The 112,791-nt window shown below is 70.4% G+C and carries 107 protein-coding genes and 3 tRNA genes (2 of these 110 only partly in view); 36 read left to right on the top strand and 74 right to left on the bottom strand.

Going from position 1 to position 112,791, the window contains the following annotated elements:
* Positions 1–711 carry the 5' portion of an NADP-dependent oxidoreductase gene (locus tag HUJ41_RS08005; protein WP_179872118.1) on the bottom strand. Its footprint begins 246 nt before the window's first position, so the window shows 711 of its 957 coding nt (coding positions 1–711); it begins with the start codon at positions 709–711; its stop codon lies beyond the left edge, outside the window.
* Positions 712–831: 120 nt separating this feature from the next.
* Between HUJ41_RS08005 and HUJ41_RS08010 the strand changes: the two genes are divergently transcribed.
* Positions 832–1,248, top strand: coding sequence for a pyridoxamine 5'-phosphate oxidase family protein (locus tag HUJ41_RS08010; protein ID WP_179873936.1), 417 nt, complete (start codon positions 832–834; stop codon positions 1,246–1,248).
* A 6-nt stretch (positions 1,249–1,254) separates the two neighbouring features.
* Here HUJ41_RS08010 and HUJ41_RS08015 read toward each other — a convergent pair whose 3' ends face one another.
* The 5 genes from HUJ41_RS08015 to HUJ41_RS08035 form a co-directional block, all read right to left on the bottom strand.
* Positions 1,255–1,986: an anti-sigma factor gene (locus HUJ41_RS08015; RefSeq protein WP_179872119.1), complete on the bottom strand. Its 732-nt coding sequence runs from the start codon at positions 1,984–1,986 to the stop codon at positions 1,255–1,257.
* Positions 1,973–2,611, bottom strand: a complete 639-nt coding sequence (locus tag HUJ41_RS08020; protein WP_224744412.1) for an RNA polymerase sigma factor — start codon at positions 2,609–2,611, stop codon at positions 1,973–1,975. The genes HUJ41_RS08015 and HUJ41_RS08020 overlap by 14 nt, the downstream gene beginning before the upstream one ends.
* A complete protein-coding gene (locus HUJ41_RS08025; protein WP_179872120.1) occupies positions 2,608–3,243 on the bottom strand; it encodes a class F sortase in 636 nt (211 codons plus the stop codon). The genes HUJ41_RS08020 and HUJ41_RS08025 overlap by 4 nt, the downstream gene beginning before the upstream one ends.
* Before the next feature lie 15 nt (positions 3,244–3,258).
* Positions 3,259–4,113 carry a DUF4397 domain-containing protein gene (locus HUJ41_RS08030; RefSeq protein WP_179872121.1) on the bottom strand — a complete coding sequence of 285 codons (855 nt, stop codon included), beginning with the start codon at positions 4,111–4,113 and terminating at the stop codon, positions 3,259–3,261.
* Between the two features lie 153 nt (positions 4,114–4,266).
* Entirely contained in the window at positions 4,267–4,953 is a 687-nt protein-coding gene (locus HUJ41_RS08035) for a zinc ribbon domain-containing protein (protein WP_179872122.1), read from the bottom strand.
* Between the two features lie 219 nt (positions 4,954–5,172).
* Between HUJ41_RS08035 and HUJ41_RS12660 the strand changes: the two genes are divergently transcribed.
* Together HUJ41_RS12660 and HUJ41_RS08040 are read left to right on the top strand one after the other, a co-directional pair.
* Positions 5,173–5,484, top strand: a complete 312-nt coding sequence (locus HUJ41_RS12660) for a hypothetical protein (RefSeq protein ID WP_218925591.1) — start codon at positions 5,173–5,175, stop codon at positions 5,482–5,484.
* A 9-nt stretch (positions 5,485–5,493) separates the two neighbouring features.
* Positions 5,494–6,231, top strand: a complete 738-nt coding sequence (locus tag HUJ41_RS08040; protein ID WP_218925592.1) for a hypothetical protein — start codon at positions 5,494–5,496, stop codon at positions 6,229–6,231.
* On the opposite strand, the gene HUJ41_RS08045 is transcribed toward HUJ41_RS08040, so the two are convergent.
* Positions 6,232–7,482, bottom strand: coding sequence for a PrsW family intramembrane metalloprotease (locus HUJ41_RS08045; protein ID WP_179872123.1), 1,251 nt, complete (start codon positions 7,480–7,482; stop codon positions 6,232–6,234).
* 96 nt (positions 7,483–7,578) lie between these two features.
* On the opposite strand from HUJ41_RS08045, the gene HUJ41_RS08050 reads away from it, so the two are divergent.
* Together HUJ41_RS08050 and HUJ41_RS08055 are read left to right on the top strand one after the other, a co-directional pair.
* Positions 7,579–9,051 (top strand): AlkA N-terminal domain-containing protein, encoded by a 1,473-nt coding sequence (locus tag HUJ41_RS08050; protein WP_179872124.1) that lies wholly within the window; start codon positions 7,579–7,581, stop codon positions 9,049–9,051.
* Positions 9,052–9,143: 92 nt separating this feature from the next.
* A complete protein-coding gene (locus HUJ41_RS08055; protein ID WP_179872125.1) occupies positions 9,144–9,308 on the top strand; it encodes a hypothetical protein in 165 nt (54 codons plus the stop codon).
* Between the two features lie 15 nt (positions 9,309–9,323).
* On the opposite strand, the gene HUJ41_RS08060 is transcribed toward HUJ41_RS08055, so the two are convergent.
* Positions 9,324–10,754, bottom strand: a complete 1,431-nt coding sequence (locus HUJ41_RS08060; protein ID WP_179873938.1) for an aspartate ammonia-lyase — start codon at positions 10,752–10,754, stop codon at positions 9,324–9,326.
* 200 nt (positions 10,755–10,954) lie between these two features.
* Between HUJ41_RS08060 and HUJ41_RS08065 the strand changes: the two genes are divergently transcribed.
* The gene (locus HUJ41_RS08065; protein ID WP_179872126.1) at positions 10,955–11,422 is read left to right on the top strand and encodes a nucleoside deaminase; all 468 of its coding nucleotides are present in this window, start codon (positions 10,955–10,957) and stop codon (positions 11,420–11,422) included.
* 36 nt (positions 11,423–11,458) lie between these two features.
* Here HUJ41_RS08065 and cydC read toward each other — a convergent pair whose 3' ends face one another.
* From cydC to HUJ41_RS08085, 4 genes are read right to left on the bottom strand one after another with little or no spacing between them, the layout of a single operon-like run.
* Positions 11,459–13,147 carry a thiol reductant ABC exporter subunit CydC gene (gene cydC, locus HUJ41_RS08070; protein ID WP_179872127.1) on the bottom strand — a complete coding sequence of 563 codons (1,689 nt, stop codon included), beginning with the start codon at positions 13,145–13,147 and terminating at the stop codon, positions 11,459–11,461.
* Positions 13,144–14,862, bottom strand: a complete 1,719-nt coding sequence (cydD, locus tag HUJ41_RS08075) for a thiol reductant ABC exporter subunit CydD (protein WP_179872128.1) — start codon at positions 14,860–14,862, stop codon at positions 13,144–13,146. Before cydD ends, cydC begins: the two co-directional genes overlap by 4 nt.
* Positions 14,799–15,815, bottom strand: coding sequence for a cytochrome d ubiquinol oxidase subunit II (cydB, locus tag HUJ41_RS08080; protein WP_179872129.1), 1,017 nt, complete (start codon positions 15,813–15,815; stop codon positions 14,799–14,801). Before cydB ends, cydD begins: the two co-directional genes overlap by 64 nt.
* A gap of 33 nt (positions 15,816–15,848) precedes the next feature.
* Positions 15,849–17,264 (bottom strand): cytochrome ubiquinol oxidase subunit I, encoded by a 1,416-nt coding sequence (locus HUJ41_RS08085; RefSeq protein ID WP_179872130.1) that lies wholly within the window; start codon positions 17,262–17,264, stop codon positions 15,849–15,851.
* A gap of 139 nt (positions 17,265–17,403) precedes the next feature.
* Here HUJ41_RS08085 and HUJ41_RS08090 point away from each other — a divergent pair, with 139 nt between their 5' ends.
* Positions 17,404–18,075: a DedA family protein gene (locus HUJ41_RS08090; RefSeq protein WP_179872131.1), complete on the top strand. Its 672-nt coding sequence runs from the start codon at positions 17,404–17,406 to the stop codon at positions 18,073–18,075.
* A 227-nt stretch (positions 18,076–18,302) separates the two neighbouring features.
* On the opposite strand, the gene HUJ41_RS08095 is transcribed toward HUJ41_RS08090, so the two are convergent.
* The 5 genes from HUJ41_RS08095 to HUJ41_RS08115 form a co-directional block, all read right to left on the bottom strand.
* Complete coding sequence (locus HUJ41_RS08095) at positions 18,303–19,223, bottom strand: ABC transporter substrate-binding protein (protein WP_179872132.1); 921 nt, start codon at positions 19,221–19,223, stop codon at positions 18,303–18,305.
* 15 nt (positions 19,224–19,238) lie between these two features.
* Complete coding sequence (locus HUJ41_RS08100; protein ID WP_179872133.1) at positions 19,239–19,976, bottom strand: ABC transporter permease; 738 nt, start codon at positions 19,974–19,976, stop codon at positions 19,239–19,241.
* A complete protein-coding gene (locus tag HUJ41_RS08105; protein WP_179872134.1) occupies positions 19,973–20,644 on the bottom strand; it encodes an ABC transporter permease in 672 nt (223 codons plus the stop codon). Before HUJ41_RS08105 ends, HUJ41_RS08100 begins: the two co-directional genes overlap by 4 nt.
* Positions 20,641–21,465 (bottom strand): ABC transporter ATP-binding protein, encoded by an 825-nt coding sequence (locus HUJ41_RS08110; protein WP_179872135.1) that lies wholly within the window; start codon positions 21,463–21,465, stop codon positions 20,641–20,643. The genes HUJ41_RS08105 and HUJ41_RS08110 overlap by 4 nt, the downstream gene beginning before the upstream one ends.
* Positions 21,466–21,635: 170 nt before the next feature.
* Positions 21,636–22,277: a TetR/AcrR family transcriptional regulator gene (locus HUJ41_RS08115; protein ID WP_179872136.1), complete on the bottom strand. Its 642-nt coding sequence runs from the start codon at positions 22,275–22,277 to the stop codon at positions 21,636–21,638.
* Positions 22,278–22,390: 113 nt separating this feature from the next.
* Between HUJ41_RS08115 and HUJ41_RS08120 the strand changes: the two genes are divergently transcribed.
* From HUJ41_RS08120 to HUJ41_RS08135, 4 genes are all read left to right on the top strand, one after another.
* Positions 22,391–23,434, top strand: coding sequence for an App1 family protein phosphatidate phosphatase (locus tag HUJ41_RS08120; RefSeq protein ID WP_179872137.1), 1,044 nt, complete (start codon positions 22,391–22,393; stop codon positions 23,432–23,434).
* Between the two features lie 79 nt (positions 23,435–23,513).
* On the top strand, positions 23,514–23,969 hold the full coding sequence (locus HUJ41_RS08125; RefSeq protein ID WP_179872138.1) for a hypothetical protein: 456 nt from the start codon (positions 23,514–23,516) through the stop codon (positions 23,967–23,969).
* Between the two features lie 58 nt (positions 23,970–24,027).
* Positions 24,028–25,533: a sensor histidine kinase gene (locus HUJ41_RS08130; RefSeq protein WP_179872139.1), complete on the top strand. Its 1,506-nt coding sequence runs from the start codon at positions 24,028–24,030 to the stop codon at positions 25,531–25,533.
* On the top strand, positions 25,530–26,201 hold the full coding sequence (locus HUJ41_RS08135) for a response regulator transcription factor (RefSeq protein WP_179872140.1): 672 nt from the start codon (positions 25,530–25,532) through the stop codon (positions 26,199–26,201). Before HUJ41_RS08130 ends, HUJ41_RS08135 begins: the two co-directional genes overlap by 4 nt.
* A gap of 14 nt (positions 26,202–26,215) precedes the next feature.
* On the opposite strand, the gene HUJ41_RS08140 is transcribed toward HUJ41_RS08135, so the two are convergent.
* Positions 26,216–26,605: a hypothetical protein gene (locus tag HUJ41_RS08140; RefSeq protein WP_179872141.1), complete on the bottom strand. Its 390-nt coding sequence runs from the start codon at positions 26,603–26,605 to the stop codon at positions 26,216–26,218.
* 78 nt (positions 26,606–26,683) lie between these two features.
* Positions 26,684–27,916 (bottom strand): phosphotransferase family protein, encoded by a 1,233-nt coding sequence (locus tag HUJ41_RS08145; RefSeq protein ID WP_179872142.1) that lies wholly within the window; start codon positions 27,914–27,916, stop codon positions 26,684–26,686.
* Between the two features lie 318 nt (positions 27,917–28,234).
* Here HUJ41_RS08145 and HUJ41_RS08150 point away from each other — a divergent pair, with 318 nt between their 5' ends.
* Positions 28,235–28,462, top strand: coding sequence for a hypothetical protein (locus tag HUJ41_RS08150; RefSeq protein ID WP_179872143.1), 228 nt, complete (start codon positions 28,235–28,237; stop codon positions 28,460–28,462).
* 49 nt (positions 28,463–28,511) lie between these two features.
* Here HUJ41_RS08150 and HUJ41_RS08155 read toward each other — a convergent pair whose 3' ends face one another.
* Positions 28,512–29,744, bottom strand: a complete 1,233-nt coding sequence (locus tag HUJ41_RS08155; RefSeq protein ID WP_179872144.1) for a glycoside hydrolase family 3 N-terminal domain-containing protein — start codon at positions 29,742–29,744, stop codon at positions 28,512–28,514.
* 41 nt (positions 29,745–29,785) lie between these two features.
* Between HUJ41_RS08155 and HUJ41_RS08160 the strand changes: the two genes are divergently transcribed.
* Positions 29,786–30,616 (top strand): UbiA family prenyltransferase, encoded by an 831-nt coding sequence (locus HUJ41_RS08160; RefSeq protein ID WP_179872145.1) that lies wholly within the window; start codon positions 29,786–29,788, stop codon positions 30,614–30,616.
* Here HUJ41_RS08160 and HUJ41_RS08165 read toward each other — a convergent pair.
* Positions 30,599–31,975, bottom strand: coding sequence for an MFS transporter (locus HUJ41_RS08165; RefSeq protein WP_179872146.1), 1,377 nt, complete (start codon positions 31,973–31,975; stop codon positions 30,599–30,601). The genes HUJ41_RS08160 and HUJ41_RS08165 overlap by 18 nt on opposite strands.
* A 111-nt stretch (positions 31,976–32,086) precedes the next feature.
* On the opposite strand from HUJ41_RS08165, the gene HUJ41_RS08170 reads away from it, so the two are divergent.
* Complete coding sequence (locus tag HUJ41_RS08170; RefSeq protein WP_179872147.1) at positions 32,087–32,452, top strand: rhodanese-like domain-containing protein; 366 nt, start codon at positions 32,087–32,089, stop codon at positions 32,450–32,452.
* A gap of 16 nt (positions 32,453–32,468) precedes the next feature.
* Here the strand turns inward: HUJ41_RS08170 and HUJ41_RS08175 are convergent, their stop codons facing one another.
* Complete coding sequence (locus HUJ41_RS08175) at positions 32,469–33,542, bottom strand: LLM class flavin-dependent oxidoreductase (RefSeq protein WP_179872148.1); 1,074 nt, start codon at positions 33,540–33,542, stop codon at positions 32,469–32,471.
* 128 nt (positions 33,543–33,670) lie between these two features.
* Positions 33,671–34,360: a pyridoxamine 5'-phosphate oxidase gene (gene pdxH, locus HUJ41_RS08180; protein WP_179872149.1), complete on the bottom strand. Its 690-nt coding sequence runs from the start codon at positions 34,358–34,360 to the stop codon at positions 33,671–33,673.
* Between the two features lie 172 nt (positions 34,361–34,532).
* On the opposite strand from pdxH, the gene HUJ41_RS08185 reads away from it, so the two are divergent.
* Positions 34,533–35,507 (top strand): Ig domain-containing protein, encoded by a 975-nt coding sequence (locus HUJ41_RS08185; protein ID WP_179872150.1) that lies wholly within the window; start codon positions 34,533–34,535, stop codon positions 35,505–35,507.
* A gap of 32 nt (positions 35,508–35,539) precedes the next feature.
* Here the strand turns inward: HUJ41_RS08185 and HUJ41_RS08190 are convergent, their stop codons facing one another.
* From HUJ41_RS08190 to HUJ41_RS08225, 8 genes are all read right to left on the bottom strand, one after another.
* Complete coding sequence (locus tag HUJ41_RS08190) at positions 35,540–38,185, bottom strand: cation-translocating P-type ATPase (protein ID WP_179872151.1); 2,646 nt, start codon at positions 38,183–38,185, stop codon at positions 35,540–35,542.
* A 140-nt stretch (positions 38,186–38,325) separates the two neighbouring features.
* Positions 38,326–39,027 carry a tyrosine-protein phosphatase gene (locus HUJ41_RS08195; protein WP_179872152.1) on the bottom strand — a complete coding sequence of 234 codons (702 nt, stop codon included), beginning with the start codon at positions 39,025–39,027 and terminating at the stop codon, positions 38,326–38,328.
* A 4-nt stretch (positions 39,028–39,031) separates the two neighbouring features.
* Positions 39,032–39,931: a carbohydrate ABC transporter permease gene (locus tag HUJ41_RS08200; RefSeq protein ID WP_179872153.1), complete on the bottom strand. Its 900-nt coding sequence runs from the start codon at positions 39,929–39,931 to the stop codon at positions 39,032–39,034.
* On the bottom strand, positions 39,928–40,860 hold the full coding sequence (locus HUJ41_RS08205) for a carbohydrate ABC transporter permease (RefSeq protein ID WP_179872154.1): 933 nt from the start codon (positions 40,858–40,860) through the stop codon (positions 39,928–39,930). Before HUJ41_RS08205 ends, HUJ41_RS08200 begins: the two co-directional genes overlap by 4 nt.
* Positions 40,857–41,654 (bottom strand): sugar phosphate isomerase/epimerase family protein, encoded by a 798-nt coding sequence (locus HUJ41_RS08210; protein WP_179872155.1) that lies wholly within the window; start codon positions 41,652–41,654, stop codon positions 40,857–40,859. Before HUJ41_RS08210 ends, HUJ41_RS08205 begins: the two co-directional genes overlap by 4 nt.
* A 104-nt stretch (positions 41,655–41,758) precedes the next feature.
* Positions 41,759–43,066: an ABC transporter substrate-binding protein gene (locus HUJ41_RS08215; protein WP_179872156.1), complete on the bottom strand. Its 1,308-nt coding sequence runs from the start codon at positions 43,064–43,066 to the stop codon at positions 41,759–41,761.
* Positions 43,067–43,149: 83 nt separating this feature from the next.
* Entirely contained in the window at positions 43,150–43,512 is a 363-nt protein-coding gene (locus HUJ41_RS08220; RefSeq protein ID WP_179872157.1) for a DUF4286 family protein, read from the bottom strand.
* Between the two features lie 107 nt (positions 43,513–43,619).
* Positions 43,620–44,360: a GntR family transcriptional regulator gene (locus HUJ41_RS08225; protein ID WP_179872158.1), complete on the bottom strand. Its 741-nt coding sequence runs from the start codon at positions 44,358–44,360 to the stop codon at positions 43,620–43,622.
* Positions 44,361–44,609: 249 nt separating this feature from the next.
* Between HUJ41_RS08225 and HUJ41_RS08230 the strand changes: the two genes are divergently transcribed.
* On the top strand, positions 44,610–45,764 hold the full coding sequence (locus HUJ41_RS08230) for an IS481 family transposase (RefSeq protein ID WP_179872159.1): 1,155 nt from the start codon (positions 44,610–44,612) through the stop codon (positions 45,762–45,764).
* A gap of 60 nt (positions 45,765–45,824) precedes the next feature.
* Here HUJ41_RS08230 and HUJ41_RS08235 read toward each other — a convergent pair.
* Positions 45,825–45,900, bottom strand: a tRNA-Ala gene (locus HUJ41_RS08235).
* A gap of 114 nt (positions 45,901–46,014) precedes the next feature.
* Between HUJ41_RS08235 and HUJ41_RS08240 the strand changes: the two genes are divergently transcribed.
* Positions 46,015–46,575 carry an antibiotic biosynthesis monooxygenase gene (locus tag HUJ41_RS08240; protein ID WP_179872160.1) on the top strand — a complete coding sequence of 187 codons (561 nt, stop codon included), beginning with the start codon at positions 46,015–46,017 and terminating at the stop codon, positions 46,573–46,575.
* 21 nt (positions 46,576–46,596) lie between these two features.
* Here HUJ41_RS08240 and rsfS read toward each other — a convergent pair whose 3' ends face one another.
* The 9 genes from rsfS to rplU all read right to left on the bottom strand — a co-directional run bounded on the left by rsfS (position 46,597) and on the right by rplU (position 53,456).
* On the bottom strand, positions 46,597–46,977 hold the full coding sequence (gene rsfS, locus HUJ41_RS08245; protein WP_152582653.1) for a ribosome silencing factor: 381 nt from the start codon (positions 46,975–46,977) through the stop codon (positions 46,597–46,599).
* Positions 46,978–47,012: 35 nt separating this feature from the next.
* Positions 47,013–48,146 carry a hypothetical protein gene (locus HUJ41_RS08250; protein ID WP_179872161.1) on the bottom strand — a complete coding sequence of 378 codons (1,134 nt, stop codon included), beginning with the start codon at positions 48,144–48,146 and terminating at the stop codon, positions 47,013–47,015.
* Positions 48,147–48,149: 3 nt separating this feature from the next.
* A complete protein-coding gene (gene nadD / locus HUJ41_RS08255) occupies positions 48,150–48,749 on the bottom strand; it encodes a nicotinate-nucleotide adenylyltransferase (protein ID WP_179872162.1) in 600 nt (199 codons plus the stop codon).
* Between the two features lie 60 nt (positions 48,750–48,809).
* The gene (locus tag HUJ41_RS08260; protein ID WP_224744413.1) at positions 48,810–48,998 is read right to left on the bottom strand and encodes a hypothetical protein; all 189 of its coding nucleotides are present in this window, start codon (positions 48,996–48,998) and stop codon (positions 48,810–48,812) included.
* Positions 48,999–49,065: 67 nt separating this feature from the next.
* Complete coding sequence (locus tag HUJ41_RS08265) at positions 49,066–50,352, bottom strand: glutamate-5-semialdehyde dehydrogenase (RefSeq protein WP_179872164.1); 1,287 nt, start codon at positions 50,350–50,352, stop codon at positions 49,066–49,068.
* Between the two features lie 31 nt (positions 50,353–50,383).
* A complete protein-coding gene (gene proB, locus HUJ41_RS08270) occupies positions 50,384–51,172 on the bottom strand; it encodes a glutamate 5-kinase (protein ID WP_179872165.1) in 789 nt (262 codons plus the stop codon).
* Positions 51,169–52,707, bottom strand: coding sequence for a GTPase ObgE (gene obgE / locus HUJ41_RS08275; RefSeq protein ID WP_179872166.1), 1,539 nt, complete (start codon positions 52,705–52,707; stop codon positions 51,169–51,171). Before obgE ends, proB begins: the two co-directional genes overlap by 4 nt.
* Before the next feature lie 167 nt (positions 52,708–52,874).
* A complete protein-coding gene (gene rpmA, locus HUJ41_RS08280) occupies positions 52,875–53,129 on the bottom strand; it encodes a 50S ribosomal protein L27 (protein WP_152582660.1) in 255 nt (84 codons plus the stop codon).
* A gap of 18 nt (positions 53,130–53,147) precedes the next feature.
* On the bottom strand, positions 53,148–53,456 hold the full coding sequence (gene rplU / locus HUJ41_RS08285) for a 50S ribosomal protein L21 (protein WP_179872167.1): 309 nt from the start codon (positions 53,454–53,456) through the stop codon (positions 53,148–53,150).
* A 513-nt stretch (positions 53,457–53,969) separates the two neighbouring features.
* Between rplU and HUJ41_RS08290 the strand changes: the two genes are divergently transcribed.
* Complete coding sequence (locus tag HUJ41_RS08290; protein ID WP_179872168.1) at positions 53,970–55,643, top strand: HNH endonuclease signature motif containing protein; 1,674 nt, start codon at positions 53,970–53,972, stop codon at positions 55,641–55,643.
* A gap of 13 nt (positions 55,644–55,656) precedes the next feature.
* Positions 55,657–55,929: a DUF4031 domain-containing protein gene (locus HUJ41_RS08295; RefSeq protein WP_179872169.1), complete on the top strand. Its 273-nt coding sequence runs from the start codon at positions 55,657–55,659 to the stop codon at positions 55,927–55,929.
* Positions 55,930–55,939: 10 nt separating this feature from the next.
* Here HUJ41_RS08295 and HUJ41_RS08300 read toward each other — a convergent pair whose 3' ends face one another.
* The 4 genes from HUJ41_RS08300 to HUJ41_RS08315 are packed head-to-tail and all read right to left on the bottom strand — an operon-like array spanning position 55,940 to position 61,921.
* Positions 55,940–57,496 carry a WD40 repeat domain-containing protein gene (locus HUJ41_RS08300; protein WP_179872170.1) on the bottom strand — a complete coding sequence of 519 codons (1,557 nt, stop codon included), beginning with the start codon at positions 57,494–57,496 and terminating at the stop codon, positions 55,940–55,942.
* Positions 57,477–58,181 carry a TIGR03943 family putative permease subunit gene (locus HUJ41_RS08305; protein WP_246299193.1) on the bottom strand — a complete coding sequence of 235 codons (705 nt, stop codon included), beginning with the start codon at positions 58,179–58,181 and terminating at the stop codon, positions 57,477–57,479. The genes HUJ41_RS08300 and HUJ41_RS08305 overlap by 20 nt, the downstream gene beginning before the upstream one ends.
* 37 nt (positions 58,182–58,218) lie before the next feature.
* On the bottom strand, positions 58,219–59,322 hold the full coding sequence (locus HUJ41_RS08310; protein WP_246299195.1) for a permease: 1,104 nt from the start codon (positions 59,320–59,322) through the stop codon (positions 58,219–58,221).
* Between the two features lie 58 nt (positions 59,323–59,380).
* Positions 59,381–61,921 (bottom strand): Rne/Rng family ribonuclease, encoded by a 2,541-nt coding sequence (locus HUJ41_RS08315; protein ID WP_179872172.1) that lies wholly within the window; start codon positions 61,919–61,921, stop codon positions 59,381–59,383.
* 357 nt (positions 61,922–62,278) lie between these two features.
* Between HUJ41_RS08315 and HUJ41_RS08320 the strand changes: the two genes are divergently transcribed.
* Positions 62,279–62,905, top strand: coding sequence for a vitamin K epoxide reductase family protein (locus tag HUJ41_RS08320; protein WP_246299196.1), 627 nt, complete (start codon positions 62,279–62,281; stop codon positions 62,903–62,905).
* Between the two features lie 36 nt (positions 62,906–62,941).
* On the opposite strand, the gene ndk is transcribed toward HUJ41_RS08320, so the two are convergent.
* The 4 genes from ndk to ileS all read right to left on the bottom strand — a co-directional run bounded on the left by ndk (position 62,942) and on the right by ileS (position 68,394).
* Positions 62,942–63,364 (bottom strand): nucleoside-diphosphate kinase, encoded by a 423-nt coding sequence (ndk, locus tag HUJ41_RS08325; protein ID WP_179872173.1) that lies wholly within the window; start codon positions 63,362–63,364, stop codon positions 62,942–62,944.
* Positions 63,365–63,440: 76 nt separating this feature from the next.
* The gene (locus HUJ41_RS08330) at positions 63,441–63,818 is read right to left on the bottom strand and encodes a DUF4233 domain-containing protein (protein WP_179872174.1); all 378 of its coding nucleotides are present in this window, start codon (positions 63,816–63,818) and stop codon (positions 63,441–63,443) included.
* Positions 63,815–65,173 carry a bifunctional folylpolyglutamate synthase/dihydrofolate synthase gene (locus tag HUJ41_RS08335; RefSeq protein WP_179872175.1) on the bottom strand — a complete coding sequence of 453 codons (1,359 nt, stop codon included), beginning with the start codon at positions 65,171–65,173 and terminating at the stop codon, positions 63,815–63,817. The genes HUJ41_RS08330 and HUJ41_RS08335 overlap by 4 nt, the downstream gene beginning before the upstream one ends.
* Positions 65,170–68,394 carry an isoleucine--tRNA ligase gene (gene ileS / locus HUJ41_RS08340; protein ID WP_179872176.1) on the bottom strand — a complete coding sequence of 1,075 codons (3,225 nt, stop codon included), beginning with the start codon at positions 68,392–68,394 and terminating at the stop codon, positions 65,170–65,172. The genes HUJ41_RS08335 and ileS overlap by 4 nt, the downstream gene beginning before the upstream one ends.
* Positions 68,395–68,810: 416 nt before the next feature.
* On the opposite strand from ileS, the gene HUJ41_RS08345 reads away from it, so the two are divergent.
* The 3 genes from HUJ41_RS08345 (at position 68,811) to HUJ41_RS08355 (ending at position 71,872) form a co-directional block, all read left to right on the top strand.
* Positions 68,811–69,662 carry a hypothetical protein gene (locus tag HUJ41_RS08345; protein WP_179872177.1) on the top strand — a complete coding sequence of 284 codons (852 nt, stop codon included), beginning with the start codon at positions 68,811–68,813 and terminating at the stop codon, positions 69,660–69,662.
* A gap of 30 nt (positions 69,663–69,692) precedes the next feature.
* Positions 69,693–70,478, top strand: a complete 786-nt coding sequence (locus HUJ41_RS08350) for an AfsR/SARP family transcriptional regulator (RefSeq protein WP_179872178.1) — start codon at positions 69,693–69,695, stop codon at positions 70,476–70,478.
* 65 nt (positions 70,479–70,543) lie between these two features.
* Positions 70,544–71,872 carry an MFS transporter gene (locus HUJ41_RS08355; RefSeq protein ID WP_179872179.1) on the top strand — a complete coding sequence of 443 codons (1,329 nt, stop codon included), beginning with the start codon at positions 70,544–70,546 and terminating at the stop codon, positions 71,870–71,872.
* 6 nt (positions 71,873–71,878) lie between these two features.
* Here HUJ41_RS08355 and HUJ41_RS08360 read toward each other — a convergent pair whose 3' ends face one another.
* Together HUJ41_RS08360 and HUJ41_RS08365 are read right to left on the bottom strand one after the other, a co-directional pair.
* On the bottom strand, positions 71,879–73,120 hold the full coding sequence (locus HUJ41_RS08360) for a bifunctional alpha/beta hydrolase/OsmC family protein (RefSeq protein WP_179872180.1): 1,242 nt from the start codon (positions 73,118–73,120) through the stop codon (positions 71,879–71,881).
* Positions 73,107–73,877, bottom strand: coding sequence for a flavodoxin family protein (locus tag HUJ41_RS08365; RefSeq protein WP_179872181.1), 771 nt, complete (start codon positions 73,875–73,877; stop codon positions 73,107–73,109). Before HUJ41_RS08365 ends, HUJ41_RS08360 begins: the two co-directional genes overlap by 14 nt.
* Before the next feature lie 108 nt (positions 73,878–73,985).
* On the opposite strand from HUJ41_RS08365, the gene valS reads away from it, so the two are divergent.
* The 4 genes from valS to HUJ41_RS08385 all read left to right on the top strand — a co-directional run bounded on the left by valS (position 73,986) and on the right by HUJ41_RS08385 (position 78,729).
* Complete coding sequence (gene valS, locus HUJ41_RS08370; RefSeq protein WP_179872182.1) at positions 73,986–76,601, top strand: valine--tRNA ligase; 2,616 nt, start codon at positions 73,986–73,988, stop codon at positions 76,599–76,601.
* 35 nt (positions 76,602–76,636) lie between these two features.
* Positions 76,637–77,938: an APC family permease gene (locus HUJ41_RS08375; RefSeq protein WP_179872183.1), complete on the top strand. Its 1,302-nt coding sequence runs from the start codon at positions 76,637–76,639 to the stop codon at positions 77,936–77,938.
* A gap of 9 nt (positions 77,939–77,947) precedes the next feature.
* Positions 77,948–78,406 (top strand): GNAT family N-acetyltransferase, encoded by a 459-nt coding sequence (locus tag HUJ41_RS08380; protein WP_179872184.1) that lies wholly within the window; start codon positions 77,948–77,950, stop codon positions 78,404–78,406.
* Between the two features lie 86 nt (positions 78,407–78,492).
* Positions 78,493–78,729: a hypothetical protein gene (locus HUJ41_RS08385; protein ID WP_179872185.1), complete on the top strand. Its 237-nt coding sequence runs from the start codon at positions 78,493–78,495 to the stop codon at positions 78,727–78,729.
* A gap of 61 nt (positions 78,730–78,790) precedes the next feature.
* On the opposite strand, the gene HUJ41_RS08390 is transcribed toward HUJ41_RS08385, so the two are convergent.
* Together HUJ41_RS08390 and HUJ41_RS08395 are read right to left on the bottom strand one after the other, a co-directional pair.
* Positions 78,791–79,009, bottom strand: coding sequence for a hypothetical protein (locus HUJ41_RS08390; RefSeq protein WP_179872186.1), 219 nt, complete (start codon positions 79,007–79,009; stop codon positions 78,791–78,793).
* Positions 79,006–79,638 (bottom strand): ArsR/SmtB family transcription factor, encoded by a 633-nt coding sequence (locus tag HUJ41_RS08395; protein WP_179872187.1) that lies wholly within the window; start codon positions 79,636–79,638, stop codon positions 79,006–79,008. Before HUJ41_RS08395 ends, HUJ41_RS08390 begins: the two co-directional genes overlap by 4 nt.
* Before the next feature lie 125 nt (positions 79,639–79,763).
* Between HUJ41_RS08395 and HUJ41_RS08400 the strand changes: the two genes are divergently transcribed.
* A complete protein-coding gene (locus tag HUJ41_RS08400; protein ID WP_179872188.1) occupies positions 79,764–81,794 on the top strand; it encodes a M3 family metallopeptidase in 2,031 nt (676 codons plus the stop codon).
* Positions 81,795–81,822: 28 nt separating this feature from the next.
* Here the strand turns inward: HUJ41_RS08400 and HUJ41_RS08405 are convergent, their stop codons facing one another.
* The 9 genes from HUJ41_RS08405 to HUJ41_RS08445 all read right to left on the bottom strand — a co-directional run bounded on the left by HUJ41_RS08405 (position 81,823) and on the right by HUJ41_RS08445 (position 93,111).
* Positions 81,823–83,154: a GNAT family N-acetyltransferase gene (locus HUJ41_RS08405; RefSeq protein WP_179872189.1), complete on the bottom strand. Its 1,332-nt coding sequence runs from the start codon at positions 83,152–83,154 to the stop codon at positions 81,823–81,825.
* Complete coding sequence (locus HUJ41_RS08410; RefSeq protein ID WP_179872190.1) at positions 83,151–83,948, bottom strand: hypothetical protein; 798 nt, start codon at positions 83,946–83,948, stop codon at positions 83,151–83,153. The genes HUJ41_RS08405 and HUJ41_RS08410 overlap by 4 nt, the downstream gene beginning before the upstream one ends.
* Before the next feature lie 51 nt (positions 83,949–83,999).
* Positions 84,000–85,217: a benzoate/H(+) symporter BenE family transporter gene (locus tag HUJ41_RS08415; RefSeq protein ID WP_179872191.1), complete on the bottom strand. Its 1,218-nt coding sequence runs from the start codon at positions 85,215–85,217 to the stop codon at positions 84,000–84,002.
* 26 nt (positions 85,218–85,243) lie between these two features.
* The gene (locus HUJ41_RS08420) at positions 85,244–87,478 is read right to left on the bottom strand and encodes a glycoside hydrolase family 31 protein (protein ID WP_179872192.1); all 2,235 of its coding nucleotides are present in this window, start codon (positions 87,476–87,478) and stop codon (positions 85,244–85,246) included.
* Positions 87,475–88,644: a glycoside hydrolase family 15 protein gene (locus tag HUJ41_RS08425; RefSeq protein WP_179872193.1), complete on the bottom strand. Its 1,170-nt coding sequence runs from the start codon at positions 88,642–88,644 to the stop codon at positions 87,475–87,477. Before HUJ41_RS08425 ends, HUJ41_RS08420 begins: the two co-directional genes overlap by 4 nt.
* A gap of 93 nt (positions 88,645–88,737) precedes the next feature.
* Entirely contained in the window at positions 88,738–89,982 is a 1,245-nt protein-coding gene (locus HUJ41_RS08430; protein WP_179872194.1) for an ABC transporter substrate-binding protein, read from the bottom strand.
* Positions 89,983–90,045: 63 nt separating this feature from the next.
* Positions 90,046–90,933 carry a carbohydrate ABC transporter permease gene (locus HUJ41_RS08435; protein WP_179872195.1) on the bottom strand — a complete coding sequence of 296 codons (888 nt, stop codon included), beginning with the start codon at positions 90,931–90,933 and terminating at the stop codon, positions 90,046–90,048.
* On the bottom strand, positions 90,926–91,894 hold the full coding sequence (locus tag HUJ41_RS08440) for a carbohydrate ABC transporter permease (RefSeq protein WP_218925594.1): 969 nt from the start codon (positions 91,892–91,894) through the stop codon (positions 90,926–90,928). Before HUJ41_RS08440 ends, HUJ41_RS08435 begins: the two co-directional genes overlap by 8 nt.
* Positions 91,891–93,111 (bottom strand): ROK family transcriptional regulator, encoded by a 1,221-nt coding sequence (locus tag HUJ41_RS08445; protein ID WP_179872196.1) that lies wholly within the window; start codon positions 93,109–93,111, stop codon positions 91,891–91,893. The genes HUJ41_RS08440 and HUJ41_RS08445 overlap by 4 nt, the downstream gene beginning before the upstream one ends.
* Before the next feature lie 116 nt (positions 93,112–93,227).
* On the opposite strand from HUJ41_RS08445, the gene HUJ41_RS08450 reads away from it, so the two are divergent.
* Entirely contained in the window at positions 93,228–93,713 is a 486-nt protein-coding gene (locus HUJ41_RS08450; protein WP_179872197.1) for a hypothetical protein, read from the top strand.
* Positions 93,714–93,733: 20 nt separating this feature from the next.
* On the opposite strand, the gene HUJ41_RS08455 is transcribed toward HUJ41_RS08450, so the two are convergent.
* From HUJ41_RS08455 to clpX, 3 genes are all read right to left on the bottom strand, one after another.
* Positions 93,734–95,035 carry an HNH endonuclease signature motif containing protein gene (locus HUJ41_RS08455; RefSeq protein WP_179872198.1) on the bottom strand — a complete coding sequence of 434 codons (1,302 nt, stop codon included), beginning with the start codon at positions 95,033–95,035 and terminating at the stop codon, positions 93,734–93,736.
* Between the two features lie 193 nt (positions 95,036–95,228).
* Entirely contained in the window at positions 95,229–95,750 is a 522-nt protein-coding gene (locus HUJ41_RS08460) for a pyridoxamine 5'-phosphate oxidase family protein (protein WP_179872199.1), read from the bottom strand.
* A gap of 29 nt (positions 95,751–95,779) precedes the next feature.
* Entirely contained in the window at positions 95,780–97,060 is a 1,281-nt protein-coding gene (clpX, locus tag HUJ41_RS08465) for an ATP-dependent Clp protease ATP-binding subunit ClpX (RefSeq protein WP_179872200.1), read from the bottom strand.
* A gap of 208 nt (positions 97,061–97,268) precedes the next feature.
* On the opposite strand from clpX, the gene HUJ41_RS08470 reads away from it, so the two are divergent.
* From HUJ41_RS08470 to HUJ41_RS08480, 3 genes are all read left to right on the top strand, one after another.
* Positions 97,269–97,895: a hypothetical protein gene (locus HUJ41_RS08470; RefSeq protein WP_179872201.1), complete on the top strand. Its 627-nt coding sequence runs from the start codon at positions 97,269–97,271 to the stop codon at positions 97,893–97,895.
* A 121-nt stretch (positions 97,896–98,016) separates the two neighbouring features.
* On the top strand, positions 98,017–98,727 hold the full coding sequence (locus tag HUJ41_RS08475; protein WP_179872202.1) for a YcnI family copper-binding membrane protein: 711 nt from the start codon (positions 98,017–98,019) through the stop codon (positions 98,725–98,727).
* 3 nt (positions 98,728–98,730) lie between these two features.
* Complete coding sequence (locus HUJ41_RS08480) at positions 98,731–99,324, top strand: copper resistance CopC family protein (protein ID WP_179872203.1); 594 nt, start codon at positions 98,731–98,733, stop codon at positions 99,322–99,324.
* Positions 99,325–99,404: 80 nt separating this feature from the next.
* Here the strand turns inward: HUJ41_RS08480 and HUJ41_RS08485 are convergent, their stop codons facing one another.
* The 5 genes from HUJ41_RS08485 to HUJ41_RS08500 all read right to left on the bottom strand — a co-directional run bounded on the left by HUJ41_RS08485 (position 99,405) and on the right by HUJ41_RS08500 (position 102,299).
* The gene (locus HUJ41_RS08485; RefSeq protein WP_179872204.1) at positions 99,405–100,064 is read right to left on the bottom strand and encodes an ATP-dependent Clp protease proteolytic subunit; all 660 of its coding nucleotides are present in this window, start codon (positions 100,062–100,064) and stop codon (positions 99,405–99,407) included.
* Positions 100,065–100,083: 19 nt separating this feature from the next.
* Positions 100,084–100,674, bottom strand: a complete 591-nt coding sequence (locus HUJ41_RS08490; protein ID WP_179872205.1) for an ATP-dependent Clp protease proteolytic subunit — start codon at positions 100,672–100,674, stop codon at positions 100,084–100,086.
* A gap of 33 nt (positions 100,675–100,707) precedes the next feature.
* Complete coding sequence (locus tag HUJ41_RS12865) at positions 100,708–100,842, bottom strand: hypothetical protein (protein WP_255508221.1); 135 nt, start codon at positions 100,840–100,842, stop codon at positions 100,708–100,710.
* Positions 100,843–100,847: 5 nt separating this feature from the next.
* Entirely contained in the window at positions 100,848–102,176 is a 1,329-nt protein-coding gene (gene tig / locus HUJ41_RS08495) for a trigger factor (protein ID WP_179872206.1), read from the bottom strand.
* Positions 102,177–102,222: 46 nt separating this feature from the next.
* A tRNA-Pro gene (locus HUJ41_RS08500) sits at positions 102,223–102,299 on the bottom strand.
* A gap of 248 nt (positions 102,300–102,547) precedes the next feature.
* Here HUJ41_RS08500 and HUJ41_RS08505 point away from each other — a divergent pair.
* On the top strand, positions 102,548–104,599 hold the full coding sequence (locus tag HUJ41_RS08505; RefSeq protein WP_179872207.1) for an acyltransferase family protein: 2,052 nt from the start codon (positions 102,548–102,550) through the stop codon (positions 104,597–104,599).
* 65 nt (positions 104,600–104,664) lie between these two features.
* Positions 104,665–104,738: transfer RNA gene (locus tag HUJ41_RS08510), tRNA-Gly, on the top strand.
* A gap of 22 nt (positions 104,739–104,760) precedes the next feature.
* Here HUJ41_RS08510 and HUJ41_RS08515 read toward each other — a convergent pair.
* From HUJ41_RS08515 to HUJ41_RS08525, 3 genes are all read right to left on the bottom strand, one after another.
* Positions 104,761–105,453 carry a hypothetical protein gene (locus HUJ41_RS08515; protein WP_179872208.1) on the bottom strand — a complete coding sequence of 231 codons (693 nt, stop codon included), beginning with the start codon at positions 105,451–105,453 and terminating at the stop codon, positions 104,761–104,763.
* 117 nt (positions 105,454–105,570) lie between these two features.
* Entirely contained in the window at positions 105,571–107,079 is a 1,509-nt protein-coding gene (locus HUJ41_RS08520; RefSeq protein ID WP_179872209.1) for a hypothetical protein, read from the bottom strand.
* A gap of 64 nt (positions 107,080–107,143) precedes the next feature.
* Positions 107,144–107,644, bottom strand: coding sequence for an RNA polymerase sigma factor (locus HUJ41_RS08525; RefSeq protein ID WP_179872210.1), 501 nt, complete (start codon positions 107,642–107,644; stop codon positions 107,144–107,146).
* Between the two features lie 161 nt (positions 107,645–107,805).
* Between HUJ41_RS08525 and HUJ41_RS08530 the strand changes: the two genes are divergently transcribed.
* A complete protein-coding gene (locus tag HUJ41_RS08530) occupies positions 107,806–111,363 on the top strand; it encodes an SCO7613 C-terminal domain-containing membrane protein (protein WP_179872211.1) in 3,558 nt (1,185 codons plus the stop codon).
* A gap of 120 nt (positions 111,364–111,483) precedes the next feature.
* Positions 111,484–111,969 (top strand): Dps family protein, encoded by a 486-nt coding sequence (locus HUJ41_RS08535; RefSeq protein WP_179872212.1) that lies wholly within the window; start codon positions 111,484–111,486, stop codon positions 111,967–111,969.
* A 42-nt stretch (positions 111,970–112,011) separates the two neighbouring features.
* Here the strand turns inward: HUJ41_RS08535 and HUJ41_RS08540 are convergent, their stop codons facing one another.
* On the bottom strand, positions 112,012–112,791 hold the 3' portion of the coding sequence (locus HUJ41_RS08540) for an amidohydrolase (protein ID WP_179872213.1). Its footprint extends 717 nt past the window's final position; the window shows 780 of its 1,497 coding nt (coding positions 718–1,497); the start codon falls outside the window, past its right edge; its stop codon occupies positions 112,012–112,014.

Raw genomic sequence — 112,791 nt, forward strand, 5'->3', positions numbered from 1 at the left:
CGCGCGGATCGTCTCAGGGCCGTGCTGGTCGAACACGGCCGTGATGCCGTCGGCAGCAGCATCCCGCAGCCTCTCGGCCAGCCCCTCGCCGTACAGGACCGGCACGACGCCGCGCTCGGCGAGCCACGCGTGATTGCTCTCGCTCGCCGTGCCGATGACGCGCAGGCCCCGGGCGACCGCGAGCTGGCACAGGATGCCGCCCACTCCCCCCGCCGCCGCGGAGACGACGATCGTGTCGCCCTCGGCGAGGGTCTGCGACTCGAGCGCGTCCCACGCCGTCTGGCCGGCGAGCGCGAGACCGCCCGCGACCTCGAGGTGCACGTCGTCGGGCACCGGGGCGATCGCCTCGACCGGTGCCAGCACCAGGTCGCACGCCGCCCCGCTCGGAATCGAGCCGAAGACACGGTCCCCCACGGCGATGTCGCTCACGTCGCCCCCCACCGACTCCACGACTCCGGAGAACTCGCGCCCGACTGTCGTGGGCAACGACGCTGCGACGTGCGACGTGCCCCGCCGGATCTTGTAGTCGACCGGGTTGAGGCCCGCGGCCGCGAGCCGGATGCGCACCTCGCCCTCCCCGGGAGCCGCGACCGTGATCGTCTCGACGTTGATCACCTCGGGGCCGCCGACCGAGTGGTAGCGAGCGGCCCGGGCGGGCACAGGCTCGGAGGTCGACGAGTCGGCGGTCGGTGCGTCAGTGCGAGAACTCATGCTCTCCACTGTAGGCACACCTCGTGCGCGACATCGGGACCTTCGCCCCTACCCCTGCGGCGCCCGCCGGTCTGAGATAGGGGAATCGGTACACGCAACGACGGGAGGGCGATCATGGTCATGGGATTCGGGGAGATCAGCGAGCTCGATACCGAGGACTGCTGGCAGATTCTCAGCGCGACCGAGCTCGGGCGCATCGCCGCGAGCGCGGGCGACTCGATCGACATCTTCCCCGTCAACTTCGCGGTCGACGGTCACGCCATCGTGTTCCGCACCGCTCCCGGCACGAAGCTGCTCGAGCTCGCGATCAACGACCGGGTGGCCTTCGAGGTCGACGGGCACGACGAGGCCACAGCGTGGAGCGTCGTCGTCAAGGGCCGTGCCGAGCGCGTCGAGCGGCAGAGCGACATGGATGCCGCCGAGGAGCTCGGGCTCACGCCGTGGATTCCGACCCTCAAGTACCGCTGGGTGCGCATCGAGCCCACCGAGGTGACGGGCCGACGTTTCGCGCGCGGGCCGGAGCCCGAGCGGTTCTGACGACCGTCAGGCGCCGAGAGGGCCGCGCACGATCGAATCGCCCGAGTGCGTCGGGTCGCCGTCGAGCGGCTCCAGGCTGACGTCGACGATCGAGAAGCGCTCGAGATCGACCGAGTCGGGTACGACGAACTCGCCCTCACTGCCTTCGAGGAGCCCGAGGCTGATGAGCCCGTCGACCGCTTCCGTGAGCAACCAGACCTCGCGCACCCCGTCGCCTGTCGCGCTGGTCTCGAGGGAGACACGCAGAACGCGCTCCCCCGACGCGGTCTGCGCGAGCTCGGCCGACCCCGTCGAATCGGTCCACTGGGGCAGGGCCTCGAGCTCAGCGCTCGCGAGCAGCTGCTCGCCGAGGCGCGGTGACGCGGCGTTCCAGGTGAGCACGGCACCGACGATGAGCGCGGCGGCCGCGGCGACGCCGATGAGTGGGGCGACGACGCGGCGTGCGCGCGACGAGCGGCGCTCGCGCGCATCGGCGAGCGACAGCACGGGCGGCGACGCAGAGGGAGCGACCTCGGCAGACAGGCCCAGTTCGCGCTGGATGCCCTGCCACACACGCGCGGGCGGCTCCTGCAGCTCTGCCTCACCGAGGGACGAGCGAGCCACCGTGACGGTCTCCTGGAGCTCGGCGACCTCGTGGCGGCACGCGGCGCACGCCTCTAGGTGGGCGCGCTCGGACGCGCTCGTGGACTGCTCGCCGAGCGCGAGCAGGGCCGCGGTCTCCGGGTCAAGATGCCTCATGGCTCACCTCCAGTCGTCCTCTCAGTCTCACCAGACTGCGTCTGATGTGCGATTTCACCGTTCCGATCGGCATCTGCAGCCGTTCGGCGATCTGCGTGTGGGTCAGATCGTCGAAGAACGCCAGATGCACGACGGCTCGCGCCGTCGGTTCGAGCTTCGCCATCTCGTCCGCGATGAGGAGACGGTCGGCGAGGTCGTCGTCCGACGCCGGTGCGACCTCCTCGCGCGTGATGGCGGTGACCTCGGCCGTGATGGTGCGCTCCCGGCCTCGTGACGCGTGCATGTCGGCGATCGTGTGCCGCGTGATGCCGACGAGCCAGGCCCCGAGGGCCGAACGATCGGGGTCGTAGCGATGCCGCCCCTGCCACGCGGCCACGAAGACCTTCTGCGTGACGTCCTCGGCATCCGTCGCGTCGCCGAGCGACCGCACCCCGAGCGAGTACACGAGGGATGCCCAGCGCGAGTACATCTCGGCGAGCGCCTTCTCATCGCCGGCCGCGAAGCGTCGGGCGAGTTCGACTGCGGCCTCGTCCGTCGTCGTCACCGCGGTGTACCGCCTCTGGTCGTCCTGCCGGGTCGGGGCCGGCTCGCTCGTGCGGGCCATCGTAGCCTGCGCGGCTGTCATGAGACCCGCTCCGCCGTCACGATGTAGTTGTCGAGGTACTGCCCCGCCCCCCGCCAGTCGTACTCGCCGCCGCAGGTGACGAGCACCAGGTGCGGATCGCCCGTCGCGGTGAACACGCGGTCGAGGGGAACCTCGTCCTTGTCGATGCGCTCGACCGAGACGACGCGGTAATCGTGGACCGTGCCGGCATCGTCCGTCACCGAGATTGCCATTCCCTCTCGGGACTCGCGGAGACCTGCGAACGGCCCGACTCCCTCGGGCAGGGAGTCGACGTGCGCCGCAATCACGGTCGCGCCCATGCGGCTGTCGGGTGCGGACCCGTAGGCGTACCACCCGGCGACGAACGGACTGTCGGGGAGCGACATGGTGCCATCGCTCTCGATGCCGTGGGCCTCAACGCGCATGTCGATGCCGAGGTCGGGCATCCGCACTCGCGCCGGCGGAGTCGTCTTCTGCTGCAGGAGCTCCAGGGTGGACACGGTCTCGACGTCGGTGAGCACGATCGTGGTCTCGCGCGCGGAGACGCCCCGCTCCCGGACTTCTGAGGATCCGAGAGCGGAGCATCCGGAGAGAAGCAGAAGGCTGGCCATGGTGAACCCGATCGTCTGGGCCAGCCCCCTGCTTCGGCTCATGGTCGGCACAGCTCCTTAGCGCTGGGCCGACACGGTCTGGCGACGCACGAGGATGCCCGCGGCGACGAGGACCATCAGGAGGAGCGCGGCTCCACCAGCGGCCCAGCCGAAGCCGGCACCGGCGCCCTCGTCGACGAGACCCGCGTTACCGGCGGGAACGCCGTCGGGGGTCGTGAGACCACCGATGGTGAACACGACGGCCGAGAAGGCGTCGCTGTCGGGTCCGAAGGCGTGCACGAGGATGTTCGTGCCGGCAGGGAGGACGACGTCACCGAGATCGATAGCGTCGGTCGCACCCTCGGGGCCAGCGGTGACAGCCGGGTAGGTGGCTGCGGCGACGTCGAGGACAGCCTCGTCGGGGTTCGCGAGCGGGCCGGCGAGCTCGGTGCCGTCGGAGAAGATGTTCACCGCGCCGACGTTTGCCGTGTGGCGGACGGTGATGAGACCGTTGCCGGCCTCGCTCGTCGTCAGCTGGTTCTCGAAGACCGACACGGTGAAGTCACCGGCAGGCTCGGTCGGGTGCGCCACAACGGTGTACGACGTGCCGGCGGCGAGGGTGAGGTCGTCGTTGAACAGCTCCGAGTCGTCGGCGGTGTTCGTGATCACGACGTTGTAGTCGCCCGGTGCGAGGCCGCCGAGGGCGTCGACGCCCACGTTGGGGCTCGCGAGACCGGGGCCTGCCGCGACGCCGGGGCCGACGTCGTCGAGCGTGATGGCGCCCGAGGCGATGGTGATGTCGACCGTCGCGCCCGGGAAGGCGTGGACGATGTACACGTCGGCCGTGTCATCGGTCACGGCGTTCGCCGGGGCCGCAAGGCCGACGGTGGCGAGGGTGGCTGCACCCAGGCCAGCGAGAATTCGATTGCGCATGGTTCCTCCTTGATCTGTGCCTCGCGCCGGAACGACCCGGCGAGGCTGTCGGCGGAAGTGCCTTCACTCATCACTTCCCCAGGAGGACCCCGAACGGATGCGCTTCAACCTGGCAACCCGCTGAGAACGTGCGCTCAGGTGAGGATCGCGCGCTCAGGTGAGGATCGCGGAGTACCGCACGAGGGTGACGCCCAGACCCACGATCCACAGCACGAGGTTCACGGCTCCCGTCGCGAGACCCGCGACCGCGAAGGGGCGACCCGTCATTGCACCGCTCCGGGTCTGACGCAGACCACGACGCCCGAGCACACCGCACAGCGCGAGCAGCACGGCGTTGGCGAGGAAGAGCAGGGTCAGCGTGGTGAGGAACGGCGCCCACGCGCCCTCGGGCCGCCCCGCGTTGATCGCCTCCACCGCCTGGACGCCGAACCGGGAGGCGAGCGCATTGCCCCCGACGGAGACGAGGAGCGGCGCCACGCCCGCGAGGAGCGAGCCGACGGCTGCCCGGCTGAGGGGGGCGGCAGCGGGCACGGGAGCCGGTATGCGCGCGGGAATCGCCGTCTCGCGTGCCGCGAGCGAGGAGACGGCGGGCGCCGGCGCGGCAGGGCTCGCGGCAGTGACAGGGCTCGCGGCAGTGACGGGGCTCGCGGGCGGCGCAGCACTCGCCGGGGCGGCAGGGCTCGCCGGCATGCTCGGCGCCGCCGCAACCTCGAGCACGGGAGGAGGGGGCGCATCCTCGACGAACTCGATCTCGGGGCGCGGGGCGACAGCCGTGCCGCAACGCGTGCAGAACCGCGCGCCGTCGCGCAGGGGGCTCGCGCAGGCGATGCACGTATCCATGCCTGCCCCCTGCTCCCCCGTGTCGACCCGGTGTCGGCGCTCCCGAGCATGCGATGCTCCCTGTCGGTCAGGCTAGCAACGCACTGCCCCTTGACGACCGTCCCCAAGAGGGGGACGATGATGCGTAGATCAACTCGCCGCCCAGGCGCGCCGGAGGCATCGCCCCGCCACTGGGCGGCGAGTCTGTTAACCGCGGTCTCGCCGTGCCAGCATGAGCGCATGGATCGCACGATCGACTACCTGCCGCTCTTCACCCCGGTAGAGCGGCACGAGGTGCAGGACTACCGTCGACGCACCCTCGCCGAGCGCGACCAGAGCGCGGCGGTCATCCAGACCGTCCTGCGGGTTGTCGTGATCGGTGTAGTGGTGATCGTGACGGCGGGCGTCATCGGCCCGTTCCTCGCACTCTCGATCGGCAGCGTGCTCTCGGGAGACCCCGTCGGCGTGGCCGGGCTGGCCGTACCCCTCATCATCCTGGGCGGTGTCGGCATCGCCGCCTGGCGTCTCGTGCGCGGCGCCGCGCCGCAGTAGGAGCAGCGCTTGCGCATGCACCGCTTCGCCGAGGCGAACGGGCTCGTCTACGAGATGGCGAGCCCGGCGCCGAACTATCCGGGCGCGATCTTCGATCAGGGGCGCTCCCGTCGCGAGAGCGACCACTTCCGCACGGCCGACGGCCGCTTCCTCGACTTCGGCAACTACCGCTACGTGACGGGCAGCGGCAAGAACAGCACGACGCACCACTGGGGATTCCTGGCCCTGCATCTCGACCGGGCGCTGCCCCACATGCTTCTGGACTCCCGGGCCAACAACGGGATGTTCGGCGCGAGCAACCTGCCCACGAGCTTCCGCCGCGACCAGGTGCTGTCGCTCGAGGGGGACTTCGATCGCTCCTTCACGCTGTACTGCCCGCGCGAGTACGAGCGCGATGCGCTCTACGTCTTCACGCCCGACCTCATGGCGTTCCTCATCGACGAGGCGGCGCCCTACGACGTGGAGATCGTCGATCGCTGGCTGTTCGTCTACGCGGCGCGACCTTTCCCCCTCGCCGACGCGCACACCTACCAGCGCCTGCTGCGCATCGTCGACACGGTCGGCCGCAAGACGCTCTCGCAGACGGACCGCTACCGCGACGAGCGCGTGGGCGACTTCGCGCTCAATGTTGTGGCCCGACCGGGGCGCCGCCTGCGCGCGGGTGTTCCCCTCGCGACGGTCATCATCGGCGTGATCGTCGCCGCGCTCTGGGGCTTCTCGTTCTTCGGCGGTCTGCTCGGCGGATGATCAGGCCCCGCGAGTCGGCGCCGTGCCGCCCTCGCGCAGCGCGTGGCGCGAGCGCGCGAGAGCTGCGAGGAGCGCCGCTTCATCGGCTCGAGCCCCGATCGCATCGCGGTCGCCGAGGATGCGCTGCCGCGCGTAGGCCAAGCGCGTCGCGTCGCGGATGAACGCCGCCATGAGCGCCGCCACCCCATGCCGCTGCGCCCACGCCTTCGCCTGCCGACGCCCCGCGGAGCTCGCGATCATCGCCACCTCCTGCGGGTGCAGCCAACCGACCGCGGCGTACTCGGCGAGCCGCTCCTCGGTGAGCCGCTTCTCCTGCCCGCGCAGCATGACGACGATGCCGACCCCGATGAGGAAGAGCGGCACCTGCACGAGGAGGTAGTAGCCGTAGAAGTCGCCGACGAAGAACAGGGCGCCGTTCCAGAAGGCGTGCAGGAGCACGGCCGGGATGAGGCCGAGCACGAAGTACCCGAGCACCCCGAACGCGCCCGTGCGCCGTGCGGCGACGCCGAGGGCGGCACCGAGGCACGCTGAGAACATGACGTGCGCGAACGGTGACATGAGCCCGCGCACGACGAAGGTCTCCACGGTCATCGCGGTCGAGCCGTCGAGGAGCGACTGCCCGAAGTAGAGGATGTTCTCGGTGAAGGCGAACCCGCCGCCCACGCACGCCGCGTACACGATGCCGTCGACAGGCCCGTCGAAGTGCCGCCGCACCGCCCAGAAGAGGATGAGCACGCCGAGGCCCTTGCCGACCTCCTCGACGATGGGTGCCTGCACGGCGGCGCCGAAGAAGTCGAAGCCGGGCCCGGGGCCGCCGACCGCCGCGACCGCGTTCTGAATCTCTGCGTCGACGGCGAGAGCGATGAGCACGCTGGCTCCCGCGCCCCACAGGAAGGCGAAGGCGAGCGCAGTGCGCGGCTCCGGCTCCCAACGGTCGATCCACCGGATGCCGAGCAGGACGATGGCGAGCGGCACGAGCGCGAGCAGACCGCCGACGACCGCGCCCGCTGTGCCGAGCGCGATGATCAGGTAGGCGAGCACGACCAGCAGCACGAGAGCGAGTGCGATGAACCCGAGAACAGCGAGCACGACCAGGAACGGATTCGTACGCCGCGGGGCGACGGCGAAGCCGGGCTGCGCGACGCTCGCCGCCTCCGTTCGCACCGACTCGGGTGCGCGCGAGACCTCGGGGGCGGGCGCTCGCCCCTGCCCGGTCGCGGTGTAGTCGGGCAGTCGACGAGACTCGGTCATGTGCGCCACTGTAGCCGTGCACATGACTCTCGACCGGTCGACAGTCGTGTCCGATTCCCGCTGGTGCGCGGCCAGCGCACCTGCCACGCTGGCACCGTGCCCTCCCTCGACCACGACCGCTGCTATCGAGTTCTCGCCGCGCGCGACGCACGATTCGACGGGCAGTTCATCGCCGGTGTGCACTCGACGGGAATCTACTGCCGGCCCAGCTGCCCCGCGATGACGCCTCGTGAGCACAACGTGCGCTTCTACCCGACGGCGGCCGCTGCGCACGAGGCCGGTCTGCGGGCCTGCAAGCGCTGCCAGCCCGACGCGACCCCCGGCAACCCGCAGTGGAACCTGCGCGACGATCTCGTGGGGCGCGCGATGCGGCTCATCCTCGACGGCGTGATCGAGCGTGATGGCGTCCCAGGCCTCGCCGCGCACCTCGGCTACAGCCCGCGCCATCTCACGCGCGTCATGACGGCGGAGCTCGGCGCCGGCCCGCTCGCTCTCGCCCGCGCGCACCGCGCCGAGACGGCCCGCACGCTGCTCGCCGGCACCGATCTGCCCGCCGCCCAGGTGGCGTTCGCGAGCGGGTTCCGCAGCATCCGGCAGTTCAACGACACCGTGCGGGAGGTCTACGACCTGACCCCGAGCGCGCTGCGCTCCCTCGCACGCCGGGAGTCCCGCCCCGCGACAGAGGCGGGTGACGGCACCGGCACGACCGTCACGCTGCGCCTCGCCGCTCGCGCACCCTTCGACGGCACTGGTGCTCTGAGCTACCTCGCCGACCACGCGGTGCCGGGGGTCGAGCGGGTCACCGACGACGGCATCGAGCGCTGGGTGCGCCTGCCCGGCGGTCTCGCCCACGTGCACGTGCGTCTCGACGTCGAGCGCCCCGGCGTGCGCTGCACGGCGACGCTCGCTTCGCTCCAGGATGTCGGGCCGCTCACCGCGCGCGTGCGCCGCTGGTTCGATCTGGACGCCGACGCGACCGCGATCGACGAGTCTCTGGCTCGGGATGCCCTGCTCGCGCCCCTCGTCGCCGCCGTGCCGGGCATCCGTCTCCCGGGAGGGCTCGACCCTGCCGAGACCCTGCTGCGCACGATGGTCGGCCAGCAGATCTCCCTCGCCGCCGCGCGCACGGTGCTCGGGCGGATCGCCGCCGAGGTCGCCGCGCTCGACGGCCATCCCGCCGCCGATGGCGCACTGCTGCCCTTCCCGACGGCCGCGCAGCTCGCCGAGCACGGCGCCCACGTGCTGCGCGGCCCAGCACCGCGCGTGCGGTCGGTCATCGCCGTGAGCCAGGCGCTCACGACGGGCGATCTCGTGCTCGACGTCGGGCTCTCCGCGAGCGAGCTGCGCGCACGGCTGCTCGCGCAGCCCGGCATCGGGCCGTGGACGGCCGACTACGTGACCATGCGCGTGCTGGGCGCGCCGGACATCCTGCTCGCGAGCGATCTCGTGCTGCTCGCCGCGCTGCGCCGACGCGGGCTCGCGGCCACGCCGAGCGAGGCCGCGGCGCTCGGCGAGCGCTGGGCCCCCTGGCGCAGCTACGCGACGCTGCACCTGTGGCGCGCCCGGTAGGTCGGGTGGCGCGCGGCGCGAGGGCCGAGCACAATGGTGCGCACGCCGGCCCCGGCGTCTCGAGGAGCACCCCACCCGAGCGGGAGGACAGCATGGACCGCGAGTACGAGCCGAACAGCGACGACGAGCGCGAGGTCGATCTCGACGCGAGCGAGGAGACTCTGCCGCCGCCGACGATCGATCCGGACGAGCGCGTCGAGCGCCCGGAGGTCGAGCCAGACGAGCGGCCGGTCGACGAGGACGACCGGCCGGCCTGAGCGGACCGCCGCGCCTCAGTCTTCGGGAGGCACCATGGGCAGCGCGATCGCGCCCGTCGCCGGCACGACGCCGCTGAGCCGTTCGGGCGACAGGACCTTCGCGATCTCGGCCTCGGTCATGAGCCCGCGCTCGATGACGAGCTGCCGCACCGGCACGTCGGAGCTGAGCGCCTCGTACGCGAGTGCCGCCGAGCGCTGGTAGCCGATGTACGGCGTGAGAGCGGTGACGACCCCGACGCTCGACTCGACCATGCTCGAGAGCCTCTCCTTGTTCGCCGTGATGCCGTCCACGCAGTTGAGACGCAGCGTGCGGCACGCGTTCGTCATCCAGGCGAGCGACTGCAGGATGCTCGAGGCGATGACCGGCTCGAAGGCGTTGAGCTGCAGCTGCCCGCCCTCCGCCGCCGCGGTCACGGTCGCGTCGGCGCCGATGATCGAGAACGCGACCTGGTTGACGACCTCGGGGATGACCGGGTTGACCTTGCCCGGCATGATCGACGAGCCCGCCTGGCGGTGCGGCAGCGAGATCTCACCGAAGCCCGCCTGGGGCCCGCTCGAGAGCAGGCGCAGGTCGTTGCAGATCTTCGAGAGCTTCACCGCGGCGCGCTTGAGCGTGCCCGACACGGTCATGAAGACGCCCGTGTCGCTCGTGGCCTCGATGAGGTCCGGCGCCGTGACCATCGTGTAGCCGCTGATCTCGCTCAGGTGACGCCGAACCGACTCGGCGTAGCGCGGGTCGGCCGTGATGCCCGTGCCGATGGCCGTGGCACCCATGTTGATCTCGTTGAGCCAGGGGATGATCTCGCCGAGCCGCTCCTGATCTTCGCCGAGGGTCGTCGCGAAGCCCCGGAACTCCTGCCCCAGGGTCATGGGCACGGCGTCCTGGAGCTGCGTGCGGCCGACCTTGAGGATCGAGGCGAACTCCTGCCCCTTGGCCGTGAAGGACTCGATGAGCAGCCGGTGCTCGTCGAGCAGGCTGCGCAGGCTGAACACCATGGCGAGCTTGATCGCCGTCGGGTAGACGTCGTTCGTCGACTGGCTGCGGTTGACGTGGTCGATCGGGTGGAAGCTGTCGTAGTCGCCCTTCGGCAGCCCCATGAGCTCGAGGCACCGGTTGGCGATGATCTCGTTCGCGCACATGTTGGTGCTCGTGCCCGCCCCGCCCTGCAGCACGCCGAGCACGAACTGGTCGTGGAGGTCGCCCTCGATGATCTCCTGGCACACCTGGTCGATGAGGTCGGCGCGCTCGGGCCTCAGAACACCGAGCTCCTTGTTCGCGCGCGCCGCCGCCTGCTTGACCATCGCGAGGGCGATGACGAGGTTGGGGTGGTTGGAGAGCGCTCGGCGCGTGATGGGGAAGTTCGTGAGAGCCCGGGCAGTGTGGATGCCCCAGTACGCGTCAGCGGGAATCGGCATCTCGCCGAGAGAGTCGTGCTCGACGCGCATCTCGCGCGGAGCATCCTCGTCCTCGTCCAGCCCGGGTCGGTAGACGGGCTCTCCGTTGTCGCTCGTCATGAAGCTGGGGCCGGGGCCGGTTGTGCGCACCATGGAATGACTGCCTCTTCCTTGCAGATCGGGGAACAGTGCGGTGGCGAGCCTCACTCTAGACCCTGGCGACACCCCGCGGGCTTGCTACAGTCTGCGACGTGCCGACAACTGATCCCCTCGCCCGCGCCCTCGACCTCGCCGCGCGCAACGTCGCCGCCGGTGGGGGCCCCTTCGGGGCCGTCATCGTGCTGCCCGACGGCAGCATGGTCGACGGCGTCAACCGCGTGACGCTCGACAACGACCCGACCGCGCACGCCGAGGTGGTCGCGATCCGGGCGGCCTCGGCACGCCTGGGCACCTTCGATCTGAGCGGATGCACGCTCTACAGCTCGTGCGAACCGTGCCCCATGTGCGGCGCCGCCGCCCTGTGGGCCCGACTCGACACGGTCGTCTTCGCCGCCGACCGGCACGATGCCGCCGCCGCGGGCTTCGACGACTCCGCGTTCTACGCTCTCTTCGAGCAGCCCGGCGGCGAGTGGCCGACCGTGCTGCGGCACGAGGCCTCCCCCGAGCGGCTCGCGCCGTTCGAGGCCTGGGCGCGGTTCGCGGAGCGCACCGAGTACTGAGCGCGCCGTACCGAGCGCAGCGCGCGGAGCGGATGACTAGCGCGTGGCGGTGACGCGCACGCGCCGGGTCACGAGCCGATCGGGCACGGGGGTGTGCGAGATGATGACGACCGCGCGGTCGTCGCCGATCGCGCTCACGAGCTCGAGCAGCAGCGACTCAGCCAGCGCGGGGTCGACGTTCGCGGTCGGCTCGTCGACGACGAGCACCGGAGCCGACGAGAGCAGCGCGCGAGCGAGAGCGATGCGCTGGGCCTCACCGCCGGAGACGAGCCTGCCGCGCTCGCCGACCGCGGCGTCGAGCCCGCCGCGCTCGCGGCACCAGTCGCCGAGGCCGACCCGGTCGAGCACGTCGAGCAGTTCGTCATCGCTCGCCGTGTCGCGGGCGAAGAGCAGGTTCTGGCGGATGCTCGTGTCGAACAGGTGCGGCGCCTGCTCGCACAGCACGACGTGGCGGCGCACCTCGTCCGGGTCGAGTCTGCGCACGTCGACGCCGCCCAGGAGGTACTCGCCCTCGTGGTCGAGGAACCGCACGAGCACGTGCGCGAGCGTCGACTTGCCGGCTCCGCTCGGCCCTTCGACGACGACGCGGTCGCCGGGCCCGAGCTCGAGGTCGAGTGGTGCCATCGCAGGGGCGGACTGCCCCGGCCAGCGCGCCGTCACGGCGCGCAGGGTGAGCGGCGTGGCCGTCAGCGGCGGCGCGGCGGGCTCGGCGGGCGCGCGCGGAATCTCGCTCGGCACGATCTCGGGCACGGCGGCGACGATGCGGTCGGCGCTCGCTCGCACGCGCCACCACGCGGTCATGGCGAGGGGAAGTGCCGCCGCCACCTCGAGCACGGCGAGCGGCACGAGCACGAGCAGCGCGAACTGCGGCCCGCTGAGGGCTCCGCCGCTTAGCACGGGCTCCACCGAGACGAGGGTGGCGAGCGCCGTGGCCCCCGCGCCGAGCGTGAAGAGCGCGGCGACGCTCCCCGCGGCGGCCGACTGACGCGTCTGCGCGCGCCGCAGCGCGCCATCGAGGAACAGGATGCTCGCCCGTCGCTCCTCGGCAGCACCGAAGGCGTTCAGCACCTCCCAGCGCGTGACGTACTCGAGCACGGCGTCCGCGAGGCGCGCGCGCAACGGTGCGATGCGGGCGTCAGCGGCACGGCTCAGCAGGTGCAGTATGCCGAGCGCGGCGGCGATCGTCACCACGAGGCCGAGCGCGAGCACGGCCGCCGCCACGGGCGAGAGCCACACGACCCCCACGACGGCGAGCCCGGCCACGACGCCGCCGCTCACGAGCGGCTGCGCGACGCGCAGCGGCAGATCTTGCAGGGTGTCGACGTCGCGCACGAGCGTGGTGAGCAGGTCACCGCGCCGCACGCCGCGCACCCCGTCGGGGGCGAGTGGCAGCAGCCGCCGGAAGATCGCGACCCGCAACGACGCGAGCGATCGGAAGGCGCCGTCGTGCGCCACGGTGCGCTCGAGATAGCGGAACACCGCGCGGCCGAGCGCGAAGGCGCGTACGCCCACGATCGCGAAGCCGAGGAAGAGGATGGGCGGCTGCTCGGCGGCGCGCGCGATGAGCCACGACGAGGTCGCGAGCAGGGCGACCGCGGAACCCGCGGCGAGCACTCCGAGCGCGAGCGCGGCGAGCAGGCTCGCCCGCGCGGGCATCGCGGCGCGCAGCACGGGCCGGCGGCGGTCGCGGGTCGCGCGCGCACCCTCGCGAACTGTCACGCTCATGCCCGCACCTCCGCCGCCACGGGCTGCAGGTCGAGGTGCACATCGGCCGCAACGACGACCGAGCGACGGTGGGAGACGACGAGCACGAGTCGGCCCTCGTCGGCGAGCTCGCGCACGCTCGCGAGCACGGCGCCCTCCGTCGCGCTGTCGAGCGCCGACGTCGGCTCATCGAGAATGACGATCCGGCAGTCGCGCTCTCGTGCGCGGTAGACGGCCCGCGCGAGCGCGAGTCGCTGCGCCTGCCCTCCCGACAGCCCGTCACCCGCGGGGCCCAGCACGGTGTCGCGCGGCAGGTCCTGCACCCGCGCCCACTGCAGAGCCGCGTCGACCGCGGCAGGATCGACGCTCGCTGCGCCGAGCGCGACGACCTCGTCGAGAGTGCCTTCGGTGAGCTCGGCGGATTGCGGCGACCAGGCGATGCGGGCTGCCCGCTGCGCGGGCTCGAGACGCTCGCCGGTCACGACCACCGCGCCCTCGGCCTCGTGCAACCCCAGGATCGCGAGGAGGAGCGACGTCTTGCCGGTGCCGCTGGGCCCCGTGATCGCGACGACCTGCCCGGCCCGCCAGCTCGCCGAGAGCCGCTCGACGACGACACGATCGCCGCGGCGCACGGTGAGGTCGCGCAGCCCGAGCGCTGGTGCATCCTCGGCGCGCGCGAGCGGAGCCGCGAGGGGCGCCTGGACGCCCTCCGCAGGCGCCTCGTCGGCCTGCTCGAGAAGCGCGAGCACATCATCCGCGGCGGCGATGCCCTCCGCGGCCGCGTGGTACTGCGCGCCCACCTGGCGCAACGGCAGGTACGCCTCGGGCACCAGGACGAGCACGAAGAGACCGAGAGCGAAGGCGATGTCTCCGTCGATGAGGCGCACGCCGATGGACACGGCGACGACGGCGACCGAGAGGCTCGCGGCGAGCTCCAGAGCGAAGCCGGAGAGGAACGAGAGCCTCAGCACGCGCATCGTGCGCTGGCGGTACTGCTCGGTGACGGCCTCGATGCGCGGCGTCTGGCGGTGCTGGCGCCCGAAGATCATGAGAGTCGAGAGCCCGCGCACCACCTCGAGGAAGCCCTGCGAGAGCGTGCCGAGCGCCTCCCACTGCCGCCGCTGCATCGCCTGCGTGGCGAGACCGATGAGGATCATGAAGAGCGGGATGAGCGGCAGCGTCAGGATGACCGCGATGCCCGTGGCGAGATCGGCGGTGAGCAGGGCGAGCACGACGAGGGGCGTGGCGACCGCGGTGAGGATGAGCTGCGGCAGGTAGCGACCGACGTAGCCGTCGAGCGCGTCGAGGCCCTGGCCGATGAGGGTGGCGAGGCGCGCACTCGAGGTCGTGCCGAGCAGCGCCGAACCTCCGCGGTCGAGCCCCGCCAGAACGCGACGGCGCAGCTGGCTCTTGACGACTGCTGCCCCACGCACGGCGAGCCCGTCGAGGAGAGCCTGCGTGCCCGCGCGGGCGAGGATGCTGACCGCCGTCGCGAGGACGGGCACGGCGAGCTGCTCGAGGGACTCCCCCGCGATGAGGCCGGCGATGCTGTGGGCGAGGAACCAGCTGAACGCGATGATGCTCGCCGTGTGCACGACCGCGACGGCCGACCCGATCACGAGGAGCGATCGGGCCGCCGTCGCCGTGCGCAGCAGTCGCGGGTCGAGCGGCTTCAGTGCGCGTCCGCCGGAATCAGATCGCGGGTGAGCCGCTTGCGGAACACCCAGTACGTCCAACCCTGGTACGCGAGCACGAGCGGCATCGCGAACAGCGCCAGCCAGGTCATGATCTGCAGGGTATACGTCGAGCTCGACGCGTTCTCGATCGTGAGGCTGAAGGCGGGGTCGGTCGTCGACGGCATGACGTTCGGGTACATCGCCGCGAGGATCGTGCCCACGGCGAGGGCGATCGTCGTCGCCATGAGACCGAAGGCCCAGCGCTCGCGCCCACCCGCGTTGGCGAGCCAGGACCCGATGAGGGCGACGGCGGCCCCACCGGCGAGGGCGAGGATGAGGGGCAGGTGCGCGACATCCAGGTGCTGCACGGCGGTCCACACGAGGAAGGCCGCGGCCACGACGATCGTGAGCAGCCCCGAGCGCTTCGCGAGGGCGCGGGCCCGCTCGCGCATCTCGCCCTCCGTCTTGAGTGCCACGAACTGCACACCGTGCGTGAAGAACAGCAGCAGCGTCGTGAGGCCGCCGAGGATCGCGTAGACGTTGAGCAGGTCGAACAGCGAGCCCGTGTAGGTGCCGGACTCGTCGATCGCCACGCCCTGCACGATGTTGGCGAACGCGACGCCCCACAGCAGCGCGGGAACCGCGGAGCCGACCACGATCATCCCGTCGAACCAGGCCTTCCACCGGGGCGACTTGCCCAGACGGCGGTACTCGAACGACACCCCGCGAGCGATGAGCGCGAGCAGGATGAGCAGCAGTGCGAGGTAGAAGCCGTCGAAGAGCGTCGCGTACCAGTACGGGAAGGCGGCGAAGAGCGAGGCACCTGCCACGATGAGCCACGTCTCGTTGAGATCCCAGACGGGGCCGATCGTGTTGATGAGCAGGCGCTTGTCGGTGTCGTCCTTCGCGAGGAAAGGCATCGACATGCCGACGCCGAAGTCGAAGCCGTCGAGCACGAAGTAGCCGATGAAGAGGAATCCGACGATGCCGAACCAGAGGAGTGCGAGATCCATGATGTGTCCTGACTAGGTATACGAGACGACGGGCTAGTAGACGGTCGCGAGGGAGCGGGGGTCGACCGTGCCGCCATCCTCTTCGGCGTCGTACTTCTCCCAGTCCTTCGGGCCCTCGACGGCGGCCTTGACGATGAGCTTGAACTCGACCACCGCGAGCGCTCCGTAGATGAGAGTGAACGCGACGAGGGAGAGCAGCACCTCGAAGCCCGTCACACCCGGTGAGACGCCGTCCTCGGTCTTCATGAGACCGAACACGATCCACGGCTGCCGGCCCATCTCGGTGAAGATCCACCCGACGAGGCTCGCCACGAGCGGCAGCGGCGCCGACCAGATGGCGACCTTCCAGGCCCAGCCCGCCGGGGTGCGGCCGCCACGGGTCAGCCAGAGGCCGACGACCGAGATGAGCGCTGCGAGGGCCCCGAGGCCGATCATCCAGCGGAAGCTCCAGTAGGTGACCCAGATGATGGGCGTGTAGTCGCCGGGGCCGAACTCCGACTGGTACTGCGCTTGCAGGTCGTTGATGCCCTCGACCGTTCCCATGAAGTCGTGCGTCGAGAGGAACGAGAGCACGTACGGGATGCGGATCGAGAAGAGCTCGCTCGAGCCGTCGGGCGTCCCCCACGTGAAGATCGAGAAGGATGCCCCCGCCGTCGTCGTGTAGAGCGCCTCGGCCGCGGCCATCTTCATGGGCTGCGTCTCGACCATGATGAGGCTCAGCTGATCGCCCGTGAGAGCGACGCCGGCGAAGCACACGATGTTGGTGATGAGGCCGAACCTCAGTGCCGTGCGCATCTCGTCGATGTACTGACCTCGCGAGAGGTGGAAGGCCGCGACGGCGACCATGACGACCGCGGCGAACATCGTCGCGGCGAAGATCGTGTGCGGGAACTGCGCGAGCGCGACGGGGTTGGTGAGCACCGCGACGATGTCGGTGAGCTCAGCGCGACCGCGCTCTTCGTTGATCGCGAACCCGACCGGGTTCTGCATGAACGCGTTGGCCGCCAGGATGAAGTACGCCGAGAGGGTCGTGGAGATCGCGAGCAGCCAGATCGTCGCCAGGTGGAGCCTGGCGGGCAGCTTGTCCCAGCCGAAGATCCACAGACCGATCATCGTGGCCTCGAGGAAGAAGGCGAGCAGCCCCTCCATCGCGAGCGGTGCCCCGAAGACGTCGCCGACGAAGCGCGAGTAGTCGCTCCAGTTCATGCCGAACTGGAACTCCTGCACGATGCCCGTCACGACCCCCATCGCGAAGTTGATGAGGAAGATCTTGCCGAACAGGCGGGTCAGGTGCAGGTACTTGAGATTGCCCGTCCGCACCCACGCCGTCTGCATGATGGCGACGAGCACGACCATGCCGATCGTGAGCGGAACGAAGAGGAAGTGGTACAGGGTCGTGAGACCGAACTGCCAGCGCGCCAGCAGCAGCGGGTCGAGCCATTCGAGCACGAGGGGCGACCTTCCAAGAGCGAGTGAGGGGGACGATTCGACAGTACGAGCCACCCTCGCGGGCAGGTAAGGGCCGAAGGTCCCGACTGCGCGGCCCGTGCTCAGCGCACCACCGGGGCGCCTCGATAGGCTCGCGATCGTGAACGAATTGCTCGACGACCTGCTCGGCTACGTCCAGGCCGTCGACCCCGTTCTGCGCACGCTCCTCGCTGGCCTGTTCATCTTCCTGGAGACGAGCGTGCTCGTCGGCCTCGTCGTGCCGGGTGACACGGTCGTGCTCGTCGCGAGCACCGCCGTCGACTCCCCGCTCGGCTACTTCTCGCTCGTCACGATCGCGATCGTCGGAGCGCTCGGGGGCGCCTCGGTCGGGTTCGCGATCGGCCGCTTCTTCGGCCCCCGGCTGCGCGCCTCACGGCTCGGCGCACGCATCGGCGAGAAGAACTGGCGCCGTGCCGAGAACTTCCTCGACCATCGCGGCGGCATCGCCGTCTTCATCTCGCGGTTCCTGCCCGTGCTGCACTCGCTCACGCCCCTCGTCGTCGGCATGAGCGCGCTGCGCTACCGCACCTTCATGCTGTGGCTCGCACCCGCCTGCGTCATCTGGTCGTTCGCCTACGTGTCGGTGGGGTCGGCCGCTGCGGAGGGTTACCGCTCCCTCTCGGGCCAGCTGAGCTCGGCCGCCTACTTCTTCGTCGCCGCGATCCTCGGCTTCTGGCTGCTCGTCTACGCGGTCAAGCGGCTGCTCGACCGCTACGTCGCGCGCTTCGCCGACCGGGCGGGCGACGGCGACGCGACCACCCGCGAGGACTGATCGCCGCGCGAGGGCTGGCCGCGACGCGAGTCACGCCGTTCGTGACACGTCACGCCGAACGTTTCGTCCCACTTGTCACAAACGGCGTGAGTGGGGTGGGCGGGCGGGGCCGGTAGGCCCGCGGGCGCAACGGCGCACACGACAGGCGCGGACGCCGCGGCGCACACGCGAAAGGGGCGGACGCCCGTAGGCGCCCGCCCCTGTCGATGCGGGATGCTGGGTCTCGTCTAGCCGAGGAACCCGTTCTCGGTGAGCCACTGCGTCGCGATGACGGCCGAGGAGTCCTCGTCGACGGTGCTCTGCACGTTGAGAGCCACGAGGCCCTCCGCAGTGAGCGCGGCGCTGATCTCGTTGATGACCTCGACGGCCTCCGCAGGGAGGTCGGCCGAGGCGAGCGGCACGACGTTCGAGGCCAGGAAGAGGCCCTCGGGGTCGTCGAGCGTCACGAGATCGTTCTCGCCGATGCGCGGGTCGGCGCTGAAGACGTTGGCCACGTTCACGAGGCCGTCGAGCAGCGCGGGCACGGTCGTGTCACCCGTCGCCTCGAACTCGACGGTCACGCCGTAGACCTCCTGCAGGCCGGTCGGGCCGTAGGGGCGCTCCTCGAGCTCGGGGAAGCCGCCGAGCACGAGCCCGTCGACGCCCGCGAGGTCGCCGATGGAGCTGAGACCGTTGGCCTCGGCGAAGTCGGCGGTCACGTTGTAGGAGTCCTGGTCGCTCGCCGAGGACTGGTCGAGCACCTGCAGGCCCTCGGGAAGGGCATCCTGCAGCTCGGCGTAGACGTCATCCGACTGCGTCGCCGTCGTGTCGGGGCTGTAGAACTGCAGCAGGTTGCCCGTGTACTCGGGGAAGAGGTCGACCTCGCCGGCCTCGATCGCGGGAATGTACGCGTCGCGCTGACCGATCTGGAAGTTGCGGTCGACATCGAAGCCGGCCTCCTCCAGTGCCTGCGCGTAGATCTCGGCGATGATCTCGTTCGAGTAGTACGCCTGCGAACCGACGGTGATCGTCTCGCTCGACATGTCACCGTCAGAGCCCGTGTCCGGCTCCTCCAGCGGGTCGCCCGTTGCACACCCTGCCAGGGCCAATGACACCCCGACCACGGTCGCGCCGAGCGCGAACCGGCCCTTGTTCCTTGCTGTGAACATCACACACTCTCTTTCCTAGGTGGTGGCGGAAGCCTCCGCCGTCGCGCGGCGTCCGGATGACGCCGTGCGAACGTCTGGGATGCGGCCGGCGCGCACACCGCGCGGCACCGCGAAGCGCTCGAGGATCGCGAAGATCGCATCGAGCAGGAGGGCGAGCACGATGATGAGGATCGCGCTGCCGAGCATCTGGTCGTAGCTGCGCAGAGCGATGCCCTGCACGATCTCGTACCCGAGACCGCCGAGCCCCACGAAGGCGACGAGCACGACGGTCGCGACGACCTGAAGAGTCGCACTGCGCAACCCGCCGATGAGGAGCGGGAGGCCGAGCGGCACCTCGACCTTCCAAAGGATCTGCCACTCCGTCATGCCCATCGCCCGCGCGGCATCGATCACGCGACGGTCGATGACCTCGAGACCGGAGTACGCCCCCGCGAGAATTGGCGGAATCGCGAGGAGCACGAGAACGAAGATCGTCGAGGGCTCTCGGTTGAGCACGCCCGCGATCATGACGAACAGGAACAGCAGGCCGAACGACGGCAGTGCGCGCGCGGCGCCGGTGATGGCGACGGCGATGTCGCGCCCGCGCCCGGTGTGGCCGATGAGCCAGCCGAGGGGCACGGCGATCGCCGAGGCGACGGCCATCGCCGCGAACGTGAAGTAGAGCTGCTCGCCGATGCGCTGCGGTATCGAGCCGCGGCCCTCCCAGTTGGCGGGGTCGAGGATCCAGGCGAAGGCGTCGAGGAAGAGGTTCACGAGGCCGCTCCCTGCTGCCCCGAGGGCGCCCGAACGGTCGAGCGCGTCCACGGCATGAGCACCCGCCCGAGGGCGACGAGGATGCGGTCGATGAGGAGCGCGATGAGCACGGTCACGACGACGCCCGCGAGCACCGAGGCGAGGATGCCCCTCTGGTAGCCGTTCGTGAAGAGGTAGCCGAGCGTGTCGATGCCGATGACGACGCCGATCGTGAGCAGGCTCACCGTGCTCACGGCGACGACGCGCACTCCCGCGAGCACGACGGGGCCGGCGAGGGGGAACTCGACCGCCCAGAACCGCCGCCAGGGCGAGTAGCCGACGGCGGTCGCGGCCTGCTTGATGTCGCGATCGACGCTGCCCAGGGCATCCGCGATCGATCGCGCCATGATGGCGACCGCGTAGATGGTGAGCGCGATGATGACGTTGAGCTCGCTCGTGTAGCGGATGCCGAGCAGCGGCGGCAGTGCGACGAAGAGCGCGAGCGAGGGGATCGTGTACAGAAGCCCCACGACGGTGAGCACGATGCCGCGCGTCAGGCGATAGCGGTAGGCGACCCAGCCCAGCGGCAGGGCGAGCACGAAACCGAGCAGGATCGGGATGGCGCTCAAGCGCAGGTGCTCGAGCGAGAGGCGGCCGATGAGGTCGAGGTTCTCCCACACCCAGGTCACGCCGGGCCCTCCTCCGTGAGCGCGCCAGCGACGTTGCCGTCGCCATCGACGAGGATGCTCGAACCGTCCACCTCGCGGATGCTCAACGAGCGCTTGCCGCGGTCGGCGCCGATGAAGCTCGCGACGAAGTCGCTCGCGGGGTTGGCGAGAATCTCCTCGGGCGAGCCCTTCTGCGCGATGCGGGCGCCCTTCTCGAGGATGACGACCTGGTCGCCGAGCAGGAACGCCTCGTCGATGTCGTGGGTGACGAAGACGACAGTCTTGTCGAGCTCGCGCTGCAGGCGCAGCAGCTCCTGCTGCAGGTCGGCGCGCACGATCGGGTCCACCGCGCCGAAGGGCTCGTCCATGAGGAGGATGTTGGGGTCGACGGCGAGGCCGCGCGCGACGCCGACGCGCTGCTGCTGGCCGCCCGAGAGCTGCGCGGGGTAGCGCTCGGCCATGCTGCGGTCGAGCCCCACGGTGTCCATGAGCTCGAGGGCGCGCGCGTGCGCCTCCTTCTTGGGCACGCCATTGAGGCGCGGCACGGTCGCGATGTTGTCGATCACGCGACGGTGCGGCAGCAGCCCCGAGTTCTGCATGACGTAGCCGATGCGGCGGCGCAGCTTGACCGGTTCGATCGTGGAGATGTTCTCGCCGTCGATCTCGAGCTCGCCGCTCGAGGCGTCGACCATGCGGTTGATCATGCGCAAGAGAGTCGTCTTGCCGCAGCCGCTCGAGCCGACGAACACGGTCGTCTGGTGGGAGGGGAGCACGAGGCTGAAGTCCTCCACCGCGGTCGTGCCGTCGGGGAACGTCTTCGAGATGGAGCGGAACTCGATCATGCGGGTCTCCTCACGGCAGCGCGCACGCCATTCAGCGCCCGTTCAGTCAAGCAGGTTGCTCCGACGACGACACAACCCGGGCCGCCCATTCTCGGCTGTTACGCAGTACCGCCCAGCCAACGTTCAGCCAACGCGCAGTTCCCCTGCGGCGCGGCGAGCGCCCCCTGGACTCAGAGCCGACCGGCGACGACCGCTGCGACTGAGCGCCGCGCCTCCGCGAGCAGAGCCTCGTCGCCCGTCGACGACCGCGCGAAGGCGCGAGCGACGAGAGCATCGGCGACCTCGACGGCCGAACCGACAGCGAGGCGCACCTCGAGGGTGTCCGCCACGCCGAACCGCTCGACGAGGGCGTCGCCCACCGCGGTGGTCACGACGACCGAGGCAGGCTCCTCCGTGGTCGGCGGGAGCAGATCGAGCACGTCACCCGCGCGCAGCGAGCGGAACCCCGGCTCGGTGCGGAACAGCTCGACCATGATGTCGACGACGGCGAGCAGGGCATCCTGAGCAGAGGCGTGCTCGGCACGGGAGAGCTCCTCCGAGACGCGCACCATGAGCCGCTCGAGGTTGCGCGAGGCGAGGGACTGCAGCACGGCGATGCGGTCGGGGAAGTAGCGGTAGACGGTGCCGATGGAGGCACCCGCGCGCTCGGCGACCATGGCCGTCGTGAGCTTCTCGTAGCCGATCTCGTCGATCACCGCGGCCGCGGAGTCGAGCAGGGTGGCGAGTCGCGCGGTGCTGCGAGCCTGCACGGGCTCGTTGCGGATCAGCGCCGAAGCGCCGGGGTGCAGAGTGTAGGTATCTGAGTTCGACACGATGGGGTCCTTTCGCTCGACCGATGCCCACAGTAGCGCTCCACCTGAGCAGAACGCACATAGCTCCCAGGGTGCGTCGCGTTTGGACTCAGGGGCTCTGACAGACTGGACCGGTGACGGATGAGACGCCGGACCCCTCCGCGCCCTCCCGGTGGGCGACCTGGGCCTCGGGCCTCGAAGACCGATTCCACCGCTTCCGCGAGCGGCGCGCCCGCAAGCGCGGGCTCGTGCCCACGGTCATCCCGTACAGCGGCTACGGCAACGACGGATGGATCCGCGTGCTGTGCCGCGTGCTCCTCACGAAGCCGCAGACCTCCTCGAAGGCGGCGAAGAAGTCAATCCGCGGCTGGCGCAGCTTCGTGAGCATCCCGGTCGCGGACGCGGCCGTGACCGTGCGCGCCGACGGCCAGGAGATCACGGTGCACGCCGATCGCGGCGGCGTCGTCGACGCGGAGATCCCCGTGAGCCTCGCCCCGGGGCTGCGCAGCATCACGCTCGAGACCGAGGGATCCGAACCGGTATCCGCGAACATCTACGTCGTGAATCCGGATGCTCGGCTCGGGGTGCTCTCCGACATCGACGACACCGTCATGGTCACGGCACTCCCCCGGCCCTTCCTCGCGGCGTGGAACACGTTCGTGCTCGACGAGCACGCGCGTCGACCCGTGCCGGGCATGGCCGTGCTGCTCGAGCGCATCACGCAGGAGCACGCGGGCTGCCCCGTCGTGTACCTCTCCACGGGAGCGTGGAACGTCGCCCCCACGCTCGACCGGTTCATGGGCCGGCACCTCTACCCGCGCGGCACCCTGCTGCTGACGGACTGGGGGCCGACCCACGACCGGCTCTTCCGCAGCGGACGGGACCACAAGCGCGAGAGCCTCGAGCGGCTCGCGCGGGAGTTCCCCGCCGTGAGCTGGGTCCTCATCGGCGATGACGGGCAGCACGACGAGGAGCTCTACCGAGCCTTCGCCGAATCGCATCCCGAGAACGTCGCCGCCGTCGCTATCCGGCAGCTCTCCACGCCCGAGGCCGTGCTCGCCGGCGGGCGCCGACACATCGATGCGCCCGACGGCGCGGCGCCGTGGGTGTGGGCGCCCGACGGCGCCGGGCTCGCGAAGAAGCTCGCCGAGGTCGGGATTCTGCGCCGCTACCGCTGAGCACCTCCCACCGTGAGGCACGCGCTACTATCGAACACACGTTCGACGGCGGCAGGGTGACGAGGTGAGGAGGGCGGCCATGGTGCAGCGCCTGACGCGCAGGGCGAGCCCCGAGCATCCTGTGCTGTTCGCGAGCGAGGCCGACTTTCCGCCTGCGCCGGTTCTGCCCGACCCGGATGCGGCAGACGAGCTCGACCCCTATCGTGCGCTGCTGGACGAGGTCGAGGCGATCGCGCTCGCCGCTGCTGCCGAGGCTCCCTCCGGGCGGGAGGTCGTCGTCGCGGGGCGGTGCGAGGCGACCGTCGACGACGCCGCAGCGATTCTCGACGACGGCACCGCGCGCGTGCCGCTCGTGCTCGCATCGGCGGCGAGCGCCGCTCTGCGGGAGAGCCTGCGCGCACGCGTGCTTCTCGTGAGTGCCACGACCTCGCGCGCCGACGGCACGACGGTGCTCCGGGTGAGCGCGGCGCACGATCTGCGCCGCCTCGGGGCCGAGCGCGAGGCCCTCGTGCGCGCGGCCGGCGCCCGGCGCTGACGCATGAGAGTCCTCTCATGCGAGGTCTGCTCGCCTGCGCACCGCCGATAATGGGGGGATGCGCTCGCCCCTGCTCCGCGTCTCGGTGCGCTCGCGCATTCTCGCCGTCATCCTCGTCGTCACGGCGCTCGGCATGACGGTGGCCGGCCTGAGCGCCTACCTCGTGCAGCGCGACCGCGTGCTGGCGAGCATCGACACCGAGCTCATCTCCTCGGTCGAGGCGGCCCGATCGATCGTCACGGGCGAGTCGACGGCGAACGAGGGAGCGGCGACGGCGACTCCCGAGACCGCCCCTGCCGCGTTCGCGACGGTCGAGGATGCGCTCGCGGCGATCATGTCGAGGCTCGTGCCGGGGCGCAACGAGAGCAGCGTCGCGCTCATCGATGGCGAGGCTCGCCTCATACCGGGCACGCGCATCGCCTTCCACCTGGAGGACGACCCGGCCTTCATCGACCGGGCGTGGCAGGAGGCGAGCGGCGGGGTCGTGACGCTCGGCACCGCGGTGACGCAGGTCGGCACGCTGCGCTACATCGCCGCGCCCGTCTCGGTGACCGACGACGAGCAGGTGGGCGTGTACGTGACCGCGGTGGATGCTCAGGCTGCCGTCGACGAGGTCGGCGGCGCCTTCCTGACCTACGCGGGCCTGGCCGTGCTCTCCCTCGCGGCCATCGGCGTCGCCGGCTGGTTCGTCGCCGGCCGGCTTCTCGCCCCGCTGCGGCATCTCACCGAGACGGCCTCGCGCATCACGGCGGAAGACCTGAGCGAGCGTATTCCCGTCCACGGCAACGACGACGTCTCCGCACTCACGGAGACCGTCAACGCGATGCTCGAGCGGCTCGACGACTCGCTCACCGCGCAGCGCCAGCTGCTCGACGACGTGCGGCACGAGCTCAAGACTCCGCTGACGATCGTGCGCGGGCACCTCGAGCTCATGGACGCGAGCAGCCCCGCCGATGTCGACTCCGCGCGCCAGATCGCGATCGACGAGCTCGACCGCATGAGCGAGCTCGTCGAGGACATCGACGCGCTCGCCCGCGCCGAGAAGGCGCAGCTGCTGACCGAGCCGACCGATGTGGCCGACTTCACGGCTCTCGTCTTCAGCAAGGCCACAGCGATGAGCGGTCATGACTGGCAGCTCGCGGAGACAGCGGAGGCGATCGCCCTCCTCTCCCCCTCGCGGCTCACCCAGGCCTGGTTGCAGCTCGCCGACAACGCGGCCAAGTACTCACCGGCGGGTTCGACGATCCGCCTCGGCAGCACGGCCTATGCCACAGCGGTCGAGTTCTGGGTCGCCGACGAGGGCCCCGGGATTCCGGAGGGAGCGGAGGAGCGCATCTTCGAGCGCTTCGGCCGCGCCGATACCGGGCGCGGCATCGCCGGCTCGGGGCTCGGCCTGCCGATCGTCGCCGCGATCGCACGCGCTCACGGCGGTTACGTGACGCTCGACAGCTCGGAGGCCGGCGCCCGCTTCGGCATCGTCGTGCCCACGGAGGCAGAGCAGGATGCCCCTCCCCCGCCCGCGGCCGGCTTCGACGGCACCGACATCCCGAGGAGCGAAGCGTGAGCAGCATTCTGGTCGTCGAGGACGAGGCCCGCATCTCGACCTTCGTGGAGAAGGGTCTCACCGCCGCGGGCTACACGACGACGGTCGTGACCGACGGGCGCAGCGCGCTCGACTACCTCGCGACGGGGTCGTTCGATCTCGTGCTGCTCGATGTCGGTCTGCCGGGGCTCGACGGCTTCGAGGTGCTGCGCCGCTTCCGGGCGGGCGGCGCGACCACTCCGGTGATCATGCTCACGGCACGCACGAGTGTCGACGACACCGTGACGGGCCTCGACGGCGGCGCCAACGACTACTTGCCGAAGCCCTTCAAGTTCGACGAGCTGCTCGCGCGCATCCGCGTGCGCTTGCGCGAAGCCGGCCAGCAGGGCGCTGCGGAGACCGTGCTGCGGCACGGCGCGCTCACTCTCGACCTGCGGGCACGGCGCATCACGGTCGACGGCACCACACTCGATCTCTCGGCGCGCGAGTTCGGGCTCGCCGAGCAGTTTCTGCGCCACCCCGATCAGGTGCTGTCGCGCGAGCAGCTGCTCAGCCGCGTCTGGGGGTTCGACTTCGACCCTGGTTCGAACGTCGTCGACGTCTACGTGCGCTACCTGCGCGCCAAGATCGGTGCCGATCGCATCGAGACCGTGCGGGGCATGGGCTACCGCCTCGCGCCTGCCGGCTGACGGAGCCGCCGCGCTCAGTCGGCGGAGTCGACCGAGTCAGGGCTGTCGACGGAGGCCGGGCTCGCGGCCGATGCGGGGGCGACCGGCTGCGGCGCGGGGGCCGGGGCCTGCACGACCTCCGGTGCCGAGCTGGCACTCGGGGTGGGGGTTGCCGTCGGGGAGGCCGTCGGCGTCGCACCGACGCTCGCTCCAGCACCACTGACTCCCTTGACCTCCTCGAGAGCGATGCTCGAGATGGGGGGAACCGACGACTCGGTCGTCGAGTCCACGAGCGGCATGGCCCCCGCGATCGACGCGGCACTCGCGGCGACGAGACCCAGCCCGAGCGCCGAGGCGGCTCCGACAGCGAGCCATCCGCGTGCGGCGCCGTGCGCTCGGGGAGTTCCGGTCGGCGACGAGGTCATGCTTCCAGTATCGACGGCGCAGCCGGGCCTGTGGGTGAGAGTTCTCTCACGGAAGCGCCCGCCTTGCGGCACGCACCGCTACCAGGTGGAGGTCGTGAGCGGCCGCTCATCGGCGGTGACGATGCGCTCCGCCCGCTCGAGCAGCAGCTGAGCATCCTCCGACCCCGCCGCCGAGCGTGCGAGAGCGTGACCGAGAAGCTGCGTGCCGGCGATCGCGTGCGCACGGTCGGCGAAACCAGGCTCGCGGGAGCCGAACCAGCGCCGTCGCCACCCGTCCGCGAGCACCGAGCTGCGGCGTGCGCGCACCGTGGCCGCGCTGCCCCCGTCGTGGATGACGGTCGCGATGAGGTGGGCGTAGAGTGCTGCGGCATCATCGGCCGGGTCGCCCCACCCGGAGGTGTCGATATCGAGCACGCCCGTGATGCGGCTCGGTTCGCTCGGGTCTACGAGCAACTGCGCGAGGTGCAGATCGCCGTGCACTGTGCGCGAGGGGGGCGGTTCGCCTCCCGCGCGATACCGGGCGGCGATCGCCCGCGACGTGCGCTCGATGCGCGAGTCGTGGTCGGGCAGCTGGTCGAGCAGCCGCTCCTCGTACCAGTCGAGGCGGCGCACGAGCGAGGAGCGCGCGGGCGCCTCGGAGGGCACCGACGCGATCTGCACGACAAGGCGCGCGAGCTCATCGAGCAGCGCGCGCGGATCGGTCGCCCGGTCGAGGACGCTGATGAGCTCGGCTCCCGCGAGGGCTTCGAGGGCCACGAGCCCCTCCTCGCTCCACCCGAGCACGGAGGGAACGGGAACCCCGTGCTGGCGCCACTGGGTGTGCTTGCGCTGCAGAGGCTCGGCCGTCGAGGGGCGCACGACCTTCAGGAAGTACGCGGTGCCCGAGGTGTCGACGCGCACGACCGCGCGCTTGCCCGGCCGGTAGGCGGCGAGGGAGACCTTGAGGTCGTCGACGGGCAGGCCGAGTCGGCCCAGCACGACCCCGGCCGCCTCGGCGTAGACCGCCGTGCGCAGTGCCGGCAGGGCGGGGTCGGCGGGGTACACCCAGACATCGACGCGGTCGCCCGATCCCGGCTGCGTCAGCGTGAGCACGCCGGGTCGCGTCGTGTCGGGAGGCGAGGTCTCGACGAACACGGTGTGGTCGGCGCTCTTCCCCGCGGCATCCGTGAGTGAGACGCGGTAGCCATGGGTGAAGCCCTGCCCGGTCGGCTCCACCTGCAGCGCTGTCACCTCGCCGAGCGTCGAGCCGAGGGACGACGCCACGGCGGTGAGCACATCGTGGTGCGGAAGGGGGCGCGCGGTCGTCGACATCGTTCACATTCTGTCGGATGTCTCGGTCAGCACGTCAATCCGCCGCACCGGGTTGACGCGGCGGCATCGGGTCCAGTAGCGACACCGACTCACTCCCTCCCCCGATGTGGGGGGGGCCACGATTGCTGGAGAGCAGACCGGCACCGGCGTAGGGTGTACCCGTCGTGTCCCCCCTTTGGCGGACACCGCGAGCGCACCACACCCCCGCACCACACCCCAACTCCACACCCCCGAGACCCACCCCTTCGGCACCCGCCCCCCACGGGTCGCCCGCACCACCCGAGAGGGTTCCTTCACCCGAAAGGAAGGACCGTCAGCATGCCCGCACTCCTCGTCACCGCCATCGTCGTCTCCCTCGAGCGGCACCGCCGCCTCACGCCCGTCACCGCGATCCTCACCGGCCTGTCGACGCTCGCGATCGTCGGCGGCGCCATCCTCGTCACCTTCTCGGCGACCGCTCCCGCCCTCGCGAGCGACTTCGCGCCGCGCGGTGTGGGCGAGAGCTCGCTCGAGCGCGTCGACGCGCTGCAGCTGCCCACCCTCTAGGGCGCCGCTCGCCCCCGCGCAGACACGGCCACGCAGCGGCCGACCGCGCCTACTCCTGCCCGCGGGGCGACTGGCCCCAGCACTTCGGCCCGCAGTCCCGGTACGGCCCCGACTCGCCGGACGCCGCACGCCGGGTGCTGATGAGGCGCCGCACGGAGTCGTCGACCGAGGCCTGCGAGACGGTGCCATCCTCGACCGAGGCGACCAGAGCATCCAGGAGGGATTCGGGGTCGATGCCGACCGATCGGGGATCGCCGGGCAGCACGTAGAGCAGCAGGTCGTTGCCGGCGGCGAGCGCGCGCACGGCGTTGCGTTCGGGGTCGGCGTACTCGGCGAGGCCCGAGCGCTGCAGCATGAGCATGTCGTCGGTGACGACGATGCCGTCGAACCCGAGCTCGTCGCGCAGAATCGTGATCCACTCGCTCGAGAGCGTCGCGGGCACGGCGCTGATGCTGTCGAACTGCAGGTGGCCCGTCATGACGAGCGGGGCGCCCGCCTCGATGCCCGCGATGAAGGGCACGGCGTGCGTGCGCCGCCACTCCTCGAGGCTGATGCTCGAGCGGGGCACGCTCACGTGCGAATCGTCAGGGCTCGCCCCGTGCCCGGGAAAGTGCTTGAGCGTGGAGAGCGCGGCGCCGCTCTCACCGCGCACGGCGGCCGCGACCCGCTCGGCGCTCGCGGTGGGCGATTCGCCGAGGGTGCGCGGGCCGATGAAGCTCGAGCCGTCTGGCGAGACGTCCGCGACCACGCCGAAGTTGATGAGCACCCCCGCCTGGTCGACGAGACCCGCCCTCTCACGAAAGGCGGCCTCCGTCGCGGACGGTGGCGCCGTCCACAGGGCGCGCCCGGCCGGCGCGTCGTCGGCGAGGAGCCGCCGCACGATGCCGCCCTCCTGGTCGATGGCGGTGAGGATCGGCAGGCCCGGCTCGGCGTGCAGCGCGGCAGTGAGTCTCGAGACGGTCGTTGCCGAGCCGCCGACGTTGTCGCCCATGAGGATGACGCCACCGAAGCCGTGCCGCTCCACGACCGAGCGGATGCGTGAGGCATCCGTGCCCGGCACGTGGATCATGACCTGGGCGGCGAGCTTCTGTCGCAGGGTCATGTCGGCGAGCCGTTGGTCGACGTAGAGGGCGGCGGGGTCGAGCAGCGGCGGCGCCCCGGCAGAGCGGGCCTCGGGCGCGCGCGGTGCCGCCCCGTAGGAGACGCAGCCGGCGAGGACGAGCACGGCGAGGGCGGCCGCTGCGGCGAGGAGCGCGCGCGGTCGGCTCGAGCGTCGTCGCATCTGACGATGGTAGCCCGGGCGGGTCGACATACGATGGCCGCATGCTGACTCGCGCGCGTGCCCTGCTGGGTGCCGCGCACCTCGGGCCGAGCGTCGTCGTCACGGTGGTCTCGGTGGCGCTCGGCGTCGTCTCGGGCCTGCCGCTCGAACGGGTGGCGCTGCTCGGTGCGGTCATCCTGGCCAACCAGCTGTCGATCGGCTGGTCGAACGACGCCCTCGATGCGGAGCGCGACCGTGATGCCGCCCGCGCCGACAAGCCGACGGTGCGCGGGGACGTCTCACCCCGCACCCTGCTGGTGTGCGCCGTGGCGAGCGCGACCCTGGCGATCGCCCTCTCCCTCCTGCTGGGCCTGGCGGCGGCCGCCGCGCACCTGGTCTTCCTCGCCTCCGGCTGGGCCTACAATGCGGGGCTCAAGCGCACCTTCTGGGCGACCGCCTGCTACGTGGTGGGCTTCGCGAGCCTGCCGCTCATCGTGACGCTCGCGCGCGAGACGCCGCAGCCGGCGGCGTGGTGGGCGGTCGGCATCGGCGGGATGCTCGGCCTCGCCGCCCACGTGGCGAACGTGCTGCCCGATCTCGTGGATGACGCCCGGCACGGCATCCGCTCGTTGCCCCATGCGCTCGGCGCCCGCGCGTCGGGCGTCGTGGCCCTGCTGGCTCTCGCGGCGGCAGCGGCGCTCGGCGCGCTCGGGCCGCCGACCCTCACCCCGGTCGGCATCACTGGTCTCGCCGCCTCGGCGGCGCTCCTCGTGGCGGGGCTCGTCGTCGTGGCCCGCCTGCCCGGCTCGCGCGCGCTGTTCCGCATCATCATGGCATCGGCGCTCACCGCGGTCGTGACGCTCGCGGGCGCCGGGTCAGCGATTCTCGGCTGAGGCCGTCTCCTCGGCCGGCGCGGGGTCGTTGCGGATGCCGATCGCCGAGGTGATGGCACCGGCGGCGAGCAGTGCCGCGCACAGGATCAGTGCGCGGTCGAACCACGCGCCGTCCACCTCGGTGCCGATGACGAGCCCGAGCACGGCGATCGCGATGAGCCCGGCGACGCGCGAGACGGCGTTGTTGGTCGCGGAGGCGATGCCCGACTGCCGCGGGTCGATCGCGCCGAGGATCGCCGAGGTGAGCGGCGCGATCGTCATGGTGAGCCCGAAGCCGAAGAGCAGCACGCCGGGCAGTGCCTGCGTGACGAAGTCGAAGGGCTCGTCGATCGCGAGCATCAGCAGAAAGCCGACGGAGGCGAGTGCGGGCCCGCCGGCCATGAACCATCGGGAGCCGTACCGCCCGGCGAGCGTGCCGAACCAGGAGGAGAGGGCGATGTTGAAGATGGTGACGGGCAGCAGCACGAGCCCCGCGAGGGTGGCTGAGAGGCCGATGCCCTGCTGCAGGTAGATCACGATGACGAGCGACCCGACGGCGAGGGCGGCGTAGATGGTGACGGTCGCGAGGTTGCCGACGGCGAAGTTGCGGGAGCGGAAGAGCCCGAGGGGCAGCATGGGATGCGCGGCACGGCGCTCGCGGACGAGGAAGCCCGCGAGGCACAGCACGCCGACGATGAGCGGGACGAGCACGATGGGGTCGGCCCAGCCGTAGTTGGCCTGCTCGATGAGGCCGAAGACGAGCCCGCCGAGCCCGACCGCGCCGAGCAGTGCGCCGAGGTAGTCGATGGGCACGCGCGTCTCGGCGGGCTCGTTGCGCATGGGCAGCATGAGGATGAGCGTCGCCGCAATGGGGATGACGTTGATGACGAAGACCCATCGCCAGCTCGCGAGGTCGGTAAGCACCCCGCCGATGAGGGGGCCGGCGAGGAAGGCGGCGGAGGTCCACGCCGTCCAGATGCCGATCGCCTTCGCCTGCGTCGCGCCGCGGTGCGTGCTCATGATGAGCGCGAGCGAGCTGGGCACGAGAAGCGCTCCGGCGACGCCTTGCGCGGCACGCGCAACGATGAGTAGCTCTGCCGTGGGGGCGAGCCCGCACGCGATCGAGGTGACCCCGAAGCCGATGAGGCCGATGCGCAGGATCGCGACGCGGCCGAAGAGGTCGCTGAGCGAGCCGGCGAGCAGGATCAGGGCGCCGAGCGTGATGAGGTAGGCGTCGACGACCCACTGCTGCACGGGCAACCCCCCACCGAGCTCATCCGTGATGGCGGGCAGAGCCACGTTGATGACGGTCCCGTCGAGGAACGCGACGAAGGCGGCGAGAATCGCGACGGCGAGAGCGCGGCGGTTGAGGGGGTTCACACGGATGAGTCAATCACAGGCGAAGTGCAAGTAGAAGTGCCAACCCGTTATACCCCTGGGGGTATAACGTGTACTCTGGTGGGCGACCCCCACCGAAACGGAGCCCGTGCCATGCGCCGCACCCTCAGCACCCTCGCCCTCAGCCTCACTCTCGCTCTCGGCCTCGCGGCCTGCGCTCCGAGCGCCGAGCCGCTCGACCTCGAGGAGGGCACCGTGCTGCTCGACGTTCGCACCCCGGGCGAGTTCGCCTCCGGCCACCTCGCGGGCGCACTCAACATCGACGTGCAGGCCGCCGACTTCGAGGCGCGCGTCGCCGAACTCGACCCCGACGCCGCGTACGTCGTCTACTGCCGCACGGGCAACCGCTCGGGTCAGGCCATCGCGCGCATGGAGGCGCTCGGCTTCACCGACCTCACCAACGGCGGCAGCGTCGAGGGCGCGGCTGCGGCCACGGGCATCCCGATCATCACCGACTGAGCGGAGCGCCTCGCGCTCAGGCGACGGGCGCGGATGCCTCGGCCACGAGCTCGCGCACGCGCGGCATGACCTGCGTGCCGTAGAGCTCGATCGCGTGCATGAGCTTGTCGTGGCTCATCGGGCCGGTGCTGTACTTCATGTCGAAGCGTTGCACACCGAGGCCCGTGACGGTCGCGGCGATCTTGCGCGCGACGGTCTCGGGCGAGCCGACGTAGAGCGAGCCGTGGGCGATCTCGGCATCGAACTGCGCGCGCGTCGTGGGGCCCCAGCCGCGCTCGCGCCCGATGCGCGAGTACATGACCTCGTAGTGCGGCCACAACTCTTCGGCCGCCTGCTCGTCGGTGTCGGCGACGTAGCCGGGCGAGTGCACGCCGATGGGCTGCATCGGCTGCTCGAGCTGCGTGAGCGCGCGGTGGTAGAGGTCCACGTACGGCGCGAAGCGCGCGGGCTCGCCGCCGATGATCGCGAGCATGAGGGGGAACCCGTACCGTGCGGCGCGCACAACCGACTCGGGGCTGCCGCCGACGCCGACCCACGTGCGAATGCTGCCGCTCTCCGTCGTCGGGTACACCTGCACGCCGTTCAGCGGCGGGCGGATGGTGCCCTCCCACGTGACGGGCTGCTCCTTGACCACCTCGGCGAAGAGGTTGAGCTTCTCCTCGAAGAGCACCTCGTAGTCCTTCAGCTCGAGGCCGAACAGCGGGAAGGACTCGGTGAACGAGCCGCGGCCCATGATGATCTCGGCGCGCCCGTTCGAGACCGCGTCAAGCGTCGCGAAGCGCTGGTGCACGCGGATCGGGTCGTCGGAGCTCAGCACGGTCACGGCGGTGCCGAGCTTGATGCGCTCGGTCTGCGCGGCGATCGCCGTGAGCACGACGTCGGGTGCGGAGACGGCGAAGTCGTCGCGATGATGCTCGCCGATGCCGAAGAAGTCGACGCCGACCGTGTCGGCGAGAACGCCCTCCTCGACGACGTCGCGGATCACCTGCGGGTAGCTGACGTACTCGCCGGCGGCGTCCTTGCTGCGGTCGCCGAAGGTCTCGAGCCCGAATTCGAGGGAGCCGCTCGTGGCGGCGTCTGCAGTGCTCATCGTTCCTGTCCGTCCCGAGCGGGGTGTCCGCTCATCTCCCTAGTCGCGTCGTGCCGTTGAAATGCAGTCAATTCACACGCATTGACATCACGAACGCGAGGATGCGCGCTGCTATTCCCGCACGCCCGTCACGGCTGCAGGCGCCCCAGCTGCCACTCCCCGCTCGCGTCGCGCGTGTAGACGAGGCGGTCGTGCAAGCGCGAGGTGCGGCCCTGCCAGAACTCGACGCGGTGCGGCACGATGCGGAAGCCTCCCCAGCGCTCGGGCCGCGGCACGGTCTCGACCCCCTCGAAGCGCTCCTCGGCCTCGCGCACCTTGCGCTCGAGACCCTCGCGCCCGTCGATGGGCTGCGACTGGTCGCTCGCCCACGCCGCGACCTGCGCGCCGCGGGGCCGGTTCGCGAAGTAGTCGTCGCTCGCCTGCTGCTCGACCGGCCGCGCCTCGCCGTAGAGCATGACCTGCCGGTGCAGCGAGTACCAGGGGAACACCGCCGAGATGCCCGGGTTCGCGAGCAGCGCCCGGCCCTTGCGCGAGGTGTAGTCGGTGTAGAACTCGAACCCGCGCTCGTCGACGCCGCGCAGCAGGACGGTGCGCACCGAGGGTGCGCCATCCGGGTCGATCGTGCCGACGACCATCGCGTTCGGCTCGTACACCTCCCGCTCGGCCGCCTCGGCGAGCCAGGCGCGGAACTGCGTCACCGGGTCGGCGGCCGCGTCGGCCTCCTCAAGCTTCTCAACCCCGTAGTCGGTGTGCGTGCGCAGAGCGGCGGTGAGGTCGGCGGCCACAGGGTGCGTGCGTGTCTCGGGGCTCTCGCTCATGCCGTCAGCGTAGGCGGCGAAGGCCGAGAAGTCGCCCGATGCGCAGCTCGTCTGTTCGACGGGCCAGCGGAGACTGGTCTTCTGGACCGTGACGCGTTCGGCGTGGTCTCTCTGCGGGAGGGCCACAAGGGGTCGAGACCGCTAGGGTCGAGACTGACCCTGGAGGAGCCCCATGACATCACCCGCCCGGATACTCCTGCTCGCCGCGAGTATCGGCGTCCTCGTTGTCGGGGGTAGCCAGGCGGCCGCCGCCGACCCCGTCGACTACGTCGATCCTGACCCCGCCGATCCGGCGTTCGTCATCGCGGTCGACCCGACGGACGGCACCACCGACTTCCTCGAGCGAGAATTCACGGTCGGGGCAGGAACAGTGGCGAGCACGACCCTTACCCTCGACTGGGAGGCGCAGGGTGTCGGCGACTCCTGTGGCGAAGCATCCTCCTCCGGCTTCGCCGACGAACTCGGCCTCAGTCTGACCTCGCCCGAGGGGACGACCGTCGTGCTGCACCCCGAGTACTCCGACAACCTCTACGAGTCGGGGAATGCCCCTCGAGTGCAGGTGACCTTCGACGACCTCGCGGCTGAGCTTGTCGGATCCACGAACGGCGGCATCCCCGAGACGGGCGAGTTCCGACCGCACGAACCGCTCTCGAGTTTTGCCGGCGAGGACGCCGCAGGCGTGTGGACGCTCACGCTCGTCGACAACTTCGACGGCGGCGCGCAGTGCTACTACGGCGCGCAGTTGACGGTCGATTTCGGCACCGCGCCCGAGCTCGACAGCGGGGCGCTCGACGACGCGACGGTGAATGAGTCCTACAGTGCGCGTGTGCCCGTCGCCGCAGGGGACTCGCCGATGACCTTCGAGCTCACCTCCGGAGCGCTCCCTCCCGGCATCACGCTCGATCCCAGCACGGGCCTCGTGAGCGGAGTGCCCACGGCCGCGGGAAGCTACTCGTTCGCGATAACAGCGACGAACGCATACGGCACCTCGACGGAAGCATCCTTCACCGTTGCGGTGACGACGAGCGCGCTCGCAGCTACCGGCGCCGAATGGACATGGGTCGCCGCTGCCGCGTTTCTCGCAGTCTCGAGCGGACTGGTCGGCGTTCTGCTGTACTGGCGGCGAGGAAAGACCCTCACCAGCTGACGCTTGAGCAGGGCCGACCGTCGTGACGCGGGTCAGAACAGGCGGCGCCGGCCGAGAAGTCGCCTCACGAACTTGTCGAGTTCGACGATGACGAGCACGCTCGAGGCGGCGATCGCGCAGCCCGCCCACTCGGCGAGGGTGAGCGGCACGAGCCCGAGCACGGCCGCCGCAGGGCCCCACGTCATGACGATCGCCTGTAGGCCGATCGCGCCGAGCGCGGTGGCGATGAGGAACGGATTGCTGAACGGGCTCACTGTGAACAGGGAGCGGTGCTCGGTGCGCGCGCTACCCGACTGGAAGAAGCTCATGATGACGAAGAGGGTGAGCACGAGGGTGCGCGCGTGGTCGAGCGCGTAGCCGCTGTTCAGCGCCCAGGCGAAAGCGAGCAGCAGCACGACGGCCATCCAGATCGCGGTGACGACCGTGCGCCCCCACAGCGCCCTCGAGAGGATGCCCTCGCTCGACGGCCGCGGAGGCCGCCGCAGCTCGTCCCCCTCCTCGGGCTCGAAGGCCAGTGCGACGTCCTGCAGGCCGCTCGTGACGACGTTGAGCCACAGCACCTGGATGGGGAGGAACAGCAGCGGCTGGTCGAGGAAGACGCTCACGGCGACGGCAAGCATGATGCCGAAGCCCGTGGAGAGGAGGAAGAAGGTGGCTTTGCGGATCGCCGAGAACGTCACGCGGCCCTGCCGCACGGCTTCGACGATCGTCGCGAAGCGGTCGTCGGTGAGCACGACGTCGGAGGCTTCGCGGGCGACATCGGTGCCCGCGCGGCCCATCGCGACGCCGATCGCCGCCGCCTTGAGGGCGGGCGCGTCGTTGACGCCGTCGCCCGTGACGGCGACCGTGTGGCCGAGCTGCTGCAGCGCGCGCACGATGCGCAGCTTGTCGGTCGGCGAGACGCGCGCCGCGACCGTGGCGGTGCGCAGGCGCTCGCGCAGGGCGTCGTCGTCGAGGTCGCCGACCTCGACCCCCGTGATGACGCCGCCCTCGACGGCGATGCCGAGCCGGTCGGCGATGGTCGTGGCCGTGAGCGGGTGGTCGCCGGTGATCATGATGACGCGCAGGCCGGCGGCGCGGCACTGCTCGATCGACGCGCGCGCCTCGGGCCGGGGCGGGTCGGTCATGGCGACGAGGCCGAGCAGTTCGAGCTCGCTCGGGTGCGGCAGCTCGGGGCCGTGCGGGGCACTCTCGGGCGACTCGCCGCTCGGGTAGCGGCGCCGGGCGAGGGCGAGCACGCGGTACCCCTCGCGGGCGAGCTCAGCATTGGCCTCGAGCACGCGCTCGCGCGTGGCCGCGAACGGCTGCTCGGCGCCCGCGACGCTCGAGCACATGGCGAGGACGAGCTCGGGGGCTCCCTTGACGTGCAGCACGAAGCCGTCGGGCTCGTCGCGCAGGGACTGCGCGTAGCCGTTCTGCGGCTCGTACGGCAGGTGGGCGAGCTGCTCGGGCAGCTCGACGTCGGCGCCGACGACGGTCGTGTCGCGCGCGGCGACCGCGAGCGCCACGTCGACCGTGTCGCCGAGGAAGCCCGCTTCGCTGTCGGCGTTCACGTGGCACTCGTTGACGAGCGCCCCCGTGCGCAGTGCGGCTCGAGCGGTCTCGTCGAGCTCGGGCGGAGCATCCACGATGTCGGCGACGCCGCGCGCCGTCCACAGGCGCTCGGCGGTCAGGCGGTTCTGGGTGAGCGTGCCCGTCTTGTCGCTCGCGATGACGGTCGTCGACCCGAGGGTCTCGACCGCCGGCAGGGTGCGCACGATCGCGTTGCGGGCCGCCATGCGCCGCACGCCGATCGCGAGCGCGATCGTGAGCACCACGGGCAGGGCTTCGGGAATCGTCGCGACGGCCATGGAGACGGCGGAGAGGAAGATCTCCTCGAGCTCCTCGCCGAGGAGAGCGCCGGCGACGAAGACGATGGCGGCGACGAGGCCGACGAACAGGCCGATGCGCCGCTCGAGGCGGCGGACGATGAGCTGCAGGGGCGTGGGATCGGGGGCGCCCTGCACGAGCTCGTTGATGACGCCGAGCTCGGTGTCGGCGCCGATCGCGACGACGACGCCGTGCGCGCGGCCGGAGGTGGCGAAGGTGCCGCTGAAGAGCATGCTCGTGCGGTCGGCGACCTCGGTGTGCGCGGCGACCGGGTCGGCGGTCTTGTGCACGGACTCTGACTCGCCGGTGAGCATGGACTCGTCGACGAGCAGGGCGTGCGCGTCGAGCAGCCGCAGGTCGGCCGGCACGCGTTCGCCGCTCTCGAGGGCGACGACGTCGCCCGGCACGAGCTCGGTGGCGCTCACGCTGCGCACGTGGCCGTCGCGCACGACGCGCGCGGCGGGCACGGTGAGCGAGGCGAGCGCACGCATCTCGCGGTCGGCCCGCAGCTCCTGCCAGAACCCGATCGTCGCATTGAGCACGAGAACGATGAGGATCGCGATCGCGTCGACGTAGTCCTGCAACAGGAGCGTGACCGCCGCGGCGACGATCAGGATCGCGATGAGCGGCGAGCGGAATTGCCGCAGCACGATCTTCCACGCCGGGTCGGGCGGCCGCGCGGTGAGCGCATTGGGCCCGAACCGCTGCTGCCGCTCCCCCGCGTCCCCCGCCGTCAGCCCGCGCGGACTCGACGCGAGCTCGTCGAGCACCGCAGCCGCGTCGCGCGCGTGCCACAGAAGTGCGCTCATCGACGTGGCCACATTCTTCAGGCTACTCTCGCTGCTCGACTGCGCCCCAGGGCCAGAAGTCCCTTCCCAGACAGGCCGACACCATGGAGCGAACGTTGACACGAGAAGTCTTCAATATGGTGGGCCACTCGCTCCCGCAGTCATGCAGGGAGGAGCCGAACCTTGAGTAGCGTAATGGTGTCGGTGTCGCCTCCAGCGTCCCGAAACCAGCCCACCACGCCGTGCGGATGGTCGTCCCAACGGTCCATCGCTGCCTCCAGAAGGGCGCGCGGCGCCTGCACGTTGTCGACCGTGACGGGACGCGTGCCATCGCGAAACGACATCCGTTTGTGGTGGCTCCTCAGGCGGTGCACGAGTTCGCCGGCGATCCGGTTCGTCAAGAGGTACTCCTCGATTACCTGCTCCCGCGAAATGCCGAGGAGGCGCAACGCGAGCGCAACTGTCACCCCTGTGCGGTCTTTACCCGCCACGCAGTGAATCAGAGTCGGTCCGTCGCATGTAGCGATGACCCCGACCGCAGACGCCATACCGGTAGCTGCCGCCGGGCTGAGGAGCGCACCGTAGAACGCTCGGAGACCATCAGTGTCAGCAGACTCGGGATGAGGCTGCTGGGTGGGATCGACGAGAGAGAACCGATGAACTCGTGCGTACGCCTCGAAGGGGTGGACCGGGCCCGCTTCGCTCTGATGTCGAAGGTCAATGATCGTCGATGGGGGCCACGCCGTGTTCGTCGGCACACTGTCTTCCTCAAGAGGGGCATCGCTACGTAGCAGGACATCTTCACGAATGGTGCCGGGGGGAAGCCCGTGGCTCACGTCGCGGAGGTTTACGAAAGCGTTCACTCGATCAGCCCCGCAGTCCGCTCATCGCCATCGTGTTCTTGAGATGCCTCTCGATGACGAGGAAGACCACGATGGCGGGCGCGGCCACGAGCGCGGACGCGGCCATCATGAGGGGCCAGTCCGTTCCCACCTCGTCGGTGAAGAGAGACAGCCCCACCGTCACCGTCCGCATCTCCATCGATCTCGTGACGACGAGCGGATACAGGTAGCTGTTCCACGAGCCAAGAAAGGTGAAAAACGACGAGACGGCGATCGCGGGCAGCGCCAGCGGCACGACGACGTGGCGAAGCACCCGCAGCGGGCCGGCACCATCGATGATCGCCGCTTCTTCGAGCTCGCGGGGGATCGTCTCGAAGAACTGCTTGAGGAGAAAGATCACGAACGCGTTCGCGATGAAGGGCACGATGAGTGCGGGATACGCATCGATCCAGCCCCACTCGCTCAGGAGGACGAACAGTGGCACGAGGAGCACCTCGCCAGGAATCATGAGACTCGCGAGCACGAGCAGGAAAAGAGCGTTCTTGCCCCTGAAGCGCATGCGGGCGAAGGCAAAAGCCGCCGGGATGCCGACGAACAGGTTTCCGAGAACCGTGGCGATCGCCACGATGGCGCTGTTGAGGAACCAGCGCGCAAACTCGCCTCTCGCAAGCACCTCGCCGAAATTCTCCCAGTCCCAGGTCTGCGGAAGGATCGACGGCGGCCAGGAGATCGCCTCATCTTGGGGCTTGAGAGCGGTCAACAGCATCCAGAGGACAGGGAACAGCACGATGACCGCGAGCAGGATGCGCAACGCGGCCAAACCGGGAGTGCGATCGGCGCGGCGACGGGTTCTCGAACGGTCGCCCGACACGACCGGAACGGCCACTGACCGCTCCACGTCGGAGATCACCTTCGCGGCGCTCATTGGTAGAACACTCTCGACCCGAGCCAGCGCTGCTGGATGAACGTCACGGTGCCGATCACAAGCAGAAGGACGATGGCGATCGCGCTCGCATAGCCTGTGTTGAAGAACTCGAACGACTGCTGGTAGAGCTCGTAGACGACCACGCTTGTTGCGTTCTGCGGCCCACCCGACGTCATGATGTGCACCTGGGCGAAGACCTGGAATGAGTCGATCACGCCCAGTACTAGGCAGAAGTACAGCTGAGGACCGAGCAGCGGGAGGGTCACGTGCCATGCTCGCTGAGCCGACGAGGCACCGTCGAGACGGGCCGCCTCGTGCAATGCGGGGTCGATGCTGTGGATACCGGCGAGCAAGATGAGCATGAAGTAGCCGAACTGCCGCCAGACCGAGGGGATCGCGACGGCGAACATCGCCCAGTTCGGATCACCCAGCCAGTTCTGCTGAGGTAGTCCCACGAGCGGCGCGAGGTAGTTGACGAGTCCGAAGTTCGGTTCGAGGATCCACATCCAGACCGCCGACACGACCGCGATGCTCACGACGAACGGGACCGCCATCGACACCCGAAGCACTGTCGAGGATCGGCTATGGCGAGCCACGGCGAGGGCTGCAAAGAAGGCGAGGACGAGGCTCGGCGGAAGCGTGAGAGCGGTGTACAGCAGTGTTGCACCGGCCGCACGCATGAAGTCGGGGTCTACGAACAGTCTGAGGTAGTTCGCCACACCGACGAGGTCGAAATTGCTCGAGATACCGTTCCAATTCGTCAGGCTCATGAAGAACGCTGAGGCGAGAGGGTAAAACACGAAGACCGCGAGCAGGATGAGCGCCGGCGCGAGGAAGAGCAACGGGATCACCGCCGCGGGCCCCCGCCCACGGGTGCGGCGCTGGGGGCGCCGCACGCCGCGGGTGGAGGTCGGGACCGTGGCAGTCATCGCGAGATCGCGGCCATTCGCTCGTCGAGGAACCGGATCGCTTCACGTTGCGCGTCGGCCGGGCCGAATTCGAAGACCCCGTAGCCCTCGTAGTCGATCTCATCGAGAGCGGCGATCACGGAATCCCAGTCGATGACTCCGGAACCGATCGGCAAGTGCTCGTCGATCATTCCACCGTGGTTGTCCTGGAGGTGCAGGTGCTTGATGCGCGAACCCATCTGCCGAACGGTGTCGGCAACGTCGAGCTTCGACTGGCGTGCGTGGCCAGTGTCGAGAGTGATGCCCTTCAGGTCGGCGTTCCACTCGTCGTGAAGCGTGATCATCCCCTCGGGCAACCACGTGTCTTCGAAGTGGTTGTTGGCGATGATGAGGTTCTCGGCGACGACTCGGATTCCTCGCGGGGCGCCGTAGTCCGACAGTTCCTGATAGACCTCGGCCTGGTTCTGCTTCATCTGCGGCCAGCCGGCCTCCGGGTAGTAGCTGTGCACGCCCGGGTGCACGTTGAGAACCGTTGCACCGACCCGCTCAGCGACCATGAGGGCGCGCATCATGTCGGTACGTGCAACCTGGTACGCGGCGGCGTGCAGCGAGGCGATGTTGAGATCGCGAAAGGGCGCGTGGACGGTGAACTCGACTCCGTCGGCATGCAGCTTGCCGAGCGCGGCGTACAGGTCGTCGTCGGGCTCAGTGCTCGAGAAGTCCACAGAGAGCTCGAAGGCGCGGATGAAGGACGAGGACTCGCGCATCTGATCGACCTTCTCGATCGAGATGGCGGCAGCCGGGGTGATTCTCATGGTGTCTCCCTTGAGTCGTTGGGTCGTTGGGTCGTTCGTGCAATCAGCGTGGAATGAGGGAGTGGTCCCGCGGGTGAACACCGCAGGACCACTCCGGTGGGGCACTAGTTCCTGGCGAGAATCTCGTCGGCTCTGGCCGCTGCGTCGTCAAGGATCGACGCGGGATCCCCCTGACCGGTCAACGCCGCCTGGAAAGCGTCAGCGATGACGGTCGCGATCTCCGGGTATCCCGGCAAGTTCGGGCGGGCGCGCATCCCCGGAATCTGACTGGCGGCAACGCCGCGCCGCGGGTCCTCAGCGAGCCAGGTCTCCAACGTCTCGGTCTCCCACGCCGACTTCATGCCCGGGATGTAGCCGCTCGCGACCGACCACTCGGCCGAGACCTCGGGACTCGTCCACCACTCGATGAACGTCGCTGCGGCCGCCTTCTCCTCCTCGGAGATGTCCGCAAATACGCCGAGATTCTGCCCGCCGAGCAGGGAGACGTCGTCGCCCATCGTCGTGTACGTGGCGACCCCGACCTCGAATCCGGCTGCCTCCGTCATGGCCTGGAGTCCGGCCGAGCTCTGCTCCCACATCGCTACGCGTCCTGTGGTGAACAGGTCTCGAAGCTGGCTGAAGGTCGCGTCGGTCTGGATCATCTCCGAGGCACCGCTGGCGAGAAGGTCCTGGTAGTTCTCGAGAACGCGCACACCCTCCGGCGAGTTGAACTCGGCCGTCGTCCCGTCGTCGTCGAACATCTGCCCGCCGAGCTGGAACAGGCGCATCTCGAAGGCCCACGGCGCGGCTGCGCCGAATCCGAACCCGAGCACATCGGGACCGGCGGTCTCGCGCACCGCGAGCGCCGCCTCTTGGAGGCCGTCCCAGGTCGTCGGCATCGAGTCGGCGTCATATCCCGCCGCGCTAAGAAGGTCGACGTTGTAGTAGAGCACATTGGTGCTGTAGCCGAACGGCACGGTGTACTGCGTGCCGTCGTAGGAGTTCACCGAGACGATGCTGTCCTCCATGTCGCCGGCGATCCCTGCCGCCAAGTCGGGTGAAAGAGAGTCGAGCGGCTCGAGCACACCGAGGCCGGCGAGCTGCGCCATGGTGGAGACCTCCATCTGCGAGAGCGCCGGGGGGTCTCCCGCGGCAATCGCCGTCTGGATCGAGGGGAGGATCGCATCGTACGGCTGGTAGATCGGGTCAACGAGGATCCCCGGGTGCGACTCCTCGAAGTCGTCGACCATCTCGCCGAGACGCGTCTGGGCGGGGTCGTTCATGGTGTTCCAGAACTGGATGGTGACTGGGTTCTCGGGGTCGAACTCGATGCTGGTGGCGCCGGCCGGTGTCGTTTCCGATCCGGCGCACCCTGCAAGGGCCGCAATCATCGCGAGCGATGCTCCCGTCGCGATCATGGACTGTGTGCGCATGTCTACCGTGCTCCTTGGTTGTCGTGTGGATGGTGTGGTGATGGGGATAAGAGTCGCGAGTTGGCCCCGAAGACCAGAAGCGCTCAGTCAGGAAAGAGCTCGGCTGAGTGCTCCTGGCCGCCGAGTCGGGTGAAGCGGGGACCCAGCGCCTCGTACATCCGCACGATGCTGCGGGCAACGTCAATCGCCGGCGACTTCGTCCGCAGTGGCCCAGTGTCACGAATAGTGCGGAAAGTCTCGGCGATGTCATCAGTCGCGATCTCGTACGCAGCGAGGTAGTGCGGCACGGACGAAGGATCTTCACCCACGAGGCGAAATCGTTGTCCCGTGAGGAACCCGGGCATCGTCAGCACCTGCGGAATGTGCACCTCGTCATACCAGCAGTTGAACTCCGCCTCGGCGCCGGCGAATGGCACAGTCTCCACGAGCTGCAGGTATCGGGCCATGACCCCAACCTGATTTGTCTAGATGAATCCAGGCGGGCTGATCAGTGACGCGAATGTAAACTCCCATCGAAGCCCCGGGGCGACCTCCGGACTCCGTCATCGACTCTCTAGCGGTAGCGCAAGACGTACGCCGCCCGGTCGGCGCGGATGCGGCGTCGCACGTAGTACAGCGGAATCCCGTCCGAGTCGACGCTCACCCCATCACGAACGACGAGGGGTGCACCAGGGCGCCCACCCAGGTGCTCCACCTCGAGATCTCCGGCCGCCGTGGCTGAAAAAGCGCGCCAGTCGTAGAACGCCGTCACCCCGAACACATCGCGAAGCACAGTGCCCAACGGCGCGTCACCGATCCAGCTCTCGGTGAGATGCGGAAACCGACGACCGTCGAGCCAGTAGCTGTTGACCGCGAAGGGGTCACCTGCGGTGGCCGTGACGGTGTCCAGGCGGACGACCGTCTCCCTCGGGATGGCAAGTCGATGAGCCGAGCCGTCATCGGGGTCCGGCCCTTCGGCCAGCACCGACTCATTGACGTTGTGGATCACGCTCCTAGTGGAGGCGTGCCCGCTCCCGTCATCAACCGGAGATGCGGGGTCCACCGCGATCTCGAGCACCGGCATCGGATTCGTCACGAAGGTGCCGCTGCCCTGTCGCGACTCGATCACCCCGCGCTGACGGAGGACGTCGAGTGCATCTCGAATGGTCAGTCGGTTGACGCCGAACTCTTCGCGCAACGCCGCTTCCGTAGGCATTCGCTGGCCCGCGAGCCACTCTCCCGCGTTGATCCGGTTCTGCAGCTGCAGTGCGATCGTGCGATACACAGAATCGCGCCCGTATCCCCGCCGTGACATTCGCTCAGTCTAGGGTCTGAGGAGGAAACGAACGGGGACAGTCCGTCGTTGCGACCCGAGCACCGGTCGCGACGACCGAGCATGTGGACAGGAGCGCCCGGACCGACGCCCGGGCTTCTTGGTGGACCTGAGGGTGTGTGGTTTCAGTACATCGTGGACACCTGTCTCACGTCATCGTGGACAGCAGTGCCGGTGAAGCCGTGATGTCTCACGTCATCGTGGACACCCTGGCCGGTGCAGTGTCAGCGGGTGAGCAAAGCCGAAGTGTTGATCCTCGCCGTCACCGTTCAGGGTCTCTCCGTGCGGGAAGCGGCCCGCATTCACGGGGTCTCGAAGTCGCTGGTCCATAAGCTCCACCAGCGGTGGCTCACCGAGGGCGAGGCGGCCTTCGCACCGCGCTCGAGAGCGCCAGGATCCAGTCCTCGTCGAACCCCGGACGCCGTTCGGGCCCGGGTGCTGCAGTTGCGCGCCCAGCTCACCGCCGATGGGCTCGATGCCGGCGCCGACACGATCGTCGCCGTCCTGGCCGCTGAGGGCACGACGGTGTCACGGTCGACGATCTGGCGGATCCTGCGCGGCGCTGAAGCGATCACCCCGCAACCCCAAAAGCGACCCCGGTCCTCGTGGCAGAGGTTCACCGCCGAGCGGCCCAACGAGCTCTGGCAGTCCGACACCACCCACTGGCAGCTCGCCGACGACAGCGAGGTGGAGATCATCGCCTGGCTCGATGACCACTCCCGATTCCTGACCCACCTCAGCGCCCACGCCCGCGCCAACGGCCGCACCGTCACCGACACCTTCCAGCAGGCCGCGATGGAGCACGGCTATCCGGCGGCGACGTTGACGGACAACGGCAACATCTTCACCACCCGCTTCGCCGGCGGCACCCGTGCTCGCACCTCCGGCAATGCCTTCGAGACCCTGCTGGCTCTGCACGGCATCACCCAGAAGAACGGCCGCCCCTACAAGCCCACCACGCAAGGCAAGATCGAACGGTTCTGGCAGACGCTGAAGAAGCGCCTCACCGTGCGCCCCGCCGCAACGCTTGCCGAGCTGCAGCACGAGCTGGACGAGTTCCGCACCCACTACAACCAGCACCGTCCGCACCGCTCGTTGAACCGGCGCACCCCGGCCTTCGCCTACGCCCTGATCCCCAAGGCGGCACCGACCCAGCCGGACGACCCGAACATTTGGCGAGTGCGCTACGACACCATCGACGCCGGCGGGAAAGTCTCCCTACGGTTCGCGAACCGCATGATGCACCTCGGCTACGGCCGAGCCCACGCCCGCATCGCGGTGATCGTCCTCATCCACGGACTCCACGCCACCACGATCACCCCCGACGGCGAGGTCATCGCCGAGCACATCATTAACCCCAACAAGGGCTACCAAGCCAAAGAATGAAAAACGGGCGAACCCCGCAACCGCGGGTTCACCCGTCCACGATGTCGTGAGACATCACATTGGTGGACCTGAGGGGACTCGAACCCCTGACCCCCTGCATGCCATGCAGGTGCGCTACCAGCTGCGCCACAGGCCCGTGGCGAACCCGACTCTCGCCGGGGACAACTCGACCAGAGTAGTACACCGACCCGGTGCCCACCAATTCACGCGAGCCGGGCATCCGCGTCGTCGCACGGTGTTGGATAGGGGCATGCCTGCGACTCCCGTCACCGTCTCGATCACCCGCACCGTACCGCCGGAGCGCGCCCGCGAGTTCGCCGCCTGGGCGCGCGCCGGCGAGGACCTCATGAGCCAGTTCCCCGGCTATCTGGGCTCCGGCTGGGTGCGCCCCGACCCCGAGTCGCCCGACTGGCACATGCTGCTGCGCTTCGCCGACGAGCCGAGCCTGCGCGCGTGGGAGAACTCGAGCGAGCGAGCCTGGTGGGTCGCGACCGTCAAGGAGCTCGCCGCGAACATGCGCGTCGAGGAGCGCACGGGCATCGAGGGCTGGTTCGACGAGCCGAGCCGCGTCGACGTCATCGCTCCCCCGCCGGCCGCGCCGCCGCGGTGGAAGCAGATGATCTCCATCATCCTCGTCTTCTACCCGCTGAGCCTCGGCACGAACGCGCTTCTCGACCCGTTTACCGAGGGCTGGCCGCTCGTGCTGCGGGTGCTGCTGCTCGTGCTCATCGTCTCGCCAATCATGACCTACCTCGCGCTGCCGTTCGTGACGCGCGCATTGCGGCCGTGGCTGATGAAAGGGCGCGTGTAGCGCTGAGTCTCGACGGCGCCGCTAGGCAGAATCGGTGGCGGGATGCTCGAGCTCGAGCGGCACGGCAGGGCAGTCCTTCCACAGCCGCTCCAGGGAGTAGAACAGCCGCTCCTCCTCGTGGAAGATGTGCACGATCACGTCCCCGAAGTCGATGAGAATCCAGCGGCCCTCAGCCCGGCCCTCGCGGCGCAGCGGCTTCACGCCCGCCTCAATCATCTTCTCCTCGACCTCCGCCGCGATCGCCTGCACGTTGCGCTCGTTGCGACCCGTGACCAGCACGAAGACGTCGGTGAGCGGCAGAGGCTCCGAGACGTCCAGCGCGACGATGTCCTCACCCTGCTTGGAGTCGGCAGCACGAGCGGCGAGCTGTGCGAGGTCGAGGGCGCGGGAAGTAGCGGTCACGGGGTCCTTGAAGAGTCGGGAGCGAAGGGAAGCACTCAGAATAGTCCGTTGACCGCCGCGAGCACGAACAGGCCGATCGCGACAACCGCCATGACGACCGTCGCCGCCACCAGTACCGTCGTGAGGGTGTTGCCGTTGCGCTGAGGCTTGCCGTGCACGATGTTGCCCGTGCCCGTGTGGCCGCTCACCGCGCGCAGAGCGCTCACCGGCGCCGTGCCCGTCGACGTGAGCTCCACATCGCCCGGCTCCACGTAGTCGTCCACGTCAGCGCTGTCGTGCACCGACGGCACCGTGCCCGTGCTCGTGACGATGCGCGGAACCTCGATCATGCCCGTCACGATGATCTCGCCCGTGCCCGTGACCGGGCCGCTCAGGCTCGAGACCGGCATCTGCGGCAGCACGAGCGCGTTCGTCGAGTGCGAGGCCGACCCGACCTCGCGGCTGAACGTGTTCTCGAACGGATCCTCGTCATCGTGCACGCCCACCGACCAGTGGCTGCCGGTCGGCGCCGAGGACGACGACGGCTCCACGAGCTCGTCGGGGGACGCCTCCGGCTCGATGAGCGGCGGCGGCACCGGAGCTGACGGCGGTAACGGGGCGGGCGACGGGAGCGTGTGGCTCGGCGGTGGCGCAGAGTCGACCGGCGGGGCGGTGTCGGTGGGCGGTGCAGTGTGGTGAGTCGTCGGCGCGGGCGCCTCGTGCGGAGACGGAGCGGGTGCCTCCACGCCCCGGGGCACCACCGGTTCGCTCGCCTCGCGCAGCGAGCGCAACTGGCGGCGCGAGAGCGTGTGCTCGCTGATGACGTGCGGGGCCGACGACTGGCGAGCACCGGGCCTCGGCTCGGCGACGTGGTGCGAGGCGGGCCCGTCGACCGGGCGCTCCGTGCGGTACTCGAGCGGAGCATCCTCATCAACGGCCGGGGCGAAGGAGGCGCGCGGGGCCTCCTGCTCCGACGGCGGGCGGAAGTCGCGGCGGCGCATGCGCTGCGCCGGCTCGGCAGGAGGAGCCACAGGGGCGGAGGAGGCGAAGCTCGGCGGCGAGGGGGTCGGCGCCGGCACCGCGCTCGTCACGCTCTCGCGGCCGGCAGCCTCGCGCGCGGCGCGCTCGGCGCGCTCGGCCGCTTCGCGGGCTTCGCGGCGGCTCATCGGCTGCTCGTGGTGACTGCTCATGACCTAGGTACTCCGGTACAACTGGTGCTTGGAGATGTACTGCACGACTCCATCAGGGACCAGATACCAGACGGGTGATCCCTCCTCGACGCGACGACGGCAATCCGTCGACGAGATCGAGAGGGCCGGCACTTCGAGCAAGCTTACGTCGCCCTCCGGCAATGCGCGAACGCTCAGCGGATGACCCGGCCGACTCACGGCGATGAAGTGGGCGAGCTCCCAGAGCTCGCGCGCATCCTTCCAATCCAAGATCTGCGCGATCGCGTCGGCGCCCGAGATGAAGAACAGCTCGGCGTCGGGGTGCTGATCGTGCAGGTCGCGCAGGGTGTCGATCGTGAACGTCGGGCCCGTGCGGTCGATGTCGACCCGGCTCACGCGGAAGCTCGGGTTCGCGGCCGTCGCGATGACCGTCATGAGGTAGCGGTGCTCGCTCGAGGTCGCATCCGGCTTCTGATACGGCTGGCCGGTCGGCACGAACACGACCTCGTCGAGCTCGAAGTGGTGGGCGACCTCGCTCGCGGCGACGAGGTGGCCGTGGTGGATCGGGTCGAACGTGCCGCCCATGACGCCGATGCGCGCGCGGCGCTTCGTGGTCGGGGTCACGGTGGCGGGGGCGGCGATGGCGGTCGCGTCGCGTGTCGAGAGGCTCGGAAGTCGGCCGGCTCAGTGCCCGGCGTCGTGCCCGCTCGTGGACGACCCGGTCTTGTTGCTGTGCCGGTTCGCGACGTCGCGGTAGGCGAAGGTGACGAGACCGAGCATGAGGAACACGAGTGCAGCGATGCCGCCCAGAACGGGCGCCGGCGCGATGAGCGGCGCGAGCTCGTGCTCGAGCTCTTCTGCGGCGGTGATCACACTGGCCAGTGTCGACAACATGACGGCTCCTGAATCGTTGAGGTTCGAGGCACCAATCTACCGTGTCCTAGCCGCGAACCTGCCCGGCGCCGCGCACGATCCACTTCGTGCTCGTCAGCTCGGGCAGGCCCATCGGCCCGCGCGCGTGCAGCTTCTGCGTCGAGATGCCCACCTCCGCGCCGAAGCCGAACTCGCCGCCGTCGCTGAACCGCGTCGACGCGTTCACCATGACGACCGCCGAATCGACTTCGGCGAGGAACCGTTCGGCGTTCGCCATGTCGGCCGTGACGATCGACTCCGTGTGCTGCGTCGAGAAGCGACGGATGTGCTCGAGCGCGCCATCCAGGTCGTCGACGACCGCGATCGACAGCTCGAGCGCCATGTGCTCGGTCGCGAAATCCTCCTCCGTGGCCGGCTCGAGGCTCGCCTCGATCGCGCGAGCGCGGTCATCGCCGCGGAGAACGACGCCGGATGCTCGCAACGACTCGATGATCGGCGGCAGCAGGCGCTCCGCGGCATCGCGGTGGACGATCACCGTCTCGACCGCGTTGCACACGCTCGGCCGCTGCACTTTCGCGTTGTGGACGATGTCCACCGCGGTCTGCGCGTCGGCGCTCGCGTCGAGGAAGACGTGCACGACCCCCGCGCCCGTCTCGATGACCGGCACCGTCGACTCGCGCACGACCGTCTGAATCAGGTCGGCGCTGCCGCGCGGGATGAGCACGTCGACGAAGCCGCGCGCGCGCATGAGCTGCTGAGCGCCCGCGCGACCGAACTCGTCGATCGTCTGCACGGCCTCCGCCGGCAGGCCGACGCTCTCCAGCGCGCCCTGCAGCAGGGCGACGAGTTCGCGGTTCGTGTGCTCGGCGGCGCTGCCGCCGCGCAGCACGACCGCGTTGCCGCTCTTGAGCGCGAGCGCGGCGATGTCGACCGTCACGTTCGGGCGCGCCTCGTAGATGGCCCCGACCACGCCGAACGGCACGCGCACCTGGCTCAACTGCAGGCCGTTCGGCAGGCGGGAGCCGCGCACGACGACGCCGACCGGGTCGGGCAGTGCGCGCACGTCGCGCACCGCCGCAGCGAGACCCGCCAGCCTGTCGGCGTCGAGCCGCAGGCGGTCCATGAGGCCCGTCGAGATGCCCTGCCCGCGGCCGCGCTCAAGGTCGCGCTCGTTGGCCGGCAGCACGCGGGCGGCGGCGCCGTCGAGAGCGTCGGCGATCGCTGTGAGCGCTGCATCCTTGCGCTCGGTCGTGAGCGTCGACAGGGCCCGGGATGCGGCGACGGAGGCGGCGAGCAGCGCCTCGAGAGCCGGGTCGACGGTGCGAGTGTCGGGCGCGAGGTCGGTCAACGTCATGCGGGCAATTCTACGGCGCGGCGCCGCACGCTCAGTCGGCGGACGTCGCCTCGAACCACGTGCCCACGTCGTCGCCGCGCAGGGCAGCATCCACCGCGGAGGTCGACGTCACGATCGCGGGCACGCCCTGCGCCGCAGCGAAGCGCGCCGCCCCGATCTTCGTGCCCGCTCCCCCCGTGCCGACGCCGGCGGCCCCGATGTCGCCGAGCTCCACGTGCGCGAGGTCGTCGCCCGCCGGCACGTGCGCGATGCGCTGCGCCCCCGGCTCGTGCGGCGGCTTCGTGTAGATCGCGTCGACGTCGCTCAGCAGCACGAGAAGGTCGGCGTGCACGAGCTCGCACACGAGCGCCGCCAGCCGGTCGTTGTCACCGAAGCGGATCTCCTGCGTCGCCACCGTGTCGTTCTCGTTGACGATCGGCAGAATCCGCAGGCTCAGCAGGCGCTCCATGGCGCGCTGGGCGTTGCTGCGCGGCGTCGCGTGCTCGAGGTCGCCCGCGGTGAGCAGCACCTGCCCGGCGACGATGCCGTAGCGGTCGAGGCTCTCCTGGTATCGAAAGATGAGCAGGTTCTGACCGACGGCCGCCGCGGCCTGCTGCGTGGCCAGATCGGTGGGCCGAGCATCCAGATTCAAATACGGGATGCCCGTCGCAATCGCCCCCGACGACACGAGCACGACCTCCACCCCGCGGGAGTGCGCCGCCGCGAGCGCGTCGACGAGCGGGCCGATCTGCGCCGTGTTCGCACCGCTGATCGAGGACGAGCCGACCTTGACCACGACCCGGCGGGCCTCCGTCACGATGCGGCGCGCGGCAGGGCTCATCGCTCGTCGTCCTCCTGGCCGTCACGCTGCTCGTCGTCCTGGTGCCACAGGCCCGCCTCGCGCTCGCGCTCCAGCTCGGCGCGGGCCTCCGCCTTCGCGTCCATGCGCTCGAAGTAGTTCGCGCGGCGCTCCTCGCGCGTCAGACGCGCGTTGCCGTCCAGTCGCGGGTCGCTGCCGCGCGGCGCCGTCATGAGCTCGGCGGCGCTCGTGAGCGTCGGCTCCCAGTCAAACACGACGCCGTTCTCGCCGCCGATGACGACCGTCGCCCCCGCGATCGCGCCGGCCTGGAAGAGCTTGTCCTCCACGCCGAGCTTCGCCAGCCGGTCGGCGAGGTAGCCGACCGCCTCGTCGTTGCGGAAGTCGGTCTGGTGCACCCAGCGCTCCGGCTTCGCACCGCGCACGCGGTAGACCGGGTCCTCAGCACTGCCCTCGACGGTCACCGTCACCTCGACCTCGTCGACCGCGCGCGGGCGCAGCACGATGCGCTCGCGCACCGTCGTGTCGGCAGCGCGGGTGGCGCGGTCAGACTCGACGAGCTCGGCGAGCGCGAACGTCAGCGGGCGCAGGCCCTCCCGGCTCACCGCGCTGATCTCGAAGACGCGGTAGCCGCGCTCCTCCAGCTCGGGGCGCACGAAGTCGGCCAGCTCGCGGGCCTCCGGCACGTCGATCTTGTTGAGGGCGACGAGCTGGGGGCGCTCGAGCAGCGGCGTCTGCCCCTCCGGCACCGGGTAGGCGGCGAGCTCGGCGAGGATCACGTCGAGGTCGCTCAGCGGGTCGCGGCCCGGCTCGAGCGTCGCGCAGTCCAGCACGTGCAGCAGGGCGCTGCACCGCTCGACGTGGCGCAGGAACTCGAGCCCCAGGCCCTTGCCCTCGCTCGCTCCCTCGATGAGACCGGGCACGTCGGCGACCGTGAAGCGGGTCTCCCCCGACTCGACGACGCCGAGGTTCGGGTGCAGGGTCGTGAACGGGTAGTCGGCGATCTTCGGCTTCGCCGCCGAGATCGACGCGATGAGGCTCGACTTGCCCGCGCTGGGATACCCGACGAGCGCCACATCGGCGACCGTCTTGAGCTCGAGCAGCACGTCGCCCGTCCACCCGGGGGTGCCGAGCAGGGCGAAGCCGGGGGCCTTGCGCTTCGTCGTCGCGAGCGCCGCATTGCCGAGGCCGCCCTGGCCGCCGGGGCCGACGACGATGCGCATGCCCTCCGCCGTCAGGTCGACCAGCTCGGTGCCGTCGGCGTCGCGCACGACCGTGCCGACGGGCACCGGCAGAACGAGGTCCTCACCCGAGAAGCCCGAGCGGTTATCGCCCATGCCGGGGCCGCCGTTGTCGCTCGAGCGGTGCGGGCGCCGGTGGTACGGCAGCAGCGTGGTCTCCTGGCTCGACGCGACCAGGACGATGTCGCCGCCGTCGCCGCCGTTGCCGCCGTCGGGGCCGGCGAGCGGCTTGAATTTCTCGCGGCGCACCGACACGCAGCCGTGTCCGCCGTGACCGGCGGTGAGGTGGAGGGTGACGCGGTCGACGAACGTCGCCATGAGCGCGAACCTCCTGAGGTTGGGTGCTCGATCCCCGTCTCAGGTGATCGGGGGTGCCGAGCGGAGTGGTGCTGCGGGGCCGGTACGGCCCCTAACGGAAGAATGGGCGGGCCGAAGCCCGCCCATCCTCACCGAAGCTGTGTTCTGCGTGTCGAACCTGAATCAGATCAGGCGCTCGCCACGATGTTGACGACCTTGCGGCGGCCCTTGGCGCCGAACTCGACAGCGCCTGCCTCGAGGGCGAACAGGGTGTCGTCACCGCCACGACCGACGCCGGCGCCGGGGTGGAAGTGCGTGCCGCGCTGGCGGACGATGATCTCGCCGGCCTTCACGACCTGGCCGCCGAAACGCTTCACACCCAGGTACTGGGGGTTCGAGTCGCGGCCGTTACGGGTGGACGATGCGCCCTTTTTGTGTGCCATGTCTTCTCGCGACCCTTCTTACTTGATGCCGGTGATCTTGACGCGGGTCAGGTCAGCGCGGAAACCCTGGCGCTTCTTGTACCCGGTCTTGTTCTTGAACTTCTGGATGACGATCTTCGGGCCGCGCAGGTCGCTGATGACCTCGGCCGTGACCGTGATCTTCGCGAGCTTCTTCGCGTCGGTCGTGACCGTGTCACCGTCGACGTGCAGGACGGGGGTCAGCTGGATCGTGCCGTCCTCGCCCGCCTTGACGCGGTCGAGCACGACGACCGTGCCCACCTCAACCTTTTCCTGCCGCCCACCGGCGCGCACAACTGCGTAGACCACTGTTTACCCTTAATTCTCGTCGAAGAGATGAAGCTGAAGAATGCGGTGACCCACGCGGGCTCAGCCCAGCGCACACCAACGGTCAAGAATAGCCGACGCGAGGATGGGCGGTCAAACTGGCGGGCGTGCGCGGGGGTGGGCGGGCGTGGGCGCTGCGGGCGGCCCGGGTGCGGTCGCGCGGATGCAGCGGTGTGGTCACTGCGTGGTCGCTGCGTGCCCGCCTGCGCGTGCTCGCGTGGACTGACCTTGCTCGCCCCGCAGCCGCGCTCGTGCCTGAACGTACTGACCTTCCACGCTCCGCGGCCGCGCTCGTGCCTGAACGGACACTCCTGCCCCGACCCGCCTGCGCACGCGTGGCCAGGGGTCCGCACGCGCCCGCCTGAATCCACGCTCCTCCCCACCTGCGCTCGCGCCATGGCTCTCCCCTCTTCCCGCATCCGCGCTGCGCGTGTCGGTTGTCGAATGTATGTTCGCATCACGAACCGGCACCCGCCACTGCGAAGGGAGGCGACCATGACCACCATGACAATGCTCGCGCCGCCCAAGCGCAAGCCCGCGGACGTGGCCGCGCCGGCCGTCCTGGCCGCGCACGCGGACGTGGCCGCGCACGCCGACGTTGCAGGTGCCGGCGCAGGTGCCGGTGCCGGCGCAGGTGCCGGTGCCGGCGCAGGTGCCGGTGCCGGTACCTGCGCCGGTGCATCCCAGGCTCCTCGCCCGTCCCCGGCATCGGGTGCGCAGGACGTCACCGGCGCGATGGACCGAACGATCGCGCACGACGTCACCGGCGCGCTCACCGCCGCCGTGGATGCTCTCTCCAGCGTTCCCCGAGACCTCGAGCCGTATCGCGCCCTCGATGACGACAAGCTCGTGCGCCTCACGCGTCTCGCGGCCGACGAGGTGCGCCTGGCGCAACTGCACGTCTCGCTTCTCGCCGGAGAGATCGCCCGACGCTCCGCACCCGAGCTCGGCCACGCAGGTCTCGCGCAGCGCACCGGGCACCGCACGCCCGAGGAGATGGTGCGCGTCACGACCGGCACCCGCGTCGCCGATGCCCGCACCGCCGTCCGCGTCGGCACGACGGTCGGCGCCGAAACGCCCACACCGCTGGGCGACGCCGTCTTGTCAGGTCGCGTCAGTGTCGCCGTCGCCGACGCCGTACGCACCGGCCTCGGCCGGCCGACCAGCACGATGAGCGAGACCGATCTCGACGCGGCCGCCGAACGTCTTCTGCCCCGACTGGACGGGCTCGACGCCGACCGCGCCGCACGCGAGGCACGCACCGTGCGCGACGCACTCGACCTCGACGGCATCGCCGACCGCGAAGAAGCACGCCGACAGCAGCGCTCCTTCCGACTCGGCCGCCGACCCGACGGCATGGGCTACGCCCACTGGATCCTCGACCCCGAATCCTTCGCCCTCGTCAGCGACGTCTACGACCGCATCACCTCACCCCGACGCCACGAGCCGCGATTCCAGAGCGACACCGAGCGAGAACATGATGCCCAGGAGGCCGCGCATCCCGCCTTCGACGACGACCGCACCCCCCAGCAGCGCGCCAGCGACACCATCGCCGAACTCCTTCGCCAGGGAGCCGCCGCCGACACCAGCCAACTCCTCGGCGACGAACCGGTCGGGGTGCGCATGATCATCGCCGCCCGCACCCTCGAGGAGCGCCGCGGCCAAGGCTGGATCGAAGGCCACCCCGACGCCATCTCCGTCGCCACCATCGAGCGCCGCGCGTGCACCGCCGGCACCATCACCCTCACCGTCGACGGACACCCCGACAACGCCGGCCAACCCCTCAACCTCGGCCGCGAACGCCGCCTGTTCACCCGCGCACAACGCCTCGCCCTCGCCGCCCGCGACGGCGGCTGCCGCTGGCCCGGCTGCCAACGCCCACCCTCCTGGTGCGAAGCCCACCACATCCACCACTGGCACCGCGACCACGGCACCACCGACATCGCCGACGGAATCCTCCTCTGCCGCCACCACCACCTCCTCGCCCACAACAACGGATGGGAAATCGAACGCGCCGGCCCCACCTACCGACTCATCCCACCACCAGGCCCACCCCACAGCCCGCCCGGCGATCTTCGAAGAGACACGCCCGCTGAGCCGATCGACATGCCCAGCCGCAGCCCCGCACTGCAGGACGCCCTCCGTGCCTCAGCACCGGCGCGCGCATAAACTCGGTCGCACTATGGCTGTGCTCATCGACGACCCCATCTGGCCCGCCCACGGGCGGCTCTGGGGGCACCTCGTGAGCGACACATCCCTCGACGAGCTGCACGCGTTCGCGCGCGACGCCGGCATACCCGAGCGCGGGTTCGACCACGACCACTACGACTACCCCGACGAACGCCGCGACGCCCTCATCGCCCAAGGTGCTGTGCCCGTCACCGGCAAAGAGCTCGTCGCCCGCCTCACCGCCTCCGGCCTGCGGGTGAGCCAGCGCCAGAAGCGCGGGCTCTGACACCATCCCCCTACCAGACCGGCGCGAAGCCCTCGAGGCTGCGCACGAGCGCACCCGTCTCGATGTCGATGATCTGCAGGGTGATCGACGTCGGGCGCGGATTGACCCGGCGACCGTCGGGGTCGGCGTCCTCGACCGACGGCGTCACCTCGATCGCCACGTACTGGTCGTTGGGCGACACCGACAGTGCGCCGATGCTGCCACGGTCGTCGATCGTGCGCGCTAGCTGCCGCGACTCCCCCGAACCGTCGTCGACGACGACAACGATCGCGAACGACCCACCGGACGCGTCGGGCACGGCCACCTTCTGCACCCAGCGCTCATCGCTCAGCAGCACCGTCTCACCGCCGAACACCACCTCTCCCTCGAACAAGGACGGGTTCAGGCGTGTCTCCTCCCCCGACTCGAGGTCGAGGAACAGCCCGCCGAACGAATCCGACCCGCTCACGCGCGTGCCATCCGTGGAGAGGTTCCACACCGTCGGCAACTGATCCACGGGCAATACCAGCTCGGGCGCGAGCAGGTCGATGCGCAGGAGCGACTGGTCGAGGGCGTGCACGAGCAGGCTCGATCCGCCGGGCAGGAATGCCGCGTCGAGCGCTCGCACCGGCTCGCCGTCGAGACCCTCCAGCAGCCTCACCTCCCGATCCCCCGCCAGATCGACGTACGCGAGCGCACTCGAGAACTGCGGCGTGCCCTCGTCGACGACCTCGGTGAGCACGAGCCCGAGCAGCGTGCCCTCCTGCGGTGCGATGATGCGATCGACTCGGGCCCCCTCGGGCAGGCGCACGGTCTCCGCATCCCCCGACTCGGTCAGCACCGACTCGAGAACGCTCGCACCGGTGCCGGGGGCGGAGGCGTCCGAGGCCGCGTCGGACGAACCGGTCCCGCCCGCCCCGGCATCGCGCGCGACGACGAGCACGCCCTCGACCGGCGCGAAAGCCTGGATGCCCGGCGCAGCGTGCACGACCTCGCCGCGACCCGTGCCGCTCACCTCGGCGCGCAGAATCTCGTCCTGCGTCTCTCCGCGGTCCAGGTACAGCACGCTCGCGCCCGCGGTCTCGAAAGCATGCGAGAACGTCGACACAGCATCGCGGCTGCGCGCCGCGACGTCGCTCACCGTGACCGTGTACTCGGTGTCGTAGCGCAGGCGCTCGTCGAATTGCACGACCAGCAGGTCGTCCTGCACCGTGACCGTCACGTCGGTCTGCGGAGAGACCGCCACCTGCGAGGCATCGACGTCGCGCAGCGGCTGATTGGCGAACATGCGCAGCTGCTGACCGGACTGCTCCGTCGCCCGCTGCGGGTCGACCTGCGCGGTCGTGAGCTTCGGGCCCTGCAGCGCACCCAGCAGGAGAAACACCGCGGCAACCGCTCCGAGCACACCGGAGACGATCCAGAACGTGCGCTGGAAGCGCTGCAGCTCGCGCTGCTCACGCAGCCGACGGCCCGCCTCGGCCGCGCGGCGCGTACCCTCGCCCTCCGGGTGCACGCCGCCGTGCCGCGTCGGTTCGCCCTGCCCGTCGGGGTGGCGCGGTTCGCCCTGCTCAGAAGAGGTAGGGCTCACGCGGCTGCTCCACAGAGTCGACGGTGTCGGGGATCACGGCCACCGGCTGCAGGCTGCTCGAGCTCGGATTGCTCGCGAACTCCCCCGAGACGCTCACCCAGCTGTCTGGCTCGAACGTCGCAGCCCAGTCGGGCAGGTGCACGGGCACCCCGAGCGGCTGGGCGTCCACCGCACAGCAGGTCACGACGAAGCGCGAGACGTAGAACACGTTCTCGGGGTCGTCCTCGTCGGCGATGACGAAACCGACGAGGTCGGTGACGGGCTTGTCGGCGAAGAACGACAGGTCGCTCGTCTGCCGCAGAATGGCGGCCCACTCCCGCACCGTGAATCGTGCGATCGACGCCTCATCGGCGGTCGCGGCCGCCGCGAGGCTCTCCTCGTCGCCCCCCGCGGTCGCGTTCATCTCCCTCTGGTCGGCCGTCGCCGTGCTGAGCGACGCCGGCGGCACGAGCACCATGCCGAGCGTGAAGAGCCCCGCGACGGCGGCCGCGGTGAGCCCGAGCGCGCGCTGCGAGCGGCGCGGTGGCGGAGCATCCTCGTCATCGTGATCGCGCCGCCCGACGACGGAGGCGACGGCGAGGACGACCGCGATGATCGACATCGTCACCGTGAAGACGTTGTACCGCGGGTGGATGTAGAGAGCCAGCTGGCCGGTGACCGCGAGCCACAGGGTGATCGCGGCCATCGTGCCGATGATCGCAACCCCGCGCCAGCGCTGCACGCTACGCCACATAGTTCACCACCAGACCGAGCCCCGCACTCATGAGCGCCACGATCGTCGTCAGCTGCACGAGCGTGCGCGTGGAGTACGTGGTGCGCATGAGGGCGAGCATCTTGATGTCGACGATGGGCCCGAAGACGAGGAACGCGACGATCGAGCCGGGCAGGAACGTGGAGGCGAACGGCAGGATGAAGAACGAGTCGACGTTGGCGCAGATGGAGATGACGAAGGCGAGCACCATCATCGCGAGCATGCTCAGCAGCGGGTCGCTGCCGAGGGAGACGAGCACCTCGCGGGGCACGAGCACCTGGATGCCGCCAGCGACGAGGGAGCCGATCACGAGGGCCGGCATGAGGATGCTCGACTCGCGCACGAACAGGTCGAGAGTCTGATCACGCCGACTATGGGTGTGGCCGTGGCCGTCGTCGAGCCGGCATTGCTCAGCGAAGCGGCCGCTCAGCAGGGAGTGCGGGTCGGGGTGCTTGCTGAACAGCCAGCCGAGCACGTTCGCGATGAGGAAGCCGCCGAGGAGGCGCGCGACGAGGATGCCGTCGTCGAAGCCGAACGCCTGGTGCGTGGTGATGATCGTCACCGGGTTGAGGATGGGGGCGGCGACGAGGAACGTCATCGACTCGGGGATCGTGAAACCGCGCCGCACGAGTCCGCGCGCGAGCGGCACGTTGCCGCACTCGCACACGGGCAGGAACATGCCGAAGAGCGAGATGACGGCCCGGCGCCCCCACGGGTTGCGGGGCAGGATGCGCAGCAGCCAGGCTTCCGGAATCCACACCTGCACGAGGATCGACAGGGCGATGCCGAGCACGATGAACGGCAGCGACTCCACGACGACGCTCGTGGAGAGCGTCAGCAGATCCTGCACCGGGTTCGGCAGGCCCCACGGGCCTGCCTCGGCGGTGAGGGAGCGCAGCGCGACCATGGTGACGAGCACGCCGACCCCGCCGACGAGCCACAGGTAGTGCGCGGGCCGACGTCGCGGCCCCGCCATGGCGTGGTCGTGGCCCGCGTGGTCACGGCCCGCGCGGTCGGACCCGCCGCCGTCGTGCGGGCCCGGCGCGCGCGCAGAGTCGAGGGAGGGTGAGCTCACGCGGTCATCCTAGGCGCGCTCGATCAGTGCATCCTCGACCACGCCGAGTCCCCGACCACTAGCCGGATGCTGCGCCGTCACCGCCGGAGCGCTCCGCCTCGCTCGTGCCCGCCGTGATGGTGCCCGTCGTGGCGCGACGCGAGCCGCGCTTGCGGGTGCCGGGTGCGGGCGGCTCGGGAAGCGACTCGAGCACCGAGCCGAGCAGCTGCCGGGCGGCGTCCGGGTCGATCGCGGGGCGCGCACGCTCGGGCTTCTTCGTGAGCGGGATGTCGAGGATCGCCGCGGCCTCCTCGACCGCCGCCGGACTCGGTTCGACGACGCCGGACTCGGTGACGCCGGACTCGGACGCAGCCGACCCATCGGCGCCGGACGAGATCGGCTTGACGACACCGGTCTTCTCGGCCGCACCCGTTGCGGGCGCGTCGTGGTGCACCGTCTTCGCCGCGATCGCCGCGAGCGCCTTGCTGACGTCGTCGGTGATCGCGTGCGTGCCGTTGCCGTTGCCCGACTTCTGCTGCGAGCTGGAGGACCCGCCGCGACCGCCGGAGGACCCGGAGCCGCCACGACCGCCACCGCTGCCCCCGCGCCGACGACTGTCGCCGCCACCGCCGCCGTCGTTGCCGCGGTGCTTGACCACGGGGTCGTGATGCAGGATGAGGCCACGGCCGGCGCACACGTCGCAGTTCTCGCTGAAGGTCTCCAGCAGGCCGAGGCCGAGTCGCTTGCGAGTCATCTGCACGAGGCCGAGGCTCGTGACTTCCGCCACCTGGTGCTTGGTGCGGTCGCGGCTCAAGCACTCCACGAGGCGCCGCAGCACGAGGTCGCGGTTCGACTCCAGCACCATGTCGATGAAGTCGACGACGATGATGCCGCCGATGTCGCGCAGCCGCAGCTGGCGCACGATCTCCTCGGCCGCCTCGAGGTTGTTCTTCGTGACGGTCTCCTCGAGGTTGCCGCCGGAGCCGACGAACTTGCCCGTGTTGACGTCGACGACCGTCATCGCCTCCGTGCGGTCGATGACGAGCGAGCCGCCGGAGGGCAGCCACACCTTGCGCTCGAGAGCCTTCTCGATCTGCTCGTTGATGCGGTGCTCGTCGAACGGGTCGACGTCGCCGTCGTGCTTCTGCACGCGGTCGAGGAGGTCGGGGGCGACGGAGCTGAGGTAGCCGGTGATCGTGGAGTGGGCATCCTCACCGTGGATGATCATGGCGCGGAAGTCCTCATTGAAGACGTCGCGCACGATCTTGACGAGGAGGTCGGGCTCGCTGTGCAGCATCGCGGGGGCTTGCGCCTTCTCGACCTGCTTGCTGATCTCGCTCCACTGCTTCGTCAGGCGCTCGACGTCGAGCGTGAGCTGCTCCTCGGTCGCACCTTCGGCCGCCGTGCGCACGATGACGCCGACGTTCTCGGGCAGGACCTCCTTGAGGATCTTCTTGAGGCGCGCGCGCTCGGTGTCGGGCAGCTTGCGGCTGATGCCGCTCATGGAGCCGTTGGGCACGTACACGAGGTAGCGGCCGGGCAGGCTCACCTGGCTCGTGAGCCGGGCGCCCTTGTGGCCGATCGGGTCTTTCGTGACCTGCACGAGCACCTTGTCGCCCGGCTTGAGGGCGAGCTCGATGCGGCGCGGCTGGTTCTTCTCGCCTGCCTCGGCAGCGGCATCCCAGTCGACCTCGCCGGAGTACAGCACCGCGTTGCGACCGCGACCGATGTCGACGAACGCGGCCTCCATGCTCGGCAGCACGTTCTGCACCTTGCCGAGGTAGACGTTGCCGATGATGCTCGACTCGCTCGAGCGGGCGACGTAGTGCTCGACGAGCACCTCGTCCTCGAGCACGCCGATCTGAATGCGGTTGTCCTTGGAGCGCACGACCATGACGCGGTCGACGCTCTCGCGGCGCGCGAGGAACTCGGCCTCGGTGACGACCGCACGGCGGCGGCCGGCGTCGCGACCGTCGCGGCGGCGCTGCTTCTTCGCCTCGAGACGCGTCGAGCCCTTGATGCGCTGCGGCTCGGTGATCGGCTCGGGCTGACGGCGCTGGCGGCTGCGCGAGGACCCTCCTTCGCGGCCGTCACGGCCGCCGTCCTCGCGGGAGTCGTCGCGCGAGTCATCGCGCTGGCCGTCGGCATCCCCGGATGCTCCGCCTCGGCCGCGACGCGAGCGCGAGCGCCGGCGGCTCGAGCCGGAAGGCTCGTCGCTCTCGGGCTCCTCGTCGCGCACGCGCCCGCCGCGCAACGGCGCGACGGCCTCGGGCGGCGGCGCGAAGAACAGCAGCGACGTCGTCGACTCGGGCTTGAGCTCGGGGAATGCGGCGCTCTTCTCGTCGGCCTGCGCCGTGGCGTCGTCGGCACTGGCGTCGTCGGCAGAGTCGGGCTCGGCCTTCTCGGCCGCGGCCTTCTCGGCCGCAGGAGCCTGAGCTTCCGCCTTCTGCGCTTCCGTCGACTGGGCGGGCGCCTCGACGACAGCCTCCTGCTCGGGCGTCGGCAGCACGTCGGGGCGGCTCGCGCTGCCCGCGTGCTCCGCCGCCTTCTTCGGGGCTCGGCCGCCGAACAGTCCGGTGCGCTTCTTGGGGGTCTTCTTCGGTGTCTCGTCACTCACCATCGCTGGTGCACTCCTCGCCCGAGGGGGCCGCGCCCCGCCCGGGTACTCTCTCCGCCGCACTCGGCCGGTCAGGGCCTGCGCGGAACTCTCTAAAATTGTGGTGAGCGGGCGCTCCCCGTTCTCGTCGGGTCGAGCGCTGGCTCCGTGCACTGTCACTGCACTCTCACGCGAAACTGGCTATTCGCTTCCGACCGCGGTATCGGTACCGCGGCACTGGTCCGGTCATGCCCGGAAAGCTCTGTTGTGGGTCACCGCGAGCGCGGCTGGCGGCGACTGTGACCGATTATCGCATGCGCGGGCCGCTGTCGGGACTTCCGACCCGGGTGCGGGCCTCGTGGCGTCGGCGATAATCGTTCGGTGAGCATCCCGCCTGCGACGACCACCGACCGCGACCGGCGCCCGATCGGGTTCGGCATCTTCCTCATCGTGACCGGCGCGGTCGCCTGGTACGCGGCCATGCAGCTCATCACGGAGCGCGTCGCGCTGCTCATCGACCCCAGCCACGTGCTCAACTGCGACGTCAACCCGCTCGTGTCGTGCGGCACCGTCATGGCGTCGCCCGAGGCCTCGCTCTTCGGGTTCCCCAACCCGCTCCTCGGGGTGGCCGGGCTCGTCGCGCCCATCGCGGTCGGTGTCGCCCTGCTCGCGGGAGCCCGCTTCGCCCGCTGGTTCTGGGCGCTGTTCCTGGGCGGCGTGACGCTCGCCTGGGTGTTCGTGATGTGGCTCTTCGGCGAAGCCGTCTACGACATCGGCGCGCTGTGCCCGTGGTGCATGCTCGTATGGCTCATGGTCATCCCGATGTTCTGGTGGTTGCTGACCTGGACCCTCTCCACGGGCGTGCTCGCACGCGAGGGCGGCGCGGTGCAGCGCGTGGCGGCGGCCGTGCGGCCCTTCACCTGGACGATCGTGTTCGTCAACCTCGCGGGTATCGCGCTCGCGATCCTCGTGCAGTTCCCGACGCTCATCCCCAGCCTGCTGGGCTGAGGAGCGGCGCTCCCGCTAGCGGCGACAGGCCGCCACTCAATCGAACCAGAGGGCCAGTTCGCGCTGCGCGGTCTCGACCGAGTCGGAGCCGTGCACGAGGTTCTGCTGCACGGCGAGACCCCAGTCACGGCCGAGGTCTCCGCGGATCGTGCCGGGAGCGGCCGTGGTCGGGTCGGTCGTGCCCGCGAGCGAGCGGAAGCCCTCGATCACGCGGTTGCCGGCGAGTCGGATAGCGACGACCGGGCCGGACTCCATGAACTCCAGCAGCGGCGCGTAGAACGGCTTGCCCTCGTGCTCGGCGTAGTGCTGCGAGAGCAGCTCGCGGTCGGGCTGCACGATCTTGAGGTCGACGAGCTGGTAGCCCTTCGCCTCGATGCGGGCGAGGATCTCGCCCGTGAGGTTGCGCGCGACGCCGTCGGGCTTGATGAGGACGAGGGTCTCTTCCACGGTCGTGGTCATGTCAGTCTCCAGAGGAATTCGGTGTCGGATGATCGTTGGTCGGGGTGTCGGAGGCTCGGCGACCTCGGACGGTGCGTCAGGCCTGCGCCGCCCGCTTGGCGGCGTCGAGCTGGCCACCGCGCACGACGGCGTAGATCCAGAATCCCACGAAGATCGCCGCCGTCACGGCCGCGAGCACCTCGATGAACCCGGTGGCGAGCAGGAGCACCTGCAGCACGCCCGTGAACCAGAGGCCCCAGCGGTAGCGGGCGACGCGCACGCCGACGATGAGCAGCACGAGGAGCGCGGCGCCGCCGCCGAAGACGCTCGCGGCTGCGAGGACGCCCAGCCCGTTGATGGCGAGCATGCCGAAGACGACGACGATGATCTCCATGCCGAGCGTGATGACGAGCAGCGACTCGGTCGCGCTGCGCTCGCGTCGCGGGCGAGGCGCTGGCGTGGTGGTCTCCGTCACGATTCCCCATCCTCCTGGGCGCTCATGAGCATCGCCTGACCGACGAGTGAGATCGAGCCGGTCACGAGCACGGCGTCACCTGGACCCGCCTCGTCCCGCGCCTCGGCGAGCGCCACGGCGAGCTCGGGCTCGATGCGCACCCGGTCGGGGCCCGCCACGGCCGTGGCGATCTCGGCGAGCACTTCGACGTCGAGCGCCCGCTCGGAGTCGGAGCGCGTCACGACGAACCGTGTGACGACGGGGTCGAGCGCCTCGATGATGCCGCGGGCGTCCTTGTCGTCGAGCACCCCGACGATCGCCGTGATCGAGTCGAAGGCGAACGACCCGAGGAGGGTCGTGGCGAGCGCGCGCGCTCCGTGCGGGTTGTGGGCCGCGTCGACGATGACGCTCGGCTCGGTCGCGAGCACCTGCAGTCGGCCGGGGCTCGTCACGGCGGCGAGACCTTGGGCGAGCACGTCGTCGGCGAGGGGCTGCGTGCCGTCGCCCAGGAACGACTCGACGGCGGCGATCGCCACGACGGCGTTCTGCGCCTGATGCTCGCCGAAGAGGGGCAGCGCGAGATCGCGGTACTCCCCCGCTCGGCCCCGCACGTCGATGACCTGCCCGCCGACCGCGAGCCGGGCATCCAGGAGGGCGAAATCGACACCCTCGCACTGCACGGCCGCCTCGTCGTGCTCGGCCGCACGCACGAGCTCGTCCATCGCCTCCGTCTGCTGGAGCGCCGTCACGACGACCGCGGCGGGCTTGATGATGCCCGCCTTCGTGCGCGCGATCTCGCCGATCGTGCGCCCGAGCCGCGCCTGGTGGTCGAGCGCGATGGGCGTGAAGACGGCCACGTCGCCGTCGGCGACGTTCGTCGAATCCCACTCGCCGCCCATGCCGACCTCAAGCACGACGACGTCGACGGGAGCGTCGGCGAAGGTCGCGAAGGCAAGGAGGGTGAGCGCCTCGAAGTAGGTGAGCGGCTCTTCGCCGTTAGCGGTGAGCTCGGCGTCGACCATGAGCACGTATGGCGCGATGTCGGCCCAGTTGTCGGCGAGAGCCCGGTCGCTGATCGGCTGCCCGTCGATCATGATGCGCTCGTTGACGCGCACGAGGTGCGGGCTCGTCAGCAGGCCGGTGCGCAGGCCGTACGCGCGCAGGATGCTCTCCGCAATGCGGCTCGTCGTGGTCTTGCCGTTCGTGCCCGTGACGTGGATGATCGCGTAACTGCGCTGCGGGTCGCCGAGCAGCTCGGCGGCGCGGCGCGTGGGGGCCAGTCGCGGGCGCGGCGCGGCCTCGCCGATGCGCGAGAGCAGCTCTTCGTAGACCTTCTCGGCGTCCGCGCGGTCGATCGCCTGCTGCTCGGCGCTCATGCGCGCACAACCGAGATCGTCACGGATGCCCCCTCGCCCACCGCGATCGCGGTGCCCTCGACAGCCTCCCCGAACTCGAGGGAGGTCGCAAGCACCTCGCCACTGATGAGCGCGCGGTGGGTCTCGATCGCAGCGCGCGTCTCGGCCGACTCCGACCCGAGGCTCAGCGCGATGCGGTCGCTCACGTCGAGCCCCGCGTCCTTGCGCGCCTGCTGCACGGCGCGCACGACATCGCGCGCGAGCCCCTCGGCGGCGAGCTCGGGCGTCACGGCCGTGTCGAGCAGCACGAAGCCGCTGCCCGGCAGGAACGCGACGGCCGCGGTGGGGTCGGCCAGCTCGAGCTCGAGCGTGAACTCGCCCGGCTGGAGCGCGATGCCGCCGACGACGACGCCGTCTCCGTCCTCCGAGACCGCCCAGTCGCCGGCCTTCGCGGCGCCGATGACCTGCTGCACCTGCTTTCCGATGCGCGGCCCGGCCGCGCGCGCGTTGACCGCGAGTCGCCGGCTGATGCCGTAGCTCTCGGCGAGCGAGTCGTCGAACTCGACGAGCTCGACGCCCTTGACGTTGAGCTCGTCTCGGACGATATCGCTGAAGTCGGCGAGCGCCGCCGCTGCCGGGGTGACGACCGTGAGGCGCTCCAGGGGCAGGCGCACGCGCAGGCCCTGGGCCTTGCGCAGCGCGAGCCCGCTGCTCGCGATCGCCCGCACTCGGTCCATCGCCGCGACGAGCGACTCGTCGGCCGGGAAGTCGTCGGCGTCGGGCCAGTCGGTCAGGTGCACGCTCTCCCCGCCGGTGAGGCCGCGCCACACTTCTTCGGTCACGAGCGGCGCGAGCGGCGCGGCGACGCGCGCGAGCGTCTCGAGCACCGTGTACAGGGTGTCGATCGCGTCGCGGTCGTCCCCGGCCCAGAACCGCTCGCGACTGCGGCGCACGTACCAGTTGGTGAGCACGTCGGCGAAGTCGCGCACGGCGGCTGCGGCGAGCGGGCTGTCGAGCGCGTCGAGCTCACGCGTGACGGTCGTGACGAGGTCGCGCGTCTTGGCGAGCAGGTAGCGGTCGAGCACGTGGGCCGAGTCGGTGCGCCAGCGGGCATCCTCGATCTCCCCGGCGTTCGCGTAGAGGCCGAAGAAGTAGTAGGTGCTCCACAGCGGCAGCAGGAACTGCCGCACGCCCTCGCGGATGCCCTCCTCGGTGACGACGAGGTTGCCGCCGCGGATCACCGAGCTCGACATGAGGAACCAGCGCATGGCGTCGGCTCCGTCGCGCTCGAACACTTCTCCCACGTCCGGATAGTTCTGCAGGCTCTTCGACATCTTCTGGCCGTCGTTGCCGAGCACGATGCCGTGGCTGATGACGCTGCTGAATGCGGGGCGGTCGAACAGCGCCGTCGCGAGCACGTGCATCGTGTAGAACCAGCCACGGGTCTGCCCGATGTACTCGACGATGAAGTCGGCAGGGTTGTGACTGTCGAACCACTCCGCGTTGGTGAACGGGTAGTGCACTTGCGCGAACGGCATCGAGCCCGAGTCGAACCACACGTCGAAGACGTCCTCGATGCGCCGCATGGTCGAGGCCCCGGTCGGATCGTCGGGGTTCGGTCTCGTCAGCGAGTCGATGTAGGGGCGGTGCAGATCGACCTCGCCCGTTAAGTTGCGCGGCAGCTCGCCGAAGTCGGCCTCGAGCTCGGCGAGCGAGCCGTACACGTCGACGCGCGGGTGGTTCGGGTCGTCGCTCTTCCACACAGGGATGGGGCTGCCCCAGTAGCGGTTGCGGCTGATCGACCAGTCGCGTGCTCCCTCGAGCCACTTGCCGAACTGCCCGTGCTTGACGTTCTCGGGCACCCACGTGATCTGCTCGTTGAGCTCGAGCGCGCGGTCGCGAATCGCGGTGACCTTCACGAACCAGCTCGAGACGGCCTTGTAGATGAGCGGGTTGCGGCACCGCCAGCAGTGCGGGTAGCTGTGCTCGTAGCTGCGCTGCTGGAAGAGCCTGCCGAGCTCCCGCAGCGAGGCGGTGAGCGGCTTGTTGGCCTCGAAGACCTGCAACCCCGCGACATCCGGCACCGTCTGCAGGAACCGGCCGCCGTCGTCGACGGAGATGATGATCGGGATGCCCGCTGCCGCGCAGGTCGCCTGGTCGTCCTCGCCGTACGCGGGCGCCTGGTGCACGATGCCCGTACCCTCCCCCGTGGCCACGTAGTCGGCGACGAGGATCTGCCAGGCGTGCTGCGTGCCCCACTGCTCGGCGTCGGCGTAGTAGTCCCACAGCCGGTCGTACTGCACGCCGCCGAGCTCGGCGCCCGTGAGCGTGCGGGTGACGGCGGCGTGCGCTTCCGCCGCGTCGGCGTAGCCGAGCTCTTTGACGTAGGCGGGGATCGTGTCGGCGGCGAGGAGGAAGGTGCGGGCATCCGGCTCATCGCCGCCGCGCGGGATGACCGCGTAGGCGATCTCGGGGCCGACGGCGAGCGCGAGATTCGTCGGCAGGGTCCACGGGGTCGTCGTCCAGGCGAGCGCCTCGACGCCCGTGAGGCCCAGCGCCTCGGCCTTCTCCCCGACGAGGGGGAAGGTCACCGTCACCGACTGGTCCTGGCGCATCTGGTAGACGTCGTCGTCCATGCGCAGCTCGTGGTTCGACAGCGGCGTCTCGTCGCGCCAGCAGTAGGGCAGCACGCGGTAGCCCTCGTAGGCGAGCCCCTTGCCGTGCAGGGTCTTGAAGGCCCACAGCACGCTCTCCATGAACGTGATGTCGAGCGTCTTGTAGTCGTTGTCGAAGTCGACCCAGCGCGCCTGCCGCGTGACGTAGTTCTGCCACTCGTCTGTGTAGCGCAGCACGCTCTCGCGGGCCTTGCCGTTGAATGCCTCGATGCCCATCTCTTCGATCTGCGACTTCTCGGTGATGCCGAGCTGCTTCATCGCCTCGAGCTCGGCGGGCAGACCGTGGGTGTCCCACCCGAAGCGGCGGTGCACCTGCTTGCCGCGCATCGTCTGGAACCGCGGGAAGACGTCTTTCGCGTACCCCGTCAGCAGGTGGCCGTAGTGCGGCAGGCCGTTGGCGAACGGCGGGCCGTCGTAGAAGACCCATTCGTCGCAGCCGTCGCGCTGGGCGATCGAGCGGCGGAACGTGTCGTGCGTGGCCCAGTACTCGAGCACCTCGTGCTCGAGCGCGGGAAAGCTCGGGGAGGCGACGACGCTGTTCTCGTCGCGGTGCAGGGGGTAGCCCATGGTGTCTCCGGTCGTGTCGCGTGCACACTCACCGCGAGGACGACAGAGCCCGATGGGTCTGCCGCGGTACCACCCCGCTTGCCCTCGTCACCTCGGTCTCGCACGTGCGGTACCGGATGCTCGGGCCCCTCATCTGCGGCTGTGACGGGCCTGCCCCGCTCGGGTCTAGTACCCCACCTGCGGTGAGGGTTCTTCCGAGGACTCCCCGGTGATGGCCGGATCGCAGTCGATGCCTCCATGGTAGGGCACCGGCGACGTGCGGAAACCGAACGCCCTCGCTCGGGTGGCGAGCATCGTCACGCTGCCGTCACGCTCCCGTCACGCACGGGGGCGCATTCTGAAGGATGCGCGGGGGGACTGCGCTTTCTTTGCCGTTCGGGGGAACAGTGACCAGCACTCAGCGCCACACACCATCGATGCTCGCGAGAGCGATGAGCATGATGGGCATCGCGGTGCTGGCGGGCGCCCTGCTCAGCGTGGGCGGAGTCAGTTCGCCGGCGCTCGCCGCGCCGTTCGATCAGTGCGAGAGCGCCTTCAACGTCGGCGGCGAAGGGGCGAACTGCCAGGTGACGGTGGAGAACTTCCTCAACCTCGACACCAGAGCCGAGAGCTCAACCGTCACGACGCTCGTCTGCAGCGGCGCCGCCAACACGGTGACCACGTGCGCCGGCGAGCCGACCGTGCAGAGCTTCGACGTTCTCACGGAACGGGTGGAGCAGTGCAACTACAGCGGCGAGGGCGGCGGTGGCACGCTGCACTGCAGCGTCGAGATGATCAACACCATCACGGGCGAGGGCACGACGAGTGCACCCACGGTGAATCAGTGCAACAACTCGTTCGATTCACTGCCGCTACCGGCAGGTTCCGCCTGCGATCCCGCGCAAGCGACGACCGATGCCACCATCACGCAGTGCAACGACAGCATGAACGGCGGCACGCAGGTCAGCATGAACTGCACGGTCGGAACGTCGACGACGAGCTCGGCCCTGCCCGTGACGGTCAACCAGTGCAACAACAGCGTGAACGGCGGCGGCGCCCTCCTGGTGTGCTCGACGCAGATCACGACTCTCGTGCTGCCCGCGGACACCGACGATGAGGTCGCCGACGAGGGCACCGGCGACGACACCGTTGCCGACGACGCTGACGTCCTCGCCGAGACTGGCCCCACCGCCGTGCACGCAGCCCTCGGCGGACTCGCTCTCGCACTCGTGCTCGCCGGCGTCGGCCTCCTCCGTGCGCGCCGGCCTGTGCAGGCGCGCAGGGAGTAGCGCTAGCGTTCGGCGCAGGGAAGGTCGTTCATGACCGGAATCGCACTGCAGCTGCTGGGGTCGTTCGACGTGAGGACGGCGGACGGCGCGTCGGTCGCGAGCACTGCAGGCACACAACGCCTCGTCGCCCTGCTCGCGCTGCGGTCGCGCATCATCTCGCGCGCCGCGATCGCGGGTGCTCTCTGGCCGGATGCGTCGAGTTCGCTCGGCGCCGTGCGGCTGCGCGCCGCCCTCACCCGGATCGACCCCGTCACCCGTACGGTGCTGCTCGTGAGCGCGGGCGGTGTCGGCCTGGACCCGCGGTGCACCGTGGACTATCGCTCTGCTCGCGTGCTCGCCGACCACGTTCTCGACACTGCCGCCGAGCCGACGACCGCGACCGCCGGCGAGACGCGATCGACGATCGCCGTTCTCTGCCTGCAGCTGCTGCCCGACTTCTACGACGACTGGGCGCTCGAGGAGGCGGAGGAGTGGCGCCTCATGCGGGCCGAGACCCTCGAGTCGCTCGTCGCCTCGCTCTCGCGAGACGCGCGGCCGTACCTGGCCATGCACGCCGCCCAGTCGGCGATCCGCGACGAGCCGCTGCGCGAGACCGCGCACGTCGCTCTCGTGCGCCTCCACATCGCCGCTGGCAACCACGGTGAGGCGCTCCGTGCCTTCACACGGTTCAGTGCGACTCTCGCCGATGCCGTCGATGTGAGCCCGAGCGACGCCTTCCGCGAACTCATCGACGCGCTCCCCGGAGCGACCGCTCGCGCCGCAGTGACCGCCGACTCGGGAATGAACGCGCCAGCCGATACGCTCGACTACTTGTGACTGACAACTCTCGTGGCAAAGCGCCAACCACGTCCCCCTCGGTCACGGCCTCCACCTCGGCAGCCGTGGCAGCACCCTCCGATCCCCGCATCGCGCGTCGCGCGCGCTGGGCATCCCTCGTCGGAACCTCCCTCGAGTCGTACGACTTCTACATCTACGCGTACTTTGCCGCGTTCTTCGTCGGGCCGCTGTTCTTCGACCCGCTCGGCGGGTTCGGCGGCACGCTCGCGGCGTTCCTCTCCATCGCGCTGGCCTTCGTCATCCGCCCGGTCGGCGCGATCCTCTTCGGCCACCTCGGCGACCGGCTCGGGCGCCGCACGACGCTCATCGTCACCGTCACCCTCATGGGCGTGGCCACGGGCCTCATCGGCGTCCTGCCGACCTTCGAGCAGGCTGGCTGGTTCGGCGCAGTTCTCCTCGTGCTGCTGCGCCTCCTGCAGGGCATCTCCCTTGGCGGCGAGTGGGGCGGCGCGGTGCTCATCGCGACCGAGCACGAGTCGCGCACGAAGCGCGCCTTCGCCGCCGCGATGCCCCAGCTGGGCTCGCCGATCGGCTCGATCCTCTCCGCCACCGCCTTCATCTGGCTGACCCTCGCCCTCACCAACGAGCAGATCAGCGAGTGGGCCTGGCGCCTGCCGTTCCTCACGGCGATCCCGCTGCTGCTCGTCTCGCTGTACCTGCGCATCACCGTCACCGAGACGCCCGTGTTCCGGGCGGTCGCGGCGACCGAGCGCCGACCGCGCGTGCCGATTGCAGCCCTCCTGCGCGCGCAGCCGGTCTCGATCATCGTCGCCGTGGGCGTCGCGTTGCTCGGCATCGGCTCGTACTCGCTCATGAACACGTACACGATCAACTACGGAGTGGCGCAGCTCGGCTTCGAGTACTACGAGCTGCTCATCGCCACGACGATCGGCGGACTGCTGCAGCTCGTGACGATTCCGCTGTTCGGGGCGTGGGCGACGCGCATCGGCTCGGGCACGGTCGTCGCCTGGGGCGCCCTCGGCACCCTCCTCGTCGCCTTCCCGCTGTACTACTTCCTGCAGTTCGCCGACTTCGGCGTGCTCGTGGCGATGATGATCATCGGCGGCATCCTGCCGACCATGAGCTGGGCGGCGCTCGGCGGCATCTACACGGAGATGTTCGACGAGCGGTACCGCTACTCGGCGCTCGGCTTCGCCTACTCGATCGCGGCCGTGATCTCGGGCTTCGTGCCCGCCCTCACGTTCACGATCGGCGAGGTCACCGGCAACGCCTGGTGGCACCCGGGCATCGTGCTCGCGGCGATGTCGCTCATCACGCTCGTGAGCGCACTCATCGCGGTGCGCATCCGCGTCGACAAGGACGAGGACGAGCCTGCAGCGGTTCCCGCCGCGGCGACCGCCGGCAACGACTAGCGGGACTCAGCCGACGATCGATGTCGCCACGTGCACCGCGCCGGCGAGGGTGCGGTGCACGGGGCACTTGTCGGCGATGACGCGCAACGACTCGACCTGCTCAGTGCTCAGATCACCCGTCATGGTGATCTCACGCGCGATGTGCTCGAGCATGCCCGATCGCGAACCTGACTCCGCGTCGGCGTCGCTCGCGCACTCTGCGCAGTCGTCGACGTGGCGGCGTTCGTGCCGCAGCATGACCGTCACCCTCTCGAGCGGGATGCCCTTGCGGTCGGCGTACATGCGCATCGTCATCGACGTGCACGCGCCGAGCCCGGCGAGCACGAGGTCGTACGGGGAGGGCCCGGCGTCGTCGCCGATGGGCTCGGGCTCGTCGGCGAGGAACCGATGGCTGCCCGCCGTGACCGACTGCGTGAACGCGCCCGACGTCGTGCTCGACACTGTCACGGTGCCGGGTGAGGAAGCCGGAGCCTCCGCGGCTGCGTGGGCACGGGCATCCAGCGCATAGCGCGCCGCCCATGCCGCGATCATCGACGCCGCGAACGCCGAGTCGGCCGCGTCGGTGAGGAGGTGGTCGGCGCCGTCGAGCGCGACGAACGACTTGGGGTGCCGAGCCGCCTCGAAGATCTCGCGCGCGTTGTCGATGCCGACGATCTCGTCGAGGGGTGCGTGCAGCACGAGCAACGCGCGGTCGAGGCCGGCGATGCGCTCGTGCTGACGCTGCCCCGCGAGGTCGTCGAGCAGCTGTCTGCGGATGCGGAAGGTGCGGCCCGCGAGCTGCACATCGGCCTCGCCCTCGGTCGTGATGCTCTCCCGCGCCGCATCGAAGAGGGCCGTCACGTGGGAGGGATCGCTCGGGGCGCCGATCGTCGCGACCGCGCGCACGCTCGGCACGCGCTCAGCGGCGGCGATCACGGCCGCACCGCCGAGGGAGTGGCCGATGAGCAGGGTGGGTGCGCGGTGCTCCTGCTCGAGGTACTCGGCCGCCGCCACGAGGTCGTCGATGTTGGAGGAGAAGTTCGTATTCGAGAAGTCGCCATCCGAGTCGCCGAGACCCGTGAAGTCGAACCGCAGTACCGCGATGCCGCTGCCCGTGAGGGCGCGCGCGATACGGGAGGCCGCCTTCGAATCCTTCGAGCACGTGAAGCAGTGCGCGAAGACGGCGTACCCGCGCGGCTCGCCCTCCGGCATCTCGAGTCGGGCCGCGAGGCCGTGCCCCGCGGAACCCGGGAACTCAACCGCGAGCATCGTCGCCCGGCTGGCGGTACTCGGGGTTCGCGTCGAAGCCCCAGCGCTCGCCCTCTGCCCACTGCTCGCGCACGTTGCCGTAGGCGGGGATGCCGCCGGCGTCCTTCAGCCGACGAGCCGTGTGGAGCAGGTTCCACGTCATGAACGTCATGTTGCGGTTCGTGAAGTCGTTCGCGGGCCCACCCGAGCCCTCGTCGAGGTAGCTCGGGCCGGGCCCGACCTCGCCGATCCACCCGGCGTCGGCGGCGGGCGGGATCGTGCAACCGATGTGCTGCAGGGCGTACAGCGTGGACATGGCGGAGTGCTTGACGCCGTCCTCGTTGCCCGTGACGAGCATCCCCGCCGTCTTGCCGTAGTAGACGTACTGGCCGCTCTCGTTCGTCATGCCGCTCATCGCATACAGGCGCTCGATGAGCACGCGCAGCTGCGACGACACCTCGCCGAGCCAGATCGGTGTGCCCACGACGAGGATGTCGGCCTCGCGCACGCGCGGCCACAGCTCGACCCACTCGTCCGCCTCCCAGCCGTGCTCGCGCATGTCGGGGTACACGCCCGGCGGCACGGTGTGATCCACGAGCCGCAGGCTGTCGACGCTCACGCCCTGGCTGCGCATGAGCGCGATGCTGCGATCCATGAGGCCCTGCGTGTGGCTGAGCTCGGGACTGCGCTTGAGGGTGCAGTTGACGTAGACGGCGCGGAGGTCGCCGTAGTCAGCGGGCGGGGACGGGACGGCCGAGGGCTGCGGGGAGTCGGGCATGCCTCGACGGTAGCCCCCAGCGCATCCCGTTACCATGGAGTCACAACCCACACTCAGGCACCCTTACCTCTGACACGGTGCCGCCTATAGCGAGACGAGACGTTTTCGATGAGCCCTGCATCCCTCCCCGACAAGCCCGCCCTCGAAGGTCTCGAAGCGAAGTGGGGTGAGGTCTGGGAGCAGCAGGGCATCTACCGTTTCGATCGGGATGCCGCACTCGCGGCCGGCAAGGCCCAGGTCTACGCGATCGATACCCCGCCGCCGACCGCCTCGGGCTCGCTGCACATCGGCCACGTCTTCAGCTACACCCACATGGATCTCGCCGCCCGCTACCAGCGCATGCGCGGCCGGCACCTGTTCTACCCGATGGGCTGGGACGACAACGGCCTGCCGACCGAGCGCCGCGTGCAGAACTACTACGGCGTGCGCTGCGACCCCACGCTCCCCTACGACGCCGGCTTCACGCCGCCGTTCGAGGGCGGAGACAACAAGGCCTCCAAGGCCGCCGACCAGGTGCCCATCAGCCGCCGCAACTTCATCGAGCTGTGCGAGCGCCTCACCGTCGAGGACGAGAAGCAGTTCGAAGACCTGTGGCGCACCCTCGGCCTCAGCGTCGACTGGGACCAGACGTACCGCACGATCGGCGATGACGCGCAACGCGCGGCCCAGCGCGCCTTCCTGCGGAACCTGGCGCGCGGTGAGGCGTACCGCGCTGACGCGCCGACCCTCTGGGATGTGACGTTCCGCACGGCCGTCGCGCAGGCCGAGCTCGAAGACAAGGACATGCCCGGGGCGTACCACCGGGTGTCGTTCCACACGGCGAACTCTGAGACAGGCGACGGCGGCACGATCGAGATCGAGACCACGCGCCCCGAGCTGATTCCCGCCTGCGTGGCCCTGGTCGCGCATCCCGATGATGAGCGCTACCAGCCGTACTTCGGCACGACCGTGACGACGCCCCTCTTCGGCGTGGAGGTGCCCGTCGTGGCGCACCGCCTCGCGCAGCAGGACAAAGGCTCGGGCATCGCCATGGTGTGCACGTTCGGCGACGTGACCGACGTCGTGTGGTGGCGCGAGCTCGACCTGCCGCTGCGGCCCATCCTCGGGAAGGACGGCCGCATTCTGGCCGAGCCCCCGCAGGGCATCGAGGGGGCGGCGGCCGAGACCTACGCCGAGCTCGCGGGCAAGACCGTCTTCAGTGCGAAGGCGCGCATCGTCGAACTGCTCACCGAGTCGGGCGACCTCAAGGGCGAGCCGCGGGCGATCAGCCACCCAGTCAAGTTCTTCGAGAAGGGCGACAAGCCGCTCGAGATCGTGACCACTCGCCAGTGGTACATCGCCAACGGCGCGCGGGACGAGCAGCTCGCCGAGCGCCTCCTCGAGCGCGGGCGCGAGGTCGCGTTCCACCCCGACCACATGCGCGTGCGCTACGAGAACTGGGTCGGTGGGCTCTCCGGCGACTGGCTCATCTCGCGGCAGCGCTTCTTCGGCGTGCCGATTCCCGTCTGGTACCGCCTCGACGCCGACGGCGAGCAGACCGGCGACCCCATCGTGCCGACCGAGGACCAGCTGCCCGTCGACCCCTCCTCGATGCCCGCCCCCGGGTTCGACGAGGCCCAGCGCGGCAAGCCGAACGGCTTCATCGGCGAGGTCGACATCATGGACACCTGGGCGACCTCGAGCCTCACGCCGCAGATCGCCGGCAAGTGGGAGGACGACCCCGAGCTGTTCGACCTGGTCTTCCCCTACGACCTGCGCAGCCAGGGGCAGGACATCATCCGCACCTGGCTGTTCTCGACCGTGCTGCGTGCCGAGCTCGAGCACGGCACCGTGCCGTGGAAGCACGCGGGCATCTCGGGCTTCATCGTCGACCCCGACCGCAAGAAGATGTCGAAGTCGAAGGGCAACGTCGTGACCCCGGCCGCGATGCTCGACGACCACGGCAGCGACGCCGTGCGCTACTGGGCGGCCTCCTCGCGCCTGGGTACCGACGCGGCCTTCGACCCGCAGAACCCCAAGCAGATGAAGATCGGCCGCCGCCTGGCCATCAAGGTGCTGAACGCCGCCAAGTTCGTGCACTCCTTCGAAGCGCCCGCTGGCGTGGACAGCATCGACGCTCTCGGCGCGAGCGCGATCACCGAGCCGCTCGACCGCGACCTGCTCGCCTCGCTCGCCGAGGTCGTGCGCGTCGCGACGAAGGCGCTCGACGAGTACGACCACGCTCGAGCGCTCGACGTGGCCGAGCAGTTCTTCTGGACCTTCACCGATGACTACCTCGAGCTCGTCAAGGAGCGCGCCTACGGTGCGCAGGGTGCCGAGGGCCAGGCGAGCGCCGTCGCCGCGCTGCACCTGGCCATGGACGTCTTCGTGCGGCTCTTCGCGCCCGTGCTGCCGTTCGCGACGGAGGAGGTCTGGAGCTGGACGCACGACGGCAGCGTGCACGTCGCCGCCTGGCCGACCGCCGACGAGGTGAGCAGCGAGAGCCCGACCGGGCTGCTGCCGCTCGTCTCCGAGGCGCTCATCGGCATCCGTCGGGCCAAGACCGACGCGAAGGTGTCGCAGAAGACCCCGGTGACCCACGCGACCCTCTCGGCGCCCATGCTGCTCGCCGAGGCGGCGGGCGACCTCAAGGCCGTCGGCCGCATCGACGTGCTGGACATCATGGAGGGCGACTCGATCGAGATCACCGCGATCGAGCTCGGCGAGGCACCCGAGCGCGCCTGAGTGCGCCCCGGCGAGCCTCCGCTAGGCTCGCGCCCATGACTCGCGACGACCAGAAGATCTCCCTCATCGGCTCGGTATCGCTCGGCACGGGCGTCATGATCGGAGCGGGCATCTTCGCCCTGGTCGGGCAGGTGGCCGAGGTCTCGGGCGAGGTCTTCCCGTGGGTGTTCCTGGCCGCGGCCGTCGTCGTGGGACTCAGCTCGCACGCCTACGCGCGATACTCCGCCGTGAACCCGACCTCCGGCGGCATCGCGATGCTGCTGCGCGCCGCCTACGGCAACGGCGTCATCGCGGGGGCGTTCTCGCTCTTCATGTACGTGTCGATGGTCGTGGCGGAGAGCCTCATCGCCCGCACCTTCGGCACGTACCTGCTGCAGCCGTTCGGCCTCCAGGACTCCGCGATTCTCGTGCCCCTGCTCGGCGTGGTGCTCATCGCGGCGACCGCGATCGCCAACATCGTCGGCAACCGGTTCGTCGAGCGCTCCGCCACCGCGACCGCCGTCATCAAGATCGTCGGCATCGCGACCCTCGCGATCGCCGGGATCATCGGCACCGTCGTGGCGTCGGGCGGTGGCGCGTCGAGCGGCGGCGAGGGAGACGGCGGGTCGTCGGGCGACCCCGGCCTCCTCGGCATCGTCGCGGGCGTGGCACTGTGCGTGCTCGCCTACAAGGGCTTCACGACCATCACCAATCACGGCGCCGAGCTGCGCGACGCGAAGAAGAACCTGCCCCGCTCGATCGTGCTCGCCATCGCGATCTGCGCGGGCCTCTACGCGCTCATCACCGTCGCCGTCGCCGCGAACCTCACCGTGCCCGAGATCGTCGAGGCGCGCGACTTCGCGCTCGCGCGCGCGGCCGACCCGCTGTTCGGGCAGGCCGGCGTCGCGCTCACCGTCGGCATCGCCGTGATCGCGACCGCCTCGGCGCTGCTCGCCAACCTCTTCTCGGTCTCACGGCTCTTCGCCATGCTGCAGGACATGGGCCAGGTGCCCCGCGGCAACCGGTGGAAGGAGCAGCAGCCGCTGCTCATCACCGCGGGCCTCGCGATCGTCGTGACGGCGCTCTTCGACCTCGGGCAGATCGCCTCCCTCGGCGTGTTCCTCTACCTGACGATGGACATCGCCGTGCAATGGGGGGTTCTGCGGCGTCTGCGGGGCGACACAGGGGCGCACGCCTGGCCCCTCGTGGCGACGATCGTGCTCGACGGCCTCATCCTCGGCGCCTTCACGATCGTGACGATCGGGCGCGACCCTCTCACCCTGCTCGTCGCGAGCGTCATCGGCGCCGCGCTCTTCCTCAGTCAGTGGCTCGTCGTGCGACACGCTCGCGCCGAGTAGCCTGCGAGGATGAGCGAGAGCAGCATCACCATTCGACAGGCCAGCCCCGGCGACGCGGAGCGCTGGCGCGAGCTGTTCACGGCGTACGGAGTGTTCTACGAGACCGACTTCGACGGCGCCGTGCTCGACGGCGTGTGGACGTGGATACTCGACCCCGAGCATCCGGTCACGGCGTTCGTCGCCGAGGTCGACGGTGCGATCGTCGGCTTCGCGCACGTGCGCATGCAGCCCGACACGTTCCTCGCCGGGCCCGGCTGGTTCCTCGACGACCTCTTCGCCGACCCTGCCCATCGCGGATCGGGCGTGGGCACCGCGCTGCTCGAGGCGGTCGCCGACCACGCCTCAGCGAACGGGGGCGGAACGCTGCGCTGGATCACCGCCGCCGACAACGAGCGCGCGCAGCGGGCCTACGACCGTCTCGCGACGCGCACGACGTGGGTCACCTACGAGCGGGAGACGAGCGGGTAGCATCGGGGGCGCCACCGCGACCCACCCGTACGCGAACCCCTGCTGGCGAGCTCCTGCTCGGCAGCACCTGCTAGGAGGCCTGAGCCATGCAGCTCGGAACCCGCTGGTCGGTCGGTGCCGAACCGCCCGCACGCCTGAACCCTGACGTTCGCGCCGCCGTGCGCTCCGTGGAGGGCGAACTCTTCGGTCGAGACACGAGCCTGTGGCGCTGGACCCTCACGTGGTTGGAGGGGCAACCCGTCGTCGAGCTCGACGATGGAACGGTCATCCGCCAGTCCCACGACGGCGTCGTCGAGATCACGGACGGCGTCACGCCCCGCTGAGGCATCCGCCGCGACTACTGTCGCACTTTCGTGTGGTCCGCTACTGCACTGCGCCGTTCTCCTACTGCGCTGCGCCGTAGCGGAACGGTGCCGCCGCCTGCTGGCGCATCGATTCGGTGCGGATGCTGCGCGCCTGCTCCTCGTGGCTGCGACGCCGCACGGGCCTGCGGCTCCACGCGACGAGCGCGAGCCCGGTGGAGAGCACGAGCCGGCGCAGCATGGGCAGACGGCGAGCACGGGGCGCGCAGCAGTCCGCGGCGGTGAGGGTCATGGTGGTCATCGTGCTGTCTCTTCCTCGGTGTCGTCAGATTCGGTGATCTCGTGCCCATCGAGCACGGGAAACGCGAAGTACTGCAGTTGGACGGGTCGAGAACCGACGACCCGTTGGCCGCGGTGCTCGCGGGCGAACTCGGTGATGAGCGCGACGATCTGCTCATTGAGCTCGCCGAGCTGCTCGGCGGTCACGTGAACGCTGGCCGACTGGAGGTTGGTGGCGTCGCGCCAGCGCGGGGGCAGCTCGGTCATGCCGCGCTCGACGATGTCGCGCACGCCGGCCTCGCGGTGATGCAGCCACTCGCGCATGATGACGCGGCTGGCCTGACGACCGGCCTCGCTCCCGTCGAGCTCGGGGCTGCCCATCTGGATGGCGCCGGGCACGCGCTCCCACCAGCGCTCGCGCGCGGTGCCGCGGTCAGCGACCTCGCGCACGTAGCCGTGCTTCTCGAGCTGCCGCAGGTGGTAGCTCGTCGACCCGCTGGATTCGCCGAGCCGCTCACCGAGCCCGCTGGCCGTCTGGGCGCCGTAGGTGGAGAGCGCCTCGATGATCTGCACACGCAGCGGGTGGGCAAGCGCCTTGAGACCATCGAGATCGGCGATGCGAGTCTCGGGATCGTGCGCGCTGGCTGTCATGCTGACGACTCTAGCAATGCAAACACTTGTTTGCAAGCACTTCTTTGCAATCATGTCTCTGCATACTGCGGGACGGCGGGCGCACCCTCACGAGAGCCACGGATGCGCGGCTCTAGGCTGTCCGCATGACCAACCCGTTCTTCGCCCCCAGCACGCTCCCCTACCAATTGCCGCCGTTCGCCGAGATCGAGGAGCGGCACTATGCCGAGGCGATCGAGGCGGGCATGGACGAGCAGTTGCGCGAGATTCGCGCGATCACGGCGAAGCGCGACATGCCGACGTTCGAGAACACGATGGTGCCGCTCGAGAGCAGCGGTCAGCTGCTCGCGCGCGTGCTGCGGGTCTTCTTCAACCAGTCGAGCGCCGACTCGAGCGACGCCACCAACGCGCTCGAGGAGCAGTTCGCCCCGCTGCTCTCCGCGCACGAGGACGCCATCATGCTCGACGCCGCCCTGTACTGGCGCATCGCCCAGCTGCACGAGCAGCGGCATGAGCTGAGCCTCACCGACGAGCAGCGATACCTCGTCGAGCGCCACCACACGCGCATGACGCTCGCCGGCGCGGGCCTCGACGACGAGCAGAAGGCGCAGCTGAGCGCCCTCAACGGTCGACTCTCGACCCTGACCACACAGTTCGAGAAGAACCTGCTCGCCGACACCAACGCGCTCGCGGTGCACGTCGCCACGCGCGAGGAGCTCGACGGCCTCAGCGAGGGAGAGATCTCGGCGGCCGAGGCCGCGGCACGTGACCGCGGGCTCGAGTCTGGTTACCTCATCACGCTCGTGCTGCCGACCGGGCATCCGTACCTGTCGTCCCTCACGAATCGCGACGTGCGAGAGCGCGTCATGGCCGCGTCACGCTCCCGCGGCACGCACGGCGGCGACCACGACAACCGCGAGGTGCTGCTCGAGATCGTGCGGCTGCGCGCGCAGCGGGCCCGCCTGCTCGGCTTCGACAGCCACGCCGCCTTCGTCGCCGCCGACCAGACCGCCAAGACGCCCGAGAACATCGCCGCGATGCTGACCACACTCGCCCCCGCCGCAGCCCGCAACGCGCGCGCCGAGCAGACGAAGCTCGAGGCCCTCGCGGGTCACCCGATCGAGGCGCACGACTGGCCCTACTGGAGCGAGAAGGTGCGCGCCGCCGAGTTCGACGTCGACACGGCGGCGCTGCGACCGTACTTCGAGGCCGAGCGCGTGCTGCAGCGCGGCGTCTTCGCCGCCGCGACCGCCGTCTACGGCATCACGTTCACCGAGCGTGCCGACCTCGTCGGCTACCACCCCGACGTGCGCGTCTTCGAGGTGCACAACGAGGACGGCACCGAGCTGGGCCTCTACCTGCTCGACCTCTACACGCGCGACAGCAAGCGCGGCGGCGCGTGGATGAACGAGCTCATCGGGCAGAACACCCTGCTGGAGCATCCCACGATCGTCGTCAACAACCTCAACGTGCCGAGGCCCGCCGCGGGCGAGCCGACCCTGCTGACGTTCGACGAGGTGAACACGTTCTTCCACGAGTTCGGGCACGCCCTGCACGGCCTCTTCGCGCACGTCACCTACCCGCACTTCACGGGCACCAACGTGTACCGCGACTTCGTCGAGTTCCCCAGCCAGGTCAACGAGATGTGGATGCTCTGGCCCGAGATCGTGAACGACTACGCCGTGCACCACATCACGGGCGAGCCGATCCCCGCCGAGACCCTGGACCGCATCAGGGCGAGCGAGACCTGGGGCGAAGGCTTCGCGACCTCCGAGTACCTCGCGGCGACCCTGCTCGACCAGGCGTGGCACCGGCTGAGCCCCGAGGAGGCGGAGGCCGTCACCGACGTCGCCGCCTTCGAAGCGGATGCCCTGGCTCGCGTCGGCCTCGACAACCCGGCCGTGCCCACGCGGTACTCGTCGACGTACTTCGCCCACACCTTCTCGGGCGGCTACGACGCCGGCTACTACAGCTACATCTGGAGCGAGGTGCTCGACGCCGACACGGTCGAGTGGTTCCGCGAGAACGGCGGGCTCACTCGGGCGAACGGCGACCGGTTCCGGCAGCACATCCTCGGCATCGGCGGCACGCGCGACCCGCTCGAGGCGTACCGCGAGTTCCGCGGCCGCGACGCGGTCATCGAGCCGCTGCTGCAGCGCCGCGGGCTCACCGAGTAGGGGCGCCGCCGCAGCGCCTGCCGCGCCCTCAGAACCAGATGCTGAGGTGCGGGGAGCGCGTCGTGCGGAAGAGCGCGTCGAGGCGGGCCGCCGAGCCGGGGCGCTCCTCGACGAGCCGCGCGGCTGCGCGCAGCGACTCGACGGGCGCGCCGCCCAGCAGGAGGGTGCCGAGCACGTCGACGCCGAGGCGCACCACCGCCGCCTCGGGTGCGGGGTCGGCGTCGGCAGGAGTCACCGTGGCGGTGCCGTCGGGGCTCGTGGCGAGCATCCAGTCGCCGTGCGCGAAGCCTTGTCGGTCGTCGACACGCAGCAGCACCGTGTCGGCGTGCGCGTAGCGGCGGGCGGTCAGGCTCGCCGGCACGTCGAGGATGCGCAGCCAGAGGTGCTCGCTGCGCGCCGACGTGCGCACGGCGCGGGGGTTGGAGACGATCCACGGCACGGGCTCGTCCACCGGCCGCAGCGACGCCCGCACCGTCGCCACGAGGTCGAGCTCGAGCACGAAGCGCCACAGGGCCGCGTGCGCGTCGTCGCTCGCGGCACACAGGTAGTCGAGGGTGAGAGTGTGCGCCGTGAAGTCGTCGGGGTCGGCCGCGAGGGAGTAGAGCGCGAAACCCTGCGGGGCGCCCTGCTCGTCGTCGTACCGCACCGCGCGGAGCTTGCTGGCGCGCGTGCTGCCCGCCGTGAGGCCGAGCATGCGCTGCCAGTAGTGCTCCCAGCCGGGCACCTCGCCGGTCTGGCGGCGGTGCGCGCGCTGCGCGAGCTGCGGGGCGAGCGCGCGCAGGCTCGCGGGGGCCACCTGGTGGACGCGGCCGCTCGGGCGCGGGCCCGTCCACTGCAGGGCGCGCGTGTCGACGCTGTAGTCGGCCGCCCAGGTGGCCGGCCCGAAGCCCCAGCGGCCGTAGATGGTCGCCTCGGAGACGGTGAGCATCGCGAGCGGAAGACCGGCGCTCGCGGCGGCCCGCAGCTCGCCCTCGAGCAGAGCGCGCGCGATGCCACGGCGGCGATGCGTGGGCGCGACCGTCACGGCGCTGATCGCCCAGCCCTCGATGCTCGCACCCTCGCTCACGGCGCCCAGGCTCACGGTCGACCGCCAGGAGCCCACCGTGGCCACGGGTGTCGCCGGGTCGGCGCTCGAGGGGTCCCACACGCCGATGCTGCGCGCGAAGGCGAGGCCCGCCCGATGCTCGGCGAGCTGCTCCTCCGTGAGCGTCTCGGCGTGGAAGCCCCGCCGATCGGCCTGCAGCCAGGCGTCGACCTGCGCGGCGTCCTCCCCGTCGACGAGCGCGTAGCGCAGACCCTCAGCGGCGAGCGCCTCGCGCGACCGCTCGTCGAGGGGCAGCGCGCTGTGCCGCGCCGTCACGAGTCGTCGCCTGCGAGGCCCCGACGCAGGGCATCGAGCGCGACCGCCTCGGGGTCGCTCCCCTGCTGGGCCGCGCGCGAGCGCACCGCCTCCGCAAGGTCGGCCGGCACGTGGAGACGCAGGGGCGCCGCGACGCCCTCCGTCTCCTGAGCAGCGGGCGTCGCCGGCCCCGCGCCGTCCCGCAGGAACAGCGCGAGCACGGGCACGACGACCGTGCCGAGCACGTCGAGGATCGCGATGACGCCGAACACGCGCCAGTACACGTCGGCGGCGTCCTCGCCGGGGAACTCGCCGTCGGTCAGGATCGGCAGGATGAGCATGACCGCGACGACGGCGATCGCGACGAGCGTGGCCGCGAGCCCCCAGCGGATGGCGGCCCGGCGCCGCCCCGCGAGCAGCAGGAGCAGGTTCGCGTGCGCGAAGCTGACGGCGAGGATGCCGGCCGCGGCGAAGACCTTGAACCAGACCTCCAGATCGGAGTCGGCCCAGTCGCGCCAGATGAGCACGAGGCCCGACACGAGGGCGACACCGCTCGCGAGCAGTCCGCTCACGCCGACGATGCGCATCGCCCTATCGGCGATCGCCAGGTGGCACAGGGCCGTGATCGAGAACGCCCCGAACAGCACCGTGGTGAGCAGGATCTTGCCCTGCGTCTCGCCGAAGTCGCCGCCCAGGAGGGCGATGATGCCGACGACTGCCGCACCCGAGAACGAGATGATGATGCCGTAGATGGCCCCCTTGCGGGCACCGCTCACGAGCGGGTCGCGGGCGTGCTTGGCGGTCTCGGTCGACACGGTGGCTCCTTCGTGCGGTAGCGGATGCCCGGCTCGCGGGCGACCCCGACCCTACTCCTGCGGCCCAGCGTCGTGCACTGTCCCGTCATCCACTGCCTTGTCATCCACAGTCCCGTCGCGCACTTGTCGCGGCCGCGTGACGAGCAGCACGATCGCCCCGACGACGAGCCCCCAGAAGGCGCTGCCGATACCGAGCACGACGACGCCCGAGGCCACGACGATGAGCGTCACGGCCGCGGTCAGCCGCGTCTCGGGCGCCTCGAACGCGCTCACGAGTCCCGTCGTGAACGCTCCCAGCAGGGCGAGGCCCGCGACCGCGATGATGAGGATCGGCGGGGCTGCGGCAACCAGTGCCGTCGCGACGCCCGCGCCGAGCCCGAGCAGCACGTAGGTGGCGCCGCCCGCGATGGGGGCGACCCAGCGACGGGTCGGGTCGGGGTGCGAGTCGGGGCCCGCCATGAGCGCCGCCGTGAGGGCCGCGAGGTTGACGGCGAAGCCGCCGAACGGAGCGCCCACCGCGGTCGCGAGGCCGCTCCACGCGAGTACGCGCCGCGCGGGCACGGTGCGGTAGCCGAGCGTCGTGAGCACCGCGAAGCCCGGCACGTTCTGCCCCGCCATCGTGACGATGTACAGCGGGATGCCGAGCGACACGATCACGAGCGGGTCGAACGTCGGCATGGTCAGAGTGAGGCCGGGCGCAAGGGTCGCGCCGAGCATCCAGTCGCTGCCCGCCGAGACGACGACGCCGACGATCGCGACGAGCATCGCCGCCGGCACCGCCCACCGCGTCGCCCACCGCACGAGCAGAAGCCACACGACGATGACGGGCGCTGCGAGGAGGGGCTCCTGCAGCACCGCGGTCACGGGCGCGATGCAGATGGGGAACAGGATGCCCGCGAGCATCGCGCCCGCGAGCGGCATCGGGATGCGCGTCATCGCGCGACCCAGCCAGCCCCACAGGCCGCTGACGAGGATGAGCAGTCCGCACACGATGAACGCGCCGATCGCGGCGCCGTACGAGCCCGTCGAGCCCTCCGCCGCGACGAGCAGTGCGGCGCCGGGCGTCGACCAGGCGAAGCTCAGCGGCAGGCGCGAGCGCCACGACAGCAGACCCGCGAGGAGCGCCTGCGCGATACACAGGGCGAGCAGGCCGCTCGCCGCCTCCTCGGGGCTCGCCCCGACCGCGAGCAACCCTGCGACGACGAGCGCGAACGAGCTCGCGAACCCCGTGAGCGCGCCGATGACCCCGGCGATGATCGGCTGCAGCACGCGTTCAGCCTAGGGGCGTGGCACCCTCACTCCGTGAACACGGCGCGCAGGCGCGGCCAGGAGTCGGCCCGCACGTAGACGGGCACCTCGTCCCACGGCACCTCGGTCGTGTGGGTCGCGCCGCCGGTGACCTGCTCGCCGCTGAACGCGTGCACCCACTCCCCCGCGGGCAGCGTCGCGGTGTGCGCCGTCGCACCCTCCTCGGTGACCGGCGAGACGAGGATGTCGCGGCCGAGCATCCACTGCAGCGGTGCACTCCACAGCCGATCGTCGTCGGGCCAGTCGAAGAACAACGGCCGCATGAGCGACGTGCCCGAGCCGATGGCCCACGCCGCCTCGACCGAGAGGTACGGCACGAGGCGCTCGCGCAGCTGCACGAGCCGGCGAACGCCCGGCAGCACACGATCGTCGCGCGTGCGCTCGGCGATGTTCCACGGCGTGCGGTCGCGGCTCGGGCTGCGGTGGTGGTTGAACTCCGAGTGGTACTGCATGATCGGCACGAAGGCCGCCGCGGCCATCGAGCGCAGGTACAGCTCGGCGGTCGGGATCTCGCCGCTGAACCCCGCGACATCCCACCCCCAGTAGAGGACGCCGCTCGCCGTCGCGCTCAGCCCCGCGAAGAGCGACCAGCGGAACGCCTCCCACGTGGAGTTCTCGTCGCCCGCCCAGAACGCGCCGTGCGCCTGCGAGCCGGTGAAGCCCGCACGCGAGAACGTCACGGGCGCCTTGCCGCAGCGCCGCAGCAGATCGCCGTAGGCCTTCGCATAGGCGACGGGGAAGGTGTTGTTGCCCTCGTCGCCGCGGCGCCCGTCGAGGTACTGCAGCTCACGGCCCCACGCATGCTCTCCGCCGTCGGTCTTGAACCCGTCGACGCCGAGCTCGTCGACGAGGTACCGGCGCTTCTCCGTCCACCACTCGGCCGCGCGCTCGTCGGTGAGGTCGGGCATGAGCCCGAGCGGGAACCACCAGCCGCGGTTGCGGTACGGCCGCAGTCGTCCGTCGGGCCCTGGCTCGCGGATGAGCACACCCTCGGCCTTCGCGACGTCGGCGTCGTGCCGCAGCTGACCGCGCGGGTGGGGCCGCATCTTGAGCAGCGGAATCTGCCACAGCACGAGCCTGACGTCGCGCTCGTGGAGTTCGTCGACCATGCCCTTCGGGTCGGGCCACGCGCCCTCGGCCGGGAAAGTGAAGTCGGCGAGGCGCATCGGTGCAGCATCCTCGCGCGGCGTGTACTGCGCGTCGCGCCAGATGTGGAACGTGCTCTCATCGCTCCACGCCTCGATGACGATGCTGCCGACCGGAATGTCGTGCTCGCGGTGTGCGTCGGCCTGGCGCATGACCTCGGCCTGCGTATTCCACTCGTTGCCGCTCGCCCACAGCCGCAGCACCCAGTCGGGCAGCTGCTCGGGGCGGCCGACCTCGCCGAGGAACGCGTCGAGCACGGCGTGCGGCGTGCCCGTGTAGGCCGCAAGCTCCAGGGCACGGGATACTGCGCTCGCCTCGTCGACCTCCGCCTCGATCTGCAGGCGGTCACCGGCGGTGGCTCCGACGTCGAACCAGACGCGGCGAGAGGTGCGCACGTGGAAGCCCCAGCCGCGCCCGCCGACGACGTGCGCGAAGGGCATGGGCAGGTAGGTCTTGCGCTCCGCGCCCTGCGACTTGTACTGCTCGAAGACGACCGAGTCGAGCTCGGCGCCGCGGTGGTCGAGTGCGTCGAAGCGCTCCCCGAACCCGGCCACGCGCTCCCCCGGCGCGAGCGCGAGGGCGGCGCGCACGCGCAGCAGCCGCTCGCCGTCGTCGAGCACCTCGACGCTGCCGTGCACGAGGCCCGCGGCGACGTCGGCGGCCACGAGGTCGTCTGGTGCGCTGCGCCAGGCGGCGACGCGCACGGTGAACCAGCGGGTGTGCTGACTGGTCGAAGAGTCACCCGGCCCGCCGACGAAGCGGTAGCGGTAGGCGCGGTGCGGCTCGAGGTCGGTGAGGGTCGCGGAGAATCCGCGGGCGGCGCGCGCGAGTCGCGCCTGCGCGCTCGCGAGGTGCCCGCCGTCGACGGACTGGCCGCGAGACGTCCGCTCGGTGCGGGTCAGAGGGTGCTCATGCACCGTGCCGCCGTCGTCCCACTCCAGCACGACAGCGTCGACCTCGGCGCTCGTGCGCACGCCGAGCGTCAACGGCTCGCCGGCCACGGGGTCGACGGGGTCGCGCTGGTCGGTGTCGACCGAGTACGGGTGGCCGGAGCCGAACGGGGAGTGCCGGATCACGAGGCCCCCTCTCGTGCGTCGGCGGGGCCGTCGACGGTGCCCGCGACACCGAGCTCGACCGCGAGGCGCACGACCATCGCGTGACTCCACAGCAGCGGGGTCGCGACGGGCCCCCAGCGCTCGATCCACTCATGCTCGCGATCGGGGGCGAGAAGGTGGTCGCCGACCTGCTCGGGCAGAAACCCCTCGGCGGTCTCGGTGCGCGCCGCCCACTCGAGCTGCGCGCGAGCGCGGTCGAGGTCGCCCGCGGCCGCGTAGGCGAGCCCGAGCATGCAGCTGAGCAGCGGCCACTGGCCGCCGCCGAAGAACGTGTCGTCCAGGTAGCGGTGCACGCCGCCGTCGACGCTGAGCGCGTCGTCGATCGCGCGAATGCTCACGAGCCCGAGCGTGCTCGTCGCGTCGATGACGCCGAGCGGCGCGATGACGGCGGCGAGCGACGCGTCCACCGCGCTCGCACCGAGCCACTTCGCGAGGTGGCCATCGTGGGTGCCGCGCTCGATCATGAGTGCGCGGCACTCCTCTGCGGTCGTGCGAGCGCGCGCTGCGGTCGCCGCGGGCAGCACGTCTGCGTCGGCGGCGGCCTCGAGACCCGCGACGATGCAGCCGAGGGTCGAGACGTGCACCTCGTCGCGGTGCTCCTCCCACCAGTCGTAGCAGGGGCGGTGGGCCGTCGCGAGCAGGTAGTCGACGCTGAGGCGGATGCCCGACGCCCAGCGCTCGAGGCTCAGACCGTGGCGGCGCGCGTGGGAGACGGCGGCCCACACCCAGGTGCCGTAGCCGTCGGTCTGGAAGTCCCACCAGTCGTCGTCACCCGCGGATCCGTCGAGGGTGAAGCGGGTGGGGAGCATGCGATCGTCGGGCAACGGCGTGCCGGCGGCCTCGGCGGCGACGATCTCGGCCACCTCGCCGGAGCGCTCGGCGAGCATCCTGTCGCACCAGTCGAAGAAGCGCGACGCGGACTCGACGGAGCCCGCCGCCGACATGGCGTCGGCGATGAACGCCCCGTCGCGGAACCAGCTGTAGCCGCGGTACGCCGAGAAGGTGGGGCTCGCCGGGTAGGCGCCGCCGTCGTGCTGCAGCCGCTCGATGAGAGCGACGCTGCGCTGCACCAGATCGGCGAGGTCGACGCCGCGGGGCGTACTGGGGTCGGTGGTGACGTGCGTCATGCGGGAGCCTTCCGGGGCGTGCAGGGGCGGGGCTCCGAGCCCGAGAGAACTCGGAGCCCCGCCTGTGAGGGTGGTACGAACTGACGAGAGCGGCTAGCCGCCGATGACGGCGTTGATGCGCTCCTCCGCGCTCGCGAGGGCGTCAGCGACCGACGTGCGGCCGGCCTGCGCCTCGATGAGCTCCTCCGTGATGATGTCCTGCATCTCCTGCTGCCCGGTCTCGACGAGCGGGGTGAGGGCGATGCCGTCGAGCGAGTCGAACACGGCCTGGCGGTTGGCCGGGTCGCCCTTCTCGAGGTAGACCGCGAGCTGCGCCTCATCGCTGATGGGCGGCAGCTCCCAGCCGGAGTCGAGTCGCACGTCGACCATCGTCTGCGAGGAGGTGAGGAACTCGGCCCACAGCGTGGCCGCCTCGACGTTCTCGGCGTTCGCCGAGACACCCACGGCGTTGGAGAAGACGGCGCTCGCCTGCGTGCCGTTGCCCGGCTCGACCGCGATGTCCCACGCGAAGGGCACGTCGGCGACGGCGCCGAACACCCAGATGCCCGTGTGCATCATGCCCAGCTTGCCCTCGACGAACAGGTTCGTGTCGAAGTCGGGCGAACCCTGGCCCTGCTCGATGGTCGGCATGACGGTGCCGCTCTTCGAGGTGAGCCACTCGGCCGCCTCGATGCCGCCCGGAGTGTTGAACGCCACAGCGGTGCCGTCCTCGTTGAGGAACGACTCGCCGTTCTGCTCGAGCACTTTGTAGTACTCGTAGAACGAGACCGGCTGGTGGCTGCCCCAGATGTCGTCGCCGAGCGCGGTGATCGCCTCAGCGGCGGCCTGCTCGTCAGCCCACGTCCAGTCGGCCGTCGGGTAGTCGAGGCCCGCCTGGTCGAAGAGGTCGGCGTTGTAGTAGAGCACGACGGCCGAGAACGAGCTCGGCAGTCCGTAGCTCACGCCGTCGACCGAGTACGCGTCGATGAGCGACTCGCGGTAGGCCCCGGCGTTCGACACCTCGAGCGGCGCCAGCGCTCCGCTCGCCGCAAGCTGCGGGAAGAAGTCGTAGTTCGTGTCGACGACATCGGCGATCGTGCCGGCCGCGAGATCGGTCTGCAGGGTCGTGAAGTAGTCGGCGTACGGCAGCGTCGTCACGTCGATCGTGATGCCGGGGTTCTCGGCCTCGAACGCCTCGACGATGAGCTCGAGGTTCTCCTCGTTGCCTCCCGCCGAGATGAAGTTGCTGTACGTGACGACGACGTCTCCGTCGCCTTCCGCGGAGGGCTCGGTGGAGCATCCCGCGAGGATGAGTGCTGCCGCGGCGGTGAGCCCGACAGCGGTGAGTGTGCGCTTCATGTGAGTGCTATCTCCTTCGATAGGGGTTGCAGTGGTGCGGGTGGATACGGAATGCCTCGGGGCTCACTTGATCCCCGAGCTGGCGACGCCCTGAATGACGTACTTCTGGGCGAAGATGTAGAGCGCGAGCATTGGGATGATGCTCACGACGGAGCCGGCCATGACGACGTCCCAGGCCGTGGTGTACTGCCCCTGGAGCGCGGCGAGCGCGATGGGCAGGGTCTGCAGCTCGGCGTCGCGCAGCACGATGAGCGGCCACAGGAAGCTGTTCCAGCTGCCCATGAAGGCGAAGATCGTGAGCGTCGCGAGCGCCGGGCGAATGTTCGGAATGATGATCTGCCAGAAGATGCGGAAGTGCCCGGCACCGTCGAGAGTCGCGGCCTCGTCGAGTTCGCGCGGCACCTGGTTGATCGCCTGGCGCAGCAGGAAGATGCCGAACGCGGCGGCGAACGTCGGCAGCAGCGCGCCGAGGTAGGTGTTGATGAGCCCGAAAGCCTTGATCTGCGCGAAGAGCGGCACGACGAGCACCTGCAGTGGAATCATCATGGTCGCGAGGTAGATCGCGAAGACGATGCCGCGGCCGCGGAACGGCAGCCGGCTGAACGCATAGGCGGCGGTCGCGCTCGTGAACAGCTGCGCGATCGTCGTGAGCGTGGCGAGCACGAAGCTGTTGACGACGACGCGCGCGAACGGCCGCTCGGTGAAGAGCGTCTCGTACCCGTTCAGCGAGGGGTTCTCGGGCCACAGGCTCGGCTCGGTCGAGAGGCCGATGCCGTCGGAGACCGAGGTCACGACCGTCCACAGGAACGGGAAGAACATGAGCGCCGCGCCGAGGATCACGACGGCGTGCAGAAGAACCGATCCGAGGGATGCCCGGCGCCGGGCATCCGCGCTCGTACGATCGGTGCTCGCCCCGCGGTCGGGGCGTGGCAGCGTGCGCGACTCAGCCATAGTGCACCCACCTCTTCTGGCCGATGACCTGCACGAGCGTCACGGCGAGGATGACGGCGAAGAGCATCCACGAGAGCGCGGAGGCCTCGCCCGCCTGCCCGTAGCGGAAGGTCAGGTCGTAGATCTGCTGCACGACGACCTGGGTCGAGCCGGCGGGGCCGCCGCCCGTCATCGCGTACACCTGGTCGAAGACCTGGAACCCGTTGATGAGCGAGATGACGACGACGAAGAACGTGCTGGGGCTCAGCATCGGCAGGGTCACGCTCACGAGGCGCCGCCAGGGGCCAGCACCGTCGACCTTCGCCGCGTCGTAGAGGTCGGGGTTGATCGCCTGCAGACCCGCGAGCAGGATGACCATGACGAAGCCGAGGTCCTTCCACGCACTCGCGAGGATGATCGAGGGCATCGCCCACGCCGGGTCGGTCCACCACCCGGGGCCGTCGATGCCGAACCAGGCGAGCACGGCGTTGACGACGCCGTTGGCGGGGTTGAGCAGCCAGCGCCACACGATCGCGACGACGATCCAGCTCGTGACGACGGGGAGGAAGTAGATGCCGCGCCAGAACGCGCGACCCTTGAGGGCACGGTTGAGGGCGAGAGCGAGCAGGAGGCCGCCGACGTAGACGAGCGGCAGGTAGCCGACGATGTAGTAGAGCGTGTGGGCGAAGACTTCACCCGTCTGGCCCTCGCTGACGAGGCGGGCGAAGTTGTCGAGCCCCACCCACTGCATGGGCGTGATGAGGTTCCACTCGTGCAGGCTGATCCACGCCGCGGCGACCATGGGTCCGAGCACGAAGAGGGTCAGGGGAATGGCGCTCGGCAGCAGGAAGGCGAGCACGGTGAGCGCGTAGGTGACGCGGGTGCGGCGCGAGCGAACCGGTCGCCGGATGCCCGCCACGGGTGTGCGCGTGGGCTCGGGGCTGCGGTCGAGCAGGCTCGTCTGCAGGGTCGACGTGCTCACGAATCGGCCTCGGGTGGAGCTGCCTGCTGCACGAGGCGACGGCGCACGAGGTCGCCCTGCTCGCCCATGGAGCCGTCGGCGTCGAACGGGGTCGCCAGCACGAGCGTCGCGGCGCCCTGAGCCCAGCTGTCGTCCTGCCAGCGCTCGACGGCGATCGGCACCCCGCGCCGGGAGGGGATGAGGGCGGCGCGAAAGGCGGGCTCGAAGCCGTAGGACCAGTGGGTCCAGTCGGCGGTGCCCTCGCCGAGCAGGATCACGACCTCGGGGTCGAGCACGTGCACGAGCCCGGCAACGGTGCGGCCGAGCAGGTGGCCTGCCTCGCTGAAGACAGCCGTCGCGCGGTCGTCACCCGAGTCCGCGGCATCCCGCAGCGCCTCGATTCCCGCCGATGCGCCGATGATGCCGCGTTCGCGGGCGATGCGCACGAGTGCGTCCTCGCTGAGGAACGTCTCGAGGCAGCCGTGGTTGCCGCACGAGCACAGGGGCCCGTCGTCGCGCACGGGAGTGTGGCCGACCTCGCCCGCTCCCCCGCGCGACCCGCGCAGGATCACGCCGTCGACGACGATCGCCGCGCCGACACCGGTACCGATCGTGACGACGAGGAAGCTGTCGTGGCGACGACCGAGACCGTAGAGGCGCTCGGCCATGGCGAGGGCGTTGACGTTGTTCTCGACGAGCACGGGCAGGCCGAGTTCACGGCGCAGGCTCTCGCCGATGGGCGCGTGGGTCCAGCCGAGCTGGGTCGAGTCGACGACCCCCTCGCCCTGGCGGTCGACATCCCCCGGCACGCCGACGCCCACGCCGAGGAGCGGGGTGTCTGCACCACCCTCGATGAAGCGGCGCAGCAGCTCGACGAGCTTCGCGAGCATGGTGGTCGCCGAGGCGTCGAAGGGCTCGCTCGCCGTGCGCAGCACGGAGCCGTCGATGCCCACCTCGACGAAGGCGACGTGGTCGGCCGCGACCTTGACTCCGACGGCGCGACCGGCGCTCGCGACGAGCCCGAGCATGCGAGCGGGGCGGCCGCCCTGCGAAGGCTGGTGGGCGAGCTCGCGCAGAAGGCCGTCGGCCAGGAGGTCCTTGGTGAGCTGCGTCATGAGCGCGGGAGAGAGGTTGAGCGCCCGCGCGAGCTCGGCGCGCGACGCGGGGCCGTGAGCACCGAGGTGCGCCAGGATCGCGGAGCGATTGACGTCGGTGCGAGCCATCGGGCGGAGCGCCATTGATTCCCCTTACTTCAGGACTAAACAAACCATAGAATGAAGTACCGAAGCATGTCAAGACGCGCCTCCCTGGCGGCGGCGCGCCTGGTAGCACCACCCCCGACGAAGGAGTCCCTATGACCGCCGGCACCCGCGAGCGCTTCGAGCAGTACCTGTGGACAGTGCGCGACCGTCTGGCTCGCGACGACCGCATCCTCGGGCTCGTCGGCATGGGCTCCACCGCCGAGAGGCACCGGGTCGACGAGTGGAGCGACCACGACCTCGCGCTCGTCGTCGCGAAGGTGCACCTCGGTGCGGGCAAAGCCCGCCGCGGTGAGACGCTTGCCGCGTCGGCGCTCCTCCCGGGTGACGCCGTCACGCACCTGCTCACGGCGGTCGCCACGCTCTCCCATGTCGACAACCGCGCCGACTACCTCGACCCTCGACGCCGCATCGAGCTGACCCGCCCCGACCTGGCAACGTCGCTCACTGACGCGCTCAGACTCGACGAGGTCGCACTCGCGCGCCGCCTGCTCGACCTCGTCGGGTCGCTCGCAGGCGACCGACCCGAGTGTCCCCACGCCGCCCTCGCCGTGCTGCGCGCCCGGCACGGCTGGGGCTAGTCGGCGCGCGGGCAGTCGCACTACGCGGGCACGCGCAGGTCTCGCTCAGGTCGCGTCGCATACTCGCGCCCGCTCGGAGCGCGCCACTGCAGCACGCCGTCGCTCGAGTGCCTGACTGCCCACCGTGTGTGGTGCTTGAGCCGATGATGCGAGGGGCACAGGTGTGCGAGGTTGTCGTGATCGGACCGGCCACCGTGCTGCCAGTCGATCGTATGGTCGAGGTCGGAGGTCGATGCGCCTCGACCGCAGCCGGGGAACCTGCAGGTACCGTCGCGCACCCTCAGCCACAGCTTGAGGTCTGCCGGCACCGTGTAGCGATCGCGACCGACGGAGAGCACCGCCCCCGTCTCGGGATGGGTCAGCAGTCGCGTGAACGAGGGAGCGTGCGCGGCGAGTCGACGGGCAGTCTCGTCGTCGATCGGGCCATAGCCCTCGAGTTCGGCGGGAGCATCGGACGGCGTGCTGCCTGAGCGGTCGAGAAGAGTGAGTACCGGCACAGTCACGAGAATCTGCGCGCGAATACCCTGACCCAGCGCTGTCTCAGCCACGACGCCGTCGATGAGAAGGTCGGCGAACGCGTCGGCGCGCCGCTGCGCGAGGGTGCGACCGTCGCTCACACCGCGGGAAGCCGCGGGCTCGGCGTCATGGGCGGCGAGGCCCTCGCCCGTCTCGAGGGACCGTGCGATGTGCGTGAGCCGTGCGTAGATGCTCTGAGCCTGCTCAGCGGGCAGGTAGGCGGTCAACCAGGCCATGCCGTCGCGCGCGGGCTCCACCGCTACATGCCGTGACTCCACGGCCGCGGTGCGGCGCACCGCGATGGAGTCGGGATGAACCCGTTCGCGGATCACACGGGCGCGCTGCCGAAACCGCTCAGGCGTGCGACTCTCGGCCGCGGTCAGCGCCACGGCCTCGAACTCCGCGCGAACCTCGGCGGGAAGCGACCACGCCTGGTCGATGAGTATCGAGGCGTGACGATACGTGATGCGACCGTCGGCGAGTGCCTGGCGAGTCGCAGGTAGGTCGGCGCGCAGAGTGCGTGCCTGCTCGAGCAGCGTCGTCGCGGTCCGCTCGGAGACACGCAGGGCTGCAGCGAGTTCAGCAGCGGTGGTGCGCCTGGCAACGACCTCAGGACTCCAGCCCGCAGCACCGGTCGATGAGGCACCAGCGCCCTCGACATGGGAGATGACCGCGCTCACGTCTGCAACAAGGGCGGCTCGGCGCTCCGCGATGCGCGCCTCCCGCACCTCCAGCTCGATGAGTTCGTCAAGCAGCGCGTCGAGACGCGAGTCGCTCGCGTTCCGCTCGTCCACCGTCATCGTCATGCCGATAGTCCAGCATCGACCACCGACATTCCCACCCTCGAGACCGGGATCATGCGCGCGCGACCGTGGGCGGGCTCAGTGCACGCAGCACGGCGGCACGCGGCACGGCGGCACGCGGCACGGCGGCACGCGGCACGGCGGCACGCGGCACGGCGGCACGCGGCACGGCGGCTCGGCGCGACCAGGGGCGCGGTCAGCGCGCGGGGTACCAGTGCCGCACGTGCTGGCGGTCGGCGCGGGCCTGCCAGAACTCGACCTCGGTCGGCTGCAGCGCCCATGCGGCCCAGTCGTGGTTGTGGGGCTCGGTCACGGCGGGTCGGGCGGCCCAGTCGGCGGCAGCGACCTCGCTGGGCAGCTCTTCGACCTCGCCGGTCACGCGCACCTGTCGCCCCCGCTGCGGCCAGTAGAAGGTCAACGCGGCGTAGGGGTTGGCCGCCAGGTCGATGCCCTTGCGCGTGGAGCGCGCGCCCGCGAACACCCACTGGCCCTCGCTGAGATCTTTGAGGATGAGCGTGCGCGCCGTGACGTGGCCCGTGGGCCCGGCCGTGGAGAGCGTGCACGCGTGCGGCTGGTGCACGCCGAAGTGCAGTGCCTCGTCGAGCCACTCGAGGAACAGGTCCTCGGCCGAGGCCGGCGCCCGCGTGGGGTCGAAGATCGGCAGGTCGTCGGGAAAGTCGGGTAGGGCCCGCAACCGGTCGCGCAACGAGTCGCTCATGGCGTCAGGGTAGCCGCGCGACCTGCGAGCTACGCGGACTTCTCGCGGCGCTGCGCCGCCCGGCGCGGCACGATCGTCGGCGCCGCGTTCTCCATGACGGCCTCCCGCGTCACGACGACGCGCCCGACCTCGTCGCTCGAGGGCACCTCGAACATGATCGGCCCGAGCACCTCTTCGAGGATCGCGCGCAGACCGCGAGCACCGGTCTGGCGCAGCACGGCGAGGTCGGCGACCGCGTCGAGCGCGTCGGGAGCGAACTCGAGCTCGACGCCGTCGATCTCGAACATGCGCTGGTACTGCCGCACGAGAGCGTTCTTCGGAGCGGTGAGAATCTCGATGAGCGCCGTGCGGTCGAGCGGCGTGACGGTCGTGACGACGGGCAGGCGGCCGATGAACTCGGGGATGAGACCGAACTTGTGCAGGTCCTCCGGCAGAACCTCGCTGAAGAGGTTCTTCTCCTCCGCCTTGTCGTGCAGCGGGGCGCCGAAGCCGATGCCGCGCTTGCCCGCGCGCTGGCTGATGATGTCCTCCAGCCCCGCGAAGGCGCCGGCGACGATGAAGAGAACGTTCGTCGTGTCGATCTGAATGAACTCCTGGTGCGGATGCTTGCGCCCGCCCTGCGGGGGAACGCTCGCGACCGTGCCCTCCAAGATCTTGAGCAGAGCCTGCTGCACACCCTCACCGGAGACATCACGCGTGATCGAGGGGTTCTCGGCCTTGCGGGCGATCTTGTCGACCTCGTCGATGTAGATGATGCCCGTCTCAGCCCGCTTGACGTCGAAGTCGGCGGCCTGCAGGAGCTTGAGGAGGATGTTCTCGACATCCTCACCGACGTAGCCGGCCTCCGTGAGCGCCGTCGCGTCGGCGACGGCGAAGGGAACGTTGAGGCGCTTCGCGAGCGTCTGCGCGAGATAGGTCTTGCCGCAGCCGGTGGGGCCGATGAGCAGGATGTTGCTCTTCGCGATCTCGACCTCGTCGGCGAGCTGGTCGGCCGAGGTGAGCGACTGACCGGCCCGGATGCGCTTGTAGTGGTTGTAGACGGCGACGGAGAGCGAGCGCTTGGCCGCCTCCTGCCCGACAACGTACTCGCCGAGGAAGTCGTAGATCTCACGGGGCTTGGGCAGCTCGAACTCGGCCGCCTCGCTCTCGTTCGACTCGGCGAGACGCTCCTCGATGATCTCGTTGCACAGCTCGACGCACTCGTCGCAGATGTACACGCCGGGGCCGGCGATGAGCTGCTGCACCTGCTTCTGGCTCTTTCCGCAGAAGGAGCACTTGAGCAGGTCGGCGCTTTCTCCGATGCGGGCCACGGGGCCCCCCTTCCGTGCGTACGTGCATCGAGCCTAACCCGCAGCGCCGACGATGTGCGCGCACCTCTCCCCGCCCGGGTGTCGCGCGCCCCGCAGCGGGCCCCGCGCCGACCAGCGCAGTCCCTCCGGAGACCCGACCCGTCGCCACGACTCAGGTCTCCGAATGCTGAGCAGAACCACAAGCCTCGTCACTTAGTCTGGAGCCGTCATGAGCACCCACGATCGTCTCGCTGCGCGGCGCAGTCGCGTGGCCGCGTCGTGGCTCGTCGGCGTCGTCGCGACGGTCATCGCCGGCGCCGCGCACGCTCTCGGCGGAGGCGGCACGCCCTCGACTGCCGCTCTCGCGACGGCACTCGTGACCTCCGGCCTCGTGGGCATGATAGTGATCGGTGCGCGACCGTCGAGTCCGCGCATCCTCATCGGGGTCGCGATCGATCAGGCGATCTTCCACAGCCTGTTCTCGTTCTTCGCCGGTGCTGCCGCCGGCACAGCCGCTGTCGGGACAGCCGGCGCGCACGCCGCGCACACCGCACCCCTCTCCCTCGCGAGCCCCGCGGTCGCCACGCACGGGGCGGCAAGCCTGCCGATGGCGCTCACCCACGTCGCGGCCGGCGCGGTCGCCTTCCTGCTCGTACGCTTCGGCCTCGACGCGATCGCCCGCGTCGTGCGCTCGCTGGCCCTGCGGGTCGCCTCCCTGCTGCGGGATGCTCCCGCGGCCGTGCCGCTGCCCAGTACGCCGCGCCTCGCCCCCGCGGCACTTGCTCTGCCCCGCCTCGGCGGCATCCTTCAGCGCCTCGAACTGCGGCGCGGCCCGCCCGCCCTCGCCGCCGTCTAGCGCGGCACCCTGACGCAGACACCTTTTCCCGGCGCCTGACCCGCTCACTGCCGTGCCGTCGAGCACACCCGAGCGCGCGCCTACTCACTCTCAGACACTTTCTCTCAGACAAGGACACACCATGAAGAACCGCACCCGCATCACCGCCGCCGCCCTCGCGGGCGGTCTGCTCGCCCTCGCCGCACCCGTCGCGGCGCAAGCCCACGTCTCGGCGACCGCCACGAGCGACGCCGCCGGCTCGTACACCGTCGTCACCTTCTCGGTGCCGCACGGCTGCGAGGGATCGCCCACGCAGGTCGTGACGATCGACATTCCCGAGTCGATTCCGATCGTCACACCGACCGTCAACCCGCTGTGGAGCGTCGAGAAGGTCATGGTGCCGCTCGACGAGCCGCTCGAGGCGGCCGAGGGCGCCGAGCCGGTCACGGAGCGCATCGGCCAGATCGTCTACACCTCGACGACGGGCGGCCTGGAGGACGGCTTCCGCGACGCGTTCGAGCTCTCCCTGCGGCTGCCCGACGGGGAGGCCGGCGACACGGTCGAGTTCCCGGTCACGCAGACGTGCGACGAGGGCACGGCCGTGTGGGAGGGCGAGGATGCTCCGCTCGTGACCCTCGCCGCCTCCACGGGCGACGCCCACGGCGGCAGCCACAGCGACGCGGAGGAGATGACCGCCGAGACCGCGGGTACGGAGACGGAGGCCGTCGCGAGCGCCGCGCAGCCTGACGTTCTCGCCCGCGTGCTCGGCGCCCTCGGCATCCTCGTCGGCGCCGGCGGCATCACCGCGGCGATCCTCACCCGCCGCACCGCGCGCACCACCGCGGGGCAGTAGACGATGCGCCGCGCTTCCGCTCCCCTGGCAGCCCTCGGGCTGGGCCTCGCCCTCGTGGCGGGGCCCGCCCTGCCCGCCTCGGCCCACAACTCCGTCGTGTCGACCACTCCCGAAGAGGGCGAGACCCTCACCGAGGTTCCCGAGTTCTTCGTCGTCACGACGAACGAGGCGATGCTCGACGTGGGGGGCGAGGGCGCGGGCTTCGCCATCCAGGTGACCGACGAGAGCGGGCTCTACTACGGCGACGGCTGCGTCGACGTGGGCGGCCCGTCGATGTCGACGCCGGCGGCGCTCGGCGAGGCCGGGGACTACACGATGGCCTTCCAGTACGTCTCAGCCGACGGCCACACGCTCTCCGACACGCTCGCGTTCCGCTACCAGCCCGCCGTGGATGCTCAGGCGAGCGCGGGCTCCCCCGCGCCGCCGGAATGCGGCACGACGTCGGCGAGCGCATCGGGCGGCGACGAACCGGCTGCCGCAGCGGGTGACGAGTCGTCAGCCGTGCTCGGCGCGGTCGCGGCCATCGGCGGGGGCGTCGTGCTCCTCGCCGTCGTGGCGGGCATCGCCGTGTGGCTCACGCGTCGCCGGCGCGCCTGAGGCCCCGTACGCAGAACGACGCGAGCCCCGCATCCCCCGATTTCCCGGGATGCGGGGCTCGCGCTCGTGGCGGCGCCTCGTTACGAGGCGAGGGCCGGCAGATTCTTGCGACTCGTGAGCACCTGATCGATGAGACCGTACTCGAGCGCTTCCTGCGCGATGAGGATCTTGTCGCGGTCGATGTCTCTGTTGACTTCCTCGACCGACTTGTTGGAGTGCTTCGAGAGGGTCTCCTCCAGCCACTCGCGCAGTCGGGCGATCTCGCGCGCCTGAATCTCGATGTCGCTCGCCTGCCCGCGGCCCGCGTCGCCCGTCGCGGGCTGGTGGATGAGCACGCGCGCGTTGGGCAGCGCGAGACGCTTGCCGGGTGAGCCTGCGGCGAGCAGCACGGCCGCGGCGGAGGCGGCCTGCCCGAGCACGACGGTCTGGATCTCCGGGCGGATGTACTGCATCGTGTCGTAGATCGCCGTCATGGCCGTGAACGAGCCGCCGGGGCTGTTGATGTACATGACGATGTCGCGGTCAGGGTCCTGAGACTCGAGCACGAGCAGCTGCGCCATGACGTCGTCGGCCGACGCGTCATCGACCTGCACGCCGAGGAAGATGATGCGGTCTTCGAACAGCTTCGCGTACGGGTCCTGCCGCTTGTAGCCGTAGGCGGTGCGCTCCTCGAAGCTGGGGAGGATGTAGCGGCTGCTCGGCATGGCCGGAGCGCCGGCGGAGAAGTGGGGCGTTTCCATCGGTATCGTCTTCCGTCCTTTACTTGCCGTGCTCGGTGCCGCCGCCGCCGACGACGTCGCTCGCGGAGGCGCGAATGTGGTCGACGAAGCCGTATTCGAGGGCCTCCTCGGCGCTGAACCAGCGGTCACGGTCGCCGTCCTTGTTGATCTGCTCGACCGTCTTGCCGGTCTGCTCGGCGGTGATCTCGGCGAGACGCTTCTTCATGTCGTTGATGAGCTGCGCCTGCGTCTGGATGTCGCTCGCGGTGCCGCCGAAGCCGCCGTGCGGCTGGTGCAGCAGCACGCGCGCGTTGGGCGTGATGTAGCGCTTGCCCTTCGTGCCGGAGGTCAGCAGCAGCTGTCCCATCGACGCGGCCATGCCGATGCCGACGGTGACGATGTCGTTGGGCACGAACTGCATCGTGTCGTAGATCGCCATGCCTGCGGTGACGGAGCCGCCGGGCGAGTTGATGTAGAGGTAGATGTCCTTGTCAGGGTCCTCCGCGGCGAGCAAGAGAAGCTTCGCGGCGATCTCGTTGGCGTTCTCGTCGCGCACCTCTGACCCGAGCCAGATGATGCGGTCCTTGAGCAGTCGGTCAAAAACACTGTTGGGCAGTGTCGGTTCGGCCATGTGGGGAGCTCCTGTTCGTCTCGTGCTTCGAATCTACGCGAGGCGACCCGCCGCATCCGTCATGTTCGCCGTGGGCAGAGAGCGGCGCGCCCGCGCCGGGTCCGGGATGCACGAGGGGCCCGGCACCTGCGGCGCCGAGCCCCTCGTGACCGCGCTGCGCGCGGACATGGTTCCTAGTGGTCGTGACCCTCGTGGTCGTCGTCGCTCTCGGCGACGGGCGCGGTCGCGGCCGCCGTGAACGCGGTGAGGTCGACGGGCTGGCCCTTCGAGTCGACGACCTTGACCTTGCTGAGGGCGACGGAGAGCGCCTTCGAGCGGGCGACCTCGCCGACCATGCCGGGGATCTGCCCGTTCTGGTCGAGGATCTTGATGAACTCGCCGGGCTCCATGTTGTACTGCTGGGCGCCCTGGATGAGGTACTGGGTGAGCTCGTCCTGGCTGACCTTGACCTCCTCCTTCTCGGCGAGGGCGTCGAGGAAGATCTGGTTGCGGAAGGTCGTCGTCGTGGACTCGGTGACCTCGGCGCGGTGCGCGTCGTCCTCGAGGCGGTCCTCGTTCTCGAGGTGGCGGTGCACCTCGCCCTCGATGAGCGAGTCGGGCACGGGAATCTCGACCTGCTCGAGCATCGCGGCAAGCAGCTTGTCGCGTGCCTCAGCACCCTGGCCGAACGACTTCTGCTGGGCGAGCTGCGTGCGCAGGTCATCCTTCATCTCGCCGATCGTGTCGAACTGGCTGGCGATCTGCGCGAAGTCGTCGTCAGCCTCGGGAAGCTCGCGCTCCTTCACCGACTGGATGGTGACCTCGATTTGCGCCATCTTGCCCTCGTGGTCGCCGCCGAGCAGCTTCGACTCGAACGTGGTCGTCTCACCCGCGGTGAGCGACTCGACGGCCTCGTCGATGCCCTCGATGAGCTCACCAGAGCCGACCTCGTACGAGATCGAGCTGGCGGTGTCGACCGTGTTGCCCTCGACGCTCGCGACGAGGTCGAGCTGCACGAAGTCGCCGGTCGTTGCCGGGCGATCGACGGTCACGAGCGTGCCGAAGCGGCTGCGCAGGTTCTGCAGCTCCTCCTCGACCTCCTCGTCGCTGACCTCGGTCGCCTCGACCTCGATCGTGAGCCCCTCGTAGGCCGGCATGTCGAACTCGGGCCGTACGTCGACCTCGACCTCGACCTGCAGGTCGCCGGAGAAGTCCTTCTCGCTCGGCCACTCCTTCACGTCGGCGCTCGGGCGGCCGAGGGCGCGCAGGCCCTGCTCGGCGATCGCGTCGCGGTAGAACTTGTCGAGACCCTCGCTCACAGCGTGGTTGAGCACCTCACCGCGGCCGACGCGCTGGTCGATGATGGGCGGCGGAACCTTGCCCTTGCGGAAGCCCGGAATCGTCACCGACTCGGCGATGTGCTTGTAGGCGTGCTCGATGCTGGGCTTGAGCTCTTCCGGCGTCACCGTAATGGCGAGCTTGACGCGCGTCGGGCTGAGCTTCGTGGCCGTGGACTGAACCAAAAGGATCTCCTGAATGTGTGGACGTCATGTGGGCGTCGTGCGGGCGTGGTCGGGGCGACAGGATTTGAACCTGCGGCCTCCCGCTCCCAAAGCGGGCGCTCTACCAAGCTGAGCTACGCCCCGCGACCGTGACCGTGACCAAGCGCGTCACGACGCAGGTCGCTACGAAAAATGGCCTCGGCAAGTCTAGCCGAGTCACGGCTGGGCGGCGCCGAGAGCACCCGGAAGGGCAGTGTTCTGCGCAGTGTTCCGACGCGGAACGGCGCGCGGAGTCTGGCGACGAGGCGGCTAAAGTCGAGAGTCGAGGATGTCTGCGGTGTTCGGCAGTTCTCTCCACGTGGTTCACCCCAAGAGTATTGAAGGAAGCACCTGTGACGTCGACCTCCCTGGATCGGGCGCCTGCGAATGCCCGCCCGACAACGGAGCGCCTCAGACCAGAGATCCAGGGTTTGCGGGCCGTCGCGGTGGCACTGGTCTTCGCCTACCACCTGTGGCCGGAGCGCCTGCCCGGTGGATTCATCGGCGTTGATATGTTTTTCGTCATTTCGGGGTATCTGATCATCGGGCACCTCGTCAGAGAGATTCGTGACACTGGGCGAATTCGACTCGCGCGCTTCTGGGAACGCCGCGCCCGCCGCATACTTCCCCTCGCGCTCGTCGTCCTCAGCGTCGTGGCGGCGGCAACGTGGTTCCTCAGCGAGGGCGAAGACAAGGTGCAGTACCTCGAAGAGATCATTGCGTCGGTCTTCTTTGTGGAGAACTGGCTACTGGCGTCCAATGCAGTGGACTACCTCCGTGCGGATTATGAACCCTCGCCGGTACAGCACTTCTGGTCACTCGCCGTCGAAGAGCAGTTCTACATCTTTCTGCCGATCGTCATTGCCCTGACCGCGCTCGTGATGAGGCGGCGAGGACGGATCGGATATGGTCCGATCCGGGTTGTGCTCGTGGTTCTGTTCGTTGTGAGCTTCATCGCGAGCGTCATGATCTCCTCCTCTGCTGGGTCGGTCGCGTACTTCGCCACTCCCATTCGCCTGTGGGAGTTTCTCGCCGGTGGTCTCCTGTCGATGGCTGTCATCTCGATCGGTCCTGCGCTCCGGGGTCTGCTCGCCATATCGGGGACCGCGCTCGTCGTCTTCTCCGCCTTCGGCATCACCGGAGAATCCAGCTTTCCCGGCTGGATTGCAGCTCTTCCCGTCGTCGGGACACTGTTGATCATCGCCTCAGGTTCGTCAACATGGTTCGCCCGATTGTCCTCACTGCGGCCTGTGCTGTGGGTGGGGGGTATCTCCTACGGCGTGTACCTGTGGCACTGGCCACTCATCCACTTCACGCCTGGCCAGTTGGACCAGATCGGGCTTGCGCCGAAGATCGTCATCGTCGTTCTCGCTCTCGCTCTCGCGTCGGCAACGAAGATTTGGGTGGAAGACCCCGTTCGCTTCTCGCGCAGACTTCAGCCCGCACTTCGCCCGTCGATCAAGGTCGCTTCTGCCGCCCTGCTCTCCATGTCACTCGTCGCCGGAGCCGCCTTCGCTGGCGTGCTCTCCGTGCAACGAGAGCAAGCCGAGCTTCTCGACTACTTGGCGTCTGTGGAGTCCAATGACTTTCCGTGTTTCGGCGCTCAAGCCGCTGACCCGGGCTATGACTGCAGTGCCGAACTCGACTACCCCATTTTGCCCCCGCTCTCCACCATTCGAAGCGACGATGCGAATCGCGCGGAATGCTGGAGCGGCGACTCGCCCGCATCGCTCAACGTCTGCTCACTAGGCCCGATGGAAGGATATGAACGCCGCGCTATCGCGCTGGGAGACTCCTTCAACGCTGCGCTGATCTCCGCATACGAACTGGCTGCGGAGGAGAACAATTGGCGCATCGACGTCGCGTCTCGACGCAGTTGCGCCTGGAGCAATGCCGGCACCACGGCGGCACGCAGTGAGGACTGCCTTGCCTGGAACCAGCTGGTGACCAACTATCTCGACACTGGCCCCCAGTACGACCTGATTCTGACGACCGCCGCTGGGCGCGAACCCTCCGACGCGCTGGTCACCGGCTATCGGGAGGCGTGGGCCTCAGCAACGTCGGCCACGGGTGCTCACATCGTCGTCATCGCGACACCTCCCAAGAGCCGCCCCGATCACGTGGAGTGCCTGAAGGACAACCGCGATGACATGAATGCCTCGTGCTCCATCACCAGAGCCGATGCCTTCAAGGGGATCGACGGGATCTCCGTCGCTGCGCAATCTGCCGAGAACGTTTCTCTCGTCGACCTGAGTCGGGTCATCTGCCCTGGCGACCCGTGCCTCCCCGTCGTGGGCAATGCCATCATTTTCCGCAATGGCGGTCACATCACCCGAACATTCGCGACGACACTCGGGCCGTATCTCGCCGCCGAACTCACAGTCGTCGACACCGGTCTCCGGTGACCTCCGCCGTGGGTACGCTTGTGATGGTTCTGCGCTAGGCTTCTGGCGGATTCCTGCCGCAACGCGGGGATGTAGCTCAATGGTAGAGCCTCAGTCTTCCAAACTGATGGTGCGAGTTCGATTCTCGTCATCCCCTCCATTACCAGCCCTGGAGACTCGTCTCAACCGCGGGTCCACACCGCCGTCAGCACCTGGCTGTCGGACTCCTCGGTCGTCGTCGTCGCGAGGGTGTCGACCTGGCAGTCGACCTCGAGGCTGCCGCTCCAGGCATCCGTCGCGATCTCGCGCGCCTCGACCTGCACCGCCTGGCCGTCGATCTCCGCGCTGACGGTCGTCGTGAAGTCCTCGCGGGAGGGATCCATCGCGAAGAGCGTGCCGCCCGACGCGGTCCACGTGCCGCCCTCGACGCCGTCGAACACGACCTGCACGTCGGCGTCTGCACCATTGCCGACCACGCGGGCATCCATGGTGTGCTCGTCAGCGCGCATCTCGTAGGCGCCGCCGGCGGACCAGTCGAGCACCATCTCGCCCGAGAACGTCGCCGTGCCGCCTGCGAACTCCGGCAGCGACATGACCTCGGCGCCCCACGCGTCGTTGTCGAGCGTCCACGTGCCCACGAGGCAGCCTTCGGCGCGCGCCTGGGGGTCAGACTCGTCGAGCCAGTCGGGGCCAGACTCCGAGTCATCGGTATCGCCGTTTGCATCGCCGGGCGGCACGAGCGGCTCGCCGTCGGTGCCGTCGCCGCCGACCCCCGGGCCGACGGGGAAGCACCCGGCGAGGGAGGCGATCAGCACCCCGCTCAGGAGAGCTGCTGCCGTGGTCGCGCGGCCTCGCCGAATGCGTCGCGTCGTCATCGAACGTCACCTCAGTCATCGTCATCGCGCACCTGAACCCGACACGCTAGCAAGGCCGCACACGGGATGCACGGCCCTGCTGCGACGGAGCGCCACGAGTCACCGCGGCGAAGGCGACTAATCCTCGGCGGGCGCGGGCTCGACGACGCCGGGCTCGATCGTGCCCGGGTCGATCGGCTCGGGCAGGGCGATGACGCCCTCCACGAGGGATACGACCGCGTTCCACCAGCCCTCCGGCTGCTGCATCGCGTAGCCCGGTACGAGCCAGGCGTTGCCCTCGGCATCCCACAGCAGCAGCAGTGTCGCCTCCGCGTTCTCGACCGTCACGGTGACCGTCTCAGGCTCAGGCAGCGGCTCCGGCAGGGGCTCCGGCTCTGTCGGGATCGGATCCGTCGGGGTCGGCTCGCCCTCGCCGGGGTCGCTCGGCTCGGGCGCGGGCTCCTCGTCGGGAGCACCTGCGCCGCCGCCCGCACCGCCGTCCGGCTCCACCGGGATCGGCTCGCCCTCGCCCGGCTCGGTCGGCTCGGCCGGCACCGGCTCGCCCGCCCCGGGCTCGCCGAGCTCGGAGCCGTCGGGTGACGAGACGGGAGCATCCGGATCACCGGCGATCGCGTCGCGCGCCAGGCCCGATTCGGCCGCCAGGATGCTGTAGCCGCCCTGGTAGTCGGGGCCTGCGGCCCCGAACCAGCGCCAGTCGCTCAAGCGGTCGACCGCCGCGACCGCAGACACCGTGTCGAAGGTGCCGCGCTCGACGACCTCGATCGCGTGACCGTACGCCCACACGAGCTCACCGGTCTGCGCCGACCACGCGATGCCCCAGTCGAGGGCCGTCGCGACGCCGTCGACCGTCAGGTAGGCGCTCGCCATCGTCTGGTAGGGGTCGACGGTGACGGTGATGTCTCCGGGCGCGACCTCGAGACCCGTCGCCGCGAACGCCTCCTGCGCGAGCGACCGTGCTTCCGCCTCGCCGGGCGCGAGCGAATCCTCGAGCTGCGGCTCGACGAACTCGGTCTCGTCGTCGCGAGTCGCCTGCGGGTAGCCGCCCGGGTTGCTGAACCACCAGTTGGCCGTGCCCACCCACGAGATCGTCACCGACGGCGCCGAGCCGTCCTCCGGCCCGACCACGTAGCTCGGGTACTGCTCGTCGAAGTACTCGGTGCGCTCCGCGACGCCCTCGACGCCGTAGCGCGCCGAAACTTCGCCGAGCACGCTCTCGGGGCTGCCCGTGCGCTGCAGGGCGTACACCGAACCGCGCCCACCGCTCGTGGAGAGCCCCTCGCCCGGCAGGTACGCGTAGTCGATCCACTGCGCGATGCGCAGATCGGCGTCGGCCGACTCCGACGCGGCCGAGAGCGCACTCGCGGTGCCCGTTCCTGCAGCGGTGAAGAGTGGCTGCGGCGCGAACGGATTCGCGACGACGAGGGCGCCGACCGCGACGGCGGCGACCGCCGAGACGGAGAGGCTCGCGGCGCGCGTCACGCGCCCGTGGTTGACGAGGCGCGGCGCGCGCCGGTCAGCTGCGCCGTGCACCACGTCAGGGGACAGGTCAGGCGACACGTCGGCCTGGCTCTCGCTCGCGAAGGAGCGGCGCAGACGCTGCGACAGGTTGTCAGAAGAATCGTTCATACCCGGTTTATGTCGCGAGGCCCGCCGATCTTTCGCGACTCGGCCGATTCGGGCAGAGGCCGAGTCAGGCGACGTCAGAATCGCGGGATGCGCCCAGCGCCGCCGCGAGCGACGTCTTCGCGCGGTGCAGTCGCACGCTCACCGCGTTCGGCGTCACGCCGAGCGCGACCGCCGCCTCCGCGACCGCGAGGTCGTCGAGCACGACGAGGGCGAGCACCTCGCGCTCGGTCGCGCTCAGCGAGGCCCACGCCGCGGCGAGCGCCGGATCCCCGTCCCACGCCGCATCGGCGGCCGGCGCCGAGTCGGGCACGGCGAACCAGCCGAGCACCGAGGCTCGTGCGGCGAGCCTGCGGCGGTGGTTCGCGACCAGGTAGCCAGCGATGCGGTACAGCCACGGCAGCTCCTCCCCCGGTGCGACCGCATCGCGCTTGCGCCACGCCACCGCGAAGACGTCGGCAGCGAGATCGTCGACGTCGTCGAGCGCGACACGACGCCGCAGGTAGGCGCTCACGGCGGGCAGGTGCTGCTCGTAGAGCGCGGCGAACTGCGCGCGGCTGACCGTCATGCCGCCATTCTGACGACCCCGCGCCGCCGCGCGCGACCCAACGTTTCTCGCGTGTCGATCGTCTGCGGCGCACCCGGAGGCATGGGCTGACGCCTCGACGCGTGCGGCACTCTGTGGAGGGGGTCTGCTGATGCGGGACGTGCGGCCAGTACGGTGAGCGTATGAGCGACTCCGGTGTCGGCGGCGCGCGCCCCGACAGGTTCTGGGCCGGCACGATGCGGTTTCCCCGCACGCCCGCCGACCTGCGATCGACGACGACGTGCCCCGCGTGCTTCGCGCTGCTGCGCAGCACGACCTGCGGCTCCTGCGACCTCGACCTGACGCACCCGGCGACGGCCGAGCTCGCCGCGCTCTCGACGCGCATCGCCGATGATCTGGATGCTCGCGCCGACCTCGTCGGGCGCATCCGGCGCGAGACGGCCGAGCGCGCATCAGCGCGGCCCATCGCGGCTCCCGCCACTGCGACAGCACCGGAACCGGCACCGAGCATCCCCCCGCCCGCGGCCACGACGCCCGAGCCCACCGGGAAGCGCCGCTCGAGCATCCAGATCGCCCTCGTCGTCGTGGGCATCTCGCTGCTCGCGGTGTTCGCCGTCTTCGGCCTCGTCTACGCCTTCGTGACGTACGGCGAGTCCGTGCGCATGCTCATCATCGGCGCCGGCACCCTCGCGACGCTCGCCGCCGCCGCCGTGCTCTCGCGGCGGGGCCTCACCGCGACCGCGGAAGGCATCGCCGCTCTCGGCACGATCGTGCTCGTGCTCGACGCGTGGGCACTGCGACTCAACGACCCGGCGGGGCTCGGCTCCCTGCCGGAACGCGGCTACTGGGGCGTCGCACTGCTCATCGTGGGGGTCGTCGCCGCCGGCTGGTCGCGCTGGGGACGCTTGGCGAGCCCCGCCGTCGCGGCCGCGACGCTGCTGCCGATCGGTGCGGGGCTCGCCACCGCCGAGCTCGTGGCGCAGCTGAGCGCTCCGCTCTCCAGCAGCGCCGGGGGGTCGCTCGCCGTCTTCCTGGGCGCTCTCGCCGCCGTCGGCACCTCGGGGCTCTCGGGCGGTGTCGCCTCTCGCAACCGCCCCGCGACCCGTCGGGCGGCGCACATCGTCGCCCGCTCCGTCGGCGCGCTCGCCGCCACCGTCGCCCTCGTCGGCCTCCTCGACCTGCTCTCCACGGAACGCTTCGCGCCCCTGCTCGGCGGCCTCGCACTCGGCGGCCTCGCCGTCGCGCACCTGGCCTCGCTCGCACGCGAGGCCGGCGACCGCCGCAGCGCGCTCGACACCCTCACGGCCGTCGCTCTCGGCAGCGGCAGCGCCCTCGCGGCGCTCATCGGCGTGCTCGTGACGACGCTGCGCGTCGACCAGGATCGCGCGACCGTGAGCATGCCCCTGCTCGCCGCCGTCGTGATCGCCCTCGTCGGCGAGCAGCTGTGGCGCCGGTCGAGTGCTCCCGGCGTCTGGCGCACGGGATTCGCGAGCGGCACGATCGCGGCGACAGCCGCGGCCGTCGTCGCGGCGGCCCTCGCGGGCCTCGTGGCGGCGTCGGCGTTCGCGGAGGCGGCGACCGCGGGCATCCGCGTGCTGCCGGGCTCGGTCAGGGGAGCCGTTGCGACGCCCGAGCCCGCCGTGCTCGCCGCTCTCGGTGCGCTCGCCCTCAGTGCGGCGCTCCTCGCGGCGAGCTGGACGAGCGTGGGCCGCCTGCGGTCGCGCGCTCGAGCGCTCGGCCCCGCTCTTGCCGTCATCATCGTGCTCGCCGTGCCGCTCGCAGGCCCCTGGTGGCTCGTCATGCTGCTGCTCGCAGTGCTGTCGGTCGGCGGCGTCATCGCCCTGAGGGTGGGCCTGCCCGTGGCGCGCGGCGACGACCGCGGTGCCCTCGTCGCCGCACTCGCCCCCCTCATCATCGGTTCCGCGTTCGGCGCCTTCGCCATCGGCTGGGCGGTGCAGCCCGGCTGGATGCTCGGGCTCACGGTCGCGCTCCTGGCGATACTGCTCGCGCGCACCACGAGCCCGCACCGGTGGGCGCGCGGGCTCAGCCTCGGTGCTGCGGCCGCCCTCGTGGTCGGCGTCGCGGGCGCGGTCGAGTCGGAGCTGACGCGCGTCGATCTCGACTGGGGCGTGCCGACCGTCGCCCTGCTGCTCGCGACGGTGCTGCTGCTGGCCATCGCACTCGGGCGCCTCGAACCGGTCGAGCGCCTCGCCGCGGGGGGAGTCGCCCTCGCGGGCGCTCTGCTGGCGCTCGTGGTCGAGCCCGATGCCGGTGTGCCGCACGTCGCAGCCACCGCCGCGCTGCTCGGCGCGCTGACCGTGCTCGGCGCGCGCGGCCACCGCATCGAGCAGTGGGCGGCGCGCATCGTCCTCCCCCTCGTCGTCGTGCGGGGCGGCATCGCCCTCGCCGACGACCGCGGCCTGGCCGACCTCACGCTCCCGCTCGCCCTCTCGACCCTCGTCATCGTCGCGGCGATCGCCCTCGCGGTGAGCGGACGACAGAGCGAGGATGCCCGGCTGCGGCTCGCGACCGACGTCGCCACCGGCGCCGTGGGTGCGACGGTGCTCGCGCTCGCGCTGCTCGATCTCACCGAGACGGCCCCCGCCTCGGCTGCTCTCGCCCTGCTCGTCGCGGCCGTCGTGACCGCGCTCACGGCGACGAGCGCCGACGGGCTCGTGGGCTCATCGAGCCCGCGGCGCCACCTCGGCTGGCTCGCGGTCGCCCTCGCGGCCGCGGCGCTGTGGACGCTGCTGCTCGACTCCGAGATCACCCAGCTCGAGGCCTTCGTGCTGCCCGTCGCCGGCACCCTGCTGCTCATCGCCGCGCTCATTGCCCGCGCCGGTCGCGGCACCACGGCGGGCGTCGCGATCGTCGTGAGCGCGGCCCTCGGTCTTGCGCTCCTTCCGCTCGCCGCCGTGAGCGGCATCGACGCACCGTGGCGGCTCATCGTCGTTGGCGTCCTTGGCGCCGTGCTCGCGGTGCTGCCGCTCGCGATCGGCCCCCGACTCGACGCGGCCTTCCGCGGGCTCGCCCTCGGCATGGTCGTCGTCGGGCTCGGCAGCGTGGCGCTTCTCACTGCCGCCCAGGTGGTGCGCCTGGGCGAGCTCGTGGGCTCGGCCGGCGGTGCCGCGCTGCCCGCGCTCGAGCAGGTGCGCATCGTCCTGCTGGTCGCGGTGCTCGCAGCGCTCGCCCTTCTCGCCTGGTTCGCCGCGGCGACGCCCGCGCGGCACGCGGTGGCCGCGACCGCTGCCGGACTCGCGGCCGCCGTCGCCGGACTCGCGGGCGTGCTCGACGCCGTGCACCCCGTCGAGCTCGTGAGCGCACCCCTCGCTCTCGGGCTGCTCGGCATCGGAACACTGCAGCTCGGCCGGGAGGAGCGGGCGCGCAGCTGGCCGTGGCTCGGGCCGGGCATCCTCGTTCTGCTCGTGCCCTCCCTGCTCGCGATCGACGGCGCCGGAGAACCGCTGTGGCGCGCCATCGCCCTCGGCGTCGTCGCCGCGCTCGTGTTCGTGCTCGCCCTGCAGCGGCGGCTGCAGGCACTGTTCGTGCTCGGCGGCGCCGTGCTGCTCACGCACCTGCTCGTGCAGTCGTGGCCGCTGCTGGAGCAGGTCGGCCGCGCGGTCGAGTGGTGGATCTGGCTGGGGCTCGCGGGCATCGTCGTCGTGCTGCTCGCCGCGCGCTACGAACGCCGCGTGCAGAACGTGCGCACGGTGGCGCGGCGCATCGCCGACCTGCGCTGACCCGTGCGGCGCTGCGTCCCGCTCGCGCGAACCTGAACACCGACTGACCGCGGAATGGATGCACTCATGGAGCTGTTCTACGGTGAGAGAACGCACGACACCTACACAAGGAGGAGTTCCATGACCACCGTCGCCGACGCCCCCAAGGGCGCCAAGGACCCCGCCCTCACCTCCGGAGTCGCCCAGTACTTCACCCCCATCGTCATCGACCTCAGCGCGCTCTCCCTCGAGGGCAAGCAGGCCCACTGGCACGTGCGGGGCAGCAACTTCCAGCCCGTGCACGAGCTGCTCGACACGCTCGTCGAGCACACGCGCGAGTGGACCGACCTCGCCGCGGAGCGTGTCGCCGCCCTCGGCCTGCCGCTCGATGCGCGCGCCGCGACGATCGCGCAGAAGACCACCGTGCCCGGCGTCACCACCGGTTTTCAGAAGACCGACGTGCTCATCGCCGACATCATCGCGGGCATCGACGCGACGCTCGTGAGCCTGCGCGCCGCGATCGACGGCCTCGAGGAGATCGACCCGGTCAGCCAGGACATCGCTATCGAGATCACCAACGGTCTCGAGCAGGACCGCTGGTTCCTCTACTCGCACATCGCCGAGTAGCCGCCCGCGCTCCGGGCGAGCGCGGCGGCCGGGTTCGGCGGTTCAGAGCTCGACGAGCTCGACCGGTGTGCGCACCGTGTCGATGATGCTGAACGTCACGCGCCCGCCGAGCAGCGTGAGCGCGACCGGCATCGTGCGCAGCAGAGCTTCGTCCGCCTCGAGCGGGTCGAACTCGACGGCGATGAGGTCGGCGGGCTCGCCGACCTCGACGCGCGTGCGCGTCGAGCATCCGATCGCTTGCGCGACGCTGATGCACTGCTCGGGGTGGAAGGGCTCGCGATGGTCGCGCGTGCGCGTCGTCGCGGCCGCGATCGCGCGCCACGGGTCGAGGTGCGCCACGGGAGCATCCGACCCGAGCACGACGTGGGCTCCCGCGTCGATGAGGGAGCGCACCGCGAACGCTCGCTGCGTGCGACCGCGCCAGTAGTGCGCCGCGACATCCCGGTCGTCGAGAAGGTGCTCGGGCTGCACGCTCGCCGTGACCCCGAGCGCCGCGAACCGCGGCACGTCGGCCTCGTGCACGAGCTGCGCGTGCTCGATGCGCCCGCCGCCGCCGAGCGCGGCGAAGGCGTCGAGGGCCAGTCGATTGGCCGCATCGCCGATCGCGTGCACGGTCGCCGCGAGGCCCGCGTCGCGAGCCCTCACGAGCATCGGCTGCAGGTCGCACGGCGGCACGAGCAGCCGCCCGTACGGGTTCGGAGCCTCCTCGGGGTACGGATCGCAGCAGTAGGCCGTGCGCGTGTTGAGCGAGCCGTCGGTGATGACCTTGAGCGGGCCGACCGACACCGTGCCCCCCACGCTGTCGCCCGTGCGCAGCCCGGC

This window comes from Microcella indica, assembly GCF_013414345.1.
Lineage (GTDB): Bacteria > Actinomycetota > Actinomycetes > Actinomycetales > Microbacteriaceae > Microcella > Microcella indica.

Coding starts and splice junctions, on each gene's coding strand:
- HUJ41_RS08010 (WP_179873936.1), top strand. CDS start 832: ATGGGATTCGGGGAGATCAGCGAGCTCGATACCGAGGACTGCTGGCAG.
- HUJ41_RS08015 (WP_179872119.1), bottom strand. CDS start 1,986: ATGAGGCATCTTGACCCGGAGACCGCGGCCCTGCTCGCGCTCGGCGAG.
- HUJ41_RS08020 (WP_224744412.1), bottom strand. CDS start 2,611: ATGACAGCCGCGCAGGCTACGATGGCCCGCACGAGCGAGCCGGCCCCG.
- HUJ41_RS08025 (WP_179872120.1), bottom strand. CDS start 3,243: ATGAGCCGAAGCAGGGGGCTGGCCCAGACGATCGGGTTCACCATGGCC.
- HUJ41_RS08030 (WP_179872121.1), bottom strand. CDS start 4,113: ATGCGCAATCGAATTCTCGCTGGCCTGGGTGCAGCCACCCTCGCCACC.
- HUJ41_RS08035 (WP_179872122.1), bottom strand. CDS start 4,953: ATGGATACGTGCATCGCCTGCGCGAGCCCCCTGCGCGACGGCGCGCGG.
- HUJ41_RS12660 (WP_218925591.1), top strand. CDS start 5,173: ATGGATCGCACGATCGACTACCTGCCGCTCTTCACCCCGGTAGAGCGG.
- HUJ41_RS08045 (WP_179872123.1), bottom strand. CDS start 7,482: ATGACCGAGTCTCGTCGACTGCCCGACTACACCGCGACCGGGCAGGGG.
- HUJ41_RS08055 (WP_179872125.1), top strand. CDS start 9,144: ATGGACCGCGAGTACGAGCCGAACAGCGACGACGAGCGCGAGGTCGAT.
- HUJ41_RS08060 (WP_179873938.1), bottom strand. CDS start 10,754: ATGCGCGTCGAGCACGACTCTCTCGGCGAGATGCCGATTCCCGCTGAC.
- cydC (WP_179872127.1), bottom strand. CDS start 13,147: ATGAGCGTGACAGTTCGCGAGGGTGCGCGCGCGACCCGCGACCGCCGC.
- cydB (WP_179872129.1), bottom strand. CDS start 15,815: ATGGATCTCGCACTCCTCTGGTTCGGCATCGTCGGATTCCTCTTCATC.
- HUJ41_RS08095 (WP_179872132.1), bottom strand. CDS start 19,223: ATGTTCACAGCAAGGAACAAGGGCCGGTTCGCGCTCGGCGCGACCGTG.
- HUJ41_RS08110 (WP_179872135.1), bottom strand. CDS start 21,465: ATGATCGAGTTCCGCTCCATCTCGAAGACGTTCCCCGACGGCACGACC.
- HUJ41_RS08125 (WP_179872138.1), top strand. CDS start 23,514: ATGGTGCAGCGCCTGACGCGCAGGGCGAGCCCCGAGCATCCTGTGCTG.
- HUJ41_RS08130 (WP_179872139.1), top strand. CDS start 24,028: ATGCGCTCGCCCCTGCTCCGCGTCTCGGTGCGCTCGCGCATTCTCGCC.
- HUJ41_RS08140 (WP_179872141.1), bottom strand. CDS start 26,605: ATGACCTCGTCGCCGACCGGAACTCCCCGAGCGCACGGCGCCGCACGC.
- HUJ41_RS08145 (WP_179872142.1), bottom strand. CDS start 27,916: ATGTCGACGACCGCGCGCCCCCTTCCGCACCACGATGTGCTCACCGCC.
- HUJ41_RS08150 (WP_179872143.1), top strand. CDS start 28,235: ATGCCCGCACTCCTCGTCACCGCCATCGTCGTCTCCCTCGAGCGGCAC.
- HUJ41_RS08155 (WP_179872144.1), bottom strand. CDS start 29,744: ATGCGACGACGCTCGAGCCGACCGCGCGCGCTCCTCGCCGCAGCGGCC.
- HUJ41_RS08160 (WP_179872145.1), top strand. CDS start 29,786: ATGCTGACTCGCGCGCGTGCCCTGCTGGGTGCCGCGCACCTCGGGCCG.
- HUJ41_RS08170 (WP_179872147.1), top strand. CDS start 32,087: ATGCGCCGCACCCTCAGCACCCTCGCCCTCAGCCTCACTCTCGCTCTC.
- HUJ41_RS08175 (WP_179872148.1), bottom strand. CDS start 33,542: ATGAGCACTGCAGACGCCGCCACGAGCGGCTCCCTCGAATTCGGGCTC.
- pdxH (WP_179872149.1), bottom strand. CDS start 34,360: ATGAGCGAGAGCCCCGAGACACGCACGCACCCTGTGGCCGCCGACCTC.
- HUJ41_RS08185 (WP_179872150.1), top strand. CDS start 34,533: ATGACATCACCCGCCCGGATACTCCTGCTCGCCGCGAGTATCGGCGTC.
- HUJ41_RS08190 (WP_179872151.1), bottom strand. CDS start 38,185: ATGAGCGCACTTCTGTGGCACGCGCGCGACGCGGCTGCGGTGCTCGAC.
- HUJ41_RS08200 (WP_179872153.1), bottom strand. CDS start 39,931: ATGAGCGCCGCGAAGGTGATCTCCGACGTGGAGCGGTCAGTGGCCGTT.
- HUJ41_RS08205 (WP_179872154.1), bottom strand. CDS start 40,860: ATGACTGCCACGGTCCCGACCTCCACCCGCGGCGTGCGGCGCCCCCAG.
- HUJ41_RS08210 (WP_179872155.1), bottom strand. CDS start 41,654: ATGAGAATCACCCCGGCTGCCGCCATCTCGATCGAGAAGGTCGATCAG.
- HUJ41_RS08215 (WP_179872156.1), bottom strand. CDS start 43,066: ATGCGCACACAGTCCATGATCGCGACGGGAGCATCGCTCGCGATGATT.
- HUJ41_RS08220 (WP_179872157.1), bottom strand. CDS start 43,512: ATGGCCCGATACCTGCAGCTCGTGGAGACTGTGCCATTCGCCGGCGCC.
- HUJ41_RS08225 (WP_179872158.1), bottom strand. CDS start 44,360: ATGTCACGGCGGGGATACGGGCGCGATTCTGTGTATCGCACGATCGCA.
- HUJ41_RS08240 (WP_179872160.1), top strand. CDS start 46,015: ATGCCTGCGACTCCCGTCACCGTCTCGATCACCCGCACCGTACCGCCG.
- HUJ41_RS08250 (WP_179872161.1), bottom strand. CDS start 48,146: ATGAGCAGTCACCACGAGCAGCCGATGAGCCGCCGCGAAGCCCGCGAA.
- HUJ41_RS08265 (WP_179872164.1), bottom strand. CDS start 50,352: ATGACGTTGACCGACCTCGCGCCCGACACTCGCACCGTCGACCCGGCT.
- proB (WP_179872165.1), bottom strand. CDS start 51,172: ATGAGCCCTGCCGCGCGCCGCATCGTGACGGAGGCCCGCCGGGTCGTG.
- obgE (WP_179872166.1), bottom strand. CDS start 52,707: ATGGCGACGTTCGTCGACCGCGTCACCCTCCACCTCACCGCCGGTCAC.
- rpmA (WP_152582660.1), bottom strand. CDS start 53,129: ATGGCACACAAAAAGGGCGCATCGTCCACCCGTAACGGCCGCGACTCG.
- HUJ41_RS08290 (WP_179872168.1), top strand. CDS start 53,970: ATGACCACCATGACAATGCTCGCGCCGCCCAAGCGCAAGCCCGCGGAC.
- HUJ41_RS08295 (WP_179872169.1), top strand. CDS start 55,657: ATGGCTGTGCTCATCGACGACCCCATCTGGCCCGCCCACGGGCGGCTC.
- HUJ41_RS08305 (WP_246299193.1), bottom strand. CDS start 58,181: ATGGCCGCGATCACCCTGTGGCTCGCGGTCACCGGCCAGCTGGCTCTC.
- HUJ41_RS08315 (WP_179872172.1), bottom strand. CDS start 61,921: ATGGTGAGTGACGAGACACCGAAGAAGACCCCCAAGAAGCGCACCGGA.
- ndk (WP_179872173.1), bottom strand. CDS start 63,364: ATGACCACGACCGTGGAAGAGACCCTCGTCCTCATCAAGCCCGACGGC.
- HUJ41_RS08335 (WP_179872175.1), bottom strand. CDS start 65,173: ATGAGCGCCGAGCAGCAGGCGATCGACCGCGCGGACGCCGAGAAGGTC.
- ileS (WP_179872176.1), bottom strand. CDS start 68,394: ATGGGCTACCCCCTGCACCGCGACGAGAACAGCGTCGTCGCCTCCCCG.
- HUJ41_RS08345 (WP_179872177.1), top strand. CDS start 68,811: ATGCTCGCGAGAGCGATGAGCATGATGGGCATCGCGGTGCTGGCGGGC.
- HUJ41_RS08350 (WP_179872178.1), top strand. CDS start 69,693: ATGACCGGAATCGCACTGCAGCTGCTGGGGTCGTTCGACGTGAGGACG.
- HUJ41_RS08360 (WP_179872180.1), bottom strand. CDS start 73,120: ATGCTCGCGGTTGAGTTCCCGGGTTCCGCGGGGCACGGCCTCGCGGCC.
- HUJ41_RS08365 (WP_179872181.1), bottom strand. CDS start 73,877: ATGCCCGACTCCCCGCAGCCCTCGGCCGTCCCGTCCCCGCCCGCTGAC.
- valS (WP_179872182.1), top strand. CDS start 73,986: ATGAGCCCTGCATCCCTCCCCGACAAGCCCGCCCTCGAAGGTCTCGAA.
- HUJ41_RS08375 (WP_179872183.1), top strand. CDS start 76,637: ATGACTCGCGACGACCAGAAGATCTCCCTCATCGGCTCGGTATCGCTC.
- HUJ41_RS08380 (WP_179872184.1), top strand. CDS start 77,948: ATGAGCGAGAGCAGCATCACCATTCGACAGGCCAGCCCCGGCGACGCG.
- HUJ41_RS08385 (WP_179872185.1), top strand. CDS start 78,493: ATGCAGCTCGGAACCCGCTGGTCGGTCGGTGCCGAACCGCCCGCACGC.
- HUJ41_RS08390 (WP_179872186.1), bottom strand. CDS start 79,009: ATGACCACCATGACCCTCACCGCCGCGGACTGCTGCGCGCCCCGTGCT.
- HUJ41_RS08395 (WP_179872187.1), bottom strand. CDS start 79,638: ATGACAGCCAGCGCGCACGATCCCGAGACTCGCATCGCCGATCTCGAT.
- HUJ41_RS08400 (WP_179872188.1), top strand. CDS start 79,764: ATGACCAACCCGTTCTTCGCCCCCAGCACGCTCCCCTACCAATTGCCG.
- HUJ41_RS08425 (WP_179872193.1), bottom strand. CDS start 88,644: ATGACGCACGTCACCACCGACCCCAGTACGCCCCGCGGCGTCGACCTC.
- HUJ41_RS08430 (WP_179872194.1), bottom strand. CDS start 89,982: ATGAAGCGCACACTCACCGCTGTCGGGCTCACCGCCGCGGCAGCACTC.
- HUJ41_RS08435 (WP_179872195.1), bottom strand. CDS start 90,933: ATGGCTGAGTCGCGCACGCTGCCACGCCCCGACCGCGGGGCGAGCACC.
- HUJ41_RS08445 (WP_179872196.1), bottom strand. CDS start 93,111: ATGGCGCTCCGCCCGATGGCTCGCACCGACGTCAATCGCTCCGCGATC.
- HUJ41_RS08450 (WP_179872197.1), top strand. CDS start 93,228: ATGACCGCCGGCACCCGCGAGCGCTTCGAGCAGTACCTGTGGACAGTG.
- HUJ41_RS08455 (WP_179872198.1), bottom strand. CDS start 95,035: ATGACGATGACGGTGGACGAGCGGAACGCGAGCGACTCGCGTCTCGAC.
- HUJ41_RS08460 (WP_179872199.1), bottom strand. CDS start 95,750: ATGAGCGACTCGTTGCGCGACCGGTTGCGGGCCCTACCCGACTTTCCC.
- HUJ41_RS08470 (WP_179872201.1), top strand. CDS start 97,269: ATGAGCACCCACGATCGTCTCGCTGCGCGGCGCAGTCGCGTGGCCGCG.
- HUJ41_RS08475 (WP_179872202.1), top strand. CDS start 98,017: ATGAAGAACCGCACCCGCATCACCGCCGCCGCCCTCGCGGGCGGTCTG.
- HUJ41_RS08480 (WP_179872203.1), top strand. CDS start 98,731: ATGCGCCGCGCTTCCGCTCCCCTGGCAGCCCTCGGGCTGGGCCTCGCC.
- HUJ41_RS08485 (WP_179872204.1), bottom strand. CDS start 100,064: ATGGAAACGCCCCACTTCTCCGCCGGCGCTCCGGCCATGCCGAGCAGC.
- HUJ41_RS08490 (WP_179872205.1), bottom strand. CDS start 100,674: ATGGCCGAACCGACACTGCCCAACAGTGTTTTTGACCGACTGCTCAAG.
- HUJ41_RS12865 (WP_255508221.1), bottom strand. CDS start 100,842: ATGTCCGCGCGCAGCGCGGTCACGAGGGGCTCGGCGCCGCAGGTGCCG.
- HUJ41_RS08515 (WP_179872208.1), bottom strand. CDS start 105,453: ATGACGACGCGACGCATTCGGCGAGGCCGCGCGACCACGGCAGCAGCT.
- HUJ41_RS08520 (WP_179872209.1), bottom strand. CDS start 107,079: ATGAACGATTCTTCTGACAACCTGTCGCAGCGTCTGCGCCGCTCCTTC.
- HUJ41_RS08525 (WP_179872210.1), bottom strand. CDS start 107,644: ATGACGGTCAGCCGCGCGCAGTTCGCCGCGCTCTACGAGCAGCACCTG.
- HUJ41_RS08530 (WP_179872211.1), top strand. CDS start 107,806: ATGAGCGACTCCGGTGTCGGCGGCGCGCGCCCCGACAGGTTCTGGGCC.
- HUJ41_RS08535 (WP_179872212.1), top strand. CDS start 111,484: ATGACCACCGTCGCCGACGCCCCCAAGGGCGCCAAGGACCCCGCCCTC.